This is a genomic window from Agarivorans sp. Z349TD_8 (assembly GCF_050870825.2).
Lineage (GTDB): Bacteria > Pseudomonadota > Gammaproteobacteria > Enterobacterales > Celerinatantimonadaceae > Agarivorans.
The window spans coordinates 1,612,458-1,727,800 of the sequence record NZ_CP194037.2; the positions used below are offsets into that span (position 1 = coordinate 1,612,458).

The following is a 115,343-nucleotide window of genomic DNA, read 5'->3' on the forward strand; positions in this document are numbered from 1 at the left end:
AGAGAAGCGCTGTGGAAATGATTAACGCGAAGGTTGCTGCATAAATATCTTGCATTTTGTATACAGCGAAAAAAATGATCAATGGAATGAATTCGAAAAATTGTTTCATAATTCCTCAGGGCTAGCGGTAAATAAAAAGCCGCTAATTATAGCGGCTTTTGATAGTAGCAAGTTCTTCGCCTAAACGGTAGCGGCTTTCATTTGCGAGGCAAAGTCTTTGAGCGCGGTTAGCATTTGAGTCGGTTGCTCTAGATGATTCTCGATAAGTTTCACTACTGCCGATCCAGAAATTGCTCCAGCAGCGCCAGCTGCAATTGTTTCGGTTACTTGTTGAGGCGTTGAAATACCAAAACCAAGCAGTGCCGGTGGTGCCTGGTACTGTTTTAATTTGTCGAGTAGTTTACCCACAGGCGTACCGGCTTTGGTTTCGGTGCCAGTCACGCCTGCTCGACTAACCAGATAGGTGTAGCCTTGGCTATATTCGGCAACTTTTTTCAAGATCGTATCATCTGCGTTGGGCGGTGCGATAAAAATGCTTTGTAAGCCATGTTTATTGGCGGCTGCTCTAAAAGGCGCCGACTCGCGGATCGGTACATCGGCAACTAGTACCGAATCTACGCCTGCTTGGGCCAACTTTTGATAGAAATTATCAATCCCAGTTGAATAGACGAGGTTTGCATAGAGCAGTAAACCGATTGGTACCTCGGGATGTTTGGCCCTAATTCGGCAGAGCATAGCTAGGCAATCGGGGGGGGTTATGCCCGCTTGTAAAGCTCTTACGTTGGCACCTTGAATGGTTGGGCCATCGGCGACGGGATCGGAAAACGGGATCCCGAGTTCTAAGGCATCAGCACCTCCTTCGATTAAGGCGTCGATGATTGCGAGTGATTGCTCCATGGCAGGGTCACCTAAAGTTACAAATGGGACAAAGGCACCTTGCTTATCGGCTGCTAGGCGTTGAAATAGGTTTTGGTAACGTTGTGTCATTATAAGCCTCCTCTTTTAGCGAAGATATCTGCGACAGTATAGATATCTTTGTCACCACGACCCGACAGATTGACCACCAAGATTTGTTGTTTGCTCTTATCTTGCTGCGCTAGCTTGAGAGCATATGCTAAAGCATGAGCCGACTCTAAGGCTGGGATGATGCCCTCGCTTTCAGCCAAGGTTTGGAAGGCTGCTAGGGCCTCTTCATCGGTGGCTGACTCATAGCTGGCTCGGCCGATTGAATTAAGGTGGGCATGCTGTGGCCCTACTGATGGGAAATCTAACCCCGCTGAAATGGAGTAAGACTCTTCAATCTGACCGTTAGGATCTTGCATTAGCAAAGAGTGCATGCCAAAGAACATACCTTTACGACCGTGCTTCAGTGGTGCGCCGTGTTGGTCGGTATCAATTCCTTTACCCGCAGGCTCTACGCCGATCAGCTGTACACCTTTTTCTTCGATGAAATCAGCAAAAATGCCAATGGCATTCGAGCCGCCTCCGACACAGGCGATGACTGCATCTGGCAAACGGCCTTCGGCTTTTAGAATTTGTTGTTTGGCTTCTTCGCCGATCATTTTCTGGAATTCCCGTACAATGGTAGGGAAAGGATGTGGGCCAGCAGCCGTGCCAAGTAAGTAGTGTGCGGTGTCATAGCTTGCTGCCCAGTCTCGTAATGCTTCATTGCAAGCATCTTTGAGGGTGGATGAGCCGCTATGTACCGGAATGACTTCCGCGCCCATTAATTTCATTCTGAATACATTGGGTTCTTGACGCTCACAGTCTTTTGCGCCCATATATACTCGACACTTGAGTCCCAGTAGGGCACAGGCTAGCGCAGTGGCGACACCATGCTGGCCAGCGCCCGTTTCGGCGATAATTTCATGTTTCCCCATACGTTTGGCAAGCAGTGCTTGGCCCAGTACCTGATTGGTCTTGTGGGCACCACCGTGCAATAAATCTTCACGTTTGAGGTAGATCTTGGTGTTGGTTCCCTTGGTCAGGTTACGACATAGGGTGAGTGGGGTCGGTCTACCCGCATATTCACTCAACAGGTGGTTAAACTCAGCGATAAACTCAGGATCTTGCTGAGCATCGATAAAGGCTTGCTCGAGTTGATCGAGCGCCGGTACTAGAATTTGTGGGACAAATTGCCCGCCAAATTCTCCAAAATAGGCATCTAATTTACTCATTGTTAGCTCTTATTCGTCATTAAAGGGTTGAATGATTACCTAAGGGGTTCCCTTAGTAGTCTCTAATTAGTTGAAACGCTCTGGCGATTTTGTGGGCATCTTTTATGCCAGGGCTTTGTTCTACCCCAGAATTTAGATCTAAGCCCGCAGCACCGAGTGTGAGCGCTTGCTGTATGTTGTCTGGCGATATACCTCCAGCTAACATCGCACCTTGACTGTGCTCACCTAATAGTTGCCAATCGAAGGTTTGCCCTGTGCCGCCAAATTGGTCGGCGATTTTGCTATCAAACAGGATCTTATCGGCATTTTTAGGGGCTTCGGGAAGTTGTGTCGCAACGGCGAGGGCTTTCCATACTAAGCTGTGATTCAATAGGGATTTTAGCTGGTGAATGTACTGTTCGTCCTCGCTGCCATGGAGTTGTACAGCATGCAGTTGTAGTTGGTTGGCAATGGCCGCAACGTCCTCGAGGGGATGATTGACAAACACACCCACAAAATTGAGTGGGGCGGCTTGAATTAATTGCCGAGCTTGGGCTAGGCTGATATGCCGCGGTGATTTTTCGGCGAAAATTAAACCACCGTAAACGGCACCAGCTTGATGTGCGGCGATCACGTCTTGTTCACGGCTTAAACCGCAAATCTTGTTTTCACCGAGGATCAGTTTACGGCAAGCCATATCGACATCGTCTTGGCTCATAAGTGAACTACCGACTAAAAAGCCGTTGGCGTATTTGGCTAGTTCTCTTACTTGCTGGTGTTTATAGATCCCTGATTCTGAAATGATGATCCGGTCTTCTGGAATTTGTTTGGCTAACTCAGGAGTCCGTTCTAAAGTGATCGATAAATCGCGCAAGTTACGGTTATTAATGCCGATGACTTTAGCATTTAAAGCAATTGCTCGTTCTAGTTCTTGTTGATTACTCACCTCGGTCAATACACCCAATTTAAGCTTATGCGCGACGTCTGCCAGTAAGCTGTATTCATTATCGTCAAGCACCGACAGCATCAGTAAAATGGCATCGGCTTGGTGATAGCGGGCTAAGTAAATTTGGTATTCATCTATAAAGAAGTCTTTGCATAATACTGGCTGTGAAACCTGTTCGCGCACTTGAGTGACGTATTCAAACTCACCTTGAAAGTACTTGCTATCGGTTAATACCGAGATAGCTGCCGCATAGTTTTTGTAAACACCAGCAATAAAATCTAAATCAAACTCAGGTCGGATCAATCCCTTCGAAGGGGATGCTTTTTTGCATTCCAGAATAAACTTGGCAGGCGTTCCTGATAGCGCCTGATAAAAGCTCCGGTCACTGGGCTCCACTTGGTTGATAAAGCTGTTTAAGGGTTGACGTTGCATACGCTCGGCTAACCAGATTTCTTTATCTGCCACAATTTCATCTAAGATGGTCGCTTGATTTTGATTATGACTCACTGACTCATCTCCGCTAATTTGTGGGCTAACGCTAAGGGGCGGCCTGAAGCCATTTCTTCAATGGCCATATTTACGCCCTGACCGACATTGTCGGCTTTGCCGGCGAGCTTTAATAACAGAGCTACATTTACGGCAACCGCTGCTTGCTGCGCCTCTGTGGCCTTACCTTGTAATAAAGCTAAGGTGATGGTTTTGTTTTGTTCTGGGGTTCCGCCTTCAAGGGCTTCTATCGCAGCTTGTTTTACTCCGAAGTCGCTGGGGTCGAGGGTATATTCTCGGATGCTTTCACCATTTACTTCGGCAATTTGAGTGGGACCATGAATGGCCACTTCATCTAGACCTGCGCCGTGTACTACCATGGCTTTTTTCATACCCAGTTGTTGTAAGGTATGAGCAATTGGCGAAATTAAGGCTGGATCATAAACCCCCATCACTTCCATGGTTGGGTGAGCCGGATTAATTAGGGGGCCGAGTACATTAAAAATGGTTCGGGTCTTCAGGGTTTGTCGTACTGGCATCGCATGGCGGACACCAGCATGGTATTGCGGTGCAAATAAGAAACACAGACCTAATTCGTCTAAGCAGCGTCGAGCGGTTGCTGGTGTCATTTGAATATTAATGCCTAAAGCAGCCAGTAAATCGGATGAGCCCGATTTACTGGAGACGCTGCGGTTGCCGTGTTTGGCAACTTTAACTCCAAGACTTGCCGCCACAAATGCCGAAGTAGTCGAGATATTAATGGTGTTGTAGCCATCGCCACCAGTACCAACAATGTCAGCAAAGGGGTAGTCGGGCGTTGGGAACGGCGCTGCGTTTGCCAATAGCGCGCGCGCCGCACCAGCAATTTCCTCTGGGGTCTCGCCTTTAATTTTTAAGGCCGTTAGCAGTGAAGACAACACAATCGGCTCGACTTCACCTTGAATCACTTGGCTAAATACCTGTTGCGCTTGCTCGCTGCTGAGGCTTTGCCCTTGATAAAGTTGCTCTAAGATTGCCTGCATTATGCTTGCTCCTTTGCTTGTGTGGCCCAATCAAGGCTACGAGCTAATAAACTTGCTCCTTCGCTGGTTAATATGGACTCTGGGTGAAATTGAAAACCAATGACTTTATCTTGTTGATTGATAATGGCCATCGGCATTTGTTGGTAGTGGGCGTTTACTGTCAAGCCTGTCGGCATTTTGGTGGCAACTAAGGAGTGATAACGCGCCACCGGAAGCGGATTGGTTAAACCTTCAAACATTAGCTGATTATCATGTTCAATCAATGATGATTTTCCATGCACAATTTCTTCTGCTTTACCGACCTCGCCGCCGTAACTTTCAACCAGCGCTTGATGACCTAAGCAGATCCCTATAATTGGCACTTGCCCTTTGCATAAGTCAATGAGCTCTAACATGCAGCCGGCTTGCTGTGGATTGCCCGGTCCCGGTGATAGTACTAACACAGGAAGATCTGGACAGGCATCAATGTGCTGTTTGATCTCGGAAGCGCTTAAATGATTACGATATATATGAACATCTAAGCCTTGACTGCGAAACTGGTCAACTAGGTTGTAAGTAAAAGAGTCAAAATTATCGAGTAAAAATACACTATGAGTCATGGCTGACATCCTTTAAGGTTGAGCCGTGGGCGCGGGCGATGGCGTTTAATACGGCAGCGGCTTTATTACGGGTTTCGTCAGCTTCCGCTTGAGGATCTGAATCATAGACAATACCAGCTCCCGCCTGCACATGAGCGACTTGGTTTTTGACAAAGGCCGATCGGATCACAATACAAGTATCCATATCGCCCTTCCCCGTGAGGTAGCCAACTGCACCGCCATAACTACCACGGCGCTGTTGCTCGATTTGTCTAATTAGCTCTGATGCGCGAATTTTAGGCGCTCCAACCAGAGTTCCCATATTCATGCACGCTTGGTAAGCATGTAGTGCGTCCAAATCTTTGCGCAAGGTGCCGATCACTCGCGAAACCAAGTGCATCACATGGCTATAGCGATCGACTTTGAGCAGGTCTGCAACGTGACGAGTACCCGGCTCACTAATGCGGGCGACATCATTGCGGGCTAAATCTACCAGCATGATATGTTCGGCGGTCTCTTTCTTATCTAAACGGAGTTCTAACTCCAAGCGTCCATCTAAATCTCGATTGATAGAACCGTCGGGGTTAAAGCCACGTTTGCGGGTCCCTGCTATCGGATAAATCTCGACATCCCGGCTATTGGAACAATACTTAATCGCGCTCTCTGGAGAAGCACCAAACAATACAAATTCACTATCTTGTAGATAGAACATATAAGGGCTGGGGTTGGTTAATTTTAATTCTCGGTAAGCGGCGAGACTATCGGGACAGGCCAGTTGAAAGCTGCGCGAGGGAACGACCTGAAAAATATCACCCTGACGAATATAGTCTTTTAAGGTTTCAACATGTTCGCAATAATGGGCGTCGCTAATGTCGGTGCTTATTTTAGCTTGATAATTAGTTGGTACCGCTGACTCTTGCTGGTGGTTCTCCGTTTCACATAATTCAGCCAAGTGGCTTAAACGCTGAGTGATTCGTGAGCTCTCGTGGTCATTGAATAGTGAACCGATGATATGGGTCACTTGCTGTTGATGGTCGATTAATAGCAAGCTTTCGGCGAGATAGAATTGAAAGTCAGGGCAGGCATTGGTGCTATCGGCAACTGTTGGCAGTTGTTCAAAGCTGGCAATGAAGTCGTAAGCAAATACTCCACCGATAAATAAGCCTTCATTGAAGTCTGTTTGCGAGCCATAAAGTGTGACTAATAAACGTAACGCATCAACTGGAGAGCTGGCTTTTAAGCGAGAGTCTTCGTCTAAATTGGCTGTCGGAAGGGGATAGTCTACGACGAGTTGTTTTGAGGTTTGCTGGGTAATTAGCGATGGTTCTAAATTTGCGGTAACGTCGGCTAAGACCGACTCGCCATTGGGTGATATAGCAACAAATGTCACTTCTCGTCCATGGCAGCTAATTTTAACTGCTGCATCGGCCAATATGAGACTTTTGAGGTTTTCCTTACTGTCTATTTCCGCCGATTCAAGCAATACATTTTGTTGGCTTTCTTTACACAATTCTTGATAAAGACTAAGTGGATCATGCACATAGCTGGCATCGATCTGGATATTCTTTAGTTGTACCCTAGGTGGGGTAGCCATAGTTCGTTACTCCTAGTGAAGCCGTAGCGCAAATATAAAAAAAGCCCGCTTTAAGCGGGCTTTGTTGTTCTGTTCAATGTATTGGAAATACAACAACTCACACCCGTCTAATTCGGAGTGCGCCACCACCAAGATTTGTTGGTTAGAAGAAAAGTTGTCATGTTTATCCTTAGTCATTCTGATAAGATTAGTTAACTTTAAATGACCTTACTAAGTCAAGAAAAAATTTAGGAAATTAAATGAGATTTGATTTGCATAGTCACACAACAGCTTCTGATGGCGGTTTAACGCCAGAGGAGTTGGTGATGCGCGCCGAGAACATGCAAGTCGAAATGCTAGCGATCACCGATCACGATACGACTGATGGCATTGCTGCTGCCCAAGCTCAGGCCAAACATTTAGAGCTGATCGCTGGAACCGAAATTTCCACTGCTTGGCATGCTTTCGATATTCATATTGTTGGCTTGAATATCGATATTACGAATCCTGTTCTACAACAGCAGTTGCTGGTGCAGCGGGAAAAGCGTGAAATTAGAGCAATTGAAATGGGGAAACGCCTCGCAAAGGCGGGGATTGAGCAAGTATATGAGCAAGCTAAAGTGCTGTCTGGTAAGGCACCAATTACTCGATCTCATTTTGCTCGAGTGTTAGTGGAGCGGGGACTGGCGAGTAATTTTAATAAGGTCTTCGACAAATATCTACGTCGTGGAAATATCGGTTATGTACCGAATAATTGGATGAGTATTGCAGAGGCGGTCCAACTTATCCATCAAGCCGGTGGCGTCGCGGTATTGGCGCATCCAACCCATTATGATTTGTCGAATAAGTGGATCCGAAAACTGATCGCTGAGTTTGCCGATGTGGAGGGGGACGGTATAGAAGTGGCGATGCCACAGATGTCGAAAGATCAAATGGCATGGTTGGCTGACTTAGCTGAACAACATCACTTAAGTTCTTCTCAAGGCTCTGATTTTCATCATCCTTCTACTTGGCGTGAGTTGGCTCGGGGGTTACACTTACCAGAGAAGTGTCAACCGATTTGGTTACGTTGGCAAACAAAGTAATTCCCACTCCGGCCATTCAGTAAAAGTAAAATGTGCGAAAACAATGACGTGAACGAAGTACTCACTGTAATCACTCGTTACTTAAAGCGTTTATTTTTAGTTGTTTACAGCTTTAGCCTGCACTCTGTGGCTGGAAGGAATATAATAGCGATGATTCTTCAAGACGCTCGAGAGCGCAGGAATAGTTATGAGTCAATTTTTCTATGTTCACCCGGATAACCCACAACAGCGTTTAATGAACCAAGCTGCAGGGTTGATCAAAAGTGGGGGGGTTGTGATTTACCCCACCGATTCAGGATATGCCATTGGTTGCCATATTGGTGATAAAGCGGCATTAGAACGAATATGTAGGATCCGTCAACTGGATAAAAATCATCATTTTACCTTGATGTGTCGTGACCTATCTGAATTATCTGAATATGCTCGTGTCGGGAATCTTGCCTATCGTTTATTACGCAATAATACACCGGGAGCCTACACCTTTATTTTTAAAGGAACCAAGGAGGTACCAAGGCGTTTGCTTAATCCTAAGCGCAAAACCATCGGTATTCGGGTTCCTAACGATAAGATCGCACTTGCAATGCTAGAAGCCTTAGGCGAACCCTTGATGTCCTGTAGTCTTATTTTACCTGGGAACGATTACACCGAATCCGATCCTGAACAAATTCGCGATACGCTTGAACACCATGTCGATCTTATTATTAATGGTGGATATTTGGGTGAGCAGCCGACCACAGTGATTGATTTGTCGGAAGATAGTATGGAAATCATCCGCAAAGGTTCGGGCGATACCGCCCCTTTTGAGTAATGTTAGATAAGGCCTCTCCAACTCAGCAATTAACTTTAGCAAGCGTGAACGGTGAGCCTTGGTTAAATATTCCCAATGATTTATTTATACCTCCAGATGCAATGGAGGTTATTTTAGAGAATTTCGAAGGACCCCTCGACTTACTATTATACCTGATCCGTAAGCAGAAATTAGATATCGAACGTCTTCCTGTGCTCGCGATTACGCAGCAATACATGGAATATATGGAAGCAATGCGACAGCTAAAACTTGAGCTTGCAGCGGAATACTTGGTGATGGCGGCCTTACTGACGGAAATTAAGTCTCGCTGCTTATTGCCAGTGCAAGAACATGAACAAGCTGAAGATGATCCGAGAGCTGAATTGATCCGGCGTTTACAAGAATATGAGTTGTATAAAAATGCGAGTGACAGGCTGGATGAGTTACCACGTGAGCAGCGCGATATTTTTTTAGCCTCGGTTGCTAAGCCCGCAGAGTTGCCTGTTAAGTTAATTTATCCTGAAGTGGCTATGGATGAGCTCATTGAAGCGATGCGTCGCATTGTACAGCGAGTTAGTAATTTTGAGCATCATGAAATTAAAAGAGAAAAACTATCTACTCGGCAGCGAATGAGTGATATTTTGGCGCGCTTGCAACAGCATCAATTTGTTGAATTTACCCAGCTATTTAGCCAGAGTGAAGGTCGTAGCGGCTTGGTCGTTAGCTTCTTAGCGATTTTAGAACTCATTAAGGAAGGCTACATCAAGTGTGTGCAGAGTCAGCCCTTAATGCCGATTCAAGTTATTTTGGTGAATGAGATGCGTGATTAACTATGTCTGCAAAACCAAATCTCGTCAAACTGGTGGAAGCGGCATTATTTGTTGCCGCTCGACCATTGAGTGTTAAAGAACTACAAGCCAGTGTGTTAGCTGATGTGGGACTTGCTCGTGCTCAAGTGAATATGATTTTGGAAGAATTGAGCTTGCGTTATCAAGATTCGGGAATTGAGCTGATAGAAACTGCTAGTGGTTACCAGTTTCGTGCGCGCCAAGAATTTGCTCCTCAATTAGCTAATTTATGGGCGGAGAAAGCGCCTAAATTTAGCCGAGCACTGTTAGAAACCTTGACGTTGATTGCTTATCGGCAGCCCTTGACTCGTGGTGAGATTGAGGCCATACGCGGGGTTGCGGTGAGTAGCCATATTATTAGCGTGCTCAAAGATAGAGGCTGGATCCGAGTGGTTGGTCACAAAGAAGTTCCGGGCAGACCTAGTCTACTGGCCACTACAACCGCCTTTCTTGATTATTTTGGTTTGAAAGATTTGACTGATTTGCCAGAATTAGATCAATCTTTACTTGAAAAACTGCCGCAAGACTTTCAGACTTAGCGCACTTTACCATCCGGATAAGAAATATGAGTGAAAAACTTCAAAAAGTCCTGGCTCGCAGCGGTCTGGGCTCACGTCGTGAGATGGAAGCTGTTATTGATGCAGGCAGAGTGAGTGTTAACGGGGTTAAGGCGAAGTTAGGCGATCGCATTGAAGAAGGCGCAGAGGTTCGAGTTGATGGCCACTCAGTGCAGATTCAAAAGGTTGAAGATACCATTTGTCGTGTGCTTGCCTACCACAAGTCGGAAGGCGAAATCTGTTCCAGAAATGATCCCGAGGGGCGTGAAACGGTGTTTGAACGTTTGCCGCGGCTACAAAATGGCCGTTGGATTGCGGTGGGACGTTTGGATATTAATACCTCTGGTTTGTTGTTGTTTACGACCGATGGAGAGTTGGCGAATCGTTTAATGCATCCGAGTTTCGAAGTTGAGCGAGAATATGCGGTACGGGTATTTGGCGATGTTGATGATGCGATGATCCATCGCTTGCGCAGTGGCGTTGAGCTGGAAGATGGTAAGGCGACTTTTACCACGGTAAGGCGCCAAGGCGGTGAGGGGATTAACCAATGGTACTCGGTCACCCTAAGCGAAGGTCGTAACCGTGAAGTGCGACGGATGTGGGAGTCTCAAGGTGTACAAGTGAGTCGCCTGATCCGAGTTCGCTATGGTTTATTGCCGTTACCGAAAGGACTACCACGCAGTGGCTGGCAAGAAATGCCATTAGAACAAGTGAACTATTTACGTCAATTGGTTCAACTAAATAAAGAAGATAATACCGTGATTAAAGTTGCTGATCGCGTCCGCAGTACTCAACGTATCAGAAAGTCGGTTCGTAAACATCGCACCAGAACCCAAGGTCAAGCGGCTAAACGTAGACGTTTGAAGTAGTAAAAAGCCCGCTCACTGAGCGGGCTTTTTTGTTCTGTAGTTTATCAATGAGTTGTGATTCTAATTTGCAAAAACGGGCCCTGCGCCAGTGGACCACAGAATGACCGTTGCGATGAGAACCGATACTAGAACGACTAAGCCAACCGTGACCAAGCTACTCGCATAGATAAATCCGCGCTCTTCTGGGATATGCATAATAATCGGAACCCCAGTGTAAAGCAGGTAGATCGAATAAGTGAGGCCAACTAAGCCTGCCACCATCACAAACCATGGCTCAGGGTACAGGCCGGCGAAACCCACCATGAAAATAGGAGTAGCGACATAGGCCGATAACTCTAAGGTTTGCTGGTAAGTGGTGTCGGCATTAAAAGTCTTTGCCATCCATTGTGCAGCTAAAGCTAAGCACAGGACACTCGTCACGAGGGCTGCATACATCGCCAGGGACATAAAGATGGCACTTTCGCTGGTTAGAGAAAAACTATTTGTGCCAACTTTCCAACCAATATGCACCGTGGAAAAGTAGCCACAGATTGCTGGAATGAGGGCCATCAATAGCAAATGAGATAAACTGGCTCCAATTCCTTCATGGTGTTTGTCGATGTCTCGCCATTCTTCTTTGGTATGTGAAGCCAAGCCCCATACATGACTAAATAACATATGTTCACCCTCGGTAGTTAACAAGTTTGCAACATTTACTATTAAGTTATGCGCGAAGTCTGTGAAGTCGTCAAGTCATATTATCTCTTTCTGTATAAATATTGTTCTTTAGTTTTTTTGTGCGCTAGGCTTCAAATCACTTAATGCAGGGGGGATGACATCATCAATCAGACAGACGTTTGTTATTCGATTTGTCTAACCGCATTTGAATTCACGAGAATGACCTAAAAATTTATACAGACGAGTGAAAGATTAGATTTGAAGCGTTGCTTGAGAAAGACGCTGTTTATGCGTGGTTCACGCACTGCATCGTAGTGATAACAAGGGTTTAGCTTAAACTAAAATTGACCGTGAAAGATTAAGTTTCGCGCGATACTTAATCTTTGTGGGTAGGCGTGGCATTGCGGCAAGATATTAGTCTAGTTTCAGTTGCTGATGCTGTTGCGCTGAACTCAGATCCAAGCCATGTGAGTCGATTCGTAATACACTCATCTGCTGGTACCAATCGCCTAATACAACGCGATACATGGTTGAGGTGGTGCCCAACTTGATTTGATGGATGTCTGGGCGGTGGGTATGCCCATGGATCATATAATCAATCTGACGCTGTTTAAAACGTTGCTCCACTTCTCCTTGGTTTACATCCATGATACCGAGTGATTTACTTTTGTTGGCTTGTTTACTTTTGCTACGAATTTTATTGGCAAGAATTTGCCGAATAAATAGCGGAAGTAACAAAAATAGACGTCTTAGCCAGCGCTTTTGGGTGATCGTTCGATATTCTTGGTAGCCCTGATCGTCGGTACACAAAGTATCACCATGCAGGATCAGCACCTTTTTACCATATAAGTCGATGACTTCTTCTTCTTCAAGTAGGATCATTCGACAACGTCGCGCATAATCCTTGCCAACCATAAAATCTCGGTTGCCATGAATAAAGTAAGTCGGAACGCCTTGTTCTGCCAAAGCAAGCAGTGCTTGCTCTACTTGCAGAGCAACCGGTGTTTGATCGTCGTCGCCAATCCAAAACTCGAATAAATCGCCAAGAATATATAAGGCGTCTGCTTGAGGGGCTTGTTGTTCAATAAACTCAATAAAGGCCCGAATAATATCGGGCCGCTGTTCACTGAGATGTAAATCAGAGATGAAATAGGTGAGCACTTAGCGCTTATTCCGCAACGCTGACCGAAGTGATGAGCACTTCTTCTAAGGGGACATCGGCATGCACATAACCAAAGTTGCCAGTGTCTACGCCTTTGATTTTATTTACAACATCCATTCCTTCTATCACTTCAGCAAATACGCAGTAACCCCAACCTTCGCTGGTTTCGCTTTTAAAGTCGAGGAAGGCATTGTCATTTACGTTGATAAAAAACTGTGCTGATGCCGAATGAGGCTCCATGGTTCGAGCCATCGCGAGGGTGCCAGTTTTGTTGGATAAACCATTGTTCGCTTCATTTTTAATCGGCGCTTTAGTGGTTTTTTCTTCCATACCTGAAGCGAAGCCACCGCCTTGCACCATAAAGCCATCGATGACGCGGTGAAAAATAGTGTCGTTATAAAAACCTTCTTTAGCATAGGCCAAAAAGTTTGCCGTGGTTTTAGGGGCTTCACTTTCGAATAGCTTAATGACTATGTCGCCAAAATTAGTGTGTAAAGTAACCATTATTTTACCTTTTTATCGTTAGTGCCCCGATTCTAAACCTTCGTTGGCTTAGTGACTAGTCGTCGCGCTTAATTCGGCTGTTTTTCCTAGGCGGCAATGATAGAATGTGACTCTTTATCGACAGTTAGTAAATGGAACAGGAAATAATATAGATGTTACAGATATACAATACCTTGACGCGTAAAAAACAGGCCTTCAAACCTTTGATTGAAGGGAAGGTTGGTATGTATGTTTGTGGCGTTACCATTTACGATTATTGTCACATTGGACACGCGCGTACTTTTGTGGCTTTCGATACAGTGGCTCGTTATTTACGCTGGTCTGGTTTCGAGCTTAATTTCGTTCGTAATATTACTGACGTTGATGACAAAATCATTAATCGCGCAGCGGAAAATGGCGAAAGTTGTGAAGCCCTAACGGAACGTTTTACGACCGCCATGCATGCCGATTTTGACGCACTAAATATGCTGCGTCCCGATGTAGAACCTCGGGTAACTACGCATATGCCTGAGATTATCGATGTTATTGAAAAGTTAATTGCCAATGGTCATGCCTATGTGGCAGAGAGTGGCGATGTACTGTTTGAAGTGAATAGCTTTGCAGATTATGGCAAGTTGAGCCTACAAAATTTGGATATGTTACAAGCCGGCGCACGGGTGGAAGTGGGAGAAGATAAGCGTAACCCGCTTGATTTTGTGTTATGGAAGAGCGCTAAGCCTGGTGAGCCGATGTGGGATTCTCCGTGGGGGAAAGGCCGCCCCGGTTGGCATATCGAGTGTTCGGCGATGAACATGAAGCATCTCGGCGAAGTCTTTGATATTCATGGCGGCGGCTCCGATTTGGCCTTTCCTCATCATGAAAATGAAATCGCTCAGTCCTGCTGTGCTCACGGTACCCACTATGTGAATTACTGGATGCATTCAGGGATGGTGCAGGTCAACAAAGAGAAAATGTCTAAATCTTTGGGGAATTTCTTTACTATTAAAGATGTACTTGAAGTTTACGACCCAGAAACCGTGCGTTATTTCTTATTGTCTGGACACTATCGAAGTCAGCTCAATTATTCGGAAGATAACTTAAAGCAGTCGCGTTCCGCATTAGAGCGTTTATATACGGCGCTACGTCATGTAGAGCTAAAGCCAATTGATGATGCACTTGCAGAGGCTTACCGTAGTCAGTTTAAAGCGGCTATGGATGATGACTTTAATACGCCAGAAGCGCTTCCGGTATTATTTGAATTGGCTAAAGATGTGAACCGTTTAAAAGACAGCGATAGTGAGTTGGCTGGACAGTATGCGAGTTTGCTACTCGAGTTAAGTGGCGTGTTGGGTATTCTAGGCCAGGACGTAGAGAGTTTTTTACAGGGTGAGCATGATAGCGAAGTTGCTGAAATCGAGGCATTAATTGTCGCGCGTAATCAGGCTCGTAATCATAAGGACTGGGCGGCTGCAGATGTCGCTCGCGCTCGTCTCACAGAGATGGGAATTGTACTTGAAGATGGTGCTTCTGGGACGACGTGGCGAAGAGCTTAGTTGTAGAACAGTTTATTGATTATCATTAAAAAGGCGGCTTGACCGCCTTTTTTATAACTTATATTTTTTCAATAACTGTTGGTATTGGGGGCTTGCTGTCACTCGAGTTAAAGCGTGCTGAAAGCGTTCTAAGTAGCTCGGATCTGTGCCGAGACTGAAGGCATAACAGCCTTCGAGCGTACCGAGTTGAAAGATCGATTCAAATAACTCCTCATCATAACCCAATGCTTTGGCTGTTTGTGCGATGACTTCTGGCTCCGAGGCGATTACATCCACGCGCCGACGAATGAGCAGACGTAGCGATTTCTCAAAGTCGGCAGTAAATATAATTTGTTCTGGCGTGATCCCCTGACTGAGTAATAGTTGCTCGCCTACGCTGGCTTTCATCGCGCCAAATAATAAGGGTGGGGGCGGCGCTAGGTGAGTGATTTTAATTGACCGAGATCTTAAGGCGACCAGTTCAATTTTTGAGCGGGTAATTGGACATGCCCAATGAAACATAGTTTCACGTCTAGGACTACGCATGGTTAAGAATAAAGCCATATTGGGTCGATGCTGAAGCAAATAATAGGCTTTTTCCCAAGTTTGTAGCTTGATAGCCTGAGGCGCTTGTCCCATTTCTTGCCATACGAGTTTTATTAGCTCAACTGAAAGCCCGGTTAAATGGGCATTCTCTACATAATTGTATGGGCGCAGGTTTTCCGTTACGAAGGAGATGGGCTCTGCGCGGCAGTGAAGAGAGAGAGCCAAGCTAAGTGCAACTAAATAACGGGCTAACATAAACTATCTCAAAGATTACTCTTTATAAAACTAGCTTAAGTATGTCGTTACCGTCTAAAAAAAGGCGAATACTGAGAGTTAGTACTCGCCTTTAACGACTACAGATCGTGAAATTGTTCACAAGCCTCAAGAGTATTCTCAATTAAAGTTGCAACGGTCATTGGCCCAACACCTCCAGGTACAGGAGTAATGAATGCTGCGTGTTGGCGAGCCACTTCGTATTCTACGTCACCAGCAAGTTTGCCGTTGTTTAAGCGATTAATGCCTACATCGATCACCATTGCACCGGGTTTAATCCATTCTCCAGGAATAAACTGTGGCTTACCTACCGCCACGATGACTAAGTCAGCCCGACGAACATGGGCTTCTAAGTCTTTGGTAAAGCGGTGGCAAGTGGTGGTGGTACAGCCTGCTAATAGTAGCTCAAGAGTCATTGGCCGTCCGACGATATTAGAAGCCCCAACAACAACCGCTTCTAAGCCATAGGGACTAACGCCTGTGGACTCAATCAACGTTATAATGCCTTTCGGAGTACAAGGGCGTAGTGCTGGAATTCGTTGCGCCAATCGACCAATGTTGTATGGGTGGAAGCCATCAACATCTTTATCGGGGCGGATCCGCTCAATTACTTTTGTTTCCTCGATACCTTCTGGTAATGGTAACTGAACTAAAATGCCATCAATGAGAGGGTCTTCGTTGAGCGCGTCGATTTCAGCGAGCAAGGTTTGCTCGTCCGTATTATCGTCGAGGTCGATCGATTTTGATATAAAGCCAACCGCTTCACATACCCGACGTTTACTGCCGACGTAAACTTGCGAAGCAGGATTGTCGCCCACCAGAATAACCGCTAAACCTGGCGGGCGTTTCCCTTCACTGATCCGTTGCTTTACTCGCTCCGCAACCCGATCTTGAACTTGTAAGGCAATTTTTTTTCCATCAATTATTTGTGCAGACATCGATTCTTCTTTAACTAGTGATTGACGATTCTAGATGGCGCTATTTTGGCATGTTAGATAGATAAATGTCAGTGTTTTTTAAGCTAAACGTGGGGCGAGGCTCAATGCCGGAGGCTTTTGTAATTGAATTGGCAACTTAGCCAGTGTGAAAGCTGGCCAAGTTACGCTATGGAAAGCTTAGGCTGCAACCCAGAGTAATACAGCGATGATTTGGGGCGATAAGATCCGTAAACACATCACTAAGGGGTAGACGGTGGCATAGGCTAAGGCTGAGGCGCCCGAAGTACTATGAATTGAGTTCGCAAAAGCGAGTGCTGGTGGATCGGTCATAGAGCCAGCCATTAAGCCACATAAGCTTAAATAATTGAGCTTTACCAGATAGCGCCCAATCAGGCCAATGGTTAGTAGCGGAATTAAAGTGATAAAGGCACCATAAAACATCCAAGTGAGGCCGTCACCATCGAGTAGGGTTTCAATGAAGTTAGCGCCAGAGTTAATACCAACTACGGCTAAAAATAATACAATGCCAATTTCTCTTAGAGCTAAATTTGCACTGGGAGGCATGAACCAATATAGGCGCCCAATACTGCCGATCCGCGCTAGAATTATTGCCACAATGAGCGGACCACCAGCTAGACCTAGTTTTAATGGTGCGGGGAGGCTAGGGATTGCTAATGGCAATGATCCTAGCAACACCCCTAAGCCGATGCCAATGAAAATGGGTAACATTTGTACTTGCTGTAGTTTACTGCGCAGATTTCCTAAACTCGTGGCGACCTTATCGACATCTTCTGAAGGGCCGACAATATTAAGAATATCGCCAAATTGTAAGATAGAATCTTTGTTGGCCACCAGTTCGACACCTGCGCGATGCAGGCGCGAAACCACCACATTAAAATTATTCTTAAAGTCGAGTTCACTAAGCTTTTTACCCAGAAGGCGTTCTTCTGTCACCACGACTCGTTCACTGCGTAACAATGTGCCCTTGGTCGATAATGACTCGTTAATTTCTTCACCGATAATGATTGTTGCTTGTTCTAATTGTGTTCGATTTGGTCCGACGAGATGTAAGTAGTCACCTTTATGCATCAACATATCAGGGCTAGGGACTTTCAATTCGCCATTACTTTTTACCCGGGAACAGATGAGTTCGTCGCCGATTAATTTATTGAGTTGGGAGAAAGCCAAACCATCAAGGTTTGGATTTTGGATGATGACGTTGATGTCTTGTAAGCTTTTCTTCTTCTTGCCTTTGGCGTTATCAAAACGTTCCGCTTCGTTATCTACATTAATTCGAAATACCAAGCGGATGATCGACATCGATAACAGGATCCCCAAAATGCCAAAGGGATAAGCCATTGCATAACCTAAACCGAGCTGAGTGGTTTGCTGGTCGTTCATCCCCAATTCTTGCAAAATTTGCTGACCAGCCGCTAGCGATGGCGTATTGGTGACGGCACCACTATAAATGCCTAGAAAAACATTGAGTGGTAAGTTGAAAATAAAGTGCAGGGATACCGCGGTTATCCCTCCAATGAGCACAATTCCTGCTGCGAGCAAATTGAGTTTTAAGCCGCTTGCTTTTAATGAAGCAAAGAAGCCGGGGCCAACTTGGATACCAATAGTGTAAACAAAAAGAATTAGACCAAATTCTTTAATAAAGTGCAGCGCATGGGGGTCTAAGTGCCAACCAAACTGATTGACGAAATGGCCGACAAATAGCCCACCGAATAAAACACCGCCGATGCCCAAGCCTATACCGCGTATTTTTAGGCCTCCAAACCAGAGACCAATCACGGCAACTGCTGATAAAAGCAAGATGGATAATGCTACTTCGCTCATGTGATTCCTTTCATGCAGTCGTGATAAAATTGTTAACATAACGATAAAAGGCTACAACTTTAATTTGTCACTTCTTTTGACTTGGATTAATAAATCACTATGACATGAAACACTTAGCTTAAAAGTGTCTTTCGCTTCACAGTTTGTACAGGCGGAGAAGTAATCTTTGTGCCTACCTGTGAAAAAATAGCCTATTTAAGCAGCGGTATATTGCCGAATAGCAACCATTTTGGTTATGCTATAACCAAACGGTAAATATCTCCAAAAAACTGTTTGACGCTGACCATTCAAGTGGGTAGTATTCGCCTCCGTTGAAGGCACAAACAGTGTTGGAATCGAATCGATGATTAGCGCAGCTTGGTAGCGCATCATCGCGAAGCTCGTTAAGAGTGGGACCAGAGGATTAGTTCTCTATAATATCAAGGTAATCGGTGATTAGCGCAGCTTGGTAGCGTATCGTCGCGAAGCTCGTTAAGAGTGGGGCCAGAGGGTTAGATTCTCTATAATATCAAGGTAATCGGTGATTAGCGCAGCTTGGTAGCGCATCTGGTTTGGGACCAGAGGGTCGGGAGTTCGAATCTCTCATCACCGACCAAATTTTAAAACCTAGTTAGATGACTCGGTTTATTGACGCTAAAGATGCGCCCTTAGCTCATCTGGATAGAGCAACGGCCTTCTAAGCCGTAGGTAGTAGGTTCGAGTCCTACAGGGTGCGCCAATATAGATGCTTTAATTAGCATAAAAGTTTGTGGTGGGTATAGCTCAGTTGGTAGAGCCCCGGATTGTGATTCCGGTTGTCGTGGGTTCAAACCCCATTACTCACCCCATTTATTCGACAACATTACCACAGTGGTGTTGCGAAATAGTTTTGCGGAAGTGGCGGAATTGGTAGACGCGCTAGATTTAGGTTCTAGTATCGCAAGGTGTGAGAGTTCAAGTCTCTCCTTCCGCACCATTATTGGTGTCAGCGTGGGTAACGCTTAAAATTTACCAGAAATTCGGTGATTAGCGCAGCTTGGTAGCGCATCTGGTTTGGGACCAGAGGGTCGGGAGTTCGAATCTCTCATCACCGACCACTACATAAAGCCTCGTCGTAATGACGAGGCTTTTTTGTTTTTGAATTCAGGACCTCCAATTTAATCGCTATTTCATAGCAATCATCAGTGTTTAAAAAGTGTTGTATTGAACGACTGGTTACCGAGCCTACTGGTAAATTGAAGATGATGCTGTTGCTGTTGTTTTAAGTATATATTGGCGAAGGACTTGGAATAGCAGAAAGTGTAATGACATAATTAAAGCTTGCTAGTTGGATGACATTAGCCCAACCTGATTCAGAGTCTCGTCTGTCAAAATCAGTATTAGCATGTGAGCTCTTTGCAGTTAAACCAATAATATATAAGGGCTTACATGACTCGTTTCTTTTATTCTATGTTATGCGTGCGAGTGGGAACTGAGACCACACTTGTTTAGTTCAGACAACCATTTATGGTTGAAACTCTGGAAAAACAAAAACAAAAACGTTCAATTCCATCAATGGCAGGTCAATTCTTTCTTGACTAGGTTTTGGCCCGATTATCCTGAACCTGAGTTGTTGCGAGTCTTTGTGCCTTGTTGCGGAAAAAGTTTAGACATGTTGTGGCTAGCTCAGCGTGGTCATCAGGTGGTGGGGGTTGAATTGAGTCCTATCGCGGTTAAAGCTTTCTTCAAACAACATCAATTGCGCCCCGAGATTAAAAATATCGGCGACTTTAGCCTTTGGCAGTGTAATAATATTAGTATTTTTTGCGGCGACTTCTTTAAGCTGACAAAAGCCTTGTTAGGGGAAGTCCATATGGTATTTGATAAGGCTGCGTTAACCGCTTTATCTTCGCCTATACGAAAGCGCTATGCATCGTATATGACAACACTAATCCCTCATCAAGCGGATATATTTTTGCTCACTATTGAAGATTTTTCCAGTCGGCTTGAGCGAGAACAGGCTGCTGATATCGACCAAGAGCTGCCACTTATTTTTAAAGACTATTCGATTCGTTTGCAACATGTAGAAGATGAAACTGGAAAAGATGTACCTGCCAATGGTCTTGCTCAGGCTAAGCTTTATCGATTAAAACATCCGCTCTTTAGTATCGACCCCTGATATCGTTCTTTTTAAGTCATTATAATGGGTGAATTTTGCTATGGCCAGCTTGTGAGCATGGAACCTTATGCGTTTACTTTGGGAATATCCGCCCGATTTTTTAGTATCTTTAGGTTTGTTTTCAGCATCACTCGTCGAAATTAGATGGATGCTTTTCATTGCATAAATTGGCTTAAGAGGTGCGCGGCTGCAAATATTTAGTGGATATCAAGGATAATATAGCGATCAGTCTCGACCTAAGCCTAAACCACCGCTATAATGCGGCGTTTTGAAATTATGGGTCCTTATTATTGAGGACAACGGCCTCGCCACTGCGGGCCGCTATCAACCCATTGTTTACGTAAGTAAATTGTCAGCAGGGTGCTGACTATAGCCGAGGTAATAAAATGCAGGTTTCAGTAGAAACAACTCAGGGCTTGGAGCGTCGTGTTACGATTTCGATTGACGCTGCACAAATCGAACAACAAATTGAGCAAGCGCTTCAAGAAGAATCACGTCGCGCACGTATCGATGGTTTCCGCCCTGGTAAAGTGCCAGTGAGTGTCATCAAAAAACGCTACGGTGCAGCCGTACGTCAAGATGTAACTGGTCAAGCAATGCAGCGTTCATTCTACGAAGCTATCATTCAAGAGAAACTAAACCCAGCTGGAGCGCCAGCTCTTCAACCTGGTGAGACGACTGATGGTGAGTTTAGCTTCACTGCTACTTTTGAAATTTTCCCAGAAGTTGAAGTTAAAGGCTTAGACGCAATCGAAGTTGAGAAGAAAGTTGCACAAGTTAACGATAAAGACGTTGATGCAATGATCGATACTTTGCGTAAGCAACAAGCTGCTTGGAAAGAAACCAAGGGCATGATTAAAAATGAGTTTCGTGTAAACCTAGACTTTTTAGGTAAGATCGACGGTGAAGAGTTCGAAGGCGGCAAAGCAGAAGCTTTTGATCTTGAAATGGGCGCAGGCCGTATGATTCCTGGTTTTGAAGATGGTGTTTTAGGTAAGAAAGTTGGTGACGAGTTTGTTATCGAAGTTAACTTCCCTGAAGATTACCATGCAGAACAACTGAAAGGAAAAGCTGCAACTTTCGATATTAAAGTAAATAAAGTTGAAAAACCTGAACTTGCGGAAGTCAACGAAGAATTTGTTAAGTTGTTCGGGATCGAGTCTGGTGAACTGGATGCGTTAAAAGCTGAGATCCGTAAGAACATGGAGCGCGAGCTAGAGCAAACGCTTAAAACGGGTGTGAAAGAGCAAGTTATTTCTGGTTTGTTAGAGCAAAACCCAATTGAAGTGCCTGCTGCACTGGTTTCTCAAGAAGTAGAGCAATTACGTAAGCAAGCCATGCAACGTTTTGGTGAAAATGCACAAAATGCGCCAGAGCTTCCGGATGAGTTGTTCACAGAGCAAGCACAACGCCGAGTGAGTACTGGTCTGTTATTAGGTGAGTTAATTAAGGTTAACGAACTGAAAGCTGATGATGAAAAAGTGAAAGCACATATCGCTTCTTTTGCCTCTGCGTACGAAGATCCAACAGAGGTTTTAGAGTACTATGCTAAGAACGAAGAGTTAATGAACAACATTCGTAATGTAGTATTAGAAGAGCAAGCGATTGAATTTGTACTTGAACAAGCTAAAGTAACTGAAAATGAAGTCGCTTTTGATGAAATCATGAACAAACAAGGTGCAAACTAAGTTCTAATTTGACTTAAGCACCTTTATCTCGCATATAATGGCTCGTATGTACTACATACGAGCCATTTTTTTAAAGGAAGAGCGCATCAATGTCTAAAGAAGTTAATCAGTCTGCATTCGACCCCATGGCAGCTTTGGTGCCAATGGTTATTGAGCAAACCTCTAAAGGGGAGCGTTCTTATGATATCTATTCTCGCTTATTAAAAGATCGCGTGATCTTTTTAACTGGCCAAGTAGAAGATCACATGGCCAATTTAGTGGTTGCACAGTTGTTGTTCCTCGAGTCAGAAAGTCCAGAAAAAGATATTTTCATTTATATTAATTCACCTGGTGGTTCTATTAGTGCAGGTATGGCCATCTACGATACCATGCAGTTTATTAAGCCTAACATTAGTACCGTGTGTATGGGGATGGCAGCCAGCATGGGAGCATTTTTGTTGGCTGGAGGGGCCAAAGGTAAGCGTTATTGTTTACCGAATGCTAAGGTGATGATCCACCAACCTCTTGGTGGTTATCAAGGTCAGGCCTCGGATATTGAAATTCATGCAAATGAGATCATCAAAACAAAACGTCGTATGAATGAGTTGTTGGCCGAGCATACTGGGCAAAGTTTTGATACTATCGCTGCAGACACCGATCGCGATAACTATATGACAGCAGAACAAGCCAAAGAATATGGTATCGTCGACGATATCTTTGCGCGTCGTGAATAGGCTATAGTCAATTCTCGGTCTGTTTAGATAAGAACATAGTGAAAATAGCATTCTCAGCAGTTTGATTTACACTGTAATTAAGGGCTGAACTGCTAAATAGTTTGAGGTTAGCGAATGACAGATAAGCGCAAAGGTGATGGAGATAGTAGTAAACTACTGTATTGCTCCTTCTGCGGTAAAAGCCAGCATGAAGTGAGAAAGCTGATTGCCGGGCCTTCCGTTTATATTTGTGACGAATGTGTTGAATTATGTAATGACATTATTCGAGAAGAAATAAAAGAGATATCGCCGAAGAAAGAGGGTGATTCACTACCGGTTCCTAAGGAAATTAGAGCTCATCTTGACGACTATGTAATTGGTCAAGACCATGCGAAAAAAGTACTGGCGGTGGCGGTATATAATCACTACAAACGTTTACGTAATGGTGATGTCGCAGACGGTATTGAGCTTGGTAAAAGCAACATCTTGCTGATTGGTCCAACTGGTAGTGGTAAAACATTATTAGCGGAAACTTTGGCTCGTTTGTTGGATGTACCATTTACGATGGCTGACGCAACCACCTTAACCGAAGCCGGTTATGTTGGGGAAGATGTTGAAAATATTATCCAAAAATTGCTGCAAAAATGTGATTACGACGTTGAAAAAGCGCAACGTGGGATAGTGTACATTGATGAAATTGATAAGATTTCACGTAAGTCGGATAACCCATCAATTACTCGTGATGTATCAGGTGAAGGTGTACAACAAGCCTTGCTTAAGTTGATCGAAGGCACTGTTGCTTCGGTTCCTCCGCAAGGTGGCCGAAAACATCCACAACAAGAGTTTTTGCAGGTAGACACCTCTAAGATTTTGTTTATTTGTGGTGGTGCGTTTGCTGGCTTAGATAAGGTGATTGAACAACGTGCTTCAACGGGTACCGGAATTGGTTTTGGAGCTGAAGTTAAAGGCGAAGCCGATAAACGCTCATTAAGTGAAACCTTCTCTAAAGTTGAGCCTGAAGATTTAGTCAAGTATGGTCTTATCCCCGAGTTTATTGGTCGTTTACCTGTGGTAGCTACCTTGACAGAGCTCGATCAAGAGGCTTTGATTCAGATCTTAAGCGAACCGAAGAATGCACTGACTAAACAGTATGGTGCTTTGTTTAAGTTGGAAGATGTTGAGCTGGAGTTTCGCGAAGACGCGTTACGAGCTATCGCTAATAAAGCGATGGAACGTAAAACAGGGGCTCGTGGCCTGCGCTCCATTGTTGAAGCCGTATTGCTGAATACTATGTATGATTTACCTTCGATTGATAATATCTCTAAGGTAGTGATTGATCAAACGGTGATCCAAGGTGAAAGCGATCCGATTTTAATCTACAGCAATGAAGATAAAGCAGCTAGCGCCGATTAATTCTGTGAGTCAACTTAAAATCTAAAAGCCAATCTTATGATTGGCTTTTTTTATGCCTAAATTGGTTGGTGATTAGTTTTTTTTTGCCAAATGAGTAGTAGGTTATGGCTAGGCATTTCAATTTTTTGTCGCAAAGTCATCGCAACGGTACTTGCCCACTGTTGCAGTTGCTCTAAGTCTCTCAAGCCTCCATAGCCCGCTTGTAGTAATTGGCGATCAAATGCTCGGTTGCTTTCGCTAGAATACTCTGCTGCTTGTTTAAAAGGACCATAATGAAAAAAATGGCCCTGTTCGGGGAGGTATTGCCCGATGGCCAGATACATAGTTTTAACTACACGTTCTGTCATAATATGCGCAGTATTGGCTGTGTATACCGCATCCACGTCGCAGGGCCAAGAGTCTTCGCCAACTTGATAGCTTAGTGGCTTGGGTTGTTGAGTGAGTTGCATATGTTGCCGCCAGTAGTTAATGGCAGCAAGGTTAGGTTGTAGATCCGAGCACTGCCATATCAGGTGAGGACAGGCCGCAGCAAAGTGGGCTGCATGTTGGCCAGTACCAGACCCAATCTCTAGTATTGAATGATGGTGCTTGAGCCATGGTAATAGTTGCGCCAATATGGCTTGTTTGTTGTTCTCTGCCGCTTGGCTAAAAAAAGTCGCTGGATGTTGTTTACGGTTCATTGGGATGCTTATGTAAATAGGCTTGTTTGGCTAAGTTCTGCTTTTGAGTATTGTTTTTCATCGCAACTTTGTAATGCAAACCTGTTTTCGCGAGCATATGCGCGGCTACGGGTGCGGTGATTAATAAGAACATAGAAATTAACAGTTCTTTAAAACTTGGGTAGCCCTGCTCAATCCAAAAGAATAATAACGAAGCGAGTAGAATACAGCCGACACCTAGTGTACTTGCTTTGGTGGGGGCATGTAAGCGAGTAAAAAAATCAGGAAATTTGGCTAAACCAATTGAGCCGATTAACATAACGATCGCGCCCAATAGCACCAGTAAACTAATAATCATTTCTAGAAATATAGTCATATCTATGTCCTATTCGATAATATCGCCGCGCAGCAGATATTTGCAAAATGCTGAAGTACTCACGAAACCGAGGAGTGCGATGAGTAATGCTCCCTCATAATAGCTGGCAGAGCCTTGATATAGGCCGAGTAACACAATCAGCGCAATACTATTGATATACATGGTATCCACAGCGATGATCCGATCAGGTGTGGATGGGCCAATAATCAGGCGCCACGCATTGAGTGCTAAGGCACAGCAAATTAAGCCACTAGCAATTAAGATGGCGTAAGCTAACATTCAAAAATCTCCTTCAACGGGGCTTCATAACGTTGTTTAATTAATTTAATTAGTTGCTGCTCGTCTTCCAGATGCAATACGTGTACGTAGAGCCACTGCCTATCCTCGGATAACTCTAGACTCACTGTGCCAGGGGTTAGCGAAACACTGTTTGCTAAAATAGTGAGTGGTAAAGGTTCACGTAGTGAGAGAGGGATTGCGACAAAAGCAGGCTGCAATTGATGGTTACTTTGAACAATACGTTTTGCAACATCATAATTTGAGACGATGATGTCACCAATCAAACGTAGTATATAAAGCAATACTTTAAATGGTTTTTTGGAGACGGGCTCCTTTTCACTTAAAGGCGCAACGACCCAAGGAATCACAATCGCGAATACTGCTCCGAGTACCATGTGCCCACGACTAAAATCATGTAAAATTTGCCACACCAGCCATAGCAAAACACTGTGATAGGGGGTGGGGAACCAAAGGAATTGATGCTTGTTATTCATTATTTGGCGACCTCATTGAGTTGTTCAAGGCTTAAACCTGCATTGAGTTGCTCGGCAGCAAGTTTGGTATAATCCGTCACCGCGCTCCCAAAAATGACCATCAAGGGAAGTAGTCCGACTAACAAGGCAATGGCGAGGTATTGTAAAGGGTGGCCTGGTAAAGCTGTCGAGTTCTCGCCATTGGTTCGCCAAAATAGCGAGGTGCCGGCTCGTGATAAGGCGATTAGCGTAACTAGTCCGGCGATCAACATCAGCGGCCATACCCACAGCATTTGGTTTGTGCTACTTGCTGCTTGTAATATCAATGCTTTTCCGACAAACCCAGAGAGCGGCGGCATGCCAATCAGGGCTATGGCTAACAGGACAAAGATAAGGCCTAGCTTAGCAGATTGAGGCATTGCGCGAGCGCTCACAAAGCGATCTTCGGCTTTGCCTCGTTGTTGTTGAATCAGTCCTGCTAGGAGAAACATTGCGGCCCCTGCGAGGGTACTATGAAGTAAGTAGTAAATTCCTGCGGTGCTCGCTTGTACACTGTTTAAGGCGATAGTGACTAATAAAGTTCCGACAGATAGGATCACCAGGTTACTGCTTAGCACACGTAAGCTTTGGCTGGCTAATACGGCTATCGCTCCAATCGCAATGGTGCTTAAGGCGATCGGCCATAACCAAGGTAAGGCAATGTTGGCCAATTCGCCGGCTTGATTGCCAAACATCACACCGTGGATACGCCAAATACTGTAGATCCCCACTTTAGTCATAATGGCAAATAGTGCTGCCACTGGTGCGCTGGTGTTGGCATAAGCCTTCGGCAACCAAAAGTGCAGCGGTAGCATCGCCGCTTTTAGGCCAAATACAGCTAATAGTAACAGTGCGCCTGCTTTAGTTATGAGTAGTTGATTGGCGGATAATTGGGATAGTTTGTCTGCCATATCTGCAAGATTAAGCGTACCTAAGGTGCCATATAGGGTGCCTAAAGCAAATAAAAATAAAGACGAGCCAATTAAGTTTAAAAATACATAGTGAATGTTTGCCTGAGTACGCTGTTTGCCACCACCGTGAATCATTAGCGAATAGGATGCGATCAATAATATTTCAAAAAACACGAATAAGTTGAAGGCATCTCCGGTGAGAAAAGCACCGTTGATCCCCATCAGCTGAAACATGATTAGTGCATGAAAAAAAGCGCCGTTTCTATCTTCACCGGCACTGGCATAAAGTACCACCGCAAGGCCTAACACGGCACTTAGGCTGACTAACAATACCGAGAAGGCATCGGCGACTAATACAATCCCAAAGGGGGCAGACCAATCACCCAAGGCATAAACCTGAATGCCTTGGGTTTGTATTTTGCTTAACAAACAAATTGCGACTACGACCAGTAACAGGTTTGCAGCGATGGAAATCAAACGTTGTTTAGCTAAGGAGTTATTTAGGCCCGGAAATAGCAATATCACGCCAATCGTGAAGGGCAGTAATACCGGGAAAATAACGAGGTGATCAAATAGGCTCATTACGCTTTTTCCTCTGGGGCGAGTGGATCTACAGGTTCGGTTCCATCGACATGGTCATTGCCTAAATCGGCGCGTCCCCGCATGGCTAAAATGACCGCAAATGCGGTCATCGCAAAACCGATCACAATTGCGGTTAAGACCAAGGCTTGTGGCAGTGGGTCAGCATAGTGAGTGCTCCCATTTAATACTGCTGGTGCGCCAATGGTTAAGCCGCCGCTGGCGAAGAGGAATAGGTTGACGGCGTAAGAGAGCAGGGTTAAGCCAATTACCAGAGTGAATGTGTGGCCGCGTAACATTAAGAAGATACCACAAGCGCTAATAAAGCCGACACAAACGGCATAGATAGTTTCCATTATCGTTCTCCTACCGTAAGTCGTTCTTTGGTGGTGTGTTTGCCAAGGTTAGCCAAAATCATCAGTGTGGCACCAATCACGGTGAGATAAACACCGAGGTCAAAAATCATCGCGCTGGTGAGTTCAAATTTGCCTATCCAAGGTAATGATACATAGTCAAACCAAGAGGTTAAGAAAGGGCGACCAAATAACCAGCTACCAAAGCCAGTGAGAGCGGCGATACTTAAACCGGCAGCAATCAGGAGATGGTAGTTTAAACTGACCCGTTTACTGATCCAATTTACACCGTGTGCAAGATATTGCTGAATGAGGGCTATTGAAGTAATTAAACCTGCGATGAACCCACCACCGGGTAGGTTGTGTCCACGCATAAAAATATAAGCGGAAATCAGTAAAAACAGCGGTAGCAAACTTTGTGATACCACCGAGAGCAGCAGCGGGTAGCGGTCACTGGCCCAAGCACGACCTTGGTAGTCTTTGCTACGCATCGAGAGTCGCATTCGCGCGATGAGTTTATAGATCCCTAAGGCCGCAATGCCTAATACGGTAATTTCACCGAAGGTATCAAAGCCGCGGAAATCGACCAAAATAACGTTCACCACGTTGGTTCCGCCTCCTCCTATTTTTGCATTATCAAGGAAGAATTGAGAGATGCTATCCAGAGGGTGGGTCATTAGAGCAAAGCAAATACTACCAATCACACAACCGAGTAATGAGGCCAGTATTAGGTCGCGAACAAAGTGACTCGGACGGTTTTTGCTGGTAGGGGTTTGTTGTGGGAAAAAATATAAACCTAGCAGAAGTAAAATAACGGTGACGATCTCTACCGACAATTGAGTGAGGGCTAAGTCGGGAGCGGAGAAATAAGCGAAGGTAATTGACACCACCAAACCGACCAAAGACAACATTAATAGGGCAATTAAGCGTAAGTGACTCCATATCACCGTGGCCAAAGAGCCAGCTATTAGTAGCACGGCGGCAATAATGAATGAGCCATTTAGCGGGTATTCAGCTTGTCCACCGCGAGTGGTCTCTAATTCAAGCAGCGGTGGGCCGATGAGTAACAGGGCAAAAAAGCATAAACAAAAAGCATACCGTTGTAACGAGCCGGACTCCAATACTCGGTTAAGCCGTTGTGCCCAATGAACGCAAGACTGAATCATGCCTTCAAATACGGCTTTAGCATCGATTTCTGGAAATAGTCCGTCAAAGCGAAACAAAGGCTTGCGGTTCAGATAAATCGATACGCCGCCAACAATTGCTAAGCCACTCATCAATAATGGCAGATTGAAGCCATGCCAAATCGCTAAGCTAAACGTAGGCAGCGGATGCTGCAAGACTGCAAACGAGGCACTGTTGAGTAGTTTTTCGATGGTGTAACCGGGGAAAATCCCAACTAATAGGCATAGCGCCACTAATACTTCTACTGGCACTCGCATATAGCGTGGCGGTTCGTGAGGTGTTTTACTTAACCCTTTCGGCTCACCATTAAAAAATACGTCATGAATGAAGCGTAATGAATAGGCGACAGCGAAGGCTCCGCCAATTGTCGCAAGCACCGGAATTAACCAAGAAAGCGAGCCCAAAATACTTTGATCGAGGGTCTCGGTAAAAAACATTTCTTTGGATAAAAAACCGTTGAGTAAAGGTACTCCAGCCATTGAAGCTGATGCAACCATCGCTAGGGTGGCGGTAATCGGCATATATTTCCATAAGCCATTGAGTTTTCGCATGTCTCGGGAGCCGGATTCATGGTCAATAATGCCGGCGGCCATAAACAACGACGCTTTAAAAATAGCATGGTTGATAATATGAAATACAGCTGCAATTGCCGCCAGTTCAGTGTTGAGTCCCAGCAATAATACAATCAAACCGAGGTGGCTAATGGTCGAGTAGGCGAGTAAACCTTTTAAATCGTGTTTAAATAATGCGGTATATGCCCCCAGTAACAGGGTGAATAGCCCCGTTAGTGATACCACTGCAAACCATACTTCGGTGCCAGCTAACACCGGATAAAAACGTGCTAATAAGAAGATACCAGCTTTAACCATGGTTGCTGAATGCAAATAAGCACTCACAGGTGTTGGCGCGGCCATGGCGTGAGGTAACCAAAAATGAAAGGGGAATTGTGCTGACTTGGTAAATGCACCGAGTAAAAATAACAGTAAAATGGTTAGGTAATAAGGGTGTTGTTGTACTAGTTCGGCGCTGTTTAAAACCACTTCTAGCTCGTAGCTACCTACGACTTGGCCAAGTAAGATAATGCCTGCTAATAGGGCTAATCCGCCCGCGCCAGTCACGGTCAACGCCATACGAGCGCCTTTTCGAGCATCACTATTATGCGACCAAAAACCAATCAGTAGGAATGAACTAATGCTGGTTAGCTCCCAAAAAAACCATAGCTGCAGCATATTATTGGACATCACAATACCGAGCATGGCGCTCATGAACATGATCAAATAGCTATAAAAGCGGCCAATGCTATCTTTTTCTGACAAGTAATAACGTGCGTATAGGATGACCAATAAGCCAATCCCCAGAATCAATAGGCTAAATAACACCGCGAGGCCGTCTAGACGAAAGGACAGTGACAAACCAAGCTGAGGGATCCAAGCAATGCTCTGGGTGAATAAATGTTCCGCGTATACTGCGGGTAAATCGAGTAAAATCAGGGTTAAGGCTAAAGCGGGTAATAGCGCGGTGGCAAGTGCACAAGCACTTCGGTTAAGTCTTGCGCTGAGTAGGGGAACAAAAATTCCCAAGATGGGCAAAAACGGTACCCAGAAATAGTGCATTAGCTGGTGGCTCCATTGGCTAGGTGTTAGATATTTATGACAAAATCATAGACACTATTGATTAGAATATCCACGCTTAGTTGTGTAGGGGGCAGATATACTCAAGGGTTTTAGTGAAAGTTGATGTTTTAATCATCACTCGGTCATGAGTCATATGAAAAAGACGAAACCAGTGACAGGCATAGCGTAGGGAGGGGGAGTGAAGCAACATTTCCATCGCATATGGTACATCAGTATTGTTATTGTCAGCGGTTTGATTTTGTCTGTCAGAGCATCTGAATTGAAAGCTTGGGACTATCAACGTGCGCGTATCGAAGGCTTATTTGAGGCAATGGATCGAACCCATTTAGTGTTCATTCGTAATGGTACGGTGCATGACTCGCAACAAGCTGTCGCTCATTTAAGAATGAAACTAGATCGTGCTCAAAACAGTTGGTTTGCTCCAAATAAAGAGCAATGGACCGCGGAAATGTTTATCGACAAATTGGCTAGCAGGTCTTCATTCAGTGGTCAGCCCTATTTGATTCGATTTGTCGACGGGCAACAAGTGGAAGCTGGCATTTGGCTGTATCAACAACTTGCGATTTATGACGATCACAACAAAAGCAATTAAATTCAAGTTCTTACATGTAGTCGCTCAGACCAGGTCTGAGCGACTACATGTTATCTCTCCTTTGACGCAGCGAATTCAAAATGGCTACTGCATCGCTACATATTTGTTGTAGCACTGCTGCACTCTCATACACAATATCGACTGTGGTTATACCAATCTAACTCATTAACTGTTCATTCTTGTTGGCCTAAATCATCGCTAACTGCGTGTTGTATCTTGTCACTAGAACCTCTCGCTATTGCAGGTTATCGGCAGATTTATTCTGCGCCATAAGTTGATCGTATAATTAATTAGATTGGTATTCGTTCGCATTCACCTGGGATGCTTTAATGAGTCGGTACGATTTGCGAACGTTCAATGTCATCAGTCTTTCATTTGAAAGTTTTCTATTCTTTTCATCTGGTTATATTATGTTGAGTTCATTAATAACTATTTGCTCAGTGCTTAACTTAGATCCAAACTTTGTTTAAATCTCAAAATATTTTCTTAAAGCAAGGCGTGCCATGCAGATTGCTCATTTATTAAAACTTTATCTGTTTTTCGGTTTGATGTTTGGCACCCTTGTCTCTCCCACATCGGCGAGTCAGGATTTCTCTTCTTGCTCTCAGTTGGTGGTCACTGGAAATGCCGAATATCCCCCGATCTTATGGCGATCTCATGATCGAAAATTGCATGGCATCGCTATCGAGCTATTAGAGTTGGCGCTAATTGATACCGGGATCAAAGTTGTCGCTCGTGATCGAGGTGTATGGGGGCGAGCATTGAAAGAAGCTGAACATGGTAGTGTCGATATGATTGCGGGAGCTTTTAAAACCAATGCGCGTGTAAAATATTTGGATTACATTGAACCCCAATTTACCGATGTATTAAGTATGGTGTGGGTGAAGAAAGGTCACGATTTTCCTTTTCATCGTTGGCAAGATTTATTGGGTAAGCGTGGTGGTACCTTAGCTAATAATAGCTTTGGTCAAGCTTTCGACCAATATGCAAAATCTCATCTAAGCCTTTATGCTAGCGGCAGCGCAGAGCGTTCCTTTGAGATGTTAATGGCTGAACGGTTTGATTATTTCTTGTACGAGTTATACCAAGGTTTAGCCCTGTTGGAGTTGGCTGGGTTAAAGCAACAGGTGAGCGCGTTGCCAAGCCCGATCTCGGTAGAACCTCTGTATTTTGCTTTTTCTAAAAAATCCGCATGCAATACTCCGCGTTTAAAGCTACATTTGCAGCAGCATCTGAGTCAGCTGAGTGAGTTTAAGATCTTCGAACGTTTGTTTGATAAACATCTGCAATTGTGGCTCTCAGAACAATCGCAAAACAAACTGGCACTTTATTGAGCTTAAGCTCTGTTACCTTATGCTTACAGAGGGCTGTATGCATAAGGCTATTCTTGCGCCGTTATTTCTCACTCAGCGCAGCTTGCGAAAACACGATCCCAGACCAACCATTGGTCATAAATTGACGAATGTTTTGGTGATCGTTGCCATCGGGTGTATTCAGTACATCTTGATAGTACTCACCAAAAAGTGCCAAGCTTTGTTGCTCATCTAAACCTTGCTGTTTGGCAAAGGCAAAAATCTTACATGAACCAGAGTTTTCCCCGGCCGCATTATGTTGTTGACCATTGCTAAAAGCGCTTGGCGTAAAATCGTAAAGCGTGTCTATCAGCGTCATGCTGTCTGCAAAACGAATACTGTGTGGTGCTTGCGTGAGTTTGCTTATAAATTGGCCGAGTACTGGCTTCGTCATCTGTTATAACTTCCTATGATTGCTTGATTTAGGCTTTAGAGGGTCAAATGGTATTCACCTTAGAGGCTATCGTCACTAGGGTCAATGGGAAGACGTATTATGGATTACTGTCCTCTAAAATGTTTTTTTTGCGCCCTGTTTAAAGGGTAATCCTCCCATTATTAACCGCATTTATTCGTAGAATTCATGCTGCCGTTTTTAGTGGTGGGAACCCTCCATTTGCAAGGTGTGGTCGTTGATGATTGTAGAACCATAACCATTGGGTCGCCCGATCTTGAACCTCTTCAAGTGTGTCAAACAAATACTTACTCACTAAGCCAAACCTCATAGTACGGTTGAACCTTTCTATATACGCGTTTTGTTGTGGGTTCCCTGGCTGAATATAATCGATTCGAATGTCGTGGTTGTTGGCCCATTTAATAAACGCATGGCTAATGAACTCAGGACCATTGTCGCAGCGGATCGCAACAGGTTTGGTTCGTTGTTCGATGAGCTGCTCTAAGATCCGAGTGACTCGTACTGTGGGCATTGAAAAATCAGGTTCTGACGCCAGACCTTCACGTTTGTAATCATCTATCACATTGAATAAACGGTACTTCCGGCCATCAGATAGCTGATCATGCATAAAGTCCACGGACCAAACTTGGTTTGTTTTAATCGGCTCTTTAAGAGGCTCTGGCGTATGGCGATTCAGGCGTCGTTTTGGCCTAATACGTAAGTTTAGAGCCAATTCGCAGTAGATCCGATAAACCCGCTTATGGTTCCATGTATACCCTTTAACGTTCCGCAAATGGTGAAAACACAGGCCAAAGCCCCAGTCAGAGCAGTCTTCACTGTTGCACAGCGTTACTAACTCTTGAGCTATCAACTCATTCTCAGGTTGAAGCTTCGATTTATAGCGATAGCAGGTCTCGCTGATCCCAAACCAATAGCATGCACTTTTAATGCTGATGTGATAGTTCGCCACCGAACGCTGAGCCATCAATCGACGCTCACAGGGCTTCACCACTTTTTTGCCATCGCCTCTGAGATCACCTCTGCTTTAAGGCGTTCTTCCGCATACATCTTTTTAAGCCGTCGATTTTCATCTTCGAGTTCTTTCATCCGCGCCATAAGGGATGCGTCCATACCACCGTATTTCGAACGCCACTTGTAAAAGGTTGCGTTGCTCATTCCATGCTCACGACAGAGCTCAGGAACAGGTGTACCAGCCTCAGCCTGCTTGAGAATAGATAAGATCTGACTGTCCGTGTAACGTGACTTTTTCATGTTGAATCTCCTGTATTTACTATACGAGAAAATTCTACTTTTGCATGGGATTAATTTTCGGGGGGATTACCAAAGGGGCGACAGTGTAATGTAGTTTTTTACTTAAGAGCGCGATGACAGCTTTGAAAGTTGTCACCAAAGATTGATTTAAGCTAAAAGTAACAGCGAAAATGCACGTCTTCGCGCGTCGCTAACGCCTTCGTTACCACTTCAAGCTATTTTCCTTTGTTTCCAAGAATTTGCTATGCAACGAGTATCCAACACAAGCTCCATTGAGCCCGGGCTGACTCGATAACGAGTGAATGGTTCGCCGTGTTAGGACATTTTATGAAACTTCACTAACAAATAAACAATACACCGTTTAGTTGTTAGTGAAGTTGAAAGTGGCAGTGAACAGCTGATTTTCCTTTGTATAACCGAATCTTATGTCCGTTTCTTCGGTTCGCGGGTGTGTTGTCACTTCATTATTTTATCTCTAGAAAGTTGAAACACTGGTTCAATTCTTTTGTTCGGACATTATTTTGTGATCAAATCTGTGTTTTTGACACAAAATCTTTGTTTCAAAGGTGTTTGTGTTGACACAAAACGCGCCATATAGAAAGATTGCGCAAACAAAATAAAGATAAATCAACTAGAGAGAGGGTATTAAATGAAAGCATTAGCTCGTTTTGGTAAAAAATTCGGTGGTTATAAGATGATTGACGCACCAGTTCCAGTGTGTGGTCCTGATGATTTAATTGTTGAAATCAAAGCTGCAGCAATTTGCGGTGCTGATATGAAACATTACAAAGTTGATAGCGGTTCTGATGAGTTTAACTCAGTTCGTGGCCATGAATTTGCCGGTAAAATTGTTGAAGTTGGCAATAATGTTCAAGGTTGGGCGGTCGGTCAGCGAGTGGTATCCGATAACAGCGGACATGTATGTGGTGTTTGTCCTGCTTGTGAACAAGGTGATTTTCTGTGTTGTACAGAAAAAGTGAACTTGGGATTGGATAATAATAAATGGGGAGGAGGATTCTCAAAGTATTGTCTCGTCCCCGGAGAGATCCTCAACATTCATCGTCATGCGTTGTGGGAAATTCCTGAAGGGGTTGAATACGAAGAAGCATGTGTTCTTGACCCCATCTGTAATGCTTACAAGTCGATTGCTCAGCAGTCTAAGTTTTTGCCTGGGCAGGACATTGTGGTCATTGGAACTGGGCCATTAGGTTTATTTTCGGTTCAGATGGCTCGCATTATGGGGGCCGTTAATATCGTTGTTGTGGGACTTGAAGAAGACGCCGCCGTTCGCTTTGGGGTCGCGAAACAACTGGGTGCCACCGCTGTAGTAAATGCGTCGAGAGAGAATGTTGTCGAGCGCTGCCAGACCATATGTGGAAAAGATAATCTTGGTTTAGTGATTGAGTGCTCAGGTGCCAATATCGCCTTAAAACAATCCATTGAGATGCTACGGCCAAATGGTGAAGTGGTACGAGTCGGGATGGGTTTTGCGCCTTTAGATTTTTCCATTAATGACATTACGGCCTGGAACAAAAGCATCATTGGTCATATGGCTTATGACTCCACATCCTGGAGAAATGCTATCCGTTTGCTGGCTTCGGGGGCTATCCAAGTTAAACCAATGATTACTCATCGTATTGGCCTATCTGAGTGGGAAAAAGGGTTTGATGCGATGGTCGATAAAACCGCGATTAAAGTCATTATGACCTACGACTTTGATGAGTGACATAAGGCTAGTTTCTTTTAAATAGGAAGGAATAAACAAATGGAAAAAACGCTACCTCCCCATTGTGGGGCGAGATTAGACCGTCTACCGGATAGTCAATGGCATTTTAATATGTTTGCTATGGTCTCATTTGGATTACTTGTTTGTTGGAGCAATGCTGTTGGTGGGCTGATATTAGCGCATTTAAGGGAACTGGGTTGGACCGATAATAATTCTAGCGCAGTATTTTCTTCTATTACGACGGCAGGCATGTTCGCTGGCGCATTAATCGGCGGAATTATTGGTGACAGAATAGGAAGAAAGAAAAGCTTTTTGCTTTTTGAGGCGATTCATATTGTTTCTATGATCGTCGGTGCATGTGCATATAGCATGGATTTTCTTATCGCCTGTCGTTTTGTAATGGGTTTTGGCCTTGGTTCATTATTGGTCATGTTGTTTGCCGGATATACAGAGTATATGCCTGGTCGTAATCGAGGAACTTGGTCAAGCAGGGCCTCTTTTATAGGTAATTGGTCTTATCCGATTTGTTCGCTGATCGCCATGGGATTAACCCCATTACTGTCTGCTGAACTGAACTGGCGAGTACAATTATTAATCCCCGCTCTACTATCTATCGTTGCAACTTGGATTGCCTATAAAAAATTTCCAGAGTCTCCTCGTTGGCTAGAGTCCAAAGGTCGTTACGCTGAAGCAGAAGCAATCATGACGGATATTGAAGAAAAAGTGACGCTTCAAACTGGAAAACCTTTAGCTGAGCCAGAGATAAATACAGCGGTACAAAGCAAATCAAAAGAGTTGCCTTATTCAGCTTTATTAAAAGGTGCTTTATTGAAAAGGGTGATCTTAGGTTCCTTTGTACTTATCGCAATGAATGTTGTTCAGTATACGCTTATTAATTGGTTACCAACCATTTTCATGGAGCAAGGTATTAATTTAAAAGACTCTATTGTTTTAAATACCATGAGTATGTTTGGCGCTCCATTCGGAATTTTTATTGCGATGCTAGTCATGGATAAAATTTCAAGAAAAACGATGGGCGTTGGTTTGTTATTAATCATCGCAGCTCTTGGATACGCATATTCTCTGCAAACAAGTATGTTCATGATTACATTGTTTGGATTCTTTTTAATCACCTTTGTATATATGTACGTTTGTTACGCGTCAGCGGTATATGTTCCCGAGATTTGGCCTACGGAAGCAAAATTACGGGGCTCAGGACTAACAAATTCAGTTGGTCGTATTAGCGGAATTATTGCGCCCTATGCAGTTGCAACGTTACTCACAAATTATGGTGTCTCGAGTGTATTTATTTTACTAGGGTCCGTATCTGTGCTGGTTGCCATCGTCATTTCTATTATGGGCGTCGAAACTAAAGGGGAATCTGTCGAAAATATAGGTATGGATGCTGTTACCAGCGAATCATAAATTTTGTGAGAGTTAAATATGAAAAATAAAAAAGCAGTATTAAAAACCCCAGGCGTTATGGAATTTATTCAAGCGGAAATTCCGGTGCCTAGAGATGATGAAGTTTTAATTAAGGTCGAATACGTTGGAATTTGTGGTTCTGATGTACATGGTTTTGAATCAGGCCCATTTATCCCACCCAAAGATCCGAATCAGGAGATAGGTCTCGGTCATGAATGTGCAGGAACAGTGGCCGCAGTTGGTCATAAAGTGACTAAATTTAAAATTGGCGACCGAGTAAATATTGAGCCTGGTGTGCCATGTGGTAAGTGTCGTTTTTGTCTAGAAGGCAAATATAACATTTGCCCTGATGTTGACTTTATGGCGACGCAGCCCAACTACCGTGGCGCGCTTGCAAACTATCTTTGTCATCCAGAAAGCTTCACTTACAAGTTACCAGATAATATGGACACCATGGAAGGCGCATTAGTTGAACCTGCGGCGGTAGGCATTCATGCCGCTATGTTGGCTGATGTTAAGCCGGGTAAAAAAATTGTTATTTTGGGCGCAGGTTGTATTGGTTTGATGACATTGCAAGCTTGTTTATGTATGGGCGCATCTGAAATTGTCGTGGTCGATGTTTTAGAAAAGCGTTTAGTCATGGCGCATGAACTAGGTGCTGCCGCAATCATTAATGGTGCAACAGAAGATACTGTCGAACGTGCTCAAGCTTTATTGGGTGAACTTGGCGCCGATATTGTTTTTGAAACTGCGGGGTCGCAAATCACAGTTAAACAAGCACCTCAACTGGTTATGCGTGGTGGCAAAATCATGATCGTCGGTACTGTTCCGGGTGACTCTTCGATTAACTTTTTAAAAATTAATCGGGAAGTCAGTATTCAAACGGTATTCCGCTATGCCAATCGCTATCCCGTCACGATTGAAGCCATCTCATCTGGAAAATTTAATGTTAAATCAATGGTGACACATATCTATGAATATGCAGATGTTCAAAGAGCTTTTGAAGAGTCGGTGAATAATAAAAAAGAAATCATTAAGGGGGTTATTAAGCTAATTGCTTGAGTCGGTGTGTCAATAAATAAAATCAATGGTGTAAATAAGAAGGGTTAATTAATTATGTTGTCAAGTGTTAAGTATTGGGAAGAAAAGGCACAGCGTGAGCATTACGCAATTCCTCATTTCAATGTTTGGAATGCTGAAATGTTGATGGGGGTCATGGATGCTGCTGAAGAGGCCAAATCGCCGGTAATTATCTCTTTTGGTACCGGATTTGTGGGGAATACTTCATTCGAGGATTTTGCTCATACGATGGTCTCTATGGCTGAGAAGGCCACCGTTCCGGTGATTACTCATTGGGACCACGGGCGCAGTATGGAGATTATTCATAATGCTTGGACGCATGGCATGAACTCACTGATGCGAGATGCATCAGCATATGATTTCGAAGAAAACATTCGTCTAACTAAAGAGGCGGTCGACTTTTTTCACCCACTAGGTGTCCCGATTGAAGCGGAGCTAGGGCATGTCGGCAGTGAGACGGTATACGAGGAGGCGCTTGCTAACTATCACTATACCGATCCATCACAGGCTGCTGAATTTGTTGAGCGTACTGCATGCGACTCGTTGGCCGTTGCCATTGGTAATCAGCATGGCGTATATACTTCCGAGCCAAAATTAAACTTTGATGTTATACAAAAAGTTCGTGATGCAGTGTCGGTTCCAATTATTCTGCATGGTGCCTCCGGAATTAGTGATGACGATATTAGCACTGCGATTTCTCTAGGGATCTCAAAAATTAATATTCATACAGAATTGTGTGAGGCGGCAATGGTTGCGGTGAAGAAAAATTGCAATCAACCATTTTTACATTTAGAGCGTGAAGTTCGTAAAGCGATTATGGGGCGTGCCTTAGAAAAAATTACATTGTTTGGTTCAGATGGAAAAGCGGAAGCCCTTGTATGAGTAATATTGATGTTATCTGTGTTGGTGCAGCTATTGTTGATATTCCTCTGCAGCCAGTGGATAAGAATATGTTCGATATTGATTCGTATCCTTTAGAACGAATTTCAATGACTATTGGTGGCGATGCAATCAATGAAGCAACGATTATTTCTCGTCTTGGGCATAAAACTGCATTAATAAGTCGAGTAGGTAATGATGCACCAGGAAATTTTATTCTTGAAGCATGTAATCGGGAAAGAATAGATATTGAAGATCTTGTCGTGGATGGGGATATTGATACTTCAATTAATGTCGGTTTGGTGACAAAGGATGGGGAGCGTACTTTTGTTACCAATCGAAATGGTAGTTTGTGGAAGCTTAATCTTAAGGATATAGATTTTTCACGTTTTAAACAGGCCAAATTATTATCTCTTGCAAGTATTTTTAATAGCCCATTACTAAATGGACACGCTTTGGTACAGATTTTCTCTGCAGCAAAAGCGGAAGGGTTAACTATTTGCGCCGATATGATTAAACCAAGGCTTAATGAGACGTTGGCGGATATCCGTGAGGCTCTGGCTTATGTTGATTACCTTTTCCCAAACTTTGAAGAAGCAAAATTACTAACTGGAGAAAGTGAGTTAGAGGGAATCGCGGATACATTTTTAGCGTGTGGTGTAAAAACGGTTGTGATTAAGACCGGAAAGCAAGGATGTTATATAAAAAATGCTGCTCAGACATTGCTTGTGCCTGCCGTTCAGGGGATTACAGCGATTGATACCATCGGCGCGGGAGACAACTTTGCATCAGGTTTTATATCTGGGATTTTGGAAGGTATGCCGCTAGCTGAGTGTGCTCGTTTCGCGAATGCAACCGCTGCGATATCGGTTCTGTACGTTGGCGCCACGACGGGTGTTACCCATAGAAAAATTGTTGAAGAATTGCTCAAAGAGTGCGAGGAGTATGCGTAATGATGAAAATGACCCCGTTGGGGAACAGCGGATTGAAGATCTCTAAAATGGGTCTTGGAACTTGGGCGATAGGCGGTGGCCCTGCATGGAATGGTGACCTCGATTATCAGGTATGTATTGATACCATTGTCGAAGCCCATAAATGCGGTATTAACCTTGTCGATACAGCACCTGGTTATAATTTTGGCAATAGCGAAGTGATTGTTGGTAAAGCATTGGCTCAGCTCAATCGAGAGGATGTTGTGATTGAGACTAAATGCGGCATCGTCTGGGAACGTAAGGGCAGTTTATTTAATAAAGTTGGTGAGCGTCAGCTTTATAAAAATCTATCGCCAGAGTCAATTCGCGAGGAAATTGAGACCAGTCTGAAGCGTCTGAATGTTGATTATGTTGATATTTATATGACGCATTGGCAGTCGGTTCCACCTTTCTTTACTCCTGTATCTGAAACAATGGAAGAGTTAAATAAACTTAAAAAAGAGGGGAAAATCAAAGCCATTGGTGCAGCCAATGTCGACATCGAGCATATTGAAACTTATCTCAAATATGGTGAGCTTGATATTGTTCAAGCCAAATATAGTCTGTTAGATAGAGAGGTTGAAGAAAAACTGCTTCCTTTATGTGAGCAACACGGAATTGTTTTACAGGTATATTCACCGCTGGAGCAAGGCCTGTTAACGGGGGATATTGAGCCCGACTATATTCCTACAGGCGCGCGAGCCAATAAGAAATGGTTTCAGAAAGAGAATATGGGCAAAGTGATCAATATGCTGAAGCAATGGCAGCCTTTATGCGAGAAATATCAGTGTTCTATTCCAACTCTCGCGTTAGCGTGGATATTGGCCCAAAGTAACAATATTTCGATTTTGACCGGTGCAACTTCACCAGAGCAGGTCAAAGAAAATGTGAAGGCAATGTCTATTCAACTGACTAAAGAAGATAGCTTATTGATTCGGAAAATGGCTGAAGCGCTGGATGACGGGCAGTAATCGTTGATAACACGAATACCTCTGTTTTTTTGGTAAACACGCATGTTTTTCTGTGATTCAAATACAATATTTTGCAAATAAATATAGTGAATGGCATACTTATTTGTATGTTTTATGGGAAGAAACAGAGGTAATCCAGTGTCAGCAAAAGATCGAATTCAGTCTATTAAACAAATGGTCACTAACGATAAAAAAGTTACCGTGGTTAATTTGAGTACTATTTTTAAGGTGACCGAAGAAACAATCCGTCGTGACCTTGAAAAGCTTGAAATGCAAGGTTTTATTACGCGTACTTATGGTGGTGCAGTTTTAAATGCGAACGGCATTATTGATAATGTTCATTTTTATAAAAGAACCAAGTCGCTCCATGAAGAAAAGCAGACTATTGCATTAAAGGCACAATCTTGCTTAGAAAATGTAACCACACTGGCGGCTGACTCAAGTACCACTGTGATGGAGTTTTTAAAACTTTTAAGAGATAGAAGTGACATCACAATCATGACTAATTCAGCGGAAGCTATTCATGAATTAGCGACCGCTGAGGTAAACCTTGTTTCCACTGGTGGTGAGTTAAATAAAACGTCGCTTTCTATGCAGGGTGTCATGACCAAAGAAGCTATTAGCAAACATCATGTCGATATTATGGTGATGAGTTGTAAAGGGCTTGATATGCAAAGTGGTGCGCTCGATTCTACGGCCGCGGAAGCAGATGTTAAAAAAGCAATGATCAAACAGGCATCTGAAGTTGTACTTTTGGTCGATCACTCTAAGTTTGAACGTAAGGCCTTTGTTAAATTAGTGAACTTTGACAATATAAATTATATTGTGACTGATAAATCTCCTGGGAATAAATGGATTGAGTTTTGCGACAAAAATAATATAAAGCTAATATTTTAATGTGATTGTTTAGGCGCCCCATCCTTAATGACTACATTGTTATATGTCTTAGTGTGATTAGTTTATTAAAGCCGCGATTTGATTTCCATTTGTAAATAGAATAATGGCAATTTGGTTTGGTAATTTTATTAATAATAAGATTACCAGTAATCATGCTTGCTATTGGCTGTAAATAATATATTTGTCAATAGCGTACAGAGGTATGTAATATGAATAATGTTGGCCATATAGGGGCGCGGCTAGACCGTATCCCTTTCTCAGTTTTTCATTACGAGATATTTGGTATTATTAGTATGAGCTTGTTATTTACCGGCTTTTTAAGTTATTCGGGAAATATCGTTTTGGCTGAGCTGGTGAGTAATGGCTGGTCGAATAATTACCTGAATGCCGCCTTCACCTCGGCCTTAATGGCGGGCTACTTTATCGGCTCTGTCGCCGGAGGGTTTATTGGCGATAAGCTTGGAAGGCGCAAAGCTTTTCGTATGAACTTACTCATCGTTGGTATATCAGCAATGGCGGCATCATTTTCTCCAGATATGTATTGGTTGATTATTTTCCGCTGTTTGATGGGGATCGGTATGGGTGCCCTGATCATGGTTGGTTATGCGTCTTTTGTTGAGTTCATCCCCGCTAACGTAAGGGGAAAGTGGTCTGCTAGGCTTTCTTTCGTAGGGAATTGGTCACCTGTGATATCGGCGTTGATTGGCGCAGTTGTGATTTCATATTTTAGTTGGCGGTTGATGTTTTTGTTGGGTGGGGTATTGATGTTGATCGCTTGGTATTTATCCGCGAAATATTTTATCGAATCGCCACGATGGTTGGAAGGAAAAGGCAGGGGAGAGCAAGCTGAAAATAACTTACGGAATATTGAGTTACGGACAGAGATTAAAGAGAATATAAAACTTAGCCATTGTGAACGGGATAACTATTATTTAGAAAACGTCAGAGGAAGTGATTCATTTTGGAGCCTGTTCAAAGGAAGTATGTTAAGGCGAACATTAGTTGCCATTACCGTTCTGGTTGCGATGAATATATCTTTATATACGATCACGGTTTGGATCCCAACTATTTTTGTTAATTCTGGAATTGAAGTGACAAAATCAATTGTGATGACTTCGATGATTATGTTGGGTGCTCCTGCAGGTGTGTTTTTCGCTACTTTAACAATTGATAAATACCCTCGAAAACTTTTTGGTTCTAGTCTGCTCATTATTATTGCGGTTATGGGATATTATTATTCGCTTCAAACGAGTGAATTAAAAATTATTGTATGCGGACTTGTGATGGTTTTTTTCCTTTATATGTATGTATGCTTTTCTTCGGCAGTTTATATTCCAGAGTTATGGCCAACGCATATGCGATTACGTGGATCTGGGCTTGTGAATGCTGTTGGCCGATTTGTTGCTGTTATTGCGCCTTATGGGGTGGCGATGCTGTTGACCGATTATGGCTCAAAAACGGTTTTTGTTGTATTAGGTGCTATTTTAATTTTATGCGCTTTTTTGTTGCTTGTTTTTGGTATCGAAACCAGAACGGTTTCGTTAGAAAAAATTTCTCAGTTATAGCTTGATTGGATAGACTTTCATCGTCCTCGTTGAGCGTGAAGTAAAATGACTGGTGACAACTAGCAGGGTCGTAAAGAGTCACTGAGTTTTATTTTTCAGTTCATTGACTATGAATCTGAAAGTAAAAACACTAAAGGTTGCCGGAGGCAGCCTTTTTTGGATACCGTTGTTTGATTTATTCAAACCTAGAATATATGTGTTTGTTAAAGATTTAATGGCAATGCGCAAGTTGGCATGGTGCGCTGACCCATTTTATAGTTCGTCGCCGGAAAATCTGGCGCTCCTCGCTTCGGCGATGCTGCAGTCGGTGAGATGCATGAGCTCGGCTAGTGTGATGTTGTGGTTTTCTTGCACTAATCGTTGTAGTTTCACAGCAACGGGCTCTAATTGCGCGCCATATTTCTGAAGCCCTTGTTCGATTTTGTGAATCAGATACGCACTGGCTGATGGTTGCTGTTGTTTAAGGGCTTGCGAGAGTTGTTGTAATTGCGGTGCTTCGCCAGTCACTAGCCAGTTTCTTGAGCGGCGAATACGTTTAATTTGACAGCTATAAATTAAGGCGACTTGTTTGGCGAGTTTGACTTCGTTGCCACCGATTTGGCGGATTAAGGAAGGCAGTTGGATATCAATTGTGGTATCGGTCATCGATAGAATTCTGCATGCAATTCAATTTAAATTCAAATTTCTGTCCTTTGGCTTGGCGTGAATAGTTACTGCGCTGGTCGGTTTGGATGATTCGATAATATGCTCACCGATAAAAATCACTGAGTTTAGTGTTTTTGTCGGTGAGTGATACTTTTTAGGCGAGTGTTAGGTTTTGCATTTTTTGCTGGAAGTCCAGTAGCGGATCGAGAGAAAAGTCTGCTTCTACCGAAAAAGTAAAGTCTCTAAATTGAGTTTGTACTTGTAATGTTTTTAGGTAGCTGAAACGAGGGTGCTCACCGAGAGACATGCCTTTGATGAGTCGCCAAGGGATGAACAAATGCTCAACATGATAATCGGTACGTTTTTCTCGAATGATATCGGTCCCCCAATTTGAGATCATTAGATCATGGCCATCACTCATAAATAATACGTCTTGCATTTTGTATCTAAACAGCCGAGCTAATAAGTGCTGGAAGCCTTTGGTCAGTTCTTCGTCGAGGGAACGTGAGGCTTGAAAGGCTAATATACTCACGGGTTCGGTGATTGCTTCACGTTGTAAAAAATATTGATAGACTTGGAGTTTAGCCCCCTCAACGGGTTCGTGCTGAGTCAGCGCTAACGGCTGGCTATGTTGATGCATCGCCTCTCTGATGATGTGAAGTGCTTTGGCGGCAATGTTTACCGACACGAGGCTGTAGTCAATATGGATGCTGTGGTGCCTTGAAAACAGCTGCAAATGACAGGACAGTAAGTCACCGCTGTGAACTATATAGTTGATGTCGGCATAGTCCAGAGCCTGTTCTTGTAATTCTGCAGCCTTGTTGAAACTAAGTACGCGGATCCTGTTAGCCTCTAGAATCACCACACTTTGATACATCAGCATGCCTGGCTCTAGATCCCGCCGAGCTTGGTCTACCGGAACTTTGAAGCAATATTTTGCGGCTAAGATCGCTTGTTGGTAGTGCTCAAATTGCGGTGGAATGTCGATGAGCGCCTTTACCTCCATCATCCAAGGGCCATATCTTCGGTATTCAAGGGTTAATTTATCCATTGCCATTCTCCAAAACCATCAGTGGTGCGTTAAATGAACCTAGCAAGTTGCTTTAAGTTTAGTTCAAGCGCATTAAGATTGACGGGCTGAGTGTTTTGTCTGCAATTAGTCGACACAAGTTTGATCTAAATCGTCTACAGCGAGGCCATGAGTTTTAATTTGGCAGGGGCGGAGGCGAGCCGAAAACGAGAGCAGGCTGAATACCAGGCTACTTTGGTATTCAGCGCTGATTGTTCGATTTATTCCGCGCTGAGCAATTGTTGTAGTTGCTGGCGTTGCTGCTCAGTCATTTGTGTTTTATTTAAAAATGGCATGTCTTTGCTTACGGTGGCTCGAGCAATAATACGTTCTTTCCAGCGCTCAATGTCTTGCCAATGGTCCAGCATCACTCCTCCGGGGGCTGTGGTAAACATGTCATCACTTGGGGTGCGGCTATGACAAGAGCTGCAGCGCTGCTGAATAATTGCACTCGCCTGTTGTTGAGCACTGGTTAAGGCATTTTGCTTAACCGTCGAGCTGGCTGTGCTTGCTGCGTTCAACTGCGATCTGCTGCCAGTCCAGCTGACGAATATAGCTAACAGTAGTAAACCGATAGCACCACTCACGATGATGCTGGGTTTATCAATGCCTTGATGTTTCAGATTGAAGAAATGACGGATCCAGGCACTTAAACCGATCAGGACACAGAGGATTAACCAACTATAGTGGTGTTGGTAAATCATCGGATAGTGATTACTGATCATCAAAAAAATCACCGGCAAGGTGAGGTAGTTATTATGTACCGAACGGCGTTTCGCCTCTAAACCGGGGGCAGGATCAACCGCCTCTCCGGCACTAACTTGGGCCACCATCTTGCGTTGTCCGGGAATAATTTTTACCCACACGTTGGCAACCATGATTGTGCCGATAAGGGCGCCCATGTGAATGAAGGCGCCGCGGCCACTAAACACCTGGCTAAAGCCATAACAAAACAGTGCCCCCAAGACCACTAAAATGACGCTCAGTAATAGCGGTTTTTCGGCAATTGGCGAGCGCAGCAAGCCTTCATACAGTAACCAAGCACCAGCGATCCCACCAATACCAATGCTCACTGCTTGGCCAGCACTTAACATCATCACTTGAGGGTCGATTAAATACGCCTCGGCTCGCAAGTAGTAAATCCAAAATAACAGTAGGGTGCCGCTCAGCCACGTACTGTAGGCTTCCCATTTAAACCAGTGTAAATGCTCGGGCATTTTCTCTGGCCCCACCTGGTATTTGGCAACCTCATAAAAGCCACCACCATGCACCGCCCACAAATCCCCTTTAATGCCTTTTTTTAATTTCCATTCCGGTGGCGTTCTGAGATTATTATCTAACCAGACAAAGTAAAAACTCGCGCCAATCCAGGCGATGCCAGCGATCACATGAAACCATTTAATAAACAGAGCTAACCATTCGTAAAGCTGTGGCCACATAGACTAATTCCTTTTGTTATAAACTTCTTTTCCCGCAATATAGCTTGCCGCAATCAGTCGATCGTCGCCTAAAATATTGATGGCAAATAATTGTTCGCTCAAGTGATTACAGCGGGCGATCCGCTGACTCAGGATGGGCGTTGCGTGCAAATCGATTTCGATAAAGTCGGCTTCGCTGCCGGGGTTTAAATTGCCGACCCACTGCTCAATGCCCATGCTTTGGGCTGCGCCTTGAGTACATAAATACAAGGACTCGAAGGCGCTTAAGCTGGTCTGTTGCATCTGGCAAACCTTGTAGGCATCGGCCTGATTGGCAAACATACTAAGGCTGGTCCCCCCTCCCACATCACTGGCGAGGGCGACCGACACACCATTATCCTGGGCGCGGTGATAGTTAAACAGACCGCTGCCTAAGAACAGGTTGGAGGAAGGACAAAAGCTGATGGTTGCTCCGGTGTCGCTTAAGGCCCGATACTCGCGGTCGGTGAGGTGGATACCATGGCCAAATAACGCTCTTTCTCTCACCAGTCCGTGCGCCTGATAAACCGATAAATAGTCTGAATGTTCGGGAAACAGCTCATTAATCCATTGCACCTCTGCGGTATTTTCCGATAAATGGGTTTGAATAAAACTGTCGGGATGTTCCTTGGCTAACTGACCCGCCTTCGCCAATTGTTGTTCGCTGCTGGTGGGGGCAAAACGCGGAGTAATGGCATAGAGTTGGCGGCCATTATGATGCCAGCGCTCCAATAATTTTTTACTATCGCGATAGCCCGACTCAGGCGTATCGCTGAGCGCCTCGGGGCAGTGTCTGTCCATCAATACCTTGCCACAGATCATGCGCGCGTTATAGGACTCGGCGGCTTCAAAAAAGCTATTTACCGATTGAGGGTGCACGGTTGCATAGACGCTAGCGGTCGTGGTGCCGTTGGCAAAGAGTTGCTGTAAGAAAAAGTCGGCCTGACCACGAGCGTAGACGGCATTGGAAAACTGCTGCTCGGCAGGAAAGGTATAAGTATTTAGCCAATCCAATAGCTGCTTGCCGTAGCTCGCAATGACTTCAATTTGTGGGTAGTGCACGTGGCTGTCGATAAGGCCGGGCAGGAGTAACCCTGTATGTTGTTGTACTTCGAGCTCTGGCTGATTTTTTAAATAATCTTTGGCATCACCGAGGTAGAGGATCCGACCTTGCTCGATCACTAATACACCGTCTTCGAGATAGCAGTAATTATCGTTAGGGTTGCTGGTTGACTTGGGGAAATGCAAAATTTTTCCGCGGTGAATGCTTGGTTGCATCTTAACTCCCTCGATAGGTGGAGTAGCTAAAGCCGCTGAGCAGCAGGGGAATGTGGTAGTGCGGTTGCGACGATTCGCTAATAAAGACCACCTCAGCTTGCGGGAAGAAGCATTGGCCAAAGTGTTGTTGGCAATAATCTTCGGTCACAAAACGCAGGCAATAACGGCCAGCTTCTAATTCGAGTGACGCAAAGCTGAAACGCCCATCGGCATTAGTCAGTCCTTCGGCCAAGCAGTCGGTTTCGCCAAAGCGAAGTAGTTGGACTGGAATGTGAGTCGCTGGTTGGCCGCGACTGGTATCTAAAACATGACAACTCAAGGTGCTCAAAATAAATTCTCCATTCTAATATGGCTGATTTGCTGTTGTTGTTCGGCGGCGGTGAGCAGTTCCTGTTCGCGACTGCGGCCGAAACGCTGTTGCAACAGTGCTAACATGGTTTCGGCTGATTTTCCGCTGGCACAAACGATGAAAATAAAGCCATAACGGGCTAAATATTGTTGATTTAGTTGCAGTAACGCTTGTAGCGTCTGCCGTTGAGCATCGCCGACTTGTGCTTGCTCGGCTTGACTTAAGTGTTTGCCGTGGCTGTACTTTTGTTGTAATGAGGCGAGATCGCCAATCATTGGGTGACCGGCAAAGGCCTCCAGCCAATCGCTCTCTGCTAGTTGAGCAAAGGCTTGTTGAGCGCTGTCAATAAAATGTGCTTTGCTTCGAAAGGGGCGAGCTTGTTCTAGCAAGTTTTGCCAGCGGCGGCTGGTACAAACATTGGCCATTTCATTTTTAAATTGATGACTATTTTGTTGATTGAGCAAGCTTAAACGCTCGGCGATTGAGGCTGAGCTTGATTTAATCATGCTGAGTTTCTCCACGGAGTTGTTGGCGCAGACGATTACTCGATTGCCATTGCTGCTGACGCTGTTGTTTACGATTTGACATGGCTTGTTCTGAGGGCTGCAGATTGAGTCGCTGGATGAGCTGGGCACTGATCGATACCGCCACTTGCATCGGCAGTTTTCCACTGACTTCGCTTAGGCCGATCGGACAGCAAAGTTGCGCCAGGCTACTGGGATCGCTCAGTTGCTCTTGCAGTTTTAGGGCAAACCGCTGCGCCTTGGTTTGTGAACCGATCAGCCCGACAAAGGCAAAATCTTGGCGCTGTAGGGCGGCCAAACAGAGTTTGAAGTCCAAGCTGTGGTCTTGGCTTAAAATAACCAAATAACTATTGGCGGGTAATGAGTCGACATATTGTTCAGGTTGTGGGTGATAGTGGGTGCTTACACCAATGACCGCGATTGAGTCTAACCAATCTTGGCGATTGTCGACCACGGTGACTTGATAGGGCAGCTGGCTGAGTATTTGGCACAATGCATGGCTGACATGGCCAGCACCAAAGATGTAGATCCGAGCTTGCTCAACTAGAAAGTACTCAAATAAGACCTGCACCGCACCGCCGCAGCACTGCGCTAAGTCGGCAGCCAGTGAGAAGCGCTCAATTTGATTGTCTTGTTGGTCCAACTTGAGTTGTTGACGGGCATGCTTAATCACATTTAATTCTAAGTTTCCACCGCCGAGGGTATCAAATTGTTGTTGGCTCGAAATGACCATTTTACTACCCGTGGATCGTGGCACCGAGCCAGCCTCGGCCAAGATCGTCGCAATACAAAAAGGCTGCTGTTGCTGCTTTAATAATTGGCAGGCATCTAACCAATTGTTCGGCAATAAACTATTTGACCAGTTCTGCATCTTGCTGCGCCTCTTGATAAGCAAATTGCTGCTGACAAGCCATTAAAATACGTTCACCGGTGGCGGGGGCATCCAGTTGAGGCCTTAGTTGATGCTGACTAATTGCTGCAACCGCATCTCGAATGGCGCACCAGCTACTAATTGCCAGCATAAAAGGGGGCTCACCTACGGCTTTGGAGCGGAAGATACTATGTTCTGGGTTAGCTTGGTCGAACAGGGTAATATTCATTTGTTTCGGGTAGTCGCCAATGGTTGGAATTTTGTAATTTGCTGGGCTTTGGCTCAGTAAGCGCCCCGCAGTGTTCCACACCAATTCTTCGGTGGTTAACCAACCTAAGCCTTGAATAAATCCGCCTTCAATTTGGCCGATATCGATTGCAGGGTTAATGCTGGTGCCCACATCATGCAAAATATCCACTCTGTCTAAACTCATCTCGCCAGTGAGGGTGTCGATGGTGACCTCGCTGCAAGAGGCTCCCAGTGAGAAGTAATAGAAGGGTCGGCCTTCGGCTTTGTTTCGGTCATACCAGATTTTCGGCGTTTTATAAAAGCCGGTGGTGGACAAAGAAATACGCTGTAGGTAGGCCATTTGTACCAATTCGGCCCAACTTAAATGCTGTTCGCCGACTTGTACCTGGCCATCGCTGATGTGGATCTGCTCGGCGGGAATTTGGTAATGTTGCTCGGCGAAGTCCAGCAGCCGCTGTTTGAGTTCATTGGCCGCGTTGTGTGCTGCCATGCCGTTTATGTCGGTCCCCGAAGAAGCCGCCGTGGGTGAAGTATTCGGCACCTTGTCGGTTCGAGTTGCGGTAATTAACACGTAGTTAGCTGGGATCCCTAAAGTTTGGGCGACAATTTGCTGTACCTTAGTATGCAAGCCTTGGCCCATTTCGGTGCCGCCGTGGTTTACCTGAACACTGCCATCGGTGTATATGTGCACCAAGGCGCCGGCCTGATTAAGATGCTGCGCCGTGAAAGAAATCCCAAACTTAACCGGGCTTAAAGCCAGCCCCTTTTTAAAGGTTGGGTTGTTTTCATTCCATTGTTTCACCTGCTCGCGACGGGCTCGGTAATCACAATTTTTTTCCAGTTGTTGCATCAGTTGGCGCATTGCCTGATGTTGCTCGACTGGCATGCCGTAGTGGGTGGTGCAATTGTCTTGCTGGTATAAATTAAGGTAGCGAACATCCAAGGCATCTTGTTGGGTGGCGATGGCGATGTCTTCCATCGCTTGCTCGATTAAGATCATCCCTTGAGGCCCACCAAAACCTCGAAATGCGGTGTGTGACACCATATCGGTTTTTAAACGATGTCCCACAACTTCGGCCCTATTTAAGCTATAAGCGTTATCGGTGTGAAACATGGCTCGGTCGACAATCGCATCCGAGAGATCTGGAGAATGACCACATAAGCCATTCACTTCAATCTTGGCGCTTTCAATCAGTCCTTGTTTACTTAAGCCCAGTTGATAGCGGTTGTAGAAAGGATGGCGTTTGCCGGTTGCTGCCATATCAATGCTACGAGGCAGTCGGATTTTTACCGGCTTACCGGTTTGCCAACAGCCCAAGCTGGCCAAACATGCCCATTGTGCCGCCTGGGTCTCTTTACCGCCAAAACCACCGCCCATACGACGCATGTCCACGGTCACCCGATGAAAAGGAATGTTGATGACTTCGGCAATTAATTTTTGTACTTCTGAAGGATGTTGGCTTGAGGTATACACCATGATGCCTTGATCTTCGGTGGGCAGCGCGAGACTTACCTGACCCTCCAAATAGAAGTGTTCTTGGCCACCAACGTTTAGCTCACCACTTAGTTGTAATGGGCTGGTGGCGAGATCGGCTTGATTAACGTTAATGCCCATTTGGTGGCTAGGTAACACGGTAGGTTCCGGGTTCCCCGCCACTTGGGCTTGTTCGGCAGTGATAATCGGTTGGTCATCGGCTTGGTATTGCAGCAAGTTATCACTGGCTTGCTTGGCGATGTGCCAAGCTTGGCGATGGTTGTGGGCTAATACCAAGGCGATGGGTTGTTGAAAGTAGCGGATCTCTGTCTCGCTGAGTAATGGATCACCTGGGAAAATTGCGCCAATATCTTGGTGGCCGGGAATATCGCCGCAACGAATAAGCGCTACCACATCTGGCTGTTGGGCTAAAGTGTCGAGCTGTTGTTCGCTGACCTTTCCCTTGGCGATGCTACTACAAATTACTGCACCATGCAGGCAACCCGATGGGGTGGCCATATCATCGACAAATGCGGCTTCGCCCGCGACTTGTTTGGCTGCGCTTTCATGAGCCATCGATTGACCGATTACTTGGCTGGGTGCGCTTTGGTGGAGTTGTTGAGTGGTGAGTTTACGCATAAGCCGCTAGCCTCGTTGGGAGTTGGTTACAGTATAAATGGAAGCGTTTTAATAGGTTTTGTACCAGTAAAACCCGATAACTGGCACTGGCTCGAACATCGTCAATTGGCTTCACATATAGCGGGACTTGTTGTTGTACTTGTTTCAGTTTTTGCAGATTAAATGGGTGACCGAGCAAACAAGCTTCCAGCTCGCTCAAACGGACCGATTTAGCCGCAACTCCGCCGGCTGAGATAATGCAATGACTGACCCTATTTTCTTGGTCAAACTGCATGGTGACAGCTAGCACCACGGTGGCGATATCATCTTCAAAACGCTTACTTACTTTGTAAATTTGATGTTTGGTGCTGGGCGCAAGATCGGGCAGATGAATGGCGCTAATCCACTGCTCTGGACGCAGTTGGGTTTGTCGGTAGCCGGTGATGTAATCTTCCGGCGCGTACAATTCAGTATTGTTGCCATCATCTAGTTCAATTTTGCCACTTAAGCTGATGAGTAGTGGCGCAATATCGCCAATTGGGGAGGCATTGCCCAGACTGCCGCCCAAAGTTGCGCGATGGCGAATGGTTAAACTGCCTAAGCGGGCAAAGATCTCATCGGCTGTGGGGTAATGCTGTTGCATAAAGGCGTGCACCTGACTTAGCGGCATTGCCGCGCCAATCCGCCAACCGCCTTCGATACGCTCGATGACCTTGAGGTCGGGCAAATAGGTGAGGTCAATAATCTCATCGATGCGTTGCATTTGCTGTGTGACTTCTAGGGCTAAATCGGTGCCGCCGCCGATCCACTTCGCGTCCGGATGTTGCTGGCGAAGTTCGGCCAATTCTCGGCGCGAACGCGGTTGCCAATAATTATCACTGGTCAGGCTCGGGCATTCGGCCATCCAATGCTGTACGCCAGTTTCTCGTTGGCGAATATGATCGGTATGTTGGTTCGCGGTTGCTGCCACTTGTTTGGCAGCTTCAATGAGTGGGCCATAACCAGTACAGCGACATAAATTGCCCGCAAGAAATTCTTCCGGATGCTCAGGGGCAACCGATTGGCGTGATAGGGCATATAAAGACATCACAAAACCGGGGGTACAAAAGCCGCATTGGCTACCATGGTGGTCAACAATAGCCTGTTGTACCGGGTGCAAATTTTGGCCTTGCTTTAAATACTCAACGGTAATCACTTGTTTGCCGTGTAATGAATGTAGGGGCGTAATACAGCTGTTGATTTGTTTATAGCTGAGCTTGCCGCTGAGATCGATTTCTACCATTACCACAGTGCAGGCACCACAATCGCCACTGGCACAGCCTTCTTTGCTGCCCACTAGGTTTTGACGCTCTCGCAGAAAGTTTAGCAACATGGTGTCTGCGGCTTGTTGGCTTAAGCTAATCTGTTGATCATTAATCATTAGCTGTAACATAATCTCTCCTGCCTATTAAAACTATTTAGTTGTCCAATCGGTCAACTTTTTGAGCAAATTTTTTATTCTTGTACGCTATCTATTGTTCTGGCGTTGGTTCACTGCGATAAGCATAAGTGTCGGCAAAGCGGGATAAAATCCATTCCCCAGCGGTGACCGTGGGATAGCGACTGCTTTCGCCTTCGGCTAAACATGAGTCGAGTGTGCTTACTTCGGTATCGAAGTTCGGTTCAACAAAAAATGGCATCGAAAAACGGGTGGTTTGTTGGCTAGGGCTGGTTACTCGATGAGGTGTCGACTGATAGCAATCGTTGGTCCAGCGTTGCATTAAGTCACCAATATTCACCACGTAGCTGTTTTCTACAGGGCTGGCATCAATCCATTGACCGTGTCGGTCTTGAACCTGCAAACCACCGATTTGATCTTGATAAAGTAAGGTAATGCAGCCGTAATCGGTATGCGCTCCTGCGCCATTTTGCTGGCCCTGTTGTGGGGGATAATGGATTAAGCGCAATACACTAATTGGGCAAGTAAAACTCTTCGTGAAAAAATCCAGCGGCAACTTTAAAGCCAGCGCCATGGCTGACAAAAGCTTCAGAGCGACCTGTAAGCTGAGCTCGTATTGTTGTTGCATCAATTGGATAAAACCCTGTAAATGCGGATATTGATTCGGGCCGTACAATTGAGGACAACGAGCTACCTGCGGATGATAAGGGCTTAAGTCTAGCGCCATATCGAAGGTCTCTTTAAAGTCTTTTGGGCCGTTGGGGTCGAGCTGCTCTGCGCTAACTTGTCCCCAACCGCGGTGATTGCTGGAGTGCTGGATACTAATCTGCTGTTTTATCGCCTCTGGCAGCGCAAAAAATTGCTCGGCCATGGCTTGTACTTTGGCGAATTGTTCGGCTGGAATGCCGTGACCTACCACATAAAAAAAACCAGTATCACGACAGGCCTTATCTATGGCGTCGGCCACGGTTTGCCAATCTTTAGGATTGGGCTTATCCAAGGCTGAGATGTTGATGATGGGCAGGGTTAGACTCATGGCATGTTCCATTGCTGTGGTTGAGGTTTAAGCCGCTGCCAAGGTTTTGCTTTGGCAGCGGTATATTGCAGTGTGGATATTGTTCCTATTTAGGAATGCTGGCGTCGATCCCTTCGACGTACCACATCACGCTCGCTAGCTCTTGGTCGTTCAGTGATTTACCTGCAGGGATCACTTCTTTACCTTGGTTGTCTTTGATTGGTCCAGTGAAAGGATGGAAGGCGCCGGAACGGATCTTCTCTTGAGTATCGCTAATCGCTTGTTTCACGTCTTCCGGTAAGTTTGGATTAACCGATGTGATATGTAGCAAGTCTTCAGCAAAGCCGCCCCAGTAATCTTCAGACTTCCAAGTGCCATTCATCACTTCTTCAACGGTGCGTATGTAATGCGGCGCCCAGTAGTCACGCACTGAGAACATGTGAGCAGTTGGTGCAAAGTGGCTCATGTCTGATGCTTGGCCAATGCCTTTCTTGCCGCGTTTTTCTGCCGCAATTAGCGGAGCAGGGCTGTCGGTGTGTTGTAAAATAACATCTACGCCTTGATCCATTAATGCGTTGGCTGCGTCGGCCTCTTTACCTGGGTCATACCAAGTATTGGCCCAAACGATTTTAATTTTAACATCTGGGTTAACACTTTTAGCGCCGAGATAAACCGCGTTAATATCGCGAATGACTTCCGGAATCGGGAAGGAGGCAATGTACCCAATCACATTGGATTTTGTGGTCATGCCTGCCGCAACCCCAGAAACATAGCGACCTTCATACGTTCGTAGTACATAGGTCGAGACGTTTTTAGATCGCTTGTAACCTGTTGCATGTTCAAAGCGTACATTTGGGAATCGTTTGGCGACTTTCAGGGTGGGGTTCATGAAACCAAATGAGGTGGTGAAGATCAGTTTATGCCCCGATTTCGCCAATTGAGTGATCACTCGTTCAGCATCAGCACCTTCAGGTACGTTTTCCACAAAGGTGGTTTTTACTTTACCTGCAAAGTGTTTTTCCATTTCGATACGGCCTTGGTCATGCTCGTAGCTCCAACCATGGTCTCCGACCGGACCAACGTAAACAAAGCCCACTTTGAGTGGTTCGTCGGCCGCGTTAGATGCTGATGATAGGATGCTGGTGAAAGCCAATGCTGCAGCAGCCATCCATTTATTTATTTTCATGAAGAACTCCATTTCATTATTCAACGGTTGTGGTTGTCTATTTGTAATACCGAATAGCGATAGCAAAAAGCTGGCCACTTGGTCATGTTTTTTGATTTAAGTCAAAAAAGTAGATTAACACAAGCTTTGTTGTAAATACCTTTAGAGAGTTGTTATTTCCATCAGAAAAAATTGATTTGTTTTGGTGCGAGCATGGTTTTGCGGGCACTACTTTGGTGCAGTGTTAGAGCCTTGAATGGCTGTGGCTTAAGGTGAAAAAATTGTGTTGGATGTGTCAGTTGTGGTGGTTTTGTAGTCCTTAAGTTGCTTTTTGGTGGGTTTTTGTTTGCAAGCTTACTTTGTTGGCAGGTTCCTTGCGTTAATAAGCTGACTTAGTGGTCAACTTTTTTGATGCGCGTGAGTTTTTTTGACAGGGAGTTAGTTATGACTAGCGAAAACGGAAACACCTCTTCACAAGAGTTACTATTTGAACTGGACGATCGTCCGCCAGTGAGTCAGGCATTTTTCGCGGGCCTGCAACATGTGCTGGCTTGTTTTGTGGGGATTATTACCCCCACTTTGGTGATAGGAGGAGTGCTTGGACTCGGTGCACATATTCCTTACTTGATTAGTATGGCACTGATGGTATCTGGGGTTGGCACCTTTATTCAGGCGAAAAAAATTGGTCCCGTTGGTGCGGGCATGATTTGCGTGCAAGGCACCAGCTTTGCCTTCTTGGGCTCGGTATTGGCAGCGGGATTTATCGCTAAAAGCCAAGGCGGGGGGCCTGAGCAGATATTGTCATTAATCTTTGGGGTTTGCTTTTTGGGAGCATTTATCGAGATTTTCCTATCTCAAGTGCTGATCAAAATGAAAAAAATCATCACCCCTTTGGTTACTGGTATTGTCATTACCATCATTGGTATATCGTTGATCAAAGTGGGCATGACCGATCTGGCGGGTGGATTCAATGCGCCAGACTTTGGGAGTTTCCAAAATTTAAGCCTTGGCGCTATCGTATTACTCACAATTATTATGTTGAATCGCTCCAATAACGCTTGGTTACGGTTATCGTCTATTGTGATTGGACTGGTCGTGGGGACCTTGATTGCTTTAGCGATGGGTAAATTGGACGGCAGTTCAATTACCGCACAGCCTTGGGTTAGCATTCCGGTGCCTTTTAAATATGGTTTTAGCTTTGATTGGGTCGCTTTTCTTCCAGTAGCCTTGATTTACTTCATTACTGCTATTGAATCGGCAGGGGATATTACTGCTAACTGCATTATTTCGCAGCAAGCAATTAAAGGCGATGGTTACTTAAAGCGGATCCGGTCAGGGGTATTAGCCGATGGGTTTAATTCAATGTTAGCGGCAACCTTCAATACTTTTCCAAATACCACCTTTAGCCAGAATAATGGGGTAATCCAGCTCACGGGTGTCGCCAGTCGTTATATAGGTTATTACATTGCCGCTATCTTGGTAATTCTGGGCTTGTTCCCCATGTTGGGGGCGGTGCTACAGCTCATACCTAAACCAGTGTTAGGTGGGGCTACTTTAGTGATGTTTGGAACGGTGGCGGCTGCCGGTGTTAAGATCTTGGCCAGCGATCAATTGAATCGTCGTAAGCTGTTGATTATGGCGGTCTCCTTCGGGGTGGGGCTCGGTGTGATTCTAGTACCTAATTTACTTCAGCATGCGCCTAAGTTAGTACAAAATATTTTTGGCTCGTCAGTCACTTCGGGTGGCTTAATGGCGATTTTCTTAAGCCTGTTATTACCCGAAGAACAAAGCACTGTTTCCTCGGAGGCTGTATCGCAGCCGAGTTCTGCGGTGAGTTGAATTTTTCGTACTTGAGAAAGTATTATAGTTTTGGCAAAATAGCGGGCAGGTGCTAGGGGGCGCCTACCCGCCAAGAGGAACTCACCCCAACCCGTCTGTTAAGTTGACGCTATAGGCTAAAGCGCAACAGACAAACCTCAATATCGACACTGTATGTCATTCTGAATATTGTTCTGCGGGAAACAAATTAAGTATTTGGGAAACATATAGATGTTATCTGCGACTGAAGAACTAAAAATTCGCGCCAAGCTTTGGCTTAAAAAGTCACCGGACACAGCCGAACACCGCTCATTATTAGTCTTAAGCAGGGGTAATCCGCCACAACTCAAACATGCCTTGCTGTTATTGGCGCGCCAAGCTGGATTTAAAGACTGGCAGCAGGCCCAGTTGATACTCAGTTGTGAGCAATCCCTAACCCGCCACCAGGATGCGGGTAAGTTTTGGCATGCCAAACCCTGCCTGAGTCTGCTTAATCACTGGTGTGCCTCTTATTCTGAAGCACTACACTTGCAAGTATCGCAAGGTGGCGTGTTGCTGCCTTATAAAACCCAGTATGTATTGGCTCAAGAGGTGTATCTGCAAGCTTTAGGCATGCGGGTCAGCGACCCGCTGTGGGCAGAACTTAACTACAACTGGTGCCAAGGCCCACAAGCACTTCGGCAAGCGCTTGCTTATCAACGCTTATTGGCGCAACAAACGGAATGTTATCGAGCGTGTTAGCTATTTATTAAAGTGTAATTAGTTACAGCTTTTGGCGGTATAAAGCCTTATTATTTATCGGTAATTTGTCTATGTACCGCGAGTTTGGCTCGCAATTTTATAAGGAAAGCTCAATGTCTAAGAAAATCTACTGCGTTGCGATGTTTAAACCTAAAGCAGGTAAAGAGAATGAGTTATTTAAGGTGCTGCAAGCTTTAGAACCTAATGCTGCGCGTGAAGATGGCTGTATCCAGTATACGGTGACACGGAAAATCGATAATCCTTTCGCGCCTGCCGACGGTTATCCAATCGCCTTTCACGAAATTTGGGCCGATCAAGCCAGCTTTGAGGCGCACTGTGAGCGCCAGGAAATTCAAGATTTCTTTCAAACCCATTGTGTAGCCGAAACTGGCTTGGTGGAAGATGCGCTGGTACGTGCTTATAGTGATGAACCAGCCGATTTTGATGCGCCTATACTGGCTTAACTGCTGTATATTTAGAGCATCAAGTCTTAATCAACAGACTTTATAACATTCGGGGAGATGACGTATTGGTCGACATCTCCCTTGTTTGTTTGGCTAGTTATCTGGTTGAGGGACTTCCTCCGCCATGGCCTGTTTGCGGGTCGCGGCGCTGGGAAGGCGAGTGACCAGATAGATCCCTGAACAGACCAACGCTAAAGCCAGTAAATATTTCCATTCTAAAATCGATTCATTTAAAAATAATGCTGAAAGCATGCTGCCAAATACTGGGATCAAAAAGTTAAACACGGTGATCATGGCTACTGAATTGTATTTGAGTAAAGTACTCCAAAGTGCAAAGGCAGCCGAAGATAACAAGGCCAAATAAAAAAGTAATAGACTGCTAGCAAGGTCAAACTGGCCAAGTTTTCCACCAAAGGCGAAACCCAAGGCGAGTAATACTAAGCCACCAATTGCTAATTGCCAGGCTGTCATCAGCATTGCGTCGATCTCTTGAGAGATTTTTTTGCCATAGATAGAGGCCGCCGCGAGGATAAACGCGGCCAAAACAATGGAGCCTTCACCCGCCAGGCTGAATTCAAAGTTGAGTAATGACCCATTAAAATTAACCAAAAAGACCCCCGCAAAACCAACCAAGCAACCAATAGACTTGCGATGACTTAAACGATCATTTTTATAGATGAAGTGCGCTAGAATCACGCTAAAAAAGGTCCCGGTAGCATTCAAAATCGACGCTTTTACACCGCTCGCAAAGGCGAGGCCAATATAGAAGAAAACATATTGGAAACTGGTTTGACTTACACCGAGTAGTGCAATTTGCCGCATTTTCTTGATGCTCATCCCAAAACGATGTTTACCCATGATGCGGGCGAGTATCAGTAATAAGATACCGGCTAGCAGGAAGCGCTCACCAGCAAATACCATTTGTGAAGCGATGTCATGGGGGGCGATGGCCAATAATTGGTAGCCAGTTTTAATGGCGGGATAGGCACTGCCCCAAAGTAGGGTACATAAAATGGCTAAGCCAAATACAACCGGACGACGGGTAAAGAAAATAGCGGGTGTGTGGATCATGAATTGTTAACCTTAGCCAAATCACAAGGCTCATCAGCCAGTTTTGCTGGCTCGAGCGTCCAACAACTTTGTTGATGAGAAAATCAAGCCAAGCACTATAGCTTATTTGTAGTATTTTATCTCGATAGATTCAGTTTATCAGCGGAAATATTTCATAGTTGAAGTGTATATTTGGGCTTCAATAACCGATATATCTATGTTTCTGTATTTTCGATCCACCGTGCTTTGGGAAGCGCCGCTGGTTCGCGCTCACGCGATGTGGGGTCCGCATGTTGCCCCCTATATGGCATAACACTCGCCCCAACCGCGAAATTAATTTTGGCGTGCGGTATCTACTTATTATTTAACATCAGTAGCTTGGCGCCAAATCCAATAAACACTAAGCCTGTGATGCTCTTGAGTAGACCTTGAAACAAGCCTTTATTCACCATGCTGGAGAGTTTCGACATCAATACTACTAGTGAAGAGAACCAAAGTAGGGCGATCAAAGCATGCACCGTGACCAGTAACAAGGCATAAACAATGGCTTGCTGGTGATTTGGAATAAATTGTGGAAAAGCCGCAAGATAGAACATCGAAACTTTGGGATTGAGAGCGTTGGTTAAAAAACCTTCCCAAAATGCGTTGCGCTTAGTTAGTGTTGTGAGCGGGGGACTGAGTGTAGTTGCGTCTTCAGATGATGACGGTTTTGGCTTATAGGCCGCCCATAGCGACTTTAGCCCTATCCAAGTAAGATAGATTGCGCCGACAATTTTGAGCAGCATAAACGCGGTCGCAGATTGATATAGCAGCGCGGCAAGTCCAAAAATGGAAACACATCCATGCAGATAGAAAGCCGCAACAAAACCAGCGATATTTAAAAAGCCAGCTTTTTTACCGGATGTAGGAACCGTTTTTGATATCAATAAACCGTTGGGGCCCGGGGAGATCACCAAGAGACTGGTGACGACAATAAAACTGAATAGCTGAATATATTCCAAAAGGTACTCCTTGCGTGTTGTATGACCAACAATCAAGACAAATCAGTTGATGTCTTTGAATGGGATGCTGATTGCTCATTGCATGAGACGAAGATTAAAACAAAATAAGCAAGAATTGTGCAATAAATAATTCTTGGGTGTTCGGTGAAGTGTCGATGGGCAACTTACAGCAAACGATTAAACAAAATAGAAGGTTTGGTTTTGCTGCGTTACATCTGTGGCTTAAGATTGGCGTTTTGTTAAAAAGACTTGTCTGCTAGTGATGTCGTCATCTGCAGGGGCTACCGCTTCGATTTTAACTTTACCTTGAAACTCGACTTTAATTTTTACTTCTTTGTTACTAGTATGGAGCCTTATCACTATGTGCAAGGATTTGCAGTGCCAGCCTGTCGACCAATTATTATCTTATTTTTGTTTTTATTTCAGTTCGTTGTACTTAATTCGTCTCAGGCCGCCGAGTCGCCATTTTGGCGAGTGAGCACTGTGCCACAGTGGGTGGTACAACATCCGGCAGTCGCCAGTAAAGTTTCAGATAAAAGGCTACCGTCGGCTAATTTTTTAGTCACCGATACCCAAGTGAATCTAAAAACCAAGCAGGTTCATTTTTATCGGCATCTTCGTTTGCAAGTGAATGATGTTAGGGGAATAGAAGATAACTCGGATATTAAAATCACCTTCAATCCTGATTTTCAACGCATAGAATTACACCATATTGAAATTCATCGTCAGCATCACAAGCTCAATCGCTTGTTTACTAAAGATATTCGTTTAATTGATTTGGAAACGGAACAACACAATAAACTCTATTCAGGGGAAAAGCAGTTACAGTTATGGCTAAAAGACGTTCGCGCAGGTGACATTATTGATTATAGTTTTAGCGTGATTGGCGAAAATCCAGTCTTTGCAGGCAACTTTAGCCAAACTTTTGGTTTGGGCTGGAGAGATAATGTTGCCCAGGTTTGGGTTAGCGTTGTCAGTCCGAAGGCCCGACCGCTCTCTACCCAAGTGGTGAATTTGGATACCAAGGTTAAAGTTGAGTCGTTGGCCAATGCTTTGCGTTATTCGGTTCATCTTGAAGATGTTCCTGCTTATGATGAAGATGGTCAGGCTCCCAGTTGGGATAATGTCTATCCTTTTTGGCAAGTCACTAGCTTTCAAACATGGCAAGAAGTGTCTAACTGGGCAGAGCAGTTATTTAATTTGCCAGAAGATGACTCTCCTGCATTTACAAAGTGGCTAGCCGACTTAAAGACAAAGCCCACTCAATTAGCGATTGAAAAAGCGATTGCCTTTGCGCAGCAAGAGGTCCGTTATTTGGGGATTGAAATTGCCGAAAATTCTCACCGCCCCCATCAACCTTCGCAAGTGTTTGATAATCGTTATGGTGACTGTAAGGACAAATCTTTACTGTTGGTTCGCGCCTTAAGAGCCATTGGCGTCGAAGCTTACCCGGTTTTAGTCTCTAGTTATAAACGCAATACTATTGGCGATTCCTTACCCAGCTATAACGCTTTTAATCATGCCATCGTGCGTATGACCTACCAAAACCGGCAGTACTGGATTGATCCAACGAATGCTTATCAAGCATCGCAGCTACAAACGATTGTGCCTGCTAACTTCGGCCAAGCTTTAGTGATTGCTCCTGGAAATACCGGCTTAACGACAATGCCTGAGTTAAATGCTAGTGATAACTTAGTGGATGTATCCGAAACCTTTCGCGCCGCCGATTACCAATCGCCGGTTCTATTGACGGTGAATAGTGTTTTTACAGGTACCGAAGCGGAACGCATTCGTTATGACATGGCGAATCAATCGATAAAACGTTTGTCTCAGGCTTATTTGGAATACTACCAACGCTATTATCCTGCGCTAAGAGCCCTGCAAGATATTAATATTAATGATGACAAAATAAGTAATCGCATTGAAGTGAAAGAGCACTACGTGTTAGATGATTTTTGGAGATTGGAACAAGCGGATGCGGTGTTCAGTTTGTATTCAAGTAGTTTGGACTATTACTTGAGGGTTCCCAAAAAAATAGACCGCCGCCAAGCTTATGCGCTTGGCGGGCCGATCACCGTTTCACATCAATCAAAATTGATTTTGCCGTATGATGTTGATTTTAGTGCGCTTAACGATGAGCAGCTGTTCGAAGATGATTATTTTAAATTTAGCGCCACGTTTGATTCCCATTATCGAACGCTTATTTATCAACAGCGTTATCAAAATAAACAAGCCGCAGTTGATGCAAAAGGTGTGCGAGCCTTTGCCAAGTTGATGCGTGAGGCCAGAAAACAATTAGATATTAGTTATAGCATCACCAATGTCACCTCTGATCCGGCTTATCAGTCGATGAATCAATTGGTTAATTTTTTATTAAATAAAAAGCAAGCCACTGAGCAAGGAGAGTGATCATGAAGCATTTGATTATCGGGTTCTTGCTTGTGTTGCTGCAAGCCTGTGCCAGTACCGACGCCGAGCAAACCAATACACAACAGAGAACCTCTGGGCCGGAGTTGAGCACGGGGCAGATGGCTGAACCAGCACCTCGCACAGCAAAGCCAGTTGAATTATATAGCGAGCAATTTTTTCTCAATTTTGAGTCAGCGCTCAATCAACAAACCGAAGACGCGTTATCCAGTAAAATAGATTACGATAAAATGATTGAGTATTTCATCGGCACCAAGGATCTCAACGCCACTGCTAAAGAGAACTTAAACAGATTGTTTTCAACGGTGAGTGAAGGCATGATTACCGGGATGAAGCAAACGCCAGATATGGAGTGGATGTATATCGGCAGTCAAACCGGTAATAATGGCTCTTTTATTAGTTATTACCGCGCGGCTCATCATGACCTTTTGGCTTATTATCAATTCACATGGTTGAACGGTGTTATTGTTGATGTTGTGAATTTAGCTTTAGGTGCGGGGATCTCTAGTGGTTTCGATTTCATACAAGAGAGTTCTAGTACTAATGTTTATTCCCATAAACAGTTAGATAATTTAGGTCTATTTTTTAAATACCTAGAAGACTCTCGCTATAATCAAATGCTACGCACTTATAATCTCATGCCAAAACGCTTTCAGCAGCAAGACTCGATACTTGGGGTTCTGCTACGAGTTCGCGATGATGTACCAAATCGAGAATTACCGGTTGCTTTGAGTCGTTCCTTGGCAAGACACAAGACCATACACCCCCGTTACTTTTTGTATTATTACGAGCAAAAAAAATACGAACTCGCCTTGGCATGTTTAGCCGCATACCCTGAGCCAGTGGTTAAGGATGTTCGAATTCAGGTGGAAATGGCTAGTTTACAAGATGCTCTAGGTGAGTCTCAATTGGCGGAAACCATGCTGGTTGACAGCATTCTTAAGCAGCCTTATCAACCTGATGCATACTTAGCGTTGCTCCATCTGTCAATGAAAACCCAGCAGAATGAACAAGCAGAACTGTTACTCAAAGTCTTATATGACCGTTTTTCGGTGGCTTACAGTAAGCAATCTCTGTTAGAGCTAGAGGCAGGCAATTCGTTTATAACAACGGCCAACTATCAACGTTACGCTAAATATATAAATTAGTGCTGAAGTGCTGGTGTATGAGCCAGCTCAGATTGTTTATGCATATTCAAGCTGGTGGGAACCGGAGGCTAGATCCCCCGGCGAGCCAATTATGTGTTTTTAGCCCCTGTGTTTTTTACTAGAAAGTACAAGAATAAAACAAAGGTTACAGCTGCTCTTAAAGCAACGACAGTTATAGGGATGTTATAAAAAAATAAGCCTTCCTTTATAAAATTCACTTTATTTTCAATGAGTTCATATAATTTAGATGAATTATTATAGGTCACCCACAACAAGTAATAATGAATGCGACCAATGCAATCGTCGATTGGGCGGCATTATGGATGCCCCTGGATCTTGAGAGAAAGGTTCTTGCTTCTTTTGAAGTTATAATCCAACCAATAGCACCGAGTAATAGTGCATTACTCGCCCATACAATATTTAAATGAGTGTCAAAGTTCTTCTCAAGAAGGTTAATGATTAATTCAGTCTGGTCCGAGATTAAAGTAGCTTTGTTCTGTTCAGTCATATATTAAGTAACCGCCTCATAAACCCCACATTCTAATGAACCTCAGCACGCCATAAGCTCAAATCTCCAACCCCAAGGAGATTTGAAATGGCAAAGCGACGTACCGACCAAGAATGGCAAACTCTGTTTGAAAAATACCAATCCAGTCATCTATCCCAGCGAGTCTTCTGTGAGCGTAATGGGTTAAGTCTTTCTACCTTTTATGCCAAACGCCAACAGTTACAAACTACGGAGTCAGCCAATATCGGCAGCTTTGTTAAAGCAGAAGTTATCGAAAAAACGACTTGCTACCAAGTGGCTCAAACACCCATAGCTAATATGACCTTATCGATAAATAACGTTGAACTCAGCGTACCGCAAGGCACTCCCGTCCGTTACTTAGCCGAATTAATCGGAGCGCTGTCATGAAGAGAATGTTGAGCGCCCCGAACGTTTACCTGTATCGGGAGTGTGTGGATTTTAGAAAGTCTATCAATGGCCTGGCGGCCATTATTGAAGCTGAAACCGATTTGCCGCTCGGCACGGGCGCACTGTTCCTATTTACCAATAAACAACGCGACAAAGTCAAAGTGTTGTACTGGGATAAAACGGGCTTTGCCCTGTGGTACAAACGGTTGGAAAAAGCCAAATTCAAATGGCCCACTCAAGAGAAAAAACAGGTGTACACTCTGACTCAATTTGACTTAGATAGGCTGTTATCTGGCTTCACGATGTTCGGCCATAAACCGATAAAAATAGACGATTTTACAATGAGTTAACTCCGATAAAAGTCAGTTATACTAAGCCTTGGTGTGGTGTTTTTAGTATAATCAACGCCATGAAAAAGACGCCTGATATGAACCCAGAAAGCCAGGACATCACCGAGCTTCAAGCGATGGTGAAAACGTTGATGTCGGAGAGAAAAGCACTGCTCGATAAGGAAGTACAATGGCAACAAGAGCGCCAATCCTTAATTGAACAGTTTAAGCTCGCTCTTGACCGCCAGTTCGCTAAACGTTCAGAAGCGTTAAAACCTTATAATGAAGCACAGGGTGACCTCTTTAATGAGGCGGAATGGGAAGCCGCTAAAGTGGAAGAAGAAGTGGTCACGACAACGATGACCACAAAACGCCGTGGTAAGCGTCAACCCCTTCCTAAAGACTTACCGCGTGAAATCATCGAGCTTGACTTGGATGAGCACGACAAACAGTGCTCATGCTGCCAACATACGCTGCATAAAATCGGCGAAGACCGCAGTGAAAAACTGGCGTTCACGCCCGCCATCCTAAAAGTGTTGGAATACGTTCGCCCAAAATACGCCTGTCGTCAGTGTGAACAACACGCTGAAAAAAGCCAAATTCACCAACAACCAGCACCAGAGAGCATCATCCCAAAAAGCTTCGCTACCGAAAGCCTGCTCACCCATATTATTCTCGGTAAATATCAGTATGCGCTGCCGCTGTATCGTCAGGAAACTTTGTTCACTCAGTCGGGGATCGACCTGTCACGAACCACCATGGCAAGGTGGGTGATAGAAGTCAGCGAAAAGTTCAGGCCACTTTACCAAGCCCTGAAAACTCACTTACTTGGGCAAGTGGTGGTTCAAGCTGATGAGACGCCGCTGAATGTGCTCAAAGAAGAGAAACAGTGTTATATGTGGCTGTAGGCGACTCTCCCGAAGCGGCCCTGCCTGGGATGAAAAACATCGTCTTGTTCGACTACCAAAACAGTCGCGCGCCAGCGTGTCCGGTGAACTTTTTAGGTGACTACTCAGGCTACCTGCAAAGTGATGGTTATGGGGTGTACGATGGATTAACGAACGTCACGAACGTCACGAATGTCGGTTGTCTGGCTCATGCTCGTCGTAAGTTCATCGATGCGAAGAAACTTCAGGGGAAAGGCAAAACGGGTAAAGCGGATGTGGTGTTGGCGAAAATCCAAAAGCTGTATGCGCTTGAATCCCGATTAAAGCTCACCGTTGCGGATGAACGACAGCGAGAACGACAAGCTTACGCAAAACCGATGTTGGATGACCTTTATCAATGGTTAACGTCGCAGAAAATTATCGAATCGAGTCCGCTTGGAAAGGCGATTAAGTACACGCTAGGTCAGTGGCCTAAGTTGATACGCTATGTTGACGAAGGTCATTTATCTATCGACAACAACCGGGCGGAGCGCGCCATCAAATCGCTGGTCATTGGCAGAAAAAACTGGCTGTTCGCCAACACCCCGAATGGGGCTGATGCCAGCGCAGTCCTGTATAGCATTATCGAGACGGCAAAAGCCAATGGGCTGATACTCTATGATTACATGGTCAAATGTATGAAAGAGCTGGCAAAGCCAGAGCCTGCTCTCGACGCTCTGTTGCCCTGGAACTTCTCACACTAAAATGGCCCGTGGGATCGTGGGGCGCTTACCCTGGAAATGATCACTCAACAAGATAAAGTCGGATCCAGTGCTGTCGGTCACATGTCAATAGGGGGTTGGTGAACGGTTACGTCCACTTCATCTATAAGGTCATAGAGTTATTTAAACTTATGAGTGTAATTTACTGCTGATGACAAAAGAGAAAACAGCATAAGTGAGAGGTTAAAACACCCCACAATTACAATGCCCATCACTATCGTATTATTGTTTCCAAATAGACCGGGTAAACTACTAAAGATAAAACCCATTCCAAATTGCATTATTCCAACTAAAGAGGAGGCTGGACCTGCATTTTTTGGAAAAGCTGACATTGCCAGAGCGGTACTATTTGCAGCTATTAGTGGCACCATGCCAACACAAAAAAATAGAGGAATCATTGTGTAGATTAACGATGATGATGATAAAGATAGCATTAATAATACAGAAAAAATTACGCTAAAAATCATTGACATCTTCAGTATCTGAGTAAGCGTGTAGCGTGATAATAACAGTCTATTAATTTGGCTGAAAACAACTATGCCACAGGCGATAACACCAAATGCAAATCCATATTGAGTTTCGTTTAATTGGTAGATCTTCATAAACAAATCTGGAGATGCTGCGATAAAGGTAAACATTACTGAAACGGCTAAAGAGCTAATAAGACATGGGATCAAGAAAGCTTTAACTTTCAGAATGTTGATAAACTGTCTGGCAATATCATTGACAGAAATATTTTTTCTTTCGTTATACACCAAAGTTTCTGGGATATAACGTAACGTCGTATATAAGCAAAAGAAACTGAAAACAGATAATAATAAGAACACAGATTGCCAAGCAAAATGGCTTATTAAGAAGCCACCTGAAATAGGAGCAAGTACGGGGCCTATTCCTTGCATCACCATCATCGTTGATAGTGCTTGAGCACTTTGTTTCTGATCGAATAAATCTTGAATGATTACCCTACTCATTACCATTCCGGCAGCTCCACCAATGCTTTGTATAAACCGAAGCACAATGAAAAGCTCATAGTTAGTGGTAAACATTATGAGTACTGATGCTATAAAGAAAATGGCAATGCCAGTTATTACGGGAGTCTTTCTTCCCCAACGATCTGATATTGGTCCGTATAACAGTTGTCCGACAGCTAACCCTAAAAAAAATATAGAAAGGCTTAGTTGTAAGCTTGGTGTCGAAGTATTCAGAGTTTCGGCCATAGCAGCAAACCCAGGCAAATACATGTCTGTAGCGAATGGTGCAAAGGCGGTTAGCATTGCTAAAACCAGTATGATGGCCTTATGATTAACTTTATTCGTTGATTCTATATACATAATAATTAGGGGCTTCCAAGAAAATAGTCTGCCAGTATCGATGTACTGGCAGAACTTAGGTTTATGGGAAAATTAACTGTTTATCGGGTAGAGATATATCCACGGTATTGAGTTAAATGATCTGATTCCGGTCTATCAAGTAAGAATTCCCCAACAAAATCTTTATAAGGTTCGATGTATGGGAATTGGTCATATTCCGCCCAAGAAGGTTTCTTAATCTTATCTTTTACTTCAGACATAGCCTTTTCCCACTGCTTACTACTGTCAAACCAAATTTCAGCTACCCTCTGGAACGGACTGGTTCGTGGAGTGTTCAGTACACGACTTGATATAATTCGGTTTACTTCTGGTAACTTAGCAAGTTCTTTAGCAAAAGATTCTTTAAACCATTTGTCACCTTCTTCTTGGCTAATTCCGTCTGGATATTTAAACGCAATCGTCCAACGGTAGTTAGGACCATCTTCAATAGTACGGTCGCTGCCTTTAATATCGTCTTCCCAGAACATTGGTAGGAAAACAAATACAGTAGGGTGGTAGCCTTCTCTGCTCCCCATCCAAGTTGATGGACGAAGTTCACCATCGCTAGGTTGGCGTGTGAGTTCCAAATATTCCTTTGAATAAACTTCGCTAAAAGCTAGGCCGTTTGGTGTGGCTGAATCACTAGTGTTAAAAGGGTTTAATAACCAATAATGTTCAGTCATTATCCAGTTGTACGTACCATAATCTTCACCGTTTTTTGGAACAGGGAGCGCCCGGTAAGTTGCATATTTAGTTACATACGGCATGAATTGCGAAATGCTATCGGGCACATGATATTTGTATAGCCAACGGTATGCAGCAGGTAAATCACTATCATCTCTTACAGATACCATAATCATACTGCGCATTGGCGTAACTTGAACTGGATTAGCCTTTTGAACTTTTTGCGTAGCTTCATTAGACGGCTCTGCATTTACCCAGCCGTTCATACAGAAAACAGAGGATAGAAGTAGCGCAGATAAACCTAGTTTAGAAATAGACATAAAATGTACTCTTTGGTGTATTGGAACTACTTATTAGTATATTTCCGTATCATTAATATAAAAAATATATTATTTTTATCTGTGTGATATATTAATTTTATTTAATACTTTTAAAGTAGAGAGATTTGAAGTGGATATTAAACAGTTGAAGTATTTTGCATGTGTGGCTGAAGAGCTACACTTTGGAAAGGCTGCGGAAAAATTACATATTGTTCAACCCGCGTTAAGTATTCAAATCAAAAATTTAGAAGAGCACTTAGGAGGAAAACTATTTGTTCGTAATAAGCGAAACGTTGCTCTGACAGATGCTGGTAAAGACATTCTGAGTAAATCATATAAGATAATCAATGCGATGGACGAGTTACTAGAGTATTCAGAGGCGTTATTCAATGGTACAGCGGGGCACATCAATATTTCTTATTCTGGACTTGCTGCTTATACTGGCGTTATGGGAAGTGTCATTGAAACATTTAGACAAATGTATCCAGATATCGCGGTTGGTTTAGAAGAACATGACCCATATGAGCAGCTCCAGATGGTGCAGAATGGTGATATTCATACAGCGTTTATGACGACTATGAAGAAAGACATACCAGCAGGGTTACGATCTCTTCATTTGACTTCGTCACCTTTAACGTTTCTTCTCCCCAAAAATCATCATTTATCTACTAAGGGAATTGAAAATTACCAGCAATTAGAACATGAAGCATTTGTTATATATGCTTCTCCTGATGATACTCAAGCAACTGCGATCATAGAATCAGTGTGCGGCTTCAAACCAATTATTTCTCACAGAGCTTCTTCAGCGTTATTACTACCTTCGTTAGTGAGTGCTGGTTTAGGTATTGCGATTATTCCTAAGGCATTTGAAAAAATATCTTATCAGACAGACACGGTATCACTTCCATTACTTGAGCCACAAAAGATGGACATTAGTCTCATTTTCTTGGATAATGAAAAATCAGAAATAGTTAATAGATTCAAAGAGATAGTAAAAACACTATCTTTAACTTCTCAAGGTTTATCTGATTTATAGAAATGAAGGAATATGTCCGTCTTAGGCATAGTTTGTACTGGTCAACCCAAACTGGACACTTTTAGTTGAGAATTTTCAAACGCCACCGGTGATAAATCACCATTGGCTGAATGAAGCCGCTCTAAGTTGTAATACTTCATATAAGCAGCCACATCTTGCTTCATAAATTCTCGTGTTGGCTGATTAACTTTAAACAGCCAATCGTGTTTTAAACTTCCGAAGAATCGTTCAACAACAGCATTATCCCAACACGCTCCTACATCGCCCATACTGGCTCGAATATCAAAACCAACTAATAGCTTACGATATTGTTTACTGGTGTACTGTGAGCCTCTATCACTGTGAAAGACTAAGCCTTTAGGTGGTTGCCGTAAGTTGTAGGCTTTAATGAGTGGTAATCCTCCCATTATTAACCGCATTTATTCGTAGAATTCATGCTGCCGTTTTTAGTGGTGGGAACCCTCCATTTGCAAGGTGTGGTCGTTGATGATTGTAGAACCATAACCATTGGGTCGCCCGATCTTGAACCTCTTCAAGTGTGTCAAACAAATACTTACTCACTAAGCCAAACCTCATAGTACGGTTGAACCTTTCTATATACGCGTTTTGTTGTGGGTTCCCTGGCTGAATATAATCGATTCGAATGTCGTGGTTGTTGGCCCATTTAATAAACGCATGGCTAATGAACTCAGGACCATTGTCGCAGCGGATCGCAACAGGTTTGGTTCGTTGTTCGATGAGCTGCTCTAAGATCCGAGTGACTCGTACTGTGGGCATTGAAAAATCAGGTTCTGACGCCAGACCTTCACGTTTGTAATCATCTATCACATTGAATAAACGGTACTTCCGGCCATCAGATAGCTGATCATGCATAAAGTCCACGGACCAAACTTGGTTTGTTTTAATCGGCTCTTTAAGAGGCTCTGGCGTATGGCGATTCAGGCGTCGTTTTGGCCTAATACGTAAGTTTAGAGCCAATTCGCAGTAGATCCGATAAACCCGCTTATGGTTCCATGTATACCCTTTAACGTTCCGCAAATGGTGAAAACACAGGCCAAAGCCCCAGTCAGAGCAGTCTTCACTGTTGCACAGCGTTACTAACTCTTGAGCTATCAACTCATTCTCAGGTTGAAGCTTCGATTTATAGCGATAGCAGGTCTCGCTGATCCCAAACCAATAGCATGCACTTTTAATGCTGATGTGATAGTTCGCCACCGAACGCTGAGCCATCAATCGACGCTCACAGGGCTTCACCACTTTTTTGCCATCGCCTCTGAGATCACCTCTGCTTTAAGGCGTTCTTCCGCATACATCTTTTTAAGCCGTCGATTTTCATCTTCGAGTTCTTTCATCCGCGCCATAAGGGATGCGTCCATACCACCGTATTTCGAACGCCACTTGTAAAAGGTTGCGTTGCTCATTCCATGCTCACGACAGAGCTCAGGAACAGGTGTACCAGCCTCAGCCTGCTTGAGAATAGATAAGATCTGACTGTCCGTGTAACGTGACTTTTTCATGTTGAATCTCCTGTATTTACTATACGAGAAAATTCTACTTTTGCATGGGATTAATTTTCGGGGGGATTACCTAAGCCAATACTTGCGAGGATGGATAAACTACTTTGGGATCGCGAATTGCTATCAACTGTGCGTAGATCTAGATCACTGGATAAGGCGCAGAGTGCGAATGGCCTACTGGCGACAGTGGCGAAAACCGAGAACCAAAGTAAGAAATCTGATGCGTAGAGGAGTACATGTTCAAGCCGCGGTAGCCTGTGGCATAACCAGTAAAGGCCCATGGAGAAGCTCGAAAACACCGGGGATCCAACAAGCATTATCGAATGCTTATTTAGCATCCCAAGGTCTATTTGCGCTTCGAGATGGATGGATTAAGCTTCACCATTCTAAGTGAAACGCCCTGTGCGGAGCCGCATGCAGGGTGTTGTGGGGGCTGGAGGCTAGATACCTTCGGCTACCCGATGTACGCCCAGCATGGGCATGAACTAATGAGGTGAAAGTCCTCTGTAGGAAGGTCACCGTTTAATAACACTTTGATTATTAAACGCTAACTACTAGCGAATGGCAAGGGCATTGCCGCGAGGGAATGTCTGAAGGAAGCCGGACGCAAATCTGCGAGCTGATGAACAAGAACATCATATGAGGCGTAGGCTGGAGGCGAGTTGGCACAAGACAACGAAGCCATGTGATCTAACGGCCACCGTAAATGATGCAGCAGTGCAGAGACAGTGCATGTTCTTATCTGGGGAGATCTGCTTAACTTGCGATCGTTTAACTCACTAGCTTGGCCGCTAGTTCAACAGGCCCGGCACTTAAGCCTCATCAACTTAAGTGAGCAAACTCGATGAACAACGATAGCGCTAGTTGGGGCAACTCAATTGGTGATTAAGTAGAAGTCAGCAGACGGCATAGTAGCCCAACGCCCATCGTAATGGTTGGGACACGGTGAAGGCCTGAACACTTAGAATAAAGGAGGAGCCTTGTTAAACTTGAACACCCATTCGCCGGCCGGCGTAGATGCGATTCAGCGTATTAACCCGCAGCCAGCCTTTAGCCAACATCTATTTGAACACATGCTACAACGTGAAAATATTCTGCGTGCGTGGCAGCGTGTTCGAGCCAATAAAGGGGCGGCTGGCGTAGATAACATGTCCATTGACGCCTTCCCTGCTTGGGCAAAAGCACACTGGAAACAGGTGGCGGCGGAACTGCGCTGCGGCCAGTATCAACCTAAACCGGTACGCCGTGTGGAGATAGATAAACCCGATGGCGGGAAGCGCCTACTGGGGATCCCAACCGTGCTCGACCGTGTCATCCAGCAAGCCATTGCCCAAGTGCTAACGCCTATCTTTGACCCTAGCTTCTCAGCGAACAGCTTTGGATTTAGACCAAACAAGAATGGGCAACAAGCGGTGAAACAAGTGCAAAGCATCATCAAGCAAGGCCGACGCGTTGCTGTTGATGTGGACTTATCTAAATTCTTTGACCGAGTTAACCATGATCTATTAATGAGTCAACTAGGAGAAAGCGTGCAAGATAAACGGCTACTGACACTGATTGGAAAATACCTGAGAGCGGGTTTTATCCATAACCAGTGCTATCAGCAAACTCGAGAAGGTGTACCACAAGGCGGACCATTATCCCCCTTGCTGGCCAACATCCCCCTTGCTGGCCAACATCATGCTCGACCCATTAGATAAAGAACTGGAGAAACGGAGCCATAAATTCGCCCGCTATGCTGACGATTTCACCATCTTGGTGAAAAGTCGGCGTGCAGGAGAACGGGTGCTAGCGAGCATTAGTCACTTCTTGCAACGCCGCTTAAAGTTAATCGTTAACACCACCAAAAGCCAGGTGGTTAAAACAGCGAAGAGTCAGTTCTTAGGGTTTACTTTCAAAGCGGGACGGCTGCAAATCCATGCCAAAACGCTACACCGGTTTAAACAACAGCTAAAGCGCCTCACCAACCGAAACTGGGGCGTCTCGATGACTTACCAGCTCGCTAAAGTGAGCCAATATCTCCGAGGCTGGATAAACTACTTTGGGATCGCGAATTGCTATCAACTGTGTGTCGATCTTGATCATTGAGTAAGACGCAGAGTACGAATGGCCTATTGGCGACAATGGCGAAAACCGAGAACCAAAGTGAGGAATCTCATGCGCCGAGGGGTACATGTTCAAGCCGCAGTGGCGTGTGGTATCACCAGTAAAGGCCCATGGAGGAGCTCGAAAACACCGGGGATCCAACAAGCATTATCGAATGCTTACTTGAAATCCCAAGGTCTATTTGCGCTACGAGATGGATGGATAAAGCTTCACTATTCTAAGTGAAACGCCCTGTGCGGAGCCGCATGCAGGGTGTTGTGGGGGCTGGAGGCTAGATACCTCCGGCTACCCGATTAGTTGCCAAAATGCCATAGTGCCAAAAATATAACCAAGATATAGACTGCCAGAACAACAAGATTAGATGCCGAACTATTGTTTTTAGTCGATGCTTGCGTGAGGCCTGACTCGTCCTTGATTTTGTCAAAATCGAAGGTTACAACTGAAAGAGGATTACCAGTATACAACTTAACCTCTATGGCCCCTGCGCCCATTGCCAGCTCTCTGAAAGCTCTATTTTCAATCATTGTGAGGCCTCCTTCTGTTTTCTCCATGGGATGAACAACGACCTTGGGCCTTGGACGCAACAACTTGATATTGCTTAGTTGGTTAAAAGCGTATTGAAGCAGTTTTTCACCTACGTAAAAGTCAGAAAACAACACTCTTGGATGAGAAAAAGGATTAACCGCCATTTCATTAGGTTTTAAGATCTGGCTAGCTTTCTTGCCAATTCCTGAGATTGTTTTGGCTCCATTCTCCGCTGTCTGAATAACAACGATAGGTGAATCATCAAAGCACTCATTTTTTAAAACATCGGTTACCTTGATTCTGTTCTCCCATATCTGGACATACAGCACTGAAGCGAAACGAGATAAAATTCGATTTAACATCCGATATTTCCTTTGGCAACTAACATTTTATTAGTGCGCATGCGCGTTTACCTTGTTGGACCAGTGAAAACGCGCACAGTTAACTATCTGTATGTAATGAACTTATCAGTATTCTGCTAAATACACCATCAGGAAAAACGCGCATGCGCGTTTTCCAAACCTATTATCTCAAATCGTAAATATATAACTGATTGATAAAAATGAATAATCTGAATTAGTGCATGTATAAACGCGCAAATTTTTTCACTATTTCCCTTGATATCCTAGGAGTCCAAATAATACCGTATAAAAAAGGCCTTAAGCACAATCTTAAGGCCTTTTCGTTAAGCGCTAATCGCTAAGATTTAACCGCCGCTTTACGTTTCGCAGCCTGGTAGTCGAGTCCGGCCTTGCTGCGCTCCCAAAGGGGGCGTAGCAGTGGACTGAACAGAACCAGCGCGGCGATGCTAATGAAGCTGAGGGTGAGAGGACGTTCCCACAAAAAGCTGAGTTCGCCATCACCAATTAACAGGGCGCGGCGCAGGTTGTCTTCGAGCATGCCGCCGAGAATAAAGCCGAGTAGCATCGGCGCCATCGGAAAATTCAGCAGGCGTAAACCTAAAGCGGCTACACACACCGCCACCATAATCAAAATGTCCATACTATTGAACGACACCAAATACACTCCGGTGATGGAAAACAGCAGGATCATAGGGACTAAGTAGGGACGTGGAATGTTGAGTAACTTGGCCAAATAGGGGATCAGTGGCAAGTTTAAGATCAACAAAATAATGTTGCCAAAGTACATCGAGATGATGATCGACCAAAATAGGTCAGGGTGTTCGATGTACATGCGTGGGCCGGGTTGGATCCCATAGGCAATCAATGCGCCCAATAATACGGCAGTGGTGCCCGAACCAGGGATCCCAAGCGTGAGTAAAGGGACAAACGAGCCAGTGGAAGCTGCATTATTGGCCGATTCTGGCGCAGCCAGTCCCTTGAGTGAACCTTCACCAAATTTTTTCTTATCTTCTGGCTTGGCAATGTTGCGCTCAACGCCATAAGCCAAAAATGAGGCAATGGTTGCTCCGGCGCCGGGTAATACGCCGACAAAGAAGCCAAGAACAGAGGAGCGTAGGGTCGGGGCGGCAATCTCTTTGATTTCGTCCTTGCTAAGTTTTAAGCTGCCCAGCTCGGCCATCATTTTTTGTTCTTTGCCACTGTTGCCGGGATCTTCAGGTTTGAGTACCGACATCAGCGTTTCGGCGAGGGCAAAAGTGGCCATGGCTAATAGTAAGAAACTGAAACCATCGATTAGATCGAGTTGACCAAAGGTGAAACGTTCTACGCCTTCACTGCGATCAGTTCCCACCGTAGCCAGCATTAAGCCAAGAATGGTCATCATAATTGCTTTTAGTACTTGGCCTTTTCCGGAGAAGGCTGCGACCGCTGATAAACCCAAGACCATCAGCGCGAAGTAGTCGGCGCTTTGAAAGCTTAACGAGACTGAGGCCAGCGCCGGTGCGGCAACTAGTAGCATTATTGCGCCAAGGGTTCCGCCAGTGAATGAGGCATATGCCGCAACCGCTAAGGCCTTACCTGCCTGGCCTTTTTTAGCCAGCGGGTTGCCGTCGAAGGCGGTCACCACGGTGGCACTACAACCGGGGGCATTAATTAAAATGGAAGATGAGGAAGCACCAAAAATTGCGCCATAGTAGACGCCTGCCATTAAAATTAAACCCGATGAAGGCTCTAAGCTGTAGGTGAGGGGGATCATCAAGGCGATGGCGGTAATCGGGCCAAGGCCTGGTAGCATGCCGATAAAGGTACCGACTAAACAGCCAACCACAACCATCATTAGGTTCATTGGCATGATTGCGGTGCCAAGTCCGGCTAAAATTCCGTCTAACATGTGTTACTCCTTGCGACTGGTTTACGTTTGAGCATTAAACCAGTGCCATAGCTGTCCAGGTTCCAGATAAATATCTAATATTTGAGTCAATAGCGCCCAAAATACCAGGGTAAAGATCACCGCCACCATGATTGCTTTTTTATGCTTGGTTTCGCCCATCAGGCGAAAACTGAGCACTAAGAAAAAAATCGTGGCGAGTACAAAACCCAACCAGTTCACGAACCAGCCGTAGGCGAACATCACTGCCAGCAATTTTGTTACTGCCTGCCATTGGGTGTGCTTAAGACTGGTGAGTAGATCTTGACCTCCGCCGATAATTAGCGCCAGAGAACACACAAGGCCGCTAATGGCTAAAAACTGTGGCAGAGTTCGCGGAGTAAAGGGTTCAAACTCGGCACCGGCAAATAGTTGAATGTCGTAGCTAAAATAGCCGTAAAACAAAGACAGCAGCAAAAACACTAGGCCGCCTATTCGTTGATTGCTAAGTTGCATATCTTGCTCCAGATTAAAAAAGGCCGGTGTCGATTCCGACACCGGTGCTTAAGCGAGTGTTTGGCTTAAGCAAAAGATTCAGCAAGGGATTTTCTGGCTGAAGTGAAGCTATTTAAGAAACCCTAGTTCTTTCATCAGACTACCGACGATTTTTTCCTGTTGCTCGAGAAAGCCGTAAAATTGGCTGTAGGGAACAAAGTTATTCACCCAGCCATTGCGACTGCGCACGGTTTCCCATTCTGGCGTGTCATACATCGCTTTTAGCTCGTTAGAGAACTTTTCTGCTTGTGCCTGACTAATTCCTGGCGCAGCAAAAAAACCTCGCCAGTTAGCAAATACTGTGTTGTTACCCATCTCTTTGAGGGTGGGGACATTAGGGGCATCTTTAACTCGTTGTTCAGCGGTAATTGCTAAGATCCGAATTTGCTCATTTTTAGCCATCTCTAAGGCCTCACCCAATCCGGTGGAGAGCAGAGCCGTTTCGCCAGAAAGCAAGCCAGCCATAGCTTTTCCGCCCGCATCATAGGCGACATAACGCAATTTCATTGGGTTTAAGCCTTCGTTTTTAATTGCTGCCGCAGCAATTAAGTGATCTAAGCTGCCGCGTGCACTGCCGCCAGCCACTTTGACCTTATTCGGATTGTCTTTAAAATCACTGACCACTTGATCCCAATGGGTATATTTGGAATCGGCACGCACGATTAATGCACCATAATCAGCGATGGTTGCAGCAATCGGTGTTAGGTCGCGAAATGATTGTGGAAAAACCCCCGTTAATGAGCGAACTACAATCGGAGTCGAGTTCACCATTAAGGTGTGATCTTGGGTTTTAGCCGTTTCAATCAGGTGAGCGATGGCTTTTCCGCCGCCACCCCCGCTCATGTTTTGAAAGGATACTTTGTCGATAATGCCCGATTTCATCAGGGCTTCACCAGTGCCGCGGGCGGTGCCGTCCCAACCACCACCGGCGCCGCCGGGAATTAAAAAATGAATTTCTTCAGCTTGTACAATGCTACTTAAACTGGTGGCCAATACTGCGGCCCCTACTAATGTTCTCAATAATTGAATCTTGGCGAACATGTTGGCTCTCCTTGTTCCATAGGGTGTCCAGAAGATCTGAACGTGACTTCGCCAGTTAAAATTATGTTTTTCAGCGAAGAAGGTTAACGCAATGTTAACGAAAGGTGATTTTTTATAAATAAAAGCCAAGTAATGGCTTTAAAATTCATATTGCTGATTAAGTTCATATTGTTCACGGGAGTGCAGCTCGATGCTCGTGCTAAGCTCATTTGTGTGAATACAGGGAGAAAGGAATGTATCAACCTGCTCGACTACTCAGTTATCGCGCTCGACTGCTACTGATTATGCTGCTCTACAGTTTGTTACAATTGAGTATTGTGGTGGTGACCAGCTACTGGTATGTAAGTGATTCAGAGTATCAAGACAAAGGTGAGCGTGCGCTGGATGTGGCAAGAGTGGTGGCCAAGTTACCGGATGTGGTGGCAGCAGTAGAGCGTGGAGACAGTGAGTTTTTGCAATTACTGGCGGAAGAGCTGCGCCGTACCATGGGCGCCAGTTTCATTGTGGTGGGTGATGCCAATGGTGTGCGCTTAGCGCACCCGAAGCAGGAGCGGATCGGTCAACCGATGGTGGGCGGTGATAATTACGCTGCGCTTAGTTTGGGCGAAGAATATGTGTCGCGGGCGAAAGGCTCTTTAGGTGTGTCGGTGCGCGGAAAAGTACCGGTAAAAAACGCGCAAGGAAATATTATCGGCATCGTTTCGGTGGGCTATCTATTAGAAAAAATTGATGTACAACTCAAGCCCTATCTGTATTTTATGATTTTATTAGTGATGGGGGTTTTGTCACTGAATATGCTCATTGGCTGGTGGCTGGCACAGCGAATTAAAAATACTTTATTGGGCTTTGAGCCGGAACAGATGAGTCGACTTTATGCTGAGTTACAGGCGACCTTGAATACCATTCGCGAAGGGGTGATAGCGATTAATCGAGAGGGTATCATCACCAACATTAATGCTAATGCGATCCGTTTGTTGGGTAAAGATCAAGGCGCGTAACCCAGTCCGGTCGGTTTGTCGCTTCGCGATTGGTTACCCGACAGCGACATGGTGGAGTTACTCGACCAACCTCAGGCGCAAAGCGACATCGAGTTGCTGCTTAATGGCCATTTGCTGATCGCCAACCGAGTACCGATGCGCGACCCTCAAAACTCATTTATTGGCATGGTTTCAAGCTTTCGTCGCAAAGATGAAATTACCTCGCTTACTCAGCAACTGTCGCAAATTAAAGCCCATTCGGAAGCGCTGCGGGTGCAAACTCATGAACATGCCAATCAGTTGAATACCATCGCGGGTTTAATCCAGCTAGGCCAAGGTGAAAAGGCGCTGCAGTTTATTGGTCAGGCGAATGATCAATTTCAAGAGCTAATTCATTTTTTGATTGAGGCGGTCGATGACTCGGTGATTGCTGGCTGTATATTAGGCAAGTTCCATCGCGCTCATGAGCTGGGTTTGAGTTTGCATATTGATCCTGACAGTAGTTTACATCAGTTGCCTGAACACTGTGGCTCGGAGCAAATCGTGACTATTGTGGCGAACTTGCTGGATAACGCCTTTGAAGCGACTCGCAGAAGCGAGTCACCGTCGCCGATTAATTTGTCGATGACCGATCTTGGCCACGACATTATTATTGAAGTGGAAGATTTTGCAGGAGGCATTCAAAATAGTTTACAGGCCAATATTTATCAGCAAGGGGTCACCAGTAAGAGTCAGGAGGGGCATGGGATTGGCCTTTATTTAGTCAAAGAAACAGTGCAAATATTACGGGGTAATGTGGAATTTAGTAGCGATCAAAATGGGACTCGCTTTACCGTTTATTTACCCAAGCAATTGAAGTAGGAGTCAGGCTATGATTGAGGTTCTTATTGTTGAAGATGATCAAGGGATCGCCGAGATTCACCACCAGTATTTACAACGCGTTAGTGACTTTGAGGTCTCGGGGATTGCTTTGAGCATTGCCGATGCCAAAATCCATATTCATGCCAAACCGCCACAACTGATCTTGTTAGATGTGTATTTGCCCGATGGTACTGGTCTTGAATTATTGAAATATATTCGTAGCCAAGATTTAGCGATTGATGTGATGTTACTCACTGCCGCCAAAGAAGCTGCCACCTTACAAGAGGCTCTGCGTAATGGGGTGTTTGATTACATCTTAAAACCAGTGGTGTTTCCGCGGTTGCAAGAGTCCTTGCAAAACTATCGAACCTACTTACAGCGCTTGACCCAAAATAGTAGTTTTGAGCAGCAAGATGTCGATAAGCTAATGCCAATGAGCGAGGGGGCGAGTGGTGGGGCAGAAAACAAGCGGCGCTTACCCAAGGGCGTTGATGCGGTCACACTTGATAAGGTGCGCGCGCTATTTCGGGAGCATGCCAGCTTAACTGCTGAGCTGGCAGGGAAACAGATTGGCAGTAGCCGCACCACGGCCCGGCGCTACTTGGAGTATTTGGTCAGCTGTAACGAGCTGAGTCCTGAAGTGGCCTACGGCGCGGTGGGTCGACCTGAGCGGGTGTATCATCGGGTTGCTTGAATTGGTAAAGCGTTTCACGAGAGCTCAATCACTTGGCGAGTAATTGAGCGGTGTGAATTTTAAAGGGCTCAAGTGCTTACTTGGCTTGTCTCTGCACTCAGTTGATCGATTTGCTCGGCGTAAGCTACAAAACTGTCGCTCATGCTCATGCCTAGATCTTGATGATCCCAAGTCTGGAGTAGCCCGTGATAACCTTCTTTACCGGCTAAGGTATAGGCCGAAGAAACCCCTCTATAGGCTTTTTCGGACTCCATTGCTTGCCATTGCTCGCCTTGGTATAACTCTATTTCACTCACTCGTTGGCCTTGAGGAAGTTCAGCTTGATAGCGATAACGCAGCCGATGAAAATAGGGAAAGCTGCCATCGCCAGTGCCGACAATGCCGTTACTATAGGCATTGTCGATAGCCCCTTCGATCACGATGGCTAAGTCTGCACCTTTGATTAAATAACTTACGATGGCAATCTCGAAGGGCAGTAGCCGACCGCAAATTTCGGCTTTGGTGAGTGGACCTGTTTTTAATGAAACTCTTACCCCTCCGGCATTATGTAAGGCAAAGTCGGTGGGAGAGTGTTGGTTTGCCACCCAATAGAAAGCGGCACAAACCAGTGGCGAAACCTCGCTACCTTGAGGAAAATCAACGGTGGGCGCTCGGGTATGAAATAGCGATTGAGGCACCGTGGTAATCACTTGCTGATGCATCTTTTCAACCGCTGGTCGATAGTCTCTATCGATGAGTGTCTGCATTTTGGGCTCGGCAGAATAGTGGCTGAAAAATCGGCTCCCGCTTAGGTAGTGTTGCATTGCTTGATGTTGGGGAGGCGTGACTGGTTGTTCATTGACAAAGGCTTGCCAATTTTCGCTGAGTAAGAAGGATATGCCACCATCCATATGGGTGACCTTACCCTCGCGATTAAACCCGAGTTTTGCTAAGCCAATAGATTCGGCATGTTTGCCCGCTTGTAAGATCAGGCTATCATTCACCCAAGCAGGCCCTTGTTCACAGGAATTAAGGCCTAAGCTGCTAAAATCGCCAGTGAGGGTATGTGAGTGCCCACCCACAATCAGACTAATACCGTTAACCGCCTTGGCGAGTTCAACATCAGCCTGATAACCCAAATGGCTGAGTATAATGATGTGCTGAATATCTTGGTGATGTAAATGCTCAATGGTGGCGCGGGTGGTTTCGATAGCATTCAGAAAACTGCAATCGCTATCGGGACAACCAATCTGATGCATTAAATCATGAGTGATCCCAATAATCGCTAGCTGTTTATCGGCTAAAGGCTTTAATAGGTACTGAGCTATTTTGCGAGAATTATCATAGCGATAAAGATTACTATGTGGCGCCAGAGGGTGGGCTTTGTTTTGGTCTTCTTGGCTTAAGTCCATGTTGCCAGCCAGCAAGGGAAAGTTGGCTTGCTCGATAAACTGCGCCACTGGTGCATTGCCTAAATCAAACTCATGGTTGCCAATGGTCATGGCATCGGGTGCTAAACGATTGAGTAGGCGAACGTTAGCTAAGCCCTTAAATTGGCTAAAGTACAAACTTCCCTGAAAGCTATCGCCAGCATGTAAAAATAATGAAGGGCAACGCTGTTGCTTAGCTTCTTGGCGGAGCTGTGCTACCGCCGTGGCGATGCGGGCGTAACCGCCACATTGAGCCTCTAAACGATAATCTTCCCCTTGAATATTGATCTTGAAGTGAACCATGGACGCTTCGAAATGAGAGTGGGTATCGTTGATATGAGCTAAGTAAAGCGAGTAGGGCATAGCGAAGAAGTTCTCCTAGGGCCTGATGTATATGAGATTGTTATTGCAGTTGTAGTGAGATCAGATGCTGGTAACCATTGAGCGGAGTCGCGATGAAAACTAATTGATCAACAATGATGATCCGCGAAAGATAAACAAAGCCTGAACAAACATGATACGTGAAATTGTGTTGAACGGAAGGCTTTACTCACTGGACTGACAAAAAACTCATTCTAGAGTTGTATCAGGGATTAAACTAAGCGGTTTAATCCCTGTTTTTTGTTAGTGGATCCGAGCATCGAAGGGCTTAGCGAGGCTCATCGGTGCGGCCAGTTTTTGACGAATTGGATTCGAGCTAATCAAGACCATTACCACAATGGTTGCCACGTAAGGCATCATGGCTAACAGGTTTGGCGAGATCGTCACCCCGAGTCCTTGCATCACCAAGTGTAAAATTGAAGCGGCACCAAACAGGTAAGCTCCTACGACTAAATAGCCTACTCGCCAAGAGGCAAATACTACTAAAGAGAGGGCAATCCAGCCACGACCCGCGGTCATGTTTTCCATCCACATTGGGGTATAAGAGAGCGACATATAAGCACCCGCTAAACCAGCAAAGGCACCTCCGGTAAGTACCGCTAGGTAGCGAACCTTGAGCACTTTGATTCCCAAAGCATTGGCCGAATATGGGTTTTCGCCCACCGCTCGTAAGGTTAGCCCGGCGCGGGTTTTATTGACGACCCACCAACAAATACCAGTTAAGGCGAAGCTGGCATAAACTAAGATATCGTGGTTAAACAGCAAGGGGCCAATAAAAGGGATTTCGCTCAGCAGTGGGATCGGTATGGTTTTAAAGCCAACCACCGTGGAGCCGACTAAACTGGCACCTAAGAAGGCACTTAAACCGGCACCAAAAATGGTTAAGGCGAGGCCAGTGGCCACTTGATTGGTATTTAAATTTAACGATAAGATACCGAAGATCGCAGCCATCGCCATGCCTGCAATGACGGCTAATAATAAACCTAAGGCAAGATTTCCAGTAAAATAGGCACCAGCAAAACCAGCCATCGCACCCATCAACATCATGCCTTCTTGGCCTAAGTTGAGCACTCCGGACTTTTCGCAAATTAGCTCACCAAGGGCGACCAATAATAATGGGGTTCCGGTTTTAATTGCCGCAACCAAAATTTGTTGAATTAGTTCGATATCCATTAAGCGGTTCCTTGCTTTGGTTCGGAAGAAGAGCGGCTGGTGCTCGCTTTGGGTTTACTTGGCTGCAAAACAATGCGGTAGTGGATCAAGAAGTCACAAGCCAGCAGGAAGAACAATAGAATGCCCTGAAATAGCCCGGTAATTGCGGTAGGCATACCCAGTTCAATTTGTGCCAGGTCACTGCCCATATACAAGGTGCCCATGAAAAATGCCGCGAAAATAATACCAAAAGGATTCAATCGCCCTAAATAAGCGACGATGATTGCCGCATAGCCATAACCGGGTGAAACTTGTGGGATTAGCTGGCCAATGGGTCCGGTTACTTCGGCAACTCCAGCAAAGCCAGCTAACGCACCAGCGCTAAGCATTACACTCCACACAATAAACTTGCTGCTGTAGCCTGCGTAACGCGCTGCGGGTTGGTCGGAGCCAAATACTCGCAGCTGAAATCCAGGCAGAGTGCGATACAGGATGATCCCCGAGCCAATGGCTGCCAATATTGCAATCACAATACTGATGGAGGCGCGACCTTGTTCACTTAAGGTGGGGAGTAATACCGAATCGGCAAAAACAGCCGATTCAGGAAAGCCAAAACCAGCGGGATCGACTAGCGGGCCATGAACCCCCCATAATAACAAATACAAACCCACGTAGTTCAGCATGATGGTGGTTAAGATAATATTGGTATGAAATAACTGGTGCAGCAGGGTTGGAATGGCAGCCCATAGTAGGCCTGCTAAGGTGCCAGCTAAGAGCGTGACGATTAACCAGCTATAGCCGCTGTCATCACCGGCCTGTAAGGCAAAATAGCTGCCCACCAAGGCGCCAACGAGTAGCTGGCCTTCGGCGCCAATATTCCAGATATTGGCTTTATAACAGAGGGCTAAGCCCGTGGCACAGAGCAGTAAGGGCGTGGTTTTAACCATCAGTTCGCCCAAGTTATAACTGTCACTCAAGGGCGCAATAATAAACACTTTAAAGGCCGTAGCGGGGTTAATATCCAGCGCTAAAAACATCATGCTGGATACCAGCATGGTGAGTACGACCGCAATTAGCGGTGACAACCAAGACATTAACTTTGATGATTCTAAACGAGGTTGGGTTTTAAGCACGTCGCAGGCCCTCCTCGGGTTCATCGTGGTTAATAAAGCCGCCTGCAATCCATTTGCCTACTTGCTCAATATTGGTTTGTTCGGTATGCACGGCTTGTGACAGTTGCCCCTCATATAAGGCGGCAATTCGGTCTGAAATCATAAATAGCTCGTCAATATCTTCCGACACCACCAAGATAGCGGCACCGTTATCACGTAATTCAATCAGTTGCCGATGAATCGCACTAGCAGCACCAATGTCGACTCCCCAAGTTGGGTGGGCACAGATCAAAATGTCGGGTTCTTGGTCTACTTCACGACCAATAATGAATTTTTGCAAGTTACCGCCCGACAAGCTTTTGGCTTGAGAATGGGCGTTATGACACTTTACATCGTTGTGATGAATAATTGCCTTGGCCAGCTCTACTACCTTATGCGGCAAAATCAGCCCTCGTTTGGTGAGCCCCTTACGCGCACTGGTGAGTAGGGTATTGTCGGCTAGGCTCATCTCGGGCACGGCGCCTTGTCCTAGGCGGTCGGCGGGTACGTAGCTCATCCCTAATAGGCGGCGCTCGCCGGCATTTAATTTGCCAACGTTGCGCTCATGCATCACGATATTGCTGGCTTCGGCACGGGTATCTTCACCGCTCAGTGCTTCCAGTAGATCTTCCTGACCATTGCCTGCCACCCCTGCAATGCCTAAAATTTCGCCGCGGTGCAGACTTAAATTAACCTTGTTTAAACCCGTTCCAAAAGGATTGGTGGGGGGCACTGTTAAGTCGCGGGTCACCAGTACTTCGTCAGAGCCGATCCGTTTATGGTAACGCTCCGAGAGCACCGCATCGCTGCCTACCATCATTCGGGCGATAGAATCGGGGGTTTCGTTGGCGGGCACACATTCGCCACTGACTTTACCACCGCGTAAAATGACTGCGCGGTCACACAGTGCAGTGACTTCTTTGAGTTTGTGGCTAATAAATAGAATGCTGCAGCCTTCACTGGCAAGGGTGCGCAAGACTTTAAATAAGCCCGAGACTTCCTGAGGCGTTAATACTGAAGTGGGCTCATCCAAAATCAGTAGTTTTACGTCTTGGATCAGGCAACGTAAGATTTCTAAGCGTTGTCGCTCGCCGATGCTCAGATTATATACGTAACGATCTGGGTCGACCTTCAACTCATAGTTGGCGCTTAACTCGATAATTTTGGCTCGCAATGCGGCGGCGTCTTTCACCACGCCAGCATCGAGGCTTAGTTCAATGTTTTCTTGCACGGTGAGCGTTTCAAAGACCGAGAAGTGTTGAAACACCATGCCAATCCCCATGGCCCGGGCCATGTTAGGAGAAGTGATTTTGACTTCTTTCCCATTCCACAGGATCCCACCTTCATCGGCTTGAACCACACCATAGATCATTTTTACTAAGGTGGATTTCCCCGCGCCATTCTCACCCAACAGGGCTAAAATCTCGCCCTTTTCTAGTTGCATGCTAACTTGGTCGTTGGCAATAACGCCGGGGTAGCGTTTGGAGACTTGCCAAAGTTCTAACAATGAATCGTGTTGGTTCATTCTGAGTCCATTCAATGTGTATATTTAACAGCTTGCCACAGCTAATGCATAAATCTGACCATTTGTTCAAGTTTATTGTTGTAGCTTACAAGTTATAAATGTTTAAAATATGTTGTACTTGATTGGTGCGCAATTTGCCAGTTTTGAAGCATTATGGTGCGCACCTAGCTTATCGCTGTGGCGACAGATTAGCACTAGTGATTTTATATTTTATCATTAATAATGCCTGACTTATTAATCGGGTCAGCGAATATAGAAGGGACTTCACGCGCATGGTAAAAACGACGGTGACGCAAGGCGGCACCATTCGAAAGAAGAATGAAAAAGTAATTTTGAAAGCTGCAACTCATGAGTTTGCAAAGCATGGTTATCAAGGAACATCTTTGCAAGTGATTGCCGACCGTGCGGAATTACCTAAGGCAAATTTACTGTATTATTTTAAGTCTAAGCAGGGTTTATACAAGGCTTTGCTGCAAGACATATTAGCCATGTGGAACAATGCTTTTGAGCAGACCACAGTGGAAGATGATCCAGTAGAAGCCATCAGCGCCTATATTCGCTCAAAAATGCGCTATAGTCGCAGCCATCCGAAAAGTTCACGTATTTTCGCCATGGAAATTATTCAAGGTGTACCCAATGTGAAGGATCAATTGCAATTACCCGTCATCGATTGGGCTAACAGTAAATCTGACTTGATCCGAGCCTGGATTGCACAAGGTAAAATACGTCCTATCGAACCACTCAACTTATTATTTTTGATTTGGGGCGCGACCCAATTTTACGCCGACTTTGATACCGAAATTAAACTGATCAAAGGCCGAGCCCTAAACCAGCAAGAGTTTAACCTTGCGGAACAAAATCTGATTGATATTGTGCTGCGAGGGATTGGCTTAGTTAAAGATTGAACTTGATTATTTGGTCAGCTTTTTGCTTGTCCTGTTAGCATATGTTTTGTTTACAAGGGTGAGATGCCAACGATGTCTGTCGCGACACCAACTGCCACCAAATTATGGATTAAAGATCCGTTAGCTGTATTTAATGGGGCGATCAGCGGCCCTGATGCTGAACGTGACTGTGCGGGCGGATTAGTGGTACAAGGGTCGACGATCCTTGAATGTGTGGCGGCTGGCCAACGGCCGACGGGCACCATCGATGATATTTTTGACGCACATCGCTATGTGCTGATGCCGGGCTTGATTAATACCCATCATCATTTTTATCAAACTCTGACCCGCTGTCTACCCGCGGCGATTAATCAACCTTTATTCCCGTGGTTGCAAACTCTCTACCCCATCTGGAGTGGCTTAACAGCTAAACACATCGAACTTGCCACCGAAATTGCTTGCTGGGAGTTAATGCTGAGTGGTGCAACCACGGTGGCCGATCATCATTATGTGTTTAATCACGCACTGAGTGATGCCATCGATATTCAAGCCGAAGTGGTGGGGCGTTTAGGTGTGCGGGCGACCTTGACGCGCGGTAGCATGAGTCTGTCGCAAAAAGATGGCGGCCTGCCGCCGGATTCAGTGGTACAGAGTGAACAGCAAATTTTAGAGGACAGCCAGCGGCTGATCAAACGTTATCACGACGCAGATGACGGCAGTATGTTACAACTGGCCCTAGCACCTTGTTCGCCGTTTTCGGTGACGCAGTCACTGATGTGTGAAACCGCGCAGTTAGCGAAACGTCATCGCGTACGGCTACATACCCATTTAGGTGAAACCATAGATGAGAACGATTTTTGCCTGAAAAAACTGGGCATGCGTCCAGTTGATTACTTGGAGCATTGCGGCTGGATGGGGCCACAAACTTGGCTGGCTCATGGCATTCATTTTGCTCCCAGTGAAATACGACGTTTGGGTGAAGCGCAAATCGGTATTGCTCACTGTCCTACCTCGAATATGGTGCTCGCCTCGGGGATCTGCCCAACACTGGATTTAGCTGCCGCTGGATGTCATATCGGGATGGCCGTGGATGGTTCGGCATCCAACGATAGTTCGAATATGATCCAAGAACTGCGACATTCATTGATGCAGCAGCGCTTACGTTATCGTGCTGATCAAATCACCCATCTACAAGTGTTGAACTGGGGAACTCAAGGCAGTGCTTCGGTACTAGGGCGAGATGATATTGGAGTGCTTGCGCCAGGCAAACAAGCTGACTTGGGCTTGTATCAATTAGACGGACTTAATTTTTCTGGTGCACATGATCCTTTGGCCGCGTTGATCTTGTGTGGTGCGAGTCAGGTGAGCAAGTTAATGGTGGCTGGCAAGTGGCTGATTGAAGATGCAGAGCAAACACGGGCGCAATTAAATCAGTTGAAAGCGCAACACCATCAGTTCGCAAAACAGCTGGTGGGCTAAACCTGAACAATGGCCTGCAAGTGTTGTCACTGTTTGATTCGACGGTGAAGTGCCAATGCGGGAGAGCTGCAAAACAAACGGCATTTTATTTCGCTTGGCTGAAGGCTTTGTGCTCTCCTCATTGCTTGTTTGCTGAGTGGTTTTAGCCTTGCAATAACTCGTGGTCTTTGGGGAGTTGGTTGGCTAACCATAATACTAATTTATGGCGCATTTCCGGTCCGGTCAGTTTATCTTTGGGCAGTGGGGTAAGACGTTTGTCTTCGGCCAATAACATGTACAGGGCTTCCACCTTATCTTTCTCTGAAATTCCTGGCGGAAATTTGGCAAAACCACGTTGTAAGGCATAAACCTCACCGATTTGTATGGCCTTTTTTAACAGTTGTGCTTCGTGTTTATATTTTTTCACTCAAGGTCTCGCTGTGTCTACCATCTACTCCCTTCAACATACGGTAAAGCGCAGCTCAATAACAGGGCTTAACTCACTAAATCTAAGTTAAGCCCGGACTTGGCTTTATGTTGCCGAAAAAAACAGCATTTATTGCTAAGTGCTCAGTTTTGGGATGCAGCCTTTAGAAGGCTTGTTATTAACTATTATCGATGGCTTCTGCGGTTACCTCGTTACCGCTGCGTTTACCGTCGAGGAAGGCGCTGGCATTGGCGAGCGTGGTATTCGCGATGGTTTGTAACGCTTCGTCGGTTAGGAAGGCCTGATGACCAGTAAAGATTACATTGTGGCAAGCGGATAAACGGCGGAATACATCATCGAGGATCACTTCTGCCGACAGGTCTTCAAAGAATAGCTCTTTTTCATGTTCGTACACATCTAAGGCTAAACCACCTAAGGTGCCATCTTTAAGTGCTTCAATACAGGCGAGGGAATCGACCAATTTGCCACGACTGGTATTGATTAATAAGGTGCCTTTTTGCATCTGAGCGAAAGCAGACTTACCAATTAAGTAAGTATTTTCAACAGTTAAAGGGCAGTGTAGGGTGATGATGCGTGACTGTGATAAAAGTTCGGGCATGCTGACATACTCAATACCTAGCTCTTTCGCTGCGTCGTTGGGATAGGGGTCGAAGGCTAAAACCCGACAGCCAAACCCTTTTAAAATACGGGCCGTGGCTAAACCAATTTTACCGGTGCCAATCACGCCTGCGGTTTTGCCAAAGATATTCATACCAGTTAAACCTTCGAGCGAAAAATTGGCATCGCGAGTGCGTTGGTAGGCTTTATGGATCCGGCGGTTTAATGTCATCATCAAGGCTATTGCATGTTCGGCGACCGCCTCTGGCGAGTAGGCGGGTACTCGTGACACGGTGATACCTAAAGCTTCCGCCTCGGCTAGATCTAAATTGTTGAATCCTGCGCAGCGCAACAGTACCAACTTTATTCCCAGTTGATGCAATGCCTGCAAGGTGGGGGCCGATAAATCATCATTCACGAACGCACAGACTGCATCGCTGCCATGCGCTAAACGAGCCGTTTGTGTACTGAGGGCGGTATCAAAGTATTCAATGGCAAATGCTGAAGACTTATTTTGGGCATCAAAGTGTTGACGGTCGTAGCGCTTCGCGCTAAAAAAACTAATCTTCATGACTTCTCCTAAAAACAAAGCTTAGCTAGTAATAGCTTGTTATGTAATTTTATTACATAATAGCTTCATTGAATGACGGATGTCGACCGATTGTGATTAGAAAATTTCAGAAATCAATAGCCTTTGAAATTGGCCTGGGTTTAGCCATTATTTATGCAGCCCTATGGGCCGGACGAGGTTTGAGTTACCTTACCGGAAACCTTCTCCCCGCGAGTATTCTAGGGATGTTACTGCTGACCATCCTGTTGCAGTTAAGATGGATTAAACTGGCTTGGGTGGAGCGAAGTTCAATGCTATTTGTACGTTGGATGTCGTTATTATTTGTACCTATTAGTGTTGGTTTGGTCGACCATCTTGAAACTTTATTTCAGGCTTTGCCTGCAATGATGATGACCTGTGTATTAGCGACCCTCATTTTGTTAGTTGTGGTGGGTAAAATTTATCAGTATTGGGAGCAGAAGGCGGAGCGTCAGTCATGATTAATCTGATTTATTTACCGCTAACCATCGCGCTCTACATTTTTGCTAAACGCCTGCAACAACGTTACCCCTCACCATGGTTAAATCCGGTGCTGATTAGCCTGACTGTATTGGTGATTGCACTGTTAAGTTTTGGGATCGCGTTCAGCGACTATAACCAATACAGTGGTTGGTTAAGTGAGTTATTACAGCCAGCGGTTGTCGCCTTAGGTGTGCCTTTATACAAACAATTACATGAAATTAAGCGAGAACTGCCGCGCATTGCGTTGACCGTATTGGCGGCGGTGCTTATTGCTGTGAGTTCAACTTTGTTGATGGCATTGTTGGTGGGCGCTACACCAGTGATCGCCGCGTCTTTATCGCCCAAATCGGTAACGACTCCGATTGCCGTTTTGATTAGTGAACAGGTTCAAGGTCAGCCTGCGCTCTCCGCGATTGCGGTTCTAATCACTGGTTTGGTGGGGGCGGTTGCGGGTTTGCCAACATTAAGGTTGTTCGGTATTCATTCTATTAAAGCACAAGGCATTGCCATGGGCACCGCTTGTCATGCTTTGGGGACGGCACGTATTTCGGAAGACGGACATCAACAAGGTGCCTATAGCGCTTTGGCTTTGGTACTTAGCGCGATCTTTACCGCTATTTTATGTCCGATGATTGTGCCTTTTATCTTTTAGCCATTTTACTGCGGCAAAGCACCCAACAAGCCATTTGAAGCTTATTCAATGGCTTGTTGGTGTAATCTTAAGCCCTCGTTTTTTGAAGCCTCAATTACTTTGTAAATCATCACCTCATGCGTTTATCGGTGCTGGTCCCATCTTTCAAAATTTATGAGAACTAGATCACATTTATTTGCTTAGCCTGCTAAGTAATGTATTATGCTTAGCAGGCTAAGTAACTGAGGGTTAAATGATGGATGATATCGCAGTGTTTAAACAATTGTCGTTGGCCGAGCAACTCAGTCGAGTTGCCCGTTTGTGGCGGACGGTGGCCGATCGTAAGTTGACTTCATTGGGTCTGACTCATTCGCGTTGGACGGTATTATGGAAATTAAAAACCTTAAACGACCATGTGAGTCAGAAAACACTCGCCAATGCATTGGAAATTGAATTGGCCTCGTTAATGCGAACTTTAAGTCAACTTGAAAGCCATGGTCTGATCGTTCGTGATTGCTGTGAGAGTGATAAACGGGTGCGTATTGTTAGCTTTACTGAAAATGGAATTGCGCTCATGACTCAGGTGGAGGGGCGTATTTTAGCGCTGCGGCGGAACATTCTGGCCAACATTGATGAAGCGGCACTTACTCAGTTTGAAACTGTGCTTGAGACCATCACCCATAATGCTTTACACCAATTAAACGACAATCATGTTGAGATCGAGGAGTCTGTGACATGACTGTAGAACAAAAATTTGCCCGTTGGATAAAGTTTTCGATACTGGTGTTTGTCATGGTATTTACTTACTTTTTATTTGCTGATTATAAAATTCCGTTGACACCTCAGGCCATGGTGAGTCGTGGGGTGACTCAGGTAGTGCCTCGAGTTAATGGTAATGTTGTTGCGATTCATATTGCGAATAATCAGCTGGTGAAGCAAGGCGATTTATTATTCACTATCGATCCAAAGCCCTACCAGTTGGCAGTGGAAAAGGCTGCGTTAGCGTTAGAGCTAGCCCAGCAAACTAACCACCAATTGGATGCATCTTTAGCTGCGGCGAAAGCCGATGTTGTGTCACTAGGGATAGTGGCGCAACAGAAACGGCAATATGCACAACGACTGGCAGAGTTATTTATCAAGCACAGTATTTCTCAGCAGCAAAAAGATGATGCACAAAGCGAATCGGTGGCTGAACAGGCTAACTTGCAGGCCGCTCAAGCTCGGCTAAATGCACTGCGGTTCAGTCGGGGTGAGATGAATGATAATAATGTTAATATTCGGCTTGCACGTAACCAACTTCGTCAAGCAAAACTCAATTTATCTTATACCCAAGTGAGGGCCGAGCGAGGGGGCATTGTGGCCAACCTGCAACTGGCCGCTGGGGCATATGCAACCGTGGGTCAGCCCTTATTAGCTTTGGTTTCAACGGAAGCGGAAGTTATTGCCGATTTTCGTGAAAAAAGTTCTCGCTTGGCGGTCACGGGAAGTAAAGCACTCATCACATTTGATGGCGATCCGGGGCAACTTTACTCGGCATCGGTGATCGGTATGGATGCTGGTGTGAGCGTTGGGCAGTTTGATGCTAATGGGCGTTTAGCAACACCCAGTACTTCTACCCGTTGGGTCAGAGATGCCCAACGGATGCGTATTCATTTTTCGCTAGAAGGTGCTCAAACCGCTGGTTTACCTTCTGGTGCTCAGGCAACGGTACAGCTATTACCCGAAGATGGTTTATTTCGCTGGCTCGCTAAAACGCAAATCAGTTTACTGAGCATGCTGCATTACATCTATTAAGGCTGAGCTATGAATTTGTGGCATCGCCCCTTATCGGAGAATGATCTTCGCCAAGCTTTACGAATAGCCTGCGGTGCTTGTCTTGGATTTCTCATTTGTAAATTTTTTGAGTTGAGTAACGGGGTCTTTTTTGTGGTGACCCCGATTTTATTGCTGGGAATGGTTCCGGTGATGAATGGTCATGTGGCTCGCCAATGTATTGCAGCGGCTGTGGTTTGCGGGATTGAAGTTGGCTTACTCGCTGGCTTATTTGGCAGTCATACCATCTTAATGAGCATGTTGGTGTTTGTATTATTCCTATATAAGTTCGCTTGTATGTCAAAAGGTAGCTTGTTTCTATTTGGAGCCACAAGTTTATTGAACTTAAGTATTATGCTGCACTTTGCAAGTTATCCCAGTACCGATTTGAATGATTTGATTTTCACTAATATGGGAGCCAATCTGCTGTCGGTATTGATTGCTTTTTTGGTGACAGCCTTGATCCCCGATGTAGCACCTCGACCCAAACCAGCCGTATTGGCAAAGCAAGCTCATCGAATGCGGCATGAAGCGTTGATGGGGGCGTCAATTGCCACTATTTCATTCTGGGTATTTCAAGTGTTTGACTTACAAGATTCGATGTCGGCTCAGGCGACGACCATTTTATTGCTGTTTCCAATGCATTGGAATGGTGCTTTAAGTTATGCCAGAAAAAGGGCGATAGGCACTATGTTGGGAGTGAGTACAGGCCTTGTCTGTCAGCTAGTTTTATATCATTGGTCTGGACAAATGATCTTGGTACTTCCGCTATTGTGGATTGGACTGTTGTTGTTTAGCTATGTTCATTTGAAAGAGGGCGGTGGTTCAGGCGTTGGATTTGGTGCTCTCACGACTTTAGGGATCTTATTTGGGCAATACCTTACACCGAGTAACGATTTGGTTTTCAGTGGTCTTTATCGACTAAGCAGTATTTTGTTTGCTACGGTTGTTACTTTGTTGGTGTGTTACCTGATTCATCGATTACTTAACAGCTTTGCGTTGACACGCTTTGGTCACTAAGCCTGCTATCAAAGATAAGCGGGTCGTAAGTAAAAGCGTAAGCAGCTGGCTTACGCTTCTTTTCCTTTCATTAAGCAGTTGATTTTGGCGTGAACGTTTAGCCGTTGGCGACTCTTAATTGCTCTGTTTGGCTGGCGAGGTATTCATTATAGCTGCCTTGAAAATCGATAATGCTTTGCTCTTTTATTTCGATTACTCGGCTAGCGAGCGAGGATACAAACTCGCGATCGTGGCTCACAAAAATGACCGTACCATCGTAAGTCTCTAAAGCTTGATTAAGCGCTTCAATGGCTTCCATATCGAGGTGGTTGGTGGGTTCGTCGAGCACTAGTACATTATTGTTTTGTAGCATCAATTTGCCAAACAACAAGCGATTTTTTTCGCCCCCCGAACATACTTTTGATTTTTTATTGAAGTCGTCTGCACTAAACAATAGTCGACCTAATAGGCCGCGAACCATTAAGTCGTCGTGTTTGGCACTACGCCATTGCGACATCCAATCAAAGATCGAGAGTTCACAATCAAAATCGCTACTGCTGTCTTGTGGACAATAGCCAATGGTGGCATTTTCAGACCACTTAATGTCTCCATTGTTGGCTGAAATTTGTTTCATCAAACAGCGTAAAAAAGTGGTCTTTCCTGCTCCATTTTCGCCAATTACCGCCAACTTTGCACCCGCTTCCAAAATAATATTACCTTGGCTGAATAGCGTTTCACCGGCAAAACCGTGGGCTAGATCTTCAATGATGAGTGCTTGACGGTGGAGTTTTTTATCTTGCTTAAGGCTAATTGAGGGCGTTCTACGGCTGGAAGATTTAACTTCGTCGAGGGTGATCTTTTCCATCCGTTTGGCTCGTGAGGTAGCCTGCTTGGCTTTAGAAGCATTGGCTGAGAAACGGTTCACAAAGGCCTGTAGTTCATCGATTTCGGCACTTTTCTTCGCATTTTCGCTATGCAGTTGCTCTCGGATCAGCGAAGACGCTTCGATGAATTTCTCATAGTTTCCGGGGTAAATACGTAGTTCGCCGTAATCAATATCGGCCATGTGGGTACAGACCGAGTTGAGAAAGTGGCGATCATGGGAAATGATGATCATCGTGCACTTACGTTGGTTCAGTACTTTGGCTAACCACTCAATGGTATGAATATCTAGGTTATTGGTGGGTTCGTCGAGTAATAATATATCAGGGTTTGCAAATAGAGCTTGTGCAAGCAAGACTCGTAACTTCCAACCCGGTGCCACTTGTGCCATTAGCCCGTAGTGAAGCTCTTCGGCAATGCCTGCTTCTAATAGAATTTCACCCGCGCGACTTTCGGCACTGTATCCGTCCATTTCAGCGAATTCAGTTTCCAAGTGAGCCACGTCCATTCCGTCTTGTTCTGACATCTCGGGTAAGGCATAAATACGGTCGCGTTGTTGTTTGATTTTCCATAGGGCCGCATCGCCCATAATTACAGTATCTACCACACTAAAAGCTTCGAAGGCGAATTGGTCTTGGCTTAAGGTTCCAACCGTTTCGCCGGGGCTGATTGACACATTGCCTGAGCTAGGGGCTAGTTCTCCGCTAAGGATTTTCATAAAGGTTGATTTACCACAGCCGTTGGCGCCAATTAAGCCGTAACGGTTACCATTGCCAAACTTAGCGGAAATATTTTCGAATAGTGGCGTGGCGCCAAATTGCATGGTGATGTTTGCGGTAGAAATCAAAAGGTAATCCTAGAAAGATAGCCACGAAGGCTGAGATAAGCGGTATAAGGGGGCGCACTATAAAGAGTTGTCTCGCTAAAGTCGAGGGAAGTTGTGTGTTTATTAATCCGTTGGGCAGTTGAAGACGCAATCACTGACGCCAGGATCCGTGTTCGAAAAGGATTGGTCACCAGCTAAGATTTGGTTAATTTTGCGCTACTGGATTGTTATGATGTTGTTTTGACAGAGGAATCGTTAAATGGCTAATATTTTTTCAGGGATTGCTGAAGATTTTCAGCAAGAGCAGTTTAGTGATTTGCTAGAGCGTCCCAATATACGTATCGAGCGGATCGTTTCTTTTGGTCATCGTTCACCCGAACAAGGCTGGTACGATCAAGCCGAGCACGAATGGGTGATGGTATTGGAAGGCAGTGCCAGCTTGTTATTTGAAGATGGTCACGAGCAACATTTAAATAAAGGGGATTACTTTAATATCCCCGCCCATGTTAGACATAAAGTCAGTCAAACTGCAGCCGATAGGCCAACCATTTGGCTCGCTGTTTTTTACTCTTAAGCAAACTCGAAGCTTGGGGAGTTTGAAGTTGGCTCTTTGATGAGTCGTTTGCTTGCTTTTGCTGTTAAGTTTCATGGTACTAAAGTTGTTTTTAAATATTTAAGGCTTCTGTTTTTTATGCTGGACTCTCTAATACTCATCTAACTTAGAAAAAGATTCAATGAAGAAGTCCTTTAACAGGGATAATCCATTCACTACCAAACTATTGATAAGTTTTGAGACATATTAAAAAATTTCAAATTGTAACTAAAACTATGATTGATTTTTATTCGAGGGAGACCCATTTAAATGCGGCGCAATTAAATGGGGCTTAGGCGAACCCTTCAGCTGTGCTGCTTGTTCATCGATTTGAGCTTGGTCCATGAGTTATGTCGGTAACTACATTTCATCGGATCAATTAACAACAAGCGCTTGCAAAAGTTATCACTAGAGAGCTATCAGGATAGAACTTATTTGTTGATTTCTCGGTCGTAGCTGAGGCGTTTTGCTGCATCTAAGGTGAGCATTTGCATAAACGCTCGAGTTTCTGAATCGCTGCCTGCTGGTGTTGCCGCACTCCCCGCGCCAAATACGTTGGTGGGTACATTGCGTTTGGCAAAAGCATCGGCCCACAAGCTTTGAATTTTCACTTCAGCTTCGAGTTTTTGAGCAAGCGCGTTATCAGCTTCCAGAATGACCCGTTTTTGGTAGGCTTCTGCTTCCGCTAACGTTCTTTTAGTTTCGGCTTCGATGCGGGCTTTTTCCAGGTCAATTTCTGCGGTTTCTTTGGAAATCTCGGCTTGTGCCTTCATTTTTTCAGCGTTGGTGATCGCAAGTTGTTTGTCGGTTTGTGCTTCTGTGGTTTTTTGGATCTGTTCTACTTTCGCTTTGGCTTGACGCTCTGCCACTTCTCGCTCACCTCGGGCAATTGCGAGTAAGCGCTGCTCTTCTTCCTGCACTCGTTGTTCTCTGGCAATCGCGCGGTCTGCCGAAGCCTTTTGTTTTAACTGCATTCGTTCGATAAATTTGGCGTTAGGACGCATATCTGTGACCAAGGCGGATACCACGGTGACCCCAAAGTCGAGGAAGCGTTGCGATTTTCGGCGCGGTTGTCCGTTGCTATCTAGAACTTTATTTACTACAAACACTGTTTTACTGTCATCGCCATATTCTTGCTGATCTTTGCCTAGCGCAGCATTAGCACTGCCGCTGGTGGCTTGTTTAGAATGAATGGTAATTTCTTCGCGCTTCACCAATAAGATCCCACTGCTCATTTGATTTTCAAACTCAGAATTAAATTCGGTTCGTCCGCCAGCATAATATTCTTCTGCGGCCATCAGCGAAGCATTGGCCTGCAGAGTTTCTTTAAACGCCGGGATCAGCGCTGTACGTAGCAGGTTTTCAGGGGATCTAAATTCGTGGGCTAATTTTAAAAAGGAGTCATGGTCAGAGGGAATTGAAAAGCGCACTGTCGCCTCAGCATGGGCGTCTACTTGGTCAAGAAACATGATGCTCATCGGCGGTAAACTAGCTGAGGAATTATCCGAATCTTTCTCTGCACGGATTGGGTTTGCTGAGGCACCAGTAAGCGCTTGTACCGTCATTGAACGCTTCCAGGAATTATAACGACCAAAGGGATAAAATTTATAACCGACCTCGGTGACAACCGCTTCATTACCGGTGACCGTACGTACATGATAGATATAGCCGGGCTCTGCGTAGAAAAACGAATTACTGAGGGTATAAATTAAAGCCGCCAGTGCAACCAGACCCACAATGAATTTGTAATTAAATTCAAATTCACTGGCTATTTTCTTAACGCTTTTGGCTGCATCGTTATTTTTGACAAGATCGTCAGACATGATGAGTTCCTTCTACTCGGTTTTTGACTTGGATTTTTGCGGGGCGCATGATAACAGAATTAAAATACTAATAATGACTTTTTTATCAATTTAATTGAGGGCTTATAAATTTGATGAGGCAAAGCCAGCATACTTTGCTGGCTTGGAGATGATTTAGGCTTTGGCCGGAATATTTTTTAGGGTGCTGAGCAGTAATTGCCAGTATTTTTCGACCGCTGCAATTTCTACTTTTTCATCGGGGCTATGCGGAAATTTAATGGTGGGGCCAAAGGAGGCCATATCCCACTGAGGGTAGGCCGATTTAAATAAGCCACATTCCAAGCCCGCATGGATAACCATCACTTTCGGGCATTCACCAAATAGCTGTTGGTAGCTATCCTGAATAACGGTTTTGAGCACCGAGTCTGTTTCTGGTTTCCAACCCGGATAAGCACCAGAGAAGCTAAATTTGGCATCAGTTAAGCTAAACAACGAGGCTATGCTGGCTTCCACTTGGAGACGGCTTGAGTCGATGAGCGAGCGAACTAAGATTTTGATCTCGATGTTACCTTGCTGATCGCGTTTTATTACACCTAAGTTCAGAGAGGTTTCGACTACGCCGACGATGTCTTGGCTCATGCTCACCACACCATTGTTACAGGCGTTTAGGCTATCAATTACTTGACTTGATAGGCGCGCGCTAAAGCTTTGTTGTGGCGTGGTTATTTCGGTGAGTTCGATACATAAATTGGTTTCTACTTTGCCAAACTCATCGGCAATGGCTTGACGCTGTTGTGCTACTAAATCGATGAGGGCGGTTTTTTGGCTCGCATCGTAGACCAGCTGACAGCGGGCTTCGCGTGGGATGGCGTTACGCAGACTACCGCCCTGAATATCGCATAAAATCGGTTCTAAGCCTTGTTGTTGCATTGCCGCAAGCACTCGTAACATCAGTTTGTTGGCGTTAGCGCGTCCGCTATCGATATCACAACCGGAGTGTCCTCCCTTTAAACCTTTAATGTTGAGCGCGATGGCGGCTTGTTGGTTGGTGGTTGGCTGATAGTTTGCTGCAAAAGTAATGTTGGTATCACCGCCACCGGCACAGCCCATATATACTTCCCCCTCTTGCTCGGAGTCAGTATTAATGAGCAGCGAACCTTCTAATAGGCCAGCATCAAGGCCAAATGCGCCGGTCATACCCGCTTCTTCATCAATGGTAAATAGAGCTTCAATGGGGCCGTGGGCAATTTTGTCACTGGTTAATATGGCTAAGATCGAGGCGCCACCAATACCATTATCTGCTCCTAATGTGGTGCCTTTGGCGGTGACCCATTCTCCATCGATATAGGGCTGAATCGGATCTTCGGCAAAGTTGTGTTGGGTATCATTGTTCGCTTGGGGAACCATGTCTAGATGGGCTTGTAGGATCACTCCTTGTCTATCTTCCATGCCTGCTGTGGCTGGTTTTTTGATAATGATATTCCCCACGGCATCTTGGAAGTGCTCTAGCTGGTGTTGCTGGGCTAAGCTAAGTATCCAATCAATCATGGCTTGTTCATGTTTAGAGGGGTGGGGAATAGAACAAATTGTTGCGAAGTGCTGCCATAGCGGCTGGGGTGATAGAGAAGACAATGTAGACACAATGTTACCTTAAATCTGTTTTCTTAGAATTAACTCACTTTATCAGCAAGGAAACTTTAATATAAGTCTGCTTATTGGCTTTTGTTTAGAATATATACGTATTGGCTAGAAAAGTTGAATCTGGATGACCGTTAGCATGATAACTCGCTACTAAAAAGGGATAAATCACGCAGATAAACGAAGTATTTCTATTTTATCCAGCTATCTTAACGTTCTAAGTTGAAAAAAATGGTGATTTTTACTGATCTAGCTCAGTTTGGTGAGAACATACAGTAGCTTCTTGTTGGAGCCATGAATATAATGCCCCGCGATTGCCGCTACTAGCACAACGGAGTCCTCTGTATCGGCCCATTAAATACCTGTTGTCCAAGGAACATACATCGAGATGTTAGAGAAACTATTTAAATTAAAGGCGCATGGTACGGATCTGCGCACTGAAGTTATTGCTGGGATTACTACCTTTTTAACAATGGCTTACATTATCTTTGTAAACCCAAGCATGTTAGCGGCCACTGGGATGGATCAAGGAGCGGTATTTGTCGCGACTTGTTTAGCGGCCGCAATTGGTTGCTTTATTATGGGCTTGTATGCCAATTATCCGATTGCTCAAGCGCCGGGAATGGGCTTGAATGCCTTTTTCACCTACGGGGTGGTTCTTGGTATGGGACACACTTGGCAAGTTGCCTTGGGTGCGGTATTTCTCTCGGGTTGTATTTTCACTTGTTTGAGCTTATTTAAAGTTCGTGAATGGATCATTAACTCGATCCCACAAACACTGCGGGTTGGTATTGCCGCGGGTATTGGTTTGTTCCTCGGTTTTATTGCCTTACAAAATGCCGGCATCGTGGTGGATAACTCAGCCACTTTGATCAGTTTAGGTCACCAAAACCCGCATCAGATGATCTTAGCGGCTTTAGGTTTCTTCCTGATTATTGGCTTAGAATACCGCAAGGTTAAAGGTGGTGTACTTATCTCCATTTTGGCGATTACCGCTTTATCTATTGTACTGGGTTATAGCCAGTATCATGGTGTGATGTCGATGCCACCGAATCCAGCACCTACTTTCTTACAACTGGATATTGCGGGCGCCTTCGATATATCGATGCTCAGTGTTATTTTTGCATTTTTGTTTGTGGACTTGTTTGATACAGCTGGAACCCTTACCGCGGTTGCGCAGCGTGGCAACTTATTGGATGAACACGGTCACTTACCTAATTTGAAAAAAGCGTTGTTGGCCGATTCAACGGCCACTGTAACCGGGTCACTATTGGGAACGTCAAGCACCACATCTTACGTTGAAAGTGGAGCGGGTGTTGAAGTTGGCGGACGCACTGGTCTTACTGCTGTGGTTGTGGGGATCTTATTTGTATTGGCATTGCTGTTCTCTCCTCTGGCCGGGATGATTCCTGCCTATGCCACTGCTGGTGCCTTGTTCTATGTTTGTATCTTGATGTTATCGGGTCTCGTCAATGTTGATTGGACTGATTTGACCGAGGCTGCACCCGCTGCAATTGTGGCAATCTTGATGCCCTTGTCCTTCTCGATTGCCGATGGTATAGCGGTTGGTTTTATTTCTTACGCAGTGATTAAATTACTGGCTGGACGCCATAAAGAAGTTCCCCTTAGCGTATGGGTTCTGGCGCTAGTATTCTTGCTAAAGTTTGCATTTTTCTAGTCATTTTGTATTTTTTATAAAAAGCCATCACAACGTGATGGCTTTTTTTTATGTTATATTTTCTTCATTAATCAATATTTAGGCCTGCGAATGTGAAAGAGAATCTCTCTGAAGTGCTGTTTAAACCACGGATCAATGTGCTCGAAACATCGGCAATTTCTAATACTTTGGCGAAGGATTCTACAGCGGAAGGACAACAAGAAGGACGTAACTGGTATCGTTTGTTACGTCGTGAATATTGGGCTTGGTTAGGTTTAGACCCGATTGAAACCGAACGCTTATTTGCCGACATAGCGATAAGTGATAAACCTCGTACCAGTGCATTACTCGATACGGTGGGGGGCTATCAACCAGGAAATTGGAATTTTGAGTGGATGCAACGTGCCGTGCGTCATCAAACGGAAGCCAAGAAAGCCGAGCAAGGTGGTGATAAATCATTAGCTTACCAGCAGTTTTTAAATGCTAGCTATAGCGCGACGATTGCCGCTTATCCACATTTTAAAGGGGATGATCTGGCCACTTCGGCTCAAGCTTTAGCTTACAATAACTTTGCTTCGGCGATGCAACAAAGTGAATATGTTTGCAAGACCATGCAGATTCCCATCGAAGGTAAGAAAGTCGCCTGTTATCTGCATCTGCCCGATACCGATTCGATAAAACCGGTGGTATTAGTTAGTGGTGGACTTGATACCATACAAACTGAGCTCTATCCCATATTTGAACGGTTTTTAGCGCCTGCTGGTATTGCGATGTTAAGTATAGATTTACCCGGCGCTGGTTTCTGTTCACCGTGGCGCTTACAGCAAGATAGTAGCCGAATTCATCTGGCTGTATTGGACTACTTGCCAGAAATTCCTTGGGTGGATCAAGATAGAGTGGGGATCTTGGGTTATCGTTTTGCTGGAAATGTTGCGGCGCGTTTGGCTTTTCTTGCTAGTAACCGCCTAAGAGCTGTGGTCACGATTGGTGCGCCAGTCGACCGACTATTTACCGATGTCACCCGTTTTCAGTCGATGCCGCAAATGTATCGAGATTGTTTAGCGAACCGCAGTGGTGGTAACTCGGCGAATCGCGATAACTTATTCTATCGTTGTCTGCCTTTGTCACTGAAGACCCAGGGAATTTTAGGTGGCGCTAGAACCAAACTGCCGATGTATATTGTTGGACGAGAGAACGACCCAATCTCACCGCAAGCAGATATTACGCTGCTCGGTGCTGCCTCTCAAAGCAGTCAGGTTAGTATGATGAAAGAGCATGATTACTTACAAAATTACAATCAAATCTTTACGGAGGTCACGCAATGGTTACAAAAGCATTTGTGACTTCATTATGTTGTGGTCATTATGGTAAGGTAATAATTTAGACAATAATCACTATGGAGAGATTAAGCGCATGGAAGTGACTTGGCCAAGCCATGGAAAGTTAAGCTCAACATTTACGGCTATGGGTCCTTATTATCGGAAGGAACATAGCGTAAAGGAACAGTATTTTTTTGATTGCCTAGCCTCATGTGTTAGCGCTAAGCCAGCAGCTGAAGAACGAGAGTTTTTTGGTTGGTGGCTGGAGTTGCGGCTGGTTGATAGTGGCTTTGAATATCATTATTGGTATGGTCTCTACGACAAACAAGGTGAATGGCAAGAAATGTCGATCCCGCAAAAAAATCTGCAAGAGGTGCAACAGTCTTTAGACGTTTTCTACCAAAAATTAGTCACCCAACTGGACAAATTTAGTATCACCCTGAGTGCTGCTCCTTCCTTATCCCCGAACTTGACTCTCCCGGCAGCTTAAACGAGAAAGTTATATAAAATTGGCGCACAGAGTCTGTGCGTCAGGTTTTTATCAGGTAGAATACAAGCTTTGCGTTTTACCCGAGTTGGGATCATTAATTACCATGTCGAAGCAAACTATTGTTGTTAAGTTGGGGACCAGTGTGCTTACTGGTGGCACTGCTAAACTCGATCGAGCCCATATGATAGAGCTGGTTCGTCAGTTTTCCCTGTTACGCAAGGCTGGTCATCAGCTTATCGTTGTCACCTCCGGTGCGATAGCCGCAGGACGCGAGCATCTATCGTTGACCCATTCTAATATCGCACCAACTATCGCCAATAAACAAATGTTAGCGGCAGTTGGTCAGACCCGTCTGATTCAAGTGTGGGAAAGTTTATTCAGTATTTACGGCCTGCATGTCGGACAAATGCTGCTAACACGTGCCGATTTAGAAGATCGGGAGCGCTTTCTCAATGCGAAGGATATGCTGAAGGCTTTATTAGCGCATGGTATCGTGCCCATTATTAATGAAAATGATGCGGTTGCCACAGCCGAAATCAAGGTCGGTGATAACGATAACCTCTCGGCCTTGGCGGCAATCCTCGGCGAAGCCAATAAATTGCTGCTATTGACGGATCAACCCGGTTTATTTACTGCAGACCCTCGTAATAATCCTCAGGCAAAATTGATCGAAGAAGTCCACGAAATTGATGCTTCAATTCGCGCCCTCGCTGGCGATAGCATCAGTGGTTTGGGCACTGGTGGTATGACGACTAAGTTACAAGCGGCGGAAATTGCTGGTCGTGCAGGCATTGAAGTGGTGATTGCTGCCGGGCATAGTGAAAATGTGATCACCCGGATGAGTCAAGGGGAGAGTGTTGGCACCCGATTCTTGGCAATATCAACGCCCCTGGAGCATCGCAAACAGTGGATCTTGGCTGGACCGCCGCCCCATGGTGAGTTAGTGCTCGATGGAGGGGCATGTAAAGCCGTTGTCGAGCGAGGATCTAGTCTATTACCTAAAGGCATTATAATCGTTAAAGGCGAGTTTAACCGGGGCGATGTGATAAGTTTGGTGAATACAGACGGTTTAGAGATCGCGCGTGGTATCTGTCGTTATCAGGCAAAAGATATGCAACAAATAAAAGGCTTACATTCAGAGCAAATCGATAAGACTCTGGGTTATGGTTATGGGTCGGTGGCGGTTCACCGTGACGACCTAGTACTGAAATAGGATGAATAAATGAGTTTACAGCAATTAGGCCAGCGAGCTAAACAAGCGAGCTTTGAACTGGCGACATTAACGACTCGTCAAAAAAATCAGGCACTGGCTGCTATTGCCAGCCAACTCGAAGCGCAGCAAGCCAGCATTTTAGCCGCCAACAATGTAGACCTAGAGGCCGCTCGTCAAGCAGGCTTGTCTGAGGCTCTACTGGATCGCTTAATGTTAAATAGCGAACGGTTAGCTGGGATCGCCAATGATGTTCGAAATGTGATTTCTTTAAATGATCCGGTGGGTAGCGAGATGGACTGCCGGGTTCTAGAAAATGGTTTACGTTTATCTCGTCGCCGGGTGCCACTGGGTGTGGTAGGGGTGATTTATGAAGCTCGGCCTAATGTGACCATCGATATTGCCGCCTTATGTTTAAAAACGGGGAACGCCAGTATTTTACGCGGTGGTAAAGAAACTTTTCACTCGAATATGGCCTTGGTTGCAGTGATCCAATCGGCCTTGCAACAAAGTGGCTTACCTGCTGCTGCGGTACAATATATTGAACAGCCAGACCGTGAATTAGTCGCCGAATTACTTCGTTTAGATGAATATGTTGACATGATTATTCCGCGAGGTGGCGCAGGGCTTCATAAAATGTGCCAAGAGAATAGTACGATCCCAGTGATTATTGGTGGTTTTGGCATTAGTCATATTTACGTGGATAACAGCGTAGACTTGGCTGCGGCGATCAAGGTGATTGAAAACGCCAAAGTACAGCGCCCATCAGCATGTAATGCTTTAGATTCCTTATTGGTGGATCAGAATATTGCCGCGGAGTTATTGCCGCAATTAGCCGAGTGTATGAACCAATCTTCGGTGAAATTAGTGGCCACCGACAATGCGATGAGCGGATTGGCTGCGGCTAAGGATTTACAGTTAGCTAAGGCGGGTGATTTTGACACCGAATGGCTGAGTTATACCTTGGGCGTGAAGGTGGTCGCCAATGTGGATGAAGCTATCGCCCATATGCGAAAGCACAACGCGAGTCATTCAGATGCTATTTTATCGAATAATCTGCAGTCGGTAGAACGGTTTGTGAATGCTGCGGGTTCGGCGGCGGTGTATGTGAATGCTTCGACGCGATTCACCGATGGTGCTCAGTTTGGTTTAGGTGCTGAAGTTGCGGTATCCACCCAGAAACTACATGCCCGTGGTCCGATGGGCTTGGAAGAACTGACCAGCTACAAGTGGGTCGGGATTGGCGATATGTTGGTCCGGCCTTAAATATGAGCAATTGAAGCTAGTCTGAGGGCTAGCTTATTTATTCAAGGGAAGTTCATGGCGCGTCACTTATGGTTAATTCGTCATGCCAAATCGAGTTGGCAACAGCCTTGGATAAACGATCGGGAACGTCCCTTGAGTGCTCGAGGAAGAGCCGCTGCGGCATTGATGGCATGTGACTATGCGTTGCCATTTGCTCGACTTGAATTGCTGCAATGCTCACCAGCGATCCGCGCTCAACAAAGCTGTGAATATTGGTTAACCCAACGTCAGTTGCACTGTGACCGGTATATCGAAATCGACCTGCATGTCACAATTGAGGCAAGTTTATATACCAGTCGCTGGGCGGATCTACTGTTACATATCCAAGCTTTCGCCGATCGTTACCATCATGTTGCGCTGATTGGGCATAATCCGGCTTTGGAACAGTTGCTGGAATACCTAACGGCGCAACAGTTGCCTAAATTTCCGACGGCGAGTCTTGCTATCCTAGAGTGTAATGTCAGCGCTTGGTCCGAATTGACAGAAGGTAGTGCTAACCTGGTGCTGTTTGATACCCCCAAACGTCGGCTCGCGGCAAAGCCTTGAACCCTTATACCAACGAATTGATTTGTATTTATAGGCGATGAGCTGAGGGGTTTGAAACAAGCGTGCAATGAGCACAGGGATAAACAGCGCCTGACTTATCCCTAGATGTGATCAATTCGCTTATTTCTCAAATAGAGCTGCAACCTTGTAGTCCGAATGGAAGCTAATTTCACTAAAGGCCGTCCAAGTTCTGGCTACGTTTGTTCCAAAGCCTATAATTCGAGCATATTTGGCAGTAATGGGCGTAAAATTATAACGTTCAAAATCTTTGACCTTACCACTGGTCCAGGTTTTAAAGATACGTCGCCATTTTTTACCATCCATGGAGGTTTCCAAAGCAAATTTTTGTTTACGTTCATTCCCCTTATAAATCATGACATCTACCGAGTTTATCTCCTGAGGAACGTTGAATTCAAAATCTATCCATGATTCGCCTTTGTTTGCCCAGCGGGTTTTGTTGTTTCCGTCGATAACATTAGTTGCGATATGATTTTGGTCATGACTATTCGCAGTCACCTTCACCACATAGTAATTTGCAAGGCTTGAACCAGAGAATGCCAGCAAGGCGCCTAAAACCATCACATTGACTATTTTCTTCATTCCTTTATTCCAAATAATAAGTACATTTTTCAAGGCCGGGTACGATTTTTGTTCAAGTTGACTCGATAAAGGGTCAACATTAAACCATGTACTCTCCTGCGCTGTATTACCTTGCAAATATTTGTTTAGGCTGGTTTGATTAAGCCTATTTTTATTATGATTTGTTTATCAAAGGAGCGACAAGGCGCTCAAGTGAGGCCGATGTTTGGCTTCATTCTTAATGATACTGGTCTCAGTGTTGCGTATGAAAGCTGCTGAAGCCTGCGCCAAGTTAAGATTTGGCGCAGGCCTTACGGTTAAGCGTTTAGACTATTTTGTAAACTCAACAGCAGCTGAATCATCGGATTGGAAACGGATATCATAAAAGGCGGTCCAGCTCTGGGATACATCGGTACCAAAACCATTGATCCGTGCAAATTTAGCCGTCACTGGTGCGAAATTATAGCGTTCGTAATCTCGGGTGGTTCCGCTACTTACCGCTTCAAAAACTTTCTGCCAGTTTTGACCATCGCTTGATACTTCTAAGTTAAAACTGGCTTTTCGTTCATCTCCTTTGAAGACTGATAGGTCTAGCTTTGAGAGTTTTTGCTCACCTGCGAATTCAAATTGGATCCACGATTCGCCTTTATTTGCCCAGCGAGTTTTTTTGCTGGAATCAAGTACGTTTTTCGCAACGTGGGCTTTATCGTGGCTATTGGCCTTCACATCGACAATTTCTAGATTAGCAAAGGCTGAGCTTGAGCATAGTAGGGCACTAATTAGTAAAAATGTTTTTTTCATTTCGATCTCCATATGTTAGTTATATTTTTTTATTGTAAATCTCACGTTTATCGTAAGTGCTAGATTTTCCTAAATATTCTCCGTGAATATAACCACCCTCAGAAATAAACTCTGGGATTTGCTGCGGTTGTCCTTTTAAAGTTGCATCTAAGGCCACTAACGCTAGCGGCTCTAGTGCATCAATTCTGGCATTAAGCAAAGCGTGATGATTTAGGAAGTATCCACGAATAAAGCGATGTTTAAGAATGTTGTTGCCAATTGCTCGCGCCAATTCGAGATATTGCTGGTCAGAGGATATCTTGTACATTTCGAGGGCACTGAAAATACCGCTAGGATCTTGATTATTAAGGTTTAAGTTTAATTGGCTCGGTTTTGTTTTTGGTTCGCCAATATCTCCCCATCCAAGATGTTTTGTCATGTTGCGTGCTAGGGCCCATAACGCTTGGTCGCCAGATAAACGATAAGCCTTTAATAAGGGAAATAAATACTTTTCACTGTCGATGACTTGAGCTTGAAATATGCGGCCTTTTTTTCCGTAGTAACCGTCGCGTACTAATGGGATCCCCATGATATCAGTACCATCATTGAATACCGCTTTAAATTGGCCTCTTTCGGCATCGTAAGCCACTCGATAAAAACCTTTTAGGTCTTTCACCGCCCAGCTTAAGATTTCGCTGTCTTGATGTATTTCGGCAATGTAAAGCTTGACCAAGGCACTGCTGATGGCTATCGAATTAGCATTGCCTTTGAACAGGACATTGCCTTCTTTGGCTATCGCACCATATTCTGGACCAAATTGGCGTTGGGCACGGTCACCATATTTAGAATTGGTGTCATTATCGGATGGGGGAGATGATTCTCGTTGGCGCGGTGATGTAAATTGATAAACAGGGGCTCCAGTTTTTGGGTTACTGGCGAGTTCATATTGTTTTAGTAAAAATTTAGCCCAGTGATTGGCACCTTCAGCAATCTTCGGTTCGGCTAACTCTGTCAGTTTATAGGCCGCGTAGATAAGGTCTGAGCCGGCATTGATAAAGCTTAGACCTTTACTGAGAGGTAACTCGGGCAGTTTTGATGGTTCGACAATATCATCGGATAGCTTGCGTTGAAAAACTTTATCATTATAAGATTTTGAATATCGACCATGACGCCCCATATCCATCCTCTTCCAATTATCTAGGTGAGCGTTCCAAAAAGCTTTTATATATTTCTCAGTTGCCTTCGCATCCACTTGATGCAGAAAACTATAATAAGGAAAGTGATTTTTTAATTCATGAACTTGGTTTTTATTCTGAGGGCCTTCTAATTCCAAGCTATCCAGATTAATAAAACGATGACCTCCCCAAAAGAATAATCCATTTTCATGACTATAATTTTCTAGAAAATATCGCGCAGTTTTTTCTGCGGCTTGGTGGTACTTATCATCGCCAGTCACTACGCTGAGACCATTTAAAGTTCGCATGAAGTTTTGTTGGCTCGCAAAGTTTGAAATAGTCACACGGTGTTTATCTGGGTAGATCCATTCGACTGGTTTTCGAGTGATGGTGTTCACGCCATCGGCGAGCAGTGGACTGCGATTTGAATGACTTCTTGCTTCGGTTAATACGTTATTCACATAGCTCTTCACCGCCTCTAAACGGCGTGCATCTTGATTGTTATATTGAGTACCAGCTTGCGCAATAAGAGGTAGTAAAAGCGATAAAACGGTGAGCGTTCGCATATTCGCGGTTTAATTACCAAGTCATGAGTTGTTCCTAGATTAATAACGCATTCAATTTTTTGTCAATTTATTTAAATTAATTGAACCGTTATTTCAACCATTGATCACAATCGTGTTAGTGAATGAAATATATCGATTATCTATTTGATGGTTTTGTCGGTTTAAACTGCCCTTGAATGAACGGGATTTACCAAGCTAAGATTACCGAGCATTTTGGGGAAGGGGTCGGAGCTTGCGGTTAAATGTGGCAGCGCGAGCTAGGGTAGATATTTGAGGTTGCAAGCATGTGGGATCCGGAGAGTATGACTCTCCGGGGGAATCTAGTGGTGACTATTTAACTTCGATGCCTTTCGCTTGTAGGTCAGCATGGTAGCTAGAACGTACCAGAGGACCACAGGCCGCATGAGTAAAGCCCATCGCTTCAGCTTGTTTGCGAAGCTCGTCAAACTCTTCTGGTGGCACATAGCGGGCTACGGGCAAGTGATGTCGACTTGGTTGCAAGTATTGTCCCAGTGTGAGCATGGTGACGCCATGGTCACGTAAATCTTGCATTACTTGCAGAATTTCTTCATTGGTTTCACCCAAACCCATCATTAACCCGGATTTGGTGGGGATATTCGGATGAAGCTCTTTAAAGCGTTTTAGCAAGGTTAATGACCACTGATAATCTGAGCCAGGGCGAACCTGTTTATATAGGCCTGGCGCCGTTTCTAGATTGTGGTTAAACACATCCGGGGGATTGCCATCTAAAATTTCTAGAGCCTTATCCATACGGCCTTTAAAATCAGGGACTAGAGTTTCAATCTGAATCTTTGGACTACGGCTGCGAATTTCTTTCACACATTCGGCAAAGTGGCCCGCGCCGCCATCCCGTAAGTCGTCGCGATCAACTGAAGTAATCACTACATAGCGAAGTTTCATATCGGCGATGGTCGCAGCTAATTTTACTGGTTCTTCTTGATCTAAAGCCAGTGGTTTTCCATGACCAACATCGCAGAAGGGACAGCGACGAGTACAGATGTCACCCATGATCATGAACGTAGCCGTGCCATGGTTAAAGCATTCGGCTAGGTTAGGACAGGAAGCCTCTTCACATACCGAGTGCAAGTCATGCTTGCGCATTGCACTTTTAATTTCATTGATTCGGGTACTATCTGAAGGCAATTTAATACGCATCCAGTCCGGCTTGCGTAACATGGTTTCCTTCTCTGAAGGGATCACTTTTACCGGAATAAATGCCATTTTGTCGGCATCACGAAGTTTTACTCCGGCTTCCAATCGCACTTTTTTTGCACTCATAATGGGAGCTGTCCTCGTTGATATTCTATTTGGCTATAGCCAAGTTGTTGTGCCAAAATCTCGGTGATTTTCTCAGCCACTTGCTCGACACTGGCTGAGTGTTGAAAATCGGCAATCTGGGTCATCTCCAATCCAGCGTAACCGCAGGGGTTAATCAGTAAAAATGGACTTAAATCCATATTTACATTCAGCGCTAGGCCATGAAATGAACAACCTCGACGGATCCGCAGACCCAAAGACGCGATTTTTTTCTGTTGAACATAGACCCCAGGGGCCTCTTTCTTGGCATAAGCTTCGATTTGATAACTAGCCAAGGTTTCGATGATACTTTGTTCTATCGCGGTAACTAATTGGCGTACACCAAGTTTACGACGACGAATATTCAGCAAGGGGTAAGCAACTAATTGACCCGGCCCATGGTAGGTCACTTGTCCACCGCGATCCGCTTGAATGACTGGAATGTCACTCTTTGCTAAAAGGTGTTCGGGTTTTCCGGTTTGGCCTTGAGTAAACACTGGCTCATGCTCTACCAGCCACAGCTGATCAAGCGAGTCTTCAGTACGTTGCTCGGTGAAATCTTTCATGGCTTGGAAAACCGTTTGGTAATCCTGCTGGCCTAAATGGCGAACCTGTAATATTTGCTGATTGGACATTTATAATACGTGTCGAACGTCTTCTATGGCACCAATTTCGGTGTAAAGGCTTTCAATATGAAACTTACTCGTGACTTTTACCACTAAGGTAATGGATTTGTAGTTTCCCTTGCTACTTGGACGAGTTCGCGGGCTATAGTCACCAGGCGCTAAGTTCTGAATCACACTAAGCACTTCATCTTCTAATGTGTGGCTATTCACTCCCATGATTTTAAAGGTAAAATCGCAGGGAAAATCAAGATATTCATCAAATTTGGTTTGCATAACTGACCTAAGGATACCGTTCTAGATGCTTTCAAGAAGCGAACTTAAAATAAAAACGCGTTATTCTAACGCGTTTTTGTGATGTTTGCCTAAAATTTCCGTATCGCTTTATCTTCTATCAAGCTAGTCCTTCGCTTGTATGATTAAAATAGTGAAGCAAAAAATAGTTTGATGTAGTCAACTAGGCGTTTAAACAGACCGCCCTGTTCTACGTCTTGCAATACCACTAAGGGGTATTCGGCGACATCTTTACCATCGACTTGGAAAAATACAGACCCAACTTTTTGCCCTTTTGTTAAGGGTGCTTTGAGTTCTTCTTTTAGTTCAAAACTTGCTTGTAGTTTACTCGCCTGACCCCGTGGTAGCGTTAATGCTATATTTTGGTCAACCCCCAAAGAAACACTGTCTTGGTCTGCCATCCATACGGTTTGTTCTACAAAACTATCACCCGCTTGGTAAGGTTTGACCGTTTCGAAGAAGCGGAATCCCCAATTGAGTAACTTTTTACTTTCGGCGGCTCTGGCTTTTGCTGAATTAGTTCCCATTACAACCGAGACTAAGCGCATGCCGTTATTGGTCGCTGAAGAGACTAAGCTATAGCCTGCGTGCGAAGTATGGCCAGTTTTCATACCATCAACGTTAATACTCTTGTCCCAGAGGAGGGTATTGCGGTTATGTTGGGTAATGCCGTTGTAGGTAAAAGATTTTTCTTTATAAATTGCATACTCATCCGGCGTATCACGGATTACCGCGCTGGCAAGGATCGCAATATCTTTTGCGGTAGAGTATTGCTCGGTGTTATCTAGGCCATGGCTGTTGACGTAGTGAGTATTTACCATGCCTAGGTGAGCGGCCCAAGAATTCATCAGGCTGGCGAAAGAGTCTTCACTACCTGCAATATGCTCGGCCATTGCCACACAAGCATCGTTTCCAGATTGGATAATAATGCCTTTATTGAGGTCTGAGACTTTAACTTGTTTGCCGACTTCAATAAACATTTTGGAAGAGTCGGGGAAGTTTTTTGACCAAGCTTTTTCGCTGATGGTTACCATGCCATCCGGATCGAGTTTTCCAGATTTTATTTCTTTACCAATAATGTAACTGGTCATTATTTTCGTGAGGCTCGCTGGGGCGAGGCTTTTTTCCTCATTTTCGGCAGCGAGTACAGTGCCTGAGTCAAAGTCGACTAAATAATAAGCTTTTGCCGCAATGATAGGGGCATTTGGAATGACTTGTGGCGCAGCATCGGCAAGGCTCACATTGCTGACAATCAGAAGCGCGGAAGCGCAGCTAACACGCTGGAATACATTTTTAATCATGTTGGGCTCTTTGGCTTGTTAGTCAATAAACTTGGAAGGACATCACTATAACAAAACTTAAGCCTTGTTGGTAAGTTCCTACGCTAAATCCACTAGTTTGCTTTTAGATGAATAATATAGGCGTCTTTATATTGGCCTTGCTTAATTTGGGCTAAATTTTTCTCGGCGCTGAGGACATCCTGGTAAGGTCCAGCTCTAAGTTTTTGCCAACCATTTTCAGAAATTAATTGTGTGCTTACACCTTGGCCGTCGAGTTGACGTTGATGTTGTTCGATTTGTTGTTTGTTTTTACTGGCCAATAGTTGGATAAAATACAGAGCTTGATGGCTGCTTTGTGGTTCGGGGCTGGTTTTTTGATCATCGAAGCGAAGCAACTTGATTTTTACCTTGGCGGTACCCGCCTTGAGCATGTCTAGTTTGTAGGCTGCTGCGTAGGAGAGATCGATCATTCGCTGTTCATAAAAGGGGCCACGGTCATTGACCCGGACAATTACCGAGCGCTGGTTGCTTAAGTTGGTGACTTCCACGTAGCTTGGTAGAGGAAGATTTTTGTGGGCAGCGGAAAGACTGTACATATCGTAAATTTCACCATTAGAGGTGAGGTGCCCATGAAATTTTTTACCATACCAAGATGCTAGACCGGTGTCTTCATATTGTTCAATATCCTGCCAAACCTGATAGTTTTTCCCACGTACTCGATAGTCTCGATTACCTTGGCGGCTATAAGGCTCAAACCGCGGCACAGGGTTTTCCAAGTGGGCAAGCTCAGGTGCCTTATCTGGGGCCTTATCTTGACTGATCCCATAACGTTGGTCGCTTGGAGATGAGCTACAAGCCGTAAGAAGGCTCAATAGACCAAGGCTTAAGCAAAGCTTAATCATCGTGTGATTAATTCGCATCAAGTTGCGCCTTTGCTTGTTTGAGTTGTTGGCTAAATTGATAGACCGCCATGGCATAGAGGGGACTACGGTTATAACGAGTGATGACATAAAAATTGTGTTCCGCGAGCCAATAGCTATAACCATTAGTTTCTTCTAATTGTAGCAACTTAACCATTTTATCTGCGCTTAAGTCGTCGTCACTAGCAATGCCAGCTTGGGAGAGTTGTTGCCAAGTATGTATTAATTTTAATTCTTCACTTAACCACGGTTTGGCTTGGGCTGCACTCGCTGTCGCGGGATGGACCACGGGTTGGTTAATTTTCCAGTGATGTTGGCTAAAGTAATTAGCGACGCTGCCAATTGCATCGATGGGATTGTTGAGCATGTCGATACGCCCGTCTTGGTCGAAGTCGACCCCATAATACAAGTAGCTTGAGGGAATGAATTGTCCGAATCCCATTGCGCCAGCATAAGAGCCTTTAATCTCATCTAAGCCCCAGCCTTGTTGTTCCGCCAATTTGATAAAATAGCCAAACTCTTTGCTGAAAAATTGGCCTCGTTTGGGGTAATGAAA

General features: G+C 44.9%; 105 protein-coding genes, 5 tRNA genes and 4 pseudogenes (2 of these 114 cut by a window edge). 53 read left to right on the top strand and 61 right to left on the bottom strand.

Annotation, left to right across the window (positions count from 1 at the left end; translation table 11 throughout):
* The 7 genes from ACRRS1_RS07275 to ACRRS1_RS07305 form a co-directional block, all read right to left on the bottom strand.
* On the bottom strand, window positions 1-109 hold the start of the coding sequence (locus tag ACRRS1_RS07275; protein WP_432468084.1) for a septation protein A. 455 nt of this gene lie to the left of the window's left edge; 109 of the gene's 564 nt are visible here — the first part of the coding sequence; the start codon lies at window positions 107-109; the stop codon falls past the left edge of the window.
* A gap of 71 nt (window positions 110-180) precedes the next feature.
* On the bottom strand, window positions 181-987 hold the full coding sequence (gene trpA, locus ACRRS1_RS07280) for a tryptophan synthase subunit alpha (RefSeq protein ID WP_432459018.1): 807 nt from the start codon (window positions 985-987) through the stop codon (window positions 181-183).
* A complete protein-coding gene (gene trpB / locus ACRRS1_RS07285) occupies window positions 987-2,177 on the bottom strand; it encodes a tryptophan synthase subunit beta (protein ID WP_432453821.1) in 1,191 nt (396 codons plus the stop codon). The genes trpA and trpB overlap by 1 nt, the downstream gene beginning before the upstream one ends.
* 52 nt (window positions 2,178-2,229) lie before the next feature.
* Window positions 2,230-3,609, bottom strand: a complete 1,380-nt coding sequence (gene trpCF / locus ACRRS1_RS07290) for a bifunctional indole-3-glycerol-phosphate synthase TrpC/phosphoribosylanthranilate isomerase TrpF (protein WP_432453820.1) — start codon at window positions 3,607-3,609, stop codon at window positions 2,230-2,232.
* Window positions 3,606-4,610 carry an anthranilate phosphoribosyltransferase gene (gene trpD, locus ACRRS1_RS07295; RefSeq protein ID WP_432453819.1) on the bottom strand — a complete coding sequence of 335 codons (1,005 nt, stop codon included), beginning with the start codon at window positions 4,608-4,610 and terminating at the stop codon, window positions 3,606-3,608. The genes trpCF and trpD overlap by 4 nt, the downstream gene beginning before the upstream one ends.
* A complete protein-coding gene (locus ACRRS1_RS07300) occupies window positions 4,610-5,209 on the bottom strand; it encodes an aminodeoxychorismate/anthranilate synthase component II (protein ID WP_432453818.1) in 600 nt (199 codons plus the stop codon). Before ACRRS1_RS07300 ends, trpD begins: the two co-directional genes overlap by 1 nt.
* The gene (locus tag ACRRS1_RS07305) at window positions 5,199-6,782 is read right to left on the bottom strand and encodes an anthranilate synthase component 1 (RefSeq protein WP_432462870.1); all 1,584 of its coding nucleotides are present in this window, start codon (window positions 6,780-6,782) and stop codon (window positions 5,199-5,201) included. Before ACRRS1_RS07305 ends, ACRRS1_RS07300 begins: the two co-directional genes overlap by 11 nt.
* A 239-nt stretch (window positions 6,783-7,021) precedes the next feature.
* On the opposite strand from ACRRS1_RS07305, the gene rnm reads away from it, so the two are divergent.
* The 5 genes from rnm (at window position 7,022) to rluB (ending at window position 10,907) form a co-directional block, all read left to right on the top strand.
* On the top strand, window positions 7,022-7,846 hold the full coding sequence (gene rnm, locus ACRRS1_RS07310) for an RNase RNM (protein ID WP_432453816.1): 825 nt from the start codon (window positions 7,022-7,024) through the stop codon (window positions 7,844-7,846).
* Window positions 7,847-8,033: 187 nt separating this feature from the next.
* Complete coding sequence (locus ACRRS1_RS07315) at window positions 8,034-8,654, top strand: L-threonylcarbamoyladenylate synthase (RefSeq protein ID WP_432468083.1); 621 nt, start codon at window positions 8,034-8,036, stop codon at window positions 8,652-8,654.
* Window positions 8,654-9,463 (top strand): segregation and condensation protein A, encoded by an 810-nt coding sequence (locus ACRRS1_RS07320; RefSeq protein WP_432453814.1) that lies wholly within the window; start codon window positions 8,654-8,656, stop codon window positions 9,461-9,463. The genes ACRRS1_RS07315 and ACRRS1_RS07320 overlap by 1 nt, the downstream gene beginning before the upstream one ends.
* Window positions 9,464-9,465: 2 nt before the next feature.
* A complete protein-coding gene (gene scpB, locus ACRRS1_RS07325; RefSeq protein WP_432453813.1) occupies window positions 9,466-10,020 on the top strand; it encodes an SMC-Scp complex subunit ScpB in 555 nt (184 codons plus the stop codon).
* Between the two features lie 26 nt (window positions 10,021-10,046).
* Window positions 10,047-10,907: a 23S rRNA pseudouridine(2605) synthase RluB gene (rluB, locus tag ACRRS1_RS07330; protein WP_432453812.1), complete on the top strand. Its 861-nt coding sequence runs from the start codon at window positions 10,047-10,049 to the stop codon at window positions 10,905-10,907.
* Between the two features lie 60 nt (window positions 10,908-10,967).
* Here rluB and ACRRS1_RS07335 read toward each other — a convergent pair whose 3' ends face one another.
* From ACRRS1_RS07335 to ACRRS1_RS07345, 3 genes are all read right to left on the bottom strand, one after another.
* Window positions 10,968-11,564 carry a Yip1 family protein gene (locus tag ACRRS1_RS07335; RefSeq protein WP_432453811.1) on the bottom strand — a complete coding sequence of 199 codons (597 nt, stop codon included), beginning with the start codon at window positions 11,562-11,564 and terminating at the stop codon, window positions 10,968-10,970.
* Window positions 11,565-11,978: 414 nt separating this feature from the next.
* Window positions 11,979-12,725 carry a UDP-2,3-diacylglucosamine diphosphatase gene (gene lpxH, locus ACRRS1_RS07340; protein WP_432468082.1) on the bottom strand — a complete coding sequence of 249 codons (747 nt, stop codon included), beginning with the start codon at window positions 12,723-12,725 and terminating at the stop codon, window positions 11,979-11,981.
* Between the two features lie 7 nt (window positions 12,726-12,732).
* Window positions 12,733-13,230 carry a peptidylprolyl isomerase gene (locus ACRRS1_RS07345; RefSeq protein ID WP_432453809.1) on the bottom strand — a complete coding sequence of 166 codons (498 nt, stop codon included), beginning with the start codon at window positions 13,228-13,230 and terminating at the stop codon, window positions 12,733-12,735.
* 152 nt (window positions 13,231-13,382) lie between these two features.
* On the opposite strand from ACRRS1_RS07345, the gene cysS reads away from it, so the two are divergent.
* A complete protein-coding gene (cysS, locus tag ACRRS1_RS07350) occupies window positions 13,383-14,762 on the top strand; it encodes a cysteine--tRNA ligase (protein WP_432453808.1) in 1,380 nt (459 codons plus the stop codon).
* Between the two features lie 51 nt (window positions 14,763-14,813).
* Here cysS and ACRRS1_RS07355 read toward each other — a convergent pair whose 3' ends face one another.
* The 3 genes from ACRRS1_RS07355 to ACRRS1_RS07365 all read right to left on the bottom strand — a co-directional run bounded on the left by ACRRS1_RS07355 (window position 14,814) and on the right by ACRRS1_RS07365 (window position 18,340).
* The gene (locus ACRRS1_RS07355) at window positions 14,814-15,542 is read right to left on the bottom strand and encodes a substrate-binding periplasmic protein (RefSeq protein WP_432468081.1); all 729 of its coding nucleotides are present in this window, start codon (window positions 15,540-15,542) and stop codon (window positions 14,814-14,816) included.
* Between the two features lie 98 nt (window positions 15,543-15,640).
* Entirely contained in the window at window positions 15,641-16,498 is an 858-nt protein-coding gene (folD, locus tag ACRRS1_RS07360) for a bifunctional methylenetetrahydrofolate dehydrogenase/methenyltetrahydrofolate cyclohydrolase FolD (RefSeq protein WP_432453806.1), read from the bottom strand.
* A 177-nt stretch (window positions 16,499-16,675) separates the two neighbouring features.
* Complete coding sequence (locus tag ACRRS1_RS07365; protein WP_432453805.1) at window positions 16,676-18,340, bottom strand: putative transporter; 1,665 nt, start codon at window positions 18,338-18,340, stop codon at window positions 16,676-16,678.
* A 518-nt stretch (window positions 18,341-18,858) separates the two neighbouring features.
* On the opposite strand from ACRRS1_RS07365, the gene ACRRS1_RS07370 reads away from it, so the two are divergent.
* The 9 genes from ACRRS1_RS07370 to clpX all read left to right on the top strand — a co-directional run bounded on the left by ACRRS1_RS07370 (window position 18,859) and on the right by clpX (window position 24,270).
* Window positions 18,859-18,935 (top strand) — tRNA-Pro (locus ACRRS1_RS07370).
* Window positions 18,936-18,981: 46 nt separating this feature from the next.
* Window positions 18,982-19,058: transfer RNA gene (locus tag ACRRS1_RS07375), tRNA-Arg, on the top strand.
* 33 nt (window positions 19,059-19,091) lie between these two features.
* A tRNA-His gene (locus ACRRS1_RS07380) sits at window positions 19,092-19,167 on the top strand.
* A gap of 43 nt (window positions 19,168-19,210) precedes the next feature.
* Window positions 19,211-19,295, top strand: a tRNA-Leu gene (locus ACRRS1_RS07385).
* Window positions 19,296-19,339: 44 nt separating this feature from the next.
* Window positions 19,340-19,416: transfer RNA gene (locus ACRRS1_RS07390), tRNA-Pro, on the top strand.
* A 413-nt stretch (window positions 19,417-19,829) separates the two neighbouring features.
* Complete coding sequence (locus tag ACRRS1_RS07395) at window positions 19,830-20,477, top strand: thiopurine S-methyltransferase (RefSeq protein WP_439036010.1); 648 nt, start codon at window positions 19,830-19,832, stop codon at window positions 20,475-20,477.
* A gap of 386 nt (window positions 20,478-20,863) precedes the next feature.
* Entirely contained in the window at window positions 20,864-22,165 is a 1,302-nt protein-coding gene (gene tig, locus ACRRS1_RS07400; RefSeq protein WP_432453803.1) for a trigger factor, read from the top strand.
* An 89-nt stretch (window positions 22,166-22,254) separates the two neighbouring features.
* Window positions 22,255-22,878, top strand: coding sequence for an ATP-dependent Clp endopeptidase proteolytic subunit ClpP (gene clpP / locus ACRRS1_RS07405; RefSeq protein ID WP_432453802.1), 624 nt, complete (start codon window positions 22,255-22,257; stop codon window positions 22,876-22,878).
* A 114-nt stretch (window positions 22,879-22,992) separates the two neighbouring features.
* Entirely contained in the window at window positions 22,993-24,270 is a 1,278-nt protein-coding gene (clpX, locus tag ACRRS1_RS07410) for an ATP-dependent protease ATP-binding subunit ClpX (RefSeq protein WP_432453801.1), read from the top strand.
* A gap of 56 nt (window positions 24,271-24,326) precedes the next feature.
* Here the strand turns inward: clpX and ACRRS1_RS07415 are convergent, their stop codons facing one another.
* From ACRRS1_RS07415 to ACRRS1_RS07445, 7 genes are read right to left on the bottom strand one after another with little or no spacing between them, the layout of a single operon-like run.
* Window positions 24,327-24,950, bottom strand: coding sequence for a DUF938 domain-containing protein (locus ACRRS1_RS07415; RefSeq protein WP_432468079.1), 624 nt, complete (start codon window positions 24,948-24,950; stop codon window positions 24,327-24,329).
* Entirely contained in the window at window positions 24,940-25,305 is a 366-nt protein-coding gene (locus ACRRS1_RS07420) for a Na+/H+ antiporter subunit G (protein ID WP_432462875.1), read from the bottom strand. The genes ACRRS1_RS07415 and ACRRS1_RS07420 overlap by 11 nt, the downstream gene beginning before the upstream one ends.
* Window positions 25,306-25,314: 9 nt before the next feature.
* Window positions 25,315-25,584, bottom strand: coding sequence for a K+/H+ antiporter subunit F (locus ACRRS1_RS07425; protein WP_432453798.1), 270 nt, complete (start codon window positions 25,582-25,584; stop codon window positions 25,315-25,317).
* The gene (locus ACRRS1_RS07430; RefSeq protein WP_432453797.1) at window positions 25,578-26,078 is read right to left on the bottom strand and encodes a Na+/H+ antiporter subunit E; all 501 of its coding nucleotides are present in this window, start codon (window positions 26,076-26,078) and stop codon (window positions 25,578-25,580) included. Before ACRRS1_RS07430 ends, ACRRS1_RS07425 begins: the two co-directional genes overlap by 7 nt.
* Entirely contained in the window at window positions 26,078-27,589 is a 1,512-nt protein-coding gene (locus tag ACRRS1_RS07435) for a monovalent cation/H+ antiporter subunit D (RefSeq protein WP_432459021.1), read from the bottom strand. Before ACRRS1_RS07435 ends, ACRRS1_RS07430 begins: the two co-directional genes overlap by 1 nt.
* On the bottom strand, window positions 27,589-27,942 hold the full coding sequence (locus tag ACRRS1_RS07440) for a Na+/H+ antiporter subunit C (protein WP_432453795.1): 354 nt from the start codon (window positions 27,940-27,942) through the stop codon (window positions 27,589-27,591). The genes ACRRS1_RS07435 and ACRRS1_RS07440 overlap by 1 nt, the downstream gene beginning before the upstream one ends.
* Entirely contained in the window at window positions 27,942-30,737 is a 2,796-nt protein-coding gene (locus ACRRS1_RS07445; RefSeq protein WP_432453794.1) for a monovalent cation/H+ antiporter subunit A, read from the bottom strand. Before ACRRS1_RS07445 ends, ACRRS1_RS07440 begins: the two co-directional genes overlap by 1 nt.
* Before the next feature lie 199 nt (window positions 30,738-30,936).
* On the opposite strand from ACRRS1_RS07445, the gene ACRRS1_RS07450 reads away from it, so the two are divergent.
* Window positions 30,937-31,350 (top strand): DUF5329 family protein, encoded by a 414-nt coding sequence (locus ACRRS1_RS07450; protein ID WP_432459022.1) that lies wholly within the window; start codon window positions 30,937-30,939, stop codon window positions 31,348-31,350.
* A gap of 503 nt (window positions 31,351-31,853) precedes the next feature.
* Entirely contained in the window at window positions 31,854-32,684 is an 831-nt protein-coding gene (locus ACRRS1_RS07455) for a substrate-binding periplasmic protein (protein ID WP_432453791.1), read from the top strand.
* A gap of 61 nt (window positions 32,685-32,745) precedes the next feature.
* Here the strand turns inward: ACRRS1_RS07455 and ACRRS1_RS07460 are convergent, their stop codons facing one another.
* Complete coding sequence (locus ACRRS1_RS07460) at window positions 32,746-33,096, bottom strand: HopJ type III effector protein (RefSeq protein ID WP_432453790.1); 351 nt, start codon at window positions 33,094-33,096, stop codon at window positions 32,746-32,748.
* Between the two features lie 184 nt (window positions 33,097-33,280).
* A protein-coding gene (locus tag ACRRS1_RS07465; RefSeq protein WP_432462919.1) for an IS3 family transposase occupies window positions 33,281-34,365 on the bottom strand; the annotation gives its coding sequence in 2 pieces (ribosomal slippage) (window positions 33,281-34,116 and window positions 34,116-34,365; 1,086 coding nt in all).
* 649 nt (window positions 34,366-35,014) lie between these two features.
* Here ACRRS1_RS07465 and ACRRS1_RS07470 point away from each other — a divergent pair.
* From ACRRS1_RS07470 to ACRRS1_RS07505, 8 genes are all read left to right on the top strand, one after another.
* Entirely contained in the window at window positions 35,015-36,091 is a 1,077-nt protein-coding gene (locus tag ACRRS1_RS07470) for a zinc-binding dehydrogenase (protein ID WP_432453789.1), read from the top strand.
* A 39-nt stretch (window positions 36,092-36,130) separates the two neighbouring features.
* Complete coding sequence (locus ACRRS1_RS07475; RefSeq protein WP_432462877.1) at window positions 36,131-37,516, top strand: MFS transporter; 1,386 nt, start codon at window positions 36,131-36,133, stop codon at window positions 37,514-37,516.
* Between the two features lie 18 nt (window positions 37,517-37,534).
* Window positions 37,535-38,578 (top strand): NAD(P)-dependent alcohol dehydrogenase, encoded by a 1,044-nt coding sequence (locus ACRRS1_RS07480; RefSeq protein WP_432468078.1) that lies wholly within the window; start codon window positions 37,535-37,537, stop codon window positions 38,576-38,578.
* 54 nt (window positions 38,579-38,632) lie between these two features.
* Window positions 38,633-39,478 (top strand): ketose-bisphosphate aldolase, encoded by an 846-nt coding sequence (locus tag ACRRS1_RS07485; protein WP_432453786.1) that lies wholly within the window; start codon window positions 38,633-38,635, stop codon window positions 39,476-39,478.
* Entirely contained in the window at window positions 39,475-40,428 is a 954-nt protein-coding gene (locus ACRRS1_RS07490; RefSeq protein ID WP_432453784.1) for a carbohydrate kinase family protein, read from the top strand. Before ACRRS1_RS07485 ends, ACRRS1_RS07490 begins: the two co-directional genes overlap by 4 nt.
* Window positions 40,428-41,417 carry an NADH-dependent methylglyoxal reductase gene (gene ydjG, locus ACRRS1_RS07495; protein ID WP_432453783.1) on the top strand — a complete coding sequence of 330 codons (990 nt, stop codon included), beginning with the start codon at window positions 40,428-40,430 and terminating at the stop codon, window positions 41,415-41,417. The genes ACRRS1_RS07490 and ydjG overlap by 1 nt, the downstream gene beginning before the upstream one ends.
* A gap of 138 nt (window positions 41,418-41,555) precedes the next feature.
* Window positions 41,556-42,314, top strand: coding sequence for a DeoR/GlpR family DNA-binding transcription regulator (locus ACRRS1_RS07500; protein WP_432453782.1), 759 nt, complete (start codon window positions 41,556-41,558; stop codon window positions 42,312-42,314).
* Between the two features lie 209 nt (window positions 42,315-42,523).
* On the top strand, window positions 42,524-43,879 hold the full coding sequence (locus ACRRS1_RS07505) for an MFS transporter (RefSeq protein ID WP_432453781.1): 1,356 nt from the start codon (window positions 42,524-42,526) through the stop codon (window positions 43,877-43,879).
* 252 nt (window positions 43,880-44,131) lie between these two features.
* On the opposite strand, the gene ACRRS1_RS07510 is transcribed toward ACRRS1_RS07505, so the two are convergent.
* The 11 genes from ACRRS1_RS07510 to ACRRS1_RS07560 all read right to left on the bottom strand — a co-directional run bounded on the left by ACRRS1_RS07510 (window position 44,132) and on the right by ACRRS1_RS07560 (window position 56,052).
* Window positions 44,132-44,524, bottom strand: a complete 393-nt coding sequence (locus ACRRS1_RS07510; protein ID WP_432453780.1) for a ribosome recycling factor family protein — start codon at window positions 44,522-44,524, stop codon at window positions 44,132-44,134.
* 154 nt (window positions 44,525-44,678) lie between these two features.
* Complete coding sequence (locus tag ACRRS1_RS07515; protein ID WP_432453779.1) at window positions 44,679-45,575, bottom strand: hypothetical protein; 897 nt, start codon at window positions 45,573-45,575, stop codon at window positions 44,679-44,681.
* 239 nt (window positions 45,576-45,814) lie between these two features.
* On the bottom strand, window positions 45,815-47,032 hold the full coding sequence (locus tag ACRRS1_RS07520; protein WP_432468077.1) for a urate hydroxylase PuuD: 1,218 nt from the start codon (window positions 47,030-47,032) through the stop codon (window positions 45,815-45,817).
* Window positions 47,033-47,035: 3 nt separating this feature from the next.
* Window positions 47,036-48,328, bottom strand: coding sequence for a guanine deaminase (gene guaD / locus ACRRS1_RS07525; RefSeq protein WP_432468076.1), 1,293 nt, complete (start codon window positions 48,326-48,328; stop codon window positions 47,036-47,038).
* A 1-nt stretch (window position 48,329) separates the two neighbouring features.
* Window positions 48,330-48,656 (bottom strand): hydroxyisourate hydrolase, encoded by a 327-nt coding sequence (gene uraH, locus ACRRS1_RS07530; protein ID WP_432459027.1) that lies wholly within the window; start codon window positions 48,654-48,656, stop codon window positions 48,330-48,332.
* Complete coding sequence (gene uraD, locus ACRRS1_RS07535; protein WP_432468075.1) at window positions 48,653-49,183, bottom strand: 2-oxo-4-hydroxy-4-carboxy-5-ureidoimidazoline decarboxylase; 531 nt, start codon at window positions 49,181-49,183, stop codon at window positions 48,653-48,655. Before uraD ends, uraH begins: the two co-directional genes overlap by 4 nt.
* Window positions 49,176-50,072 carry a xanthine dehydrogenase accessory protein XdhC gene (gene xdhC / locus ACRRS1_RS07540; protein WP_432459028.1) on the bottom strand — a complete coding sequence of 299 codons (897 nt, stop codon included), beginning with the start codon at window positions 50,070-50,072 and terminating at the stop codon, window positions 49,176-49,178. The genes uraD and xdhC overlap by 8 nt, the downstream gene beginning before the upstream one ends.
* On the bottom strand, window positions 50,053-52,434 hold the full coding sequence (xdhB, locus tag ACRRS1_RS07545; protein ID WP_432468074.1) for a xanthine dehydrogenase molybdopterin binding subunit: 2,382 nt from the start codon (window positions 52,432-52,434) through the stop codon (window positions 50,053-50,055). Before xdhB ends, xdhC begins: the two co-directional genes overlap by 20 nt.
* The gene (gene xdhA / locus ACRRS1_RS07550; RefSeq protein WP_432453772.1) at window positions 52,427-53,845 is read right to left on the bottom strand and encodes a xanthine dehydrogenase small subunit; all 1,419 of its coding nucleotides are present in this window, start codon (window positions 53,843-53,845) and stop codon (window positions 52,427-52,429) included. The genes xdhB and xdhA overlap by 8 nt, the downstream gene beginning before the upstream one ends.
* Before the next feature lie 79 nt (window positions 53,846-53,924).
* Window positions 53,925-54,887 carry an isopenicillin N synthase family dioxygenase gene (locus ACRRS1_RS07555; RefSeq protein WP_432453771.1) on the bottom strand — a complete coding sequence of 321 codons (963 nt, stop codon included), beginning with the start codon at window positions 54,885-54,887 and terminating at the stop codon, window positions 53,925-53,927.
* Between the two features lie 85 nt (window positions 54,888-54,972).
* The gene (locus ACRRS1_RS07560) at window positions 54,973-56,052 is read right to left on the bottom strand and encodes a BMP family ABC transporter substrate-binding protein (RefSeq protein WP_432453770.1); all 1,080 of its coding nucleotides are present in this window, start codon (window positions 56,050-56,052) and stop codon (window positions 54,973-54,975) included.
* Between the two features lie 423 nt (window positions 56,053-56,475).
* On the opposite strand from ACRRS1_RS07560, the gene ACRRS1_RS07565 reads away from it, so the two are divergent.
* The 3 genes from ACRRS1_RS07565 (at window position 56,476) to ACRRS1_RS07575 (ending at window position 59,054) form a co-directional block, all read left to right on the top strand.
* Entirely contained in the window at window positions 56,476-57,870 is a 1,395-nt protein-coding gene (locus tag ACRRS1_RS07565; protein ID WP_432459030.1) for a uracil-xanthine permease family protein, read from the top strand.
* A 210-nt stretch (window positions 57,871-58,080) separates the two neighbouring features.
* Complete coding sequence (locus ACRRS1_RS07570; RefSeq protein ID WP_432468073.1) at window positions 58,081-58,590, top strand: hypothetical protein; 510 nt, start codon at window positions 58,081-58,083, stop codon at window positions 58,588-58,590.
* 113 nt (window positions 58,591-58,703) lie between these two features.
* On the top strand, window positions 58,704-59,054 hold the full coding sequence (locus tag ACRRS1_RS07575) for a putative quinol monooxygenase (protein ID WP_432459032.1): 351 nt from the start codon (window positions 58,704-58,706) through the stop codon (window positions 59,052-59,054).
* 93 nt (window positions 59,055-59,147) lie between these two features.
* Here the strand turns inward: ACRRS1_RS07575 and ACRRS1_RS07580 are convergent, their stop codons facing one another.
* Together ACRRS1_RS07580 and ACRRS1_RS07585 are read right to left on the bottom strand one after the other, a co-directional pair.
* A complete protein-coding gene (locus tag ACRRS1_RS07580) occupies window positions 59,148-60,125 on the bottom strand; it encodes a DMT family transporter (protein ID WP_432453766.1) in 978 nt (325 codons plus the stop codon).
* Between the two features lie 332 nt (window positions 60,126-60,457).
* On the bottom strand, window positions 60,458-61,105 hold the full coding sequence (locus ACRRS1_RS07585; RefSeq protein WP_432468071.1) for a LysE family translocator: 648 nt from the start codon (window positions 61,103-61,105) through the stop codon (window positions 60,458-60,460).
* Between the two features lie 363 nt (window positions 61,106-61,468).
* Here ACRRS1_RS07585 and ACRRS1_RS07590 point away from each other — a divergent pair, with 363 nt between their 5' ends.
* The 5 genes and pseudogenes from ACRRS1_RS07590 to tnpC all read left to right on the top strand — a co-directional run bounded on the left by ACRRS1_RS07590 (window position 61,469) and on the right by tnpC (window position 67,555).
* Window positions 61,469-63,514 (top strand): DUF3857 domain-containing transglutaminase family protein, encoded by a 2,046-nt coding sequence (locus ACRRS1_RS07590; RefSeq protein ID WP_432462887.1) that lies wholly within the window; start codon window positions 61,469-61,471, stop codon window positions 63,512-63,514.
* A 2-nt stretch (window positions 63,515-63,516) separates the two neighbouring features.
* Entirely contained in the window at window positions 63,517-64,680 is a 1,164-nt protein-coding gene (locus ACRRS1_RS07595) for a hypothetical protein (protein ID WP_432468069.1), read from the top strand.
* A 595-nt stretch (window positions 64,681-65,275) separates the two neighbouring features.
* Window positions 65,276-65,596, top strand: coding sequence for an IS66 family insertion sequence element accessory protein TnpA (gene tnpA / locus ACRRS1_RS07600; protein ID WP_432462890.1), 321 nt, complete (start codon window positions 65,276-65,278; stop codon window positions 65,594-65,596).
* Window positions 65,593-65,946, top strand: a complete 354-nt coding sequence (gene tnpB, locus ACRRS1_RS07605; protein WP_432468068.1) for an IS66 family insertion sequence element accessory protein TnpB — start codon at window positions 65,593-65,595, stop codon at window positions 65,944-65,946. The genes tnpA and tnpB overlap by 4 nt, the downstream gene beginning before the upstream one ends.
* Window positions 65,947-66,005: 59 nt before the next feature.
* Window positions 66,006-67,555: pseudogene (gene tnpC, locus ACRRS1_RS07610) on the top strand (IS66 family transposase).
* Window positions 67,556-67,692: 137 nt separating this feature from the next.
* Here tnpC and ACRRS1_RS07615 read toward each other — a convergent pair.
* Window positions 67,693-68,904: a multidrug effflux MFS transporter gene (locus tag ACRRS1_RS07615; RefSeq protein WP_432468067.1), complete on the bottom strand. Its 1,212-nt coding sequence runs from the start codon at window positions 68,902-68,904 to the stop codon at window positions 67,693-67,695.
* 80 nt (window positions 68,905-68,984) lie between these two features.
* Entirely contained in the window at window positions 68,985-69,926 is a 942-nt protein-coding gene (locus ACRRS1_RS07620; RefSeq protein ID WP_432462892.1) for a hypothetical protein, read from the bottom strand.
* Window positions 69,927-70,056: 130 nt separating this feature from the next.
* Between ACRRS1_RS07620 and ACRRS1_RS07625 the strand changes: the two genes are divergently transcribed.
* Complete coding sequence (locus tag ACRRS1_RS07625) at window positions 70,057-70,962, top strand: LysR substrate-binding domain-containing protein (protein ID WP_432453760.1); 906 nt, start codon at window positions 70,057-70,059, stop codon at window positions 70,960-70,962.
* Between the two features lie 41 nt (window positions 70,963-71,003).
* On the opposite strand, the pseudogene ACRRS1_RS07630 reads toward ACRRS1_RS07625, so the two are convergent.
* Window positions 71,004-71,354 (bottom strand): annotated as a pseudogene (locus tag ACRRS1_RS07630) (integrase core domain-containing protein); the annotation flags it as partial.
* 40 nt (window positions 71,355-71,394) lie between these two features.
* Window positions 71,395-72,479 (bottom strand): IS3 family transposase gene (locus tag ACRRS1_RS07635; protein ID WP_432462919.1). Its coding sequence is split into 2 segments (ribosomal slippage): window positions 71,395-72,230 and window positions 72,230-72,479, totalling 1,086 coding nucleotides; the frame shifts between segments, so codons are not numbered across the junction.
* A 70-nt stretch (window positions 72,480-72,549) separates the two neighbouring features.
* On the opposite strand from ACRRS1_RS07635, the pseudogene ACRRS1_RS07640 reads away from it, so the two are divergent.
* Both ACRRS1_RS07640 and ltrA read left to right on the top strand, forming a co-directional pair.
* Window positions 72,550-72,873 (top strand): annotated as a pseudogene (locus tag ACRRS1_RS07640) (group II intron maturase-specific domain-containing protein); the annotation flags it as partial.
* Between the two features lie 586 nt (window positions 72,874-73,459).
* Window positions 73,460-74,810, top strand: a pseudogene (gene ltrA / locus ACRRS1_RS07645) (group II intron reverse transcriptase/maturase).
* 68 nt (window positions 74,811-74,878) lie between these two features.
* On the opposite strand, the gene ACRRS1_RS07650 reads toward ltrA, so the two are convergent.
* The 4 genes from ACRRS1_RS07650 to ACRRS1_RS07665 all read right to left on the bottom strand — a co-directional run bounded on the left by ACRRS1_RS07650 (window position 74,879) and on the right by ACRRS1_RS07665 (window position 78,935).
* Window positions 74,879-75,472, bottom strand: coding sequence for a rod shape-determining protein MreB (locus tag ACRRS1_RS07650; RefSeq protein WP_432462897.1), 594 nt, complete (start codon window positions 75,470-75,472; stop codon window positions 74,879-74,881).
* A 337-nt stretch (window positions 75,473-75,809) separates the two neighbouring features.
* Window positions 75,810-77,363: a tripartite tricarboxylate transporter permease gene (locus ACRRS1_RS07655; RefSeq protein ID WP_432453753.1), complete on the bottom strand. Its 1,554-nt coding sequence runs from the start codon at window positions 77,361-77,363 to the stop codon at window positions 75,810-75,812.
* Between the two features lie 21 nt (window positions 77,364-77,384).
* Window positions 77,385-77,855 carry a tripartite tricarboxylate transporter TctB family protein gene (locus tag ACRRS1_RS07660; RefSeq protein WP_432468066.1) on the bottom strand — a complete coding sequence of 157 codons (471 nt, stop codon included), beginning with the start codon at window positions 77,853-77,855 and terminating at the stop codon, window positions 77,385-77,387.
* Window positions 77,856-77,963: 108 nt separating this feature from the next.
* The gene (locus tag ACRRS1_RS07665) at window positions 77,964-78,935 is read right to left on the bottom strand and encodes a tripartite tricarboxylate transporter substrate binding protein (RefSeq protein WP_432453751.1); all 972 of its coding nucleotides are present in this window, start codon (window positions 78,933-78,935) and stop codon (window positions 77,964-77,966) included.
* Between the two features lie 233 nt (window positions 78,936-79,168).
* Between ACRRS1_RS07665 and ACRRS1_RS07670 the strand changes: the two genes are divergently transcribed.
* Genes ACRRS1_RS07670 through ACRRS1_RS07680 form a run of 3 tightly spaced genes read left to right on the top strand, consistent with a single transcriptional unit; the run spans window position 79,169 to window position 81,467 of the window.
* Window positions 79,169-79,933 (top strand): hypothetical protein, encoded by a 765-nt coding sequence (locus ACRRS1_RS07670; protein ID WP_432468065.1) that lies wholly within the window; start codon window positions 79,169-79,171, stop codon window positions 79,931-79,933.
* Between the two features lie 15 nt (window positions 79,934-79,948).
* Window positions 79,949-80,773 (top strand): sensor histidine kinase, encoded by an 825-nt coding sequence (locus ACRRS1_RS07675; RefSeq protein WP_432468064.1) that lies wholly within the window; start codon window positions 79,949-79,951, stop codon window positions 80,771-80,773.
* A 10-nt stretch (window positions 80,774-80,783) separates the two neighbouring features.
* Complete coding sequence (locus ACRRS1_RS07680) at window positions 80,784-81,467, top strand: response regulator (RefSeq protein WP_432453749.1); 684 nt, start codon at window positions 80,784-80,786, stop codon at window positions 81,465-81,467.
* 68 nt (window positions 81,468-81,535) lie between these two features.
* Here ACRRS1_RS07680 and ACRRS1_RS07685 read toward each other — a convergent pair whose 3' ends face one another.
* From ACRRS1_RS07685 to ACRRS1_RS07700, 4 genes are all read right to left on the bottom strand, one after another.
* Complete coding sequence (locus ACRRS1_RS07685) at window positions 81,536-83,239, bottom strand: bifunctional metallophosphatase/5'-nucleotidase (protein ID WP_432468063.1); 1,704 nt, start codon at window positions 83,237-83,239, stop codon at window positions 81,536-81,538.
* A 261-nt stretch (window positions 83,240-83,500) separates the two neighbouring features.
* Window positions 83,501-84,430, bottom strand: coding sequence for an ABC transporter permease (locus tag ACRRS1_RS07690; RefSeq protein ID WP_432453747.1), 930 nt, complete (start codon window positions 84,428-84,430; stop codon window positions 83,501-83,503).
* Complete coding sequence (locus ACRRS1_RS07695; protein ID WP_432453746.1) at window positions 84,430-85,542, bottom strand: ABC transporter permease; 1,113 nt, start codon at window positions 85,540-85,542, stop codon at window positions 84,430-84,432. Before ACRRS1_RS07695 ends, ACRRS1_RS07690 begins: the two co-directional genes overlap by 1 nt.
* A complete protein-coding gene (locus ACRRS1_RS07700; RefSeq protein WP_432462903.1) occupies window positions 85,535-87,085 on the bottom strand; it encodes an ABC transporter ATP-binding protein in 1,551 nt (516 codons plus the stop codon). The genes ACRRS1_RS07695 and ACRRS1_RS07700 overlap by 8 nt, the downstream gene beginning before the upstream one ends.
* Window positions 87,086-87,357: 272 nt before the next feature.
* On the opposite strand from ACRRS1_RS07700, the gene ACRRS1_RS07705 reads away from it, so the two are divergent.
* Both ACRRS1_RS07705 and ACRRS1_RS07710 read left to right on the top strand, forming a co-directional pair.
* Complete coding sequence (locus ACRRS1_RS07705; RefSeq protein WP_432453744.1) at window positions 87,358-87,990, top strand: TetR/AcrR family transcriptional regulator; 633 nt, start codon at window positions 87,358-87,360, stop codon at window positions 87,988-87,990.
* Between the two features lie 72 nt (window positions 87,991-88,062).
* Window positions 88,063-89,448 (top strand): 8-oxoguanine deaminase, encoded by a 1,386-nt coding sequence (locus tag ACRRS1_RS07710; RefSeq protein ID WP_432468062.1) that lies wholly within the window; start codon window positions 88,063-88,065, stop codon window positions 89,446-89,448.
* A gap of 142 nt (window positions 89,449-89,590) precedes the next feature.
* Here ACRRS1_RS07710 and ACRRS1_RS07715 read toward each other — a convergent pair whose 3' ends face one another.
* Both ACRRS1_RS07715 and ACRRS1_RS07720 read right to left on the bottom strand, forming a co-directional pair.
* Entirely contained in the window at window positions 89,591-89,854 is a 264-nt protein-coding gene (locus ACRRS1_RS07715; protein WP_432453742.1) for a DUF5062 family protein, read from the bottom strand.
* 178 nt (window positions 89,855-90,032) lie between these two features.
* Window positions 90,033-91,043 carry a 2-hydroxyacid dehydrogenase gene (locus ACRRS1_RS07720; RefSeq protein ID WP_432453741.1) on the bottom strand — a complete coding sequence of 337 codons (1,011 nt, stop codon included), beginning with the start codon at window positions 91,041-91,043 and terminating at the stop codon, window positions 90,033-90,035.
* Window positions 91,044-91,135: 92 nt separating this feature from the next.
* On the opposite strand from ACRRS1_RS07720, the gene ACRRS1_RS07725 reads away from it, so the two are divergent.
* The 5 genes from ACRRS1_RS07725 to ACRRS1_RS07745 all read left to right on the top strand — a co-directional run bounded on the left by ACRRS1_RS07725 (window position 91,136) and on the right by ACRRS1_RS07745 (window position 95,007).
* Entirely contained in the window at window positions 91,136-91,522 is a 387-nt protein-coding gene (locus ACRRS1_RS07725) for a CidA/LrgA family protein (protein WP_432453740.1), read from the top strand.
* Window positions 91,519-92,196: an LrgB family protein gene (locus tag ACRRS1_RS07730; RefSeq protein ID WP_432453739.1), complete on the top strand. Its 678-nt coding sequence runs from the start codon at window positions 91,519-91,521 to the stop codon at window positions 92,194-92,196. Before ACRRS1_RS07725 ends, ACRRS1_RS07730 begins: the two co-directional genes overlap by 4 nt.
* Before the next feature lie 232 nt (window positions 92,197-92,428).
* Complete coding sequence (locus ACRRS1_RS07735) at window positions 92,429-92,914, top strand: MarR family transcriptional regulator (RefSeq protein ID WP_432453738.1); 486 nt, start codon at window positions 92,429-92,431, stop codon at window positions 92,912-92,914.
* A complete protein-coding gene (locus ACRRS1_RS07740; RefSeq protein WP_432462905.1) occupies window positions 92,911-93,969 on the top strand; it encodes an HlyD family secretion protein in 1,059 nt (352 codons plus the stop codon). Before ACRRS1_RS07735 ends, ACRRS1_RS07740 begins: the two co-directional genes overlap by 4 nt.
* Before the next feature lie 9 nt (window positions 93,970-93,978).
* Complete coding sequence (locus ACRRS1_RS07745; protein WP_432453736.1) at window positions 93,979-95,007, top strand: DUF2955 domain-containing protein; 1,029 nt, start codon at window positions 93,979-93,981, stop codon at window positions 95,005-95,007.
* 97 nt (window positions 95,008-95,104) lie between these two features.
* On the opposite strand, the gene ACRRS1_RS07750 is transcribed toward ACRRS1_RS07745, so the two are convergent.
* On the bottom strand, window positions 95,105-96,715 hold the full coding sequence (locus ACRRS1_RS07750) for an ABC-F family ATPase (protein WP_432453735.1): 1,611 nt from the start codon (window positions 96,713-96,715) through the stop codon (window positions 95,105-95,107).
* 238 nt (window positions 96,716-96,953) lie between these two features.
* Here ACRRS1_RS07750 and ACRRS1_RS07755 point away from each other — a divergent pair, with 238 nt between their 5' ends.
* A complete protein-coding gene (locus ACRRS1_RS07755; protein ID WP_432468060.1) occupies window positions 96,954-97,268 on the top strand; it encodes a cupin domain-containing protein in 315 nt (104 codons plus the stop codon).
* A gap of 449 nt (window positions 97,269-97,717) precedes the next feature.
* Here ACRRS1_RS07755 and ACRRS1_RS07760 read toward each other — a convergent pair whose 3' ends face one another.
* Both ACRRS1_RS07760 and ACRRS1_RS07765 read right to left on the bottom strand, forming a co-directional pair.
* Window positions 97,718-99,109, bottom strand: coding sequence for an SPFH domain-containing protein (locus tag ACRRS1_RS07760; RefSeq protein WP_432468059.1), 1,392 nt, complete (start codon window positions 99,107-99,109; stop codon window positions 97,718-97,720).
* Between the two features lie 153 nt (window positions 99,110-99,262).
* Window positions 99,263-100,729 (bottom strand): aminoacyl-histidine dipeptidase, encoded by a 1,467-nt coding sequence (locus tag ACRRS1_RS07765; protein WP_432462908.1) that lies wholly within the window; start codon window positions 100,727-100,729, stop codon window positions 99,263-99,265.
* A 385-nt stretch (window positions 100,730-101,114) separates the two neighbouring features.
* Between ACRRS1_RS07765 and ACRRS1_RS07770 the strand changes: the two genes are divergently transcribed.
* The 6 genes from ACRRS1_RS07770 (at window position 101,115) to ACRRS1_RS07795 (ending at window position 107,253) form a co-directional block, all read left to right on the top strand.
* Complete coding sequence (locus ACRRS1_RS07770) at window positions 101,115-102,404, top strand: NCS2 family permease (RefSeq protein ID WP_432453731.1); 1,290 nt, start codon at window positions 101,115-101,117, stop codon at window positions 102,402-102,404.
* 92 nt (window positions 102,405-102,496) lie between these two features.
* Window positions 102,497-103,726, top strand: a complete 1,230-nt coding sequence (locus tag ACRRS1_RS07775; protein ID WP_432453730.1) for an alpha/beta hydrolase — start codon at window positions 102,497-102,499, stop codon at window positions 103,724-103,726.
* Window positions 103,727-103,796: 70 nt separating this feature from the next.
* Window positions 103,797-104,192, top strand: a complete 396-nt coding sequence (crl, locus tag ACRRS1_RS07780; RefSeq protein ID WP_432453729.1) for a sigma factor-binding protein Crl — start codon at window positions 103,797-103,799, stop codon at window positions 104,190-104,192.
* A gap of 103 nt (window positions 104,193-104,295) precedes the next feature.
* Window positions 104,296-105,405, top strand: a complete 1,110-nt coding sequence (gene proB, locus ACRRS1_RS07785) for a glutamate 5-kinase (protein ID WP_432468058.1) — start codon at window positions 104,296-104,298, stop codon at window positions 105,403-105,405.
* A gap of 9 nt (window positions 105,406-105,414) precedes the next feature.
* Window positions 105,415-106,668: a glutamate-5-semialdehyde dehydrogenase gene (locus ACRRS1_RS07790; RefSeq protein ID WP_432453727.1), complete on the top strand. Its 1,254-nt coding sequence runs from the start codon at window positions 105,415-105,417 to the stop codon at window positions 106,666-106,668.
* 54 nt (window positions 106,669-106,722) lie between these two features.
* A complete protein-coding gene (locus ACRRS1_RS07795; RefSeq protein ID WP_432453726.1) occupies window positions 106,723-107,253 on the top strand; it encodes a SixA phosphatase family protein in 531 nt (176 codons plus the stop codon).
* Between the two features lie 120 nt (window positions 107,254-107,373).
* Here ACRRS1_RS07795 and ACRRS1_RS07800 read toward each other — a convergent pair whose 3' ends face one another.
* The 9 genes from ACRRS1_RS07800 to mltB all read right to left on the bottom strand — a co-directional run.
* Window positions 107,374-107,853 (bottom strand): discoidin domain-containing protein, encoded by a 480-nt coding sequence (locus ACRRS1_RS07800; RefSeq protein ID WP_432453725.1) that lies wholly within the window; start codon window positions 107,851-107,853, stop codon window positions 107,374-107,376.
* A gap of 309 nt (window positions 107,854-108,162) precedes the next feature.
* Window positions 108,163-108,633 (bottom strand): discoidin domain-containing protein, encoded by a 471-nt coding sequence (locus ACRRS1_RS07805; RefSeq protein ID WP_432453724.1) that lies wholly within the window; start codon window positions 108,631-108,633, stop codon window positions 108,163-108,165.
* A gap of 19 nt (window positions 108,634-108,652) precedes the next feature.
* Window positions 108,653-110,353: a hypothetical protein gene (locus ACRRS1_RS07810; RefSeq protein ID WP_432459051.1), complete on the bottom strand. Its 1,701-nt coding sequence runs from the start codon at window positions 110,351-110,353 to the stop codon at window positions 108,653-108,655.
* Window positions 110,354-110,683: 330 nt separating this feature from the next.
* Window positions 110,684-111,652 carry a lipoyl synthase gene (gene lipA, locus ACRRS1_RS07815; protein WP_432453722.1) on the bottom strand — a complete coding sequence of 323 codons (969 nt, stop codon included), beginning with the start codon at window positions 111,650-111,652 and terminating at the stop codon, window positions 110,684-110,686.
* The gene (gene lipB, locus ACRRS1_RS07820; RefSeq protein WP_432453721.1) at window positions 111,649-112,305 is read right to left on the bottom strand and encodes a lipoyl(octanoyl) transferase LipB; all 657 of its coding nucleotides are present in this window, start codon (window positions 112,303-112,305) and stop codon (window positions 111,649-111,651) included. The genes lipA and lipB overlap by 4 nt, the downstream gene beginning before the upstream one ends.
* Window positions 112,306-112,569: a DUF493 family protein YbeD gene (gene ybeD / locus ACRRS1_RS07825; RefSeq protein WP_432453720.1), complete on the bottom strand. Its 264-nt coding sequence runs from the start codon at window positions 112,567-112,569 to the stop codon at window positions 112,306-112,308.
* Between the two features lie 143 nt (window positions 112,570-112,712).
* On the bottom strand, window positions 112,713-113,888 hold the full coding sequence (locus ACRRS1_RS07830) for a serine hydrolase (RefSeq protein ID WP_432453719.1): 1,176 nt from the start codon (window positions 113,886-113,888) through the stop codon (window positions 112,713-112,715).
* A 92-nt stretch (window positions 113,889-113,980) separates the two neighbouring features.
* Window positions 113,981-114,787: a septal ring lytic transglycosylase RlpA family protein gene (locus ACRRS1_RS07835; RefSeq protein ID WP_432453718.1), complete on the bottom strand. Its 807-nt coding sequence runs from the start codon at window positions 114,785-114,787 to the stop codon at window positions 113,981-113,983.
* Window positions 114,777-115,343: the 3' portion of a lytic murein transglycosylase B gene (mltB, locus tag ACRRS1_RS07840; RefSeq protein WP_432468057.1), read on the bottom strand. Its footprint extends 405 nt past the window's final position; only the last 567 of its 972 coding nucleotides appear in the window; its start codon lies beyond the right edge, outside the window — the gene reads right to left on this strand; it ends in the stop codon at window positions 114,777-114,779. Before mltB ends, ACRRS1_RS07835 begins: the two co-directional genes overlap by 11 nt.

Excerpts from the sequence above, each read along its gene's own strand:
- trpA (WP_432459018.1), bottom strand. The coding sequence starts at position 987 with ATGACACAACGTTACCAAAACCTATTTCAACGCCTAGCAGCCGATAAG.
- trpB (WP_432453821.1), bottom strand. The coding sequence starts at position 2,177 with ATGAGTAAATTAGATGCCTATTTTGGAGAATTTGGCGGGCAATTTGTC.
- trpD (WP_432453819.1), bottom strand. The coding sequence starts at position 4,610 with ATGCAGGCAATCTTAGAGCAACTTTATCAAGGGCAAAGCCTCAGCAGC.
- ACRRS1_RS07300 (WP_432453818.1), bottom strand. The coding sequence starts at position 5,209 with ATGACTCATAGTGTATTTTTACTCGATAATTTTGACTCTTTTACTTAC.
- ACRRS1_RS07305 (WP_432462870.1), bottom strand. The coding sequence starts at position 6,782 with ATGGCTACCCCACCTAGGGTACAACTAAAGAATATCCAGATCGATGCC.
- rnm (WP_432453816.1), top strand. The coding sequence starts at position 7,022 with ATGAGATTTGATTTGCATAGTCACACAACAGCTTCTGATGGCGGTTTA.
- ACRRS1_RS07315 (WP_432468083.1), top strand. The coding sequence starts at position 8,034 with ATGAGTCAATTTTTCTATGTTCACCCGGATAACCCACAACAGCGTTTA.
- ACRRS1_RS07320 (WP_432453814.1), top strand. The coding sequence starts at position 8,654 with ATGTTAGATAAGGCCTCTCCAACTCAGCAATTAACTTTAGCAAGCGTG.
- scpB (WP_432453813.1), top strand. The coding sequence starts at position 9,466 with ATGTCTGCAAAACCAAATCTCGTCAAACTGGTGGAAGCGGCATTATTT.
- rluB (WP_432453812.1), top strand. The coding sequence starts at position 10,047 with ATGAGTGAAAAACTTCAAAAAGTCCTGGCTCGCAGCGGTCTGGGCTCA.
- ACRRS1_RS07335 (WP_432453811.1), bottom strand. The coding sequence starts at position 11,564 with ATGTTATTTAGTCATGTATGGGGCTTGGCTTCACATACCAAAGAAGAA.
- ACRRS1_RS07345 (WP_432453809.1), bottom strand. The coding sequence starts at position 13,230 with ATGGTTACTTTACACACTAATTTTGGCGACATAGTCATTAAGCTATTC.
- cysS (WP_432453808.1), top strand. The coding sequence starts at position 13,383 with ATGTTACAGATATACAATACCTTGACGCGTAAAAAACAGGCCTTCAAA.
- ACRRS1_RS07355 (WP_432468081.1), bottom strand. The coding sequence starts at position 15,542 with ATGTTAGCCCGTTATTTAGTTGCACTTAGCTTGGCTCTCTCTCTTCAC.
- folD (WP_432453806.1), bottom strand. The coding sequence starts at position 16,498 with ATGTCTGCACAAATAATTGATGGAAAAAAAATTGCCTTACAAGTTCAA.
- ACRRS1_RS07365 (WP_432453805.1), bottom strand. The coding sequence starts at position 18,340 with ATGAGCGAAGTAGCATTATCCATCTTGCTTTTATCAGCAGTTGCCGTG.
- tig (WP_432453803.1), top strand. The coding sequence starts at position 20,864 with ATGCAGGTTTCAGTAGAAACAACTCAGGGCTTGGAGCGTCGTGTTACG.
- clpP (WP_432453802.1), top strand. The coding sequence starts at position 22,255 with ATGTCTAAAGAAGTTAATCAGTCTGCATTCGACCCCATGGCAGCTTTG.
- clpX (WP_432453801.1), top strand. The coding sequence starts at position 22,993 with ATGACAGATAAGCGCAAAGGTGATGGAGATAGTAGTAAACTACTGTAT.
- ACRRS1_RS07415 (WP_432468079.1), bottom strand. The coding sequence starts at position 24,950 with ATGAACCGTAAACAACATCCAGCGACTTTTTTTAGCCAAGCGGCAGAG.
- ACRRS1_RS07420 (WP_432462875.1), bottom strand. The coding sequence starts at position 25,305 with ATGACTATATTTCTAGAAATGATTATTAGTTTACTGGTGCTATTGGGC.
- ACRRS1_RS07425 (WP_432453798.1), bottom strand. The coding sequence starts at position 25,584 with ATGTTAGCTTACGCCATCTTAATTGCTAGTGGCTTAATTTGCTGTGCC.
- ACRRS1_RS07430 (WP_432453797.1), bottom strand. The coding sequence starts at position 26,078 with ATGAATAACAAGCATCAATTCCTTTGGTTCCCCACCCCCTATCACAGT.
- ACRRS1_RS07435 (WP_432459021.1), bottom strand. The coding sequence starts at position 27,589 with ATGAGCCTATTTGATCACCTCGTTATTTTCCCGGTATTACTGCCCTTC.
- ACRRS1_RS07440 (WP_432453795.1), bottom strand. The coding sequence starts at position 27,942 with ATGGAAACTATCTATGCCGTTTGTGTCGGCTTTATTAGCGCTTGTGGT.
- ACRRS1_RS07445 (WP_432453794.1), bottom strand. The coding sequence starts at position 30,737 with ATGCACTATTTCTGGGTACCGTTTTTGCCCATCTTGGGAATTTTTGTT.
- ACRRS1_RS07455 (WP_432453791.1), top strand. The coding sequence starts at position 31,854 with ATGCAGATTGCTCATTTATTAAAACTTTATCTGTTTTTCGGTTTGATG.
- ACRRS1_RS07460 (WP_432453790.1), bottom strand. The coding sequence starts at position 33,096 with ATGACGAAGCCAGTACTCGGCCAATTTATAAGCAAACTCACGCAAGCA.
- ACRRS1_RS07470 (WP_432453789.1), top strand. The coding sequence starts at position 35,015 with ATGAAAGCATTAGCTCGTTTTGGTAAAAAATTCGGTGGTTATAAGATG.
- ACRRS1_RS07475 (WP_432462877.1), top strand. The coding sequence starts at position 36,131 with ATGGAAAAAACGCTACCTCCCCATTGTGGGGCGAGATTAGACCGTCTA.
- ACRRS1_RS07480 (WP_432468078.1), top strand. The coding sequence starts at position 37,535 with ATGAAAAATAAAAAAGCAGTATTAAAAACCCCAGGCGTTATGGAATTT.
- ACRRS1_RS07485 (WP_432453786.1), top strand. The coding sequence starts at position 38,633 with ATGTTGTCAAGTGTTAAGTATTGGGAAGAAAAGGCACAGCGTGAGCAT.
- ACRRS1_RS07490 (WP_432453784.1), top strand. The coding sequence starts at position 39,475 with ATGAGTAATATTGATGTTATCTGTGTTGGTGCAGCTATTGTTGATATT.
- ydjG (WP_432453783.1), top strand. The coding sequence starts at position 40,428 with ATGATGAAAATGACCCCGTTGGGGAACAGCGGATTGAAGATCTCTAAA.
- ACRRS1_RS07505 (WP_432453781.1), top strand. The coding sequence starts at position 42,524 with ATGAATAATGTTGGCCATATAGGGGCGCGGCTAGACCGTATCCCTTTC.
- ACRRS1_RS07510 (WP_432453780.1), bottom strand. The coding sequence starts at position 44,524 with ATGACCGATACCACAATTGATATCCAACTGCCTTCCTTAATCCGCCAA.
- ACRRS1_RS07515 (WP_432453779.1), bottom strand. The coding sequence starts at position 45,575 with ATGGATAAATTAACCCTTGAATACCGAAGATATGGCCCTTGGATGATG.
- ACRRS1_RS07520 (WP_432468077.1), bottom strand. The coding sequence starts at position 47,032 with ATGTGGCCACAGCTTTACGAATGGTTAGCTCTGTTTATTAAATGGTTT.
- guaD (WP_432468076.1), bottom strand. The coding sequence starts at position 48,328 with ATGCAACCAAGCATTCACCGCGGAAAAATTTTGCATTTCCCCAAGTCA.
- uraD (WP_432468075.1), bottom strand. The coding sequence starts at position 49,183 with ATGATTAAATCAAGCTCAGCCTCAATCGCCGAGCGTTTAAGCTTGCTC.
- xdhC (WP_432459028.1), bottom strand. The coding sequence starts at position 50,072 with ATGCAGAACTGGTCAAATAGTTTATTGCCGAACAATTGGTTAGATGCC.
- xdhB (WP_432468074.1), bottom strand. The coding sequence starts at position 52,434 with ATGCGTAAACTCACCACTCAACAACTCCACCAAAGCGCACCCAGCCAA.
- xdhA (WP_432453772.1), bottom strand. The coding sequence starts at position 53,845 with ATGTTACAGCTAATGATTAATGATCAACAGATTAGCTTAAGCCAACAA.
- ACRRS1_RS07555 (WP_432453771.1), bottom strand. The coding sequence starts at position 54,887 with ATGAGTCTAACCCTGCCCATCATCAACATCTCAGCCTTGGATAAGCCC.
- ACRRS1_RS07560 (WP_432453770.1), bottom strand. The coding sequence starts at position 56,052 with ATGAAAATAAATAAATGGATGGCTGCTGCAGCATTGGCTTTCACCAGC.
- ACRRS1_RS07565 (WP_432459030.1), top strand. The coding sequence starts at position 56,476 with ATGACTAGCGAAAACGGAAACACCTCTTCACAAGAGTTACTATTTGAA.
- ACRRS1_RS07570 (WP_432468073.1), top strand. The coding sequence starts at position 58,081 with ATGTTATCTGCGACTGAAGAACTAAAAATTCGCGCCAAGCTTTGGCTT.
- ACRRS1_RS07575 (WP_432459032.1), top strand. The coding sequence starts at position 58,704 with ATGTCTAAGAAAATCTACTGCGTTGCGATGTTTAAACCTAAAGCAGGT.
- ACRRS1_RS07580 (WP_432453766.1), bottom strand. The coding sequence starts at position 60,125 with ATGATCCACACACCCGCTATTTTCTTTACCCGTCGTCCGGTTGTATTT.
- ACRRS1_RS07595 (WP_432468069.1), top strand. The coding sequence starts at position 63,517 with ATGAAGCATTTGATTATCGGGTTCTTGCTTGTGTTGCTGCAAGCCTGT.
- tnpA (WP_432462890.1), top strand. The coding sequence starts at position 65,276 with ATGGCAAAGCGACGTACCGACCAAGAATGGCAAACTCTGTTTGAAAAA.
- tnpB (WP_432468068.1), top strand. The coding sequence starts at position 65,593 with ATGAAGAGAATGTTGAGCGCCCCGAACGTTTACCTGTATCGGGAGTGT.
- ACRRS1_RS07615 (WP_432468067.1), bottom strand. The coding sequence starts at position 68,904 with ATGTATATAGAATCAACGAATAAAGTTAATCATAAGGCCATCATACTG.
- ACRRS1_RS07620 (WP_432462892.1), bottom strand. The coding sequence starts at position 69,926 with ATGTCTATTTCTAAACTAGGTTTATCTGCGCTACTTCTATCCTCTGTT.
- ACRRS1_RS07650 (WP_432462897.1), bottom strand. The coding sequence starts at position 75,472 with ATGTTAAATCGAATTTTATCTCGTTTCGCTTCAGTGCTGTATGTCCAG.
- ACRRS1_RS07655 (WP_432453753.1), bottom strand. The coding sequence starts at position 77,363 with ATGTTAGACGGAATTTTAGCCGGACTTGGCACCGCAATCATGCCAATG.
- ACRRS1_RS07660 (WP_432468066.1), bottom strand. The coding sequence starts at position 77,855 with ATGCAACTTAGCAATCAACGAATAGGCGGCCTAGTGTTTTTGCTGCTG.
- ACRRS1_RS07665 (WP_432453751.1), bottom strand. The coding sequence starts at position 78,935 with ATGTTCGCCAAGATTCAATTATTGAGAACATTAGTAGGGGCCGCAGTA.
- ACRRS1_RS07670 (WP_432468065.1), top strand. The coding sequence starts at position 79,169 with ATGTATCAACCTGCTCGACTACTCAGTTATCGCGCTCGACTGCTACTG.
- ACRRS1_RS07680 (WP_432453749.1), top strand. The coding sequence starts at position 80,784 with ATGATTGAGGTTCTTATTGTTGAAGATGATCAAGGGATCGCCGAGATT.
- ACRRS1_RS07685 (WP_432468063.1), bottom strand. The coding sequence starts at position 83,239 with ATGCCCTACTCGCTTTACTTAGCTCATATCAACGATACCCACTCTCAT.
- ACRRS1_RS07690 (WP_432453747.1), bottom strand. The coding sequence starts at position 84,430 with ATGGATATCGAACTAATTCAACAAATTTTGGTTGCGGCAATTAAAACC.
- ACRRS1_RS07700 (WP_432462903.1), bottom strand. The coding sequence starts at position 87,085 with ATGAACCAACACGATTCATTGTTAGAACTTTGGCAAGTCTCCAAACGC.
- ACRRS1_RS07705 (WP_432453744.1), top strand. The coding sequence starts at position 87,358 with ATGGTAAAAACGACGGTGACGCAAGGCGGCACCATTCGAAAGAAGAAT.
- ACRRS1_RS07710 (WP_432468062.1), top strand. The coding sequence starts at position 88,063 with ATGTCTGTCGCGACACCAACTGCCACCAAATTATGGATTAAAGATCCG.
- ACRRS1_RS07720 (WP_432453741.1), bottom strand. The coding sequence starts at position 91,043 with ATGAAGATTAGTTTTTTTAGCGCGAAGCGCTACGACCGTCAACACTTT.
- ACRRS1_RS07730 (WP_432453739.1), top strand. The coding sequence starts at position 91,519 with ATGATTAATCTGATTTATTTACCGCTAACCATCGCGCTCTACATTTTT.
- ACRRS1_RS07735 (WP_432453738.1), top strand. The coding sequence starts at position 92,429 with ATGATGGATGATATCGCAGTGTTTAAACAATTGTCGTTGGCCGAGCAA.
- ACRRS1_RS07740 (WP_432462905.1), top strand. The coding sequence starts at position 92,911 with ATGACTGTAGAACAAAAATTTGCCCGTTGGATAAAGTTTTCGATACTG.
- ACRRS1_RS07745 (WP_432453736.1), top strand. The coding sequence starts at position 93,979 with ATGAATTTGTGGCATCGCCCCTTATCGGAGAATGATCTTCGCCAAGCT.
- ACRRS1_RS07755 (WP_432468060.1), top strand. The coding sequence starts at position 96,954 with ATGGCTAATATTTTTTCAGGGATTGCTGAAGATTTTCAGCAAGAGCAG.
- ACRRS1_RS07760 (WP_432468059.1), bottom strand. The coding sequence starts at position 99,109 with ATGTCTGACGATCTTGTCAAAAATAACGATGCAGCCAAAAGCGTTAAG.
- ACRRS1_RS07770 (WP_432453731.1), top strand. The coding sequence starts at position 101,115 with ATGTTAGAGAAACTATTTAAATTAAAGGCGCATGGTACGGATCTGCGC.
- crl (WP_432453729.1), top strand. The coding sequence starts at position 103,797 with ATGGAAGTGACTTGGCCAAGCCATGGAAAGTTAAGCTCAACATTTACG.
- proB (WP_432468058.1), top strand. The coding sequence starts at position 104,296 with ATGTCGAAGCAAACTATTGTTGTTAAGTTGGGGACCAGTGTGCTTACT.
- ACRRS1_RS07790 (WP_432453727.1), top strand. The coding sequence starts at position 105,415 with ATGAGTTTACAGCAATTAGGCCAGCGAGCTAAACAAGCGAGCTTTGAA.
- ACRRS1_RS07795 (WP_432453726.1), top strand. The coding sequence starts at position 106,723 with ATGGCGCGTCACTTATGGTTAATTCGTCATGCCAAATCGAGTTGGCAA.
- ACRRS1_RS07800 (WP_432453725.1), bottom strand. The coding sequence starts at position 107,853 with ATGAAGAAAATAGTCAATGTGATGGTTTTAGGCGCCTTGCTGGCATTC.
- ACRRS1_RS07805 (WP_432453724.1), bottom strand. The coding sequence starts at position 108,633 with ATGAAAAAAACATTTTTACTAATTAGTGCCCTACTATGCTCAAGCTCA.
- ACRRS1_RS07810 (WP_432459051.1), bottom strand. The coding sequence starts at position 110,353 with ATGCGAACGCTCACCGTTTTATCGCTTTTACTACCTCTTATTGCGCAA.
- lipA (WP_432453722.1), bottom strand. The coding sequence starts at position 111,652 with ATGAGTGCAAAAAAAGTGCGATTGGAAGCCGGAGTAAAACTTCGTGAT.
- lipB (WP_432453721.1), bottom strand. The coding sequence starts at position 112,305 with ATGTCCAATCAGCAAATATTACAGGTTCGCCATTTAGGCCAGCAGGAT.
- ybeD (WP_432453720.1), bottom strand. The coding sequence starts at position 112,569 with ATGCAAACCAAATTTGATGAATATCTTGATTTTCCCTGCGATTTTACC.
- ACRRS1_RS07830 (WP_432453719.1), bottom strand. The coding sequence starts at position 113,888 with ATGATTAAAAATGTATTCCAGCGTGTTAGCTGCGCTTCCGCGCTTCTG.
- ACRRS1_RS07835 (WP_432453718.1), bottom strand. The coding sequence starts at position 114,787 with ATGCGAATTAATCACACGATGATTAAGCTTTGCTTAAGCCTTGGTCTA.